Origin of the sequence: Geomonas diazotrophica (assembly GCF_018919385.1) — a bacterium.
GTDB lineage: Bacteria > Desulfobacterota > Desulfuromonadia > Geobacterales > Geobacteraceae > Geomonas > Geomonas diazotrophica.
Window position 1 is genome coordinate 1 of sequence record NZ_JAHLMF010000010.1, and the last position, 115343, is coordinate 115343.

Consider the following 115343-nt stretch of genomic DNA (forward strand, 5'->3'; position numbering starts at 1 on the left):
GGTTTCCACGTTCAGCATCTCCTTTGGGCTCTCCCTCTCTGGTCAGGTCCGGAGAGTATGGAGAAGGATGCTGGGGTGGGTCAATTTTGGACGCCGATTTGGCCTAAAGGTGGGTCATTTTTGCATGCCGGTTCACACTCCGCGACCCATAGATAATTGAGCACACGACCAAGACGCTTTTGTTTGACAGAACAGGTATTGAGAAACCTCTTTAATTCTTCTTTTGCCCATTTGTGATTTATGGTCCCATCGGACTCAAGAGGATCATTTTTGGGCCTGGGCACCACATAACCGCATTGAATATCATTTTGCAGATCACGAACAAAACGAGGGGAAAAGGTAAGGGTGCAAAACTTGCCAAGAAAAGCAGAGGAACACTCAACAGCCCTGCGAATTTTGTTTTTTGCCGACTGGGTGAACCCGTCAGAGACAACATCACCGGAGCGGGAAGGGGGCATCACCTTGTGTTGTCTGCCGGTCAGGAACTGAGCCCCGGTTATTTCGCCGGAGCGATAGGAGCGCACCTTAAACCCGATCCGTCCCGCCTGTTTCCTGTAGAGAGGACTTTCACGGAGATACGCTTGACGGCCTTCAGCCGTTTGAAGCTGGCGTTTCAACCCTTGAGCTTCTATATAATCTTCAAGGGAGGAAAACCCGGAGAGGTACTTATAGAGAGCTTTACCCATTCTCAACCTCTGTCAGAGATTGCGAACAGGTAATAAACCCAAGAGGCGTTGCCGCTTCGCGGAACTGGAAGGAATCAGCCCCGGACCACTCAACGCAAAAAAAGCGGCCTATCGTGGAGCAGTCTGCGAAGAGTTCACATGACTGACAGCCGATAGCCGCTTTGGTTATGTCCCGCCCGTAGGCATTAGAGGTTAAAGAAAGAAGGGACGATTTATCATTAGACATTTCTTCCTGAAATGTCCCATAAGATATATTATGTCAAGTTGCAAGTAGGTATTTTTATTTGGTTGGCCCTCGAGGGTCCTCCCCGTCTTTCGGAACGCTTCCCTGCCGAAGAAAATGGTACGTCGTGCCCGACAGGTGCCTGGCGGTTAGATCTGTCACTCTCTCGATAACGGTTCGACGTAATTCTCCTCCGCCCTGATCACGCGCGCCGCGTCCCGTTTCCTTCGTGATCGGTTCACGCCCCGGTCGATCCCTCGCTGACGCCACCTGCGCTTTCACAACAAAGGTCTCGCTTAAGAAACTCTCCCAGCTTCGAAGTTCGCGTTACACACCGTCCCGTTTGTCCCATCGTTGCGGGCAAAGAAGCTTTCGGCAGGTCGAAGGCCGCTGAAACCCATAAAAGCCCTCCTAGCTCGTCCGCAGCAAAAAACGGGTGCAAGGTTACCCCTGCACCCGATCGAAAAGTCCCTTTATACGCCAAATTTGGAAGCCGCTTTTTTGGGCAACTACCAGAGGCGGCTCTCGAGGGCCTTGACCAACTCGACAACCTTGTCGGCCACCAGTGATTCCAGGATCTTGCCCTTTTCCGCGTTAGCCTTGCCCGGGTCACCCCAGACTCCGCCGGGCCAGAAGCTTTGCTTGTCCCGAACCAGGATCCCGGTCGGAAAATTGGGGTACTCGGCAGCAGAAAGGCCTTTGACCAGATGCGGATGCGAATGCATGATGCGCGAGGTCTCGATCTCGCCGGCATGGGCATCGCCGCGGGTCTCGATCAGATGGGCTCCGCTTTCCTTGGCAAGTTCGTACTCGGTGACGACGGCCACGTTTATGTCGGGCAATTCTTGGATCAGTTCCTCGCCGGCATCCTGAAGCGCCATGCGGTGTGAACCGCCGGCGTGCCCGGTAAGCGCGATGAAGTTAACGAGCCCCTGGGCGTGCAGCGAGCGCACGATGTCCTTCAACAATGCCTTCAAAGTCCCCGTGCTGATGGACACGGTGCCTGGATGGCGCGACGTCGAGCGGCAGCAGCCGTAATGTACCGGCGGCGCCACGAACAGAGGAATCCGCTCGGCGGCTCGTTTTCCCACCTCGTAAGCCTCGATGGTGTCTGTAGAAAGCGGCAAATGGCTGCCATGCTCTTCGACGGATCCAAAAGGAATATAAACGGTCTTGCATACCTCCAGCCCCTGGGCGAACTCATCCATGGTGATGTTCTCGATCAGCACAATATTGCCCCTTTAAGTAGTTGAATTGTATGAATTTTTTTTGGAATGTGCCTCCCCTCCCCTGTTCGGGTATGGGGGAAGGGGGTCAGGTGTCGAGCATCTCCCGCACCTTCCTGGCAAGTTCGATGGGCCTAGCCGGTTTCTTGATGATGTCGACGCCCTCTTCCAGGAAGATCCCCTTGTCCTGTATGATGTCGGCCGTATACCCGCTCAGGAACAACACTTTCAACTGGGGCGAAAGCCTGCGCAACTCCTCGCAGAGTTGCTTGCCGTTCATCTTGGGCATGATCACGTCAAGCAGGGCCAGGCTGATCTCCTGCCACCTCGACTCGAAAAGGTGCAACGCGTCGTCGCCGCTGCTCGCCAATATGACCTGGTAGCCATACCTCTTAAGGACCGACTCAACCAGCCGCCCCACCGCAGCGTCGTCCTCCACGACCAGGATGGTCTCGCTCCCCCCTTCCGGGATGAAGGTGGCGGGCTTCTCGCTCGGTTGCACCTTCTCGGTGATCAGCGGCAGGTAGATGCTGAACGTCGTGCCGAAGCCCACCTGGCTGAAGACGGTGATGTACCCGCCGTGCTGCTTGATGATCCCGTACACGATAGACATCCCCAGTCCGGTGCCGCGCCCGGGGAGCTTGGTGGTGAAGAAGGGCTCGAATATCTTCTGCTGGGTTTCAGCATCCATCCCGGTGCCGGAGTCTGCCACGGTGATGAGGGCGTAGCGCCCAGGCACGCCGTAGCCGTACTGGCGATGGAATTCCTTGTCGAGGGTGACCAGCTCGGTCTTGATGGTGAGCTCACCGCCGGTAGGCATGGCGTCCCTGGCGTTGGTGGCGAGGTTCATCAGCACCTGCTCCAGTTGTCCACTGTCTGCCATTACCAGCAGCTCCTGGTTGCTGAAGGAGGTTTTGAGGGTCACGTCTTCGCCGATGATCCGGACCAGGAACTTGGCGTGCCTACGGGTCAGTTCGTTCAGCTCAACCTGCTGCATCACCATGACCTGCTTGCGGCTGAAGGCCAGAAGACTCCTGGTGAGGTGCGTCGCCCGGTCGGCTGCGTCGAGGATCTGCTCCATGTGGTCCAGCATGGGGTCGCCTTTGGGCAGGGAGTGCTGCAACAGCTGTCCGAAGCCGAGGATGACCGTGAGTATGTTGTTGAAATCGTGGGCAACCCCGCCTGCAAGCTGCCCGATCGCCTCCATTTTCTGTGCCTGCCTCAGCTGTTCCTCGAGTTTCTTTCGATCGCCGATGCTTTCCATGAAGGCCATGAAGTGGCTGATGGTGCCGGAACTGTTCAGGATGGGGGAGATGGTTGCGTGCTGCCAGAAGGTGGTGCCGTTTTTGTGGCGGTTGTACAACTCGCCGGTCCAGACGCGGCCCGAGGTGATGGTGTCCCACATCCCCTGGTAGAGTTCGGGCGAGGTCCTGCCGCTTTGCAGGATGCGCGGGTTCTGTCCGATGACCTCGTCCGAGGTGTAGCCTGCGACCTCGGTGAAACGCGGGTTGACGAACTCGATCTTGCCTGTGGCATCCGTGATTATGATGGCGACGGGACTCTGCATCACTGCCTGGGACAGCTTCAGCAACTGCTCGTCGGCCTGCCTGCGTTCGGTCACGTCCTTATAGACGACCACGGCACCTACCAACTCTCCGCCCTCGCGCAGCGGCCTGCAGTTGTACTCGGCGTAGAAACTGCTTCCGTCCTTGCGCCAGAACAACTCGTCGCTCCCCTGGTAGGGACGTCCGTCGTAGCAGGCAGCCGACAGCGGGCACTCCTGTTCCGGGAACGGGGAGCCGTCCTCCCTGGTGTGGTGCATAAGGGAGTGCTGGTGCTGCCCCAGGAGCTCCTCCTGGGTCCAACCCACCATCTGCGCCGCTGCCGGGTTGACGAAGGTGATGCGCCCCTGCATGTCGACGCCGTTGATCCCTTCACCTGCAGCGTCAAGGATGAGCTGCAATTGGCGCCGGGTCTTTTCGTGTGCGTCCTCGGCCTGCTTGCGCTCGGTGATGTCCTCCAGGCTCTGGATGGCGCCGACCACCCTCCCCTGACGGTCGCGGATCTGCGCCGCGTTGAGGGTGATGTAGTGCCCCTTGCCGTCCGGATCCTCGTACCATCCTTCGGCCTGCACCCCTCCCTCGATCAGGGAGGACTTGCGATAATTGCTGTAGTACTTGACGGCCTCGTCGGGGTTTCCGTCCAGCACCAGGTCTGCCAGGACCGGCCTGTCTGCCTCGTAAAAGATCTTGCCGAGATGGTGCGAGCCGAGCACCTCGCCTGGCTTGATCCCGGTGAGGGTCTCCAGCGCCCGATTCCACATGATGACGCGGTGCTCGCAGTCCAGCACGAACGTGGGTTGCGTCATGTTCAACACCAGGCTCTCGGCAAATTCCTTCTGCGACTGCAGGTCCGCCTCTGCCTTTTTGTGTTCGGTGATGTCGAGCATGACGCCCAGCACCCCGCCGCAGGCGCCGTTTGCGGCTGTAAAACTGGTCTTGAAGAAGATGACGTCACGCTCTGCCTGATCGACGTGCGAGGTTTTGCTTTCGTAGACCTGGAGGCCGCCCCCGGAAATCAACTCCTGGTCCGAACGGTGGTGTACTTGGGCGAGCGGTCCGGGAGTGACGTCGAAGACGGTCTTGCCGATCACCCGTTCCCTGGTGAGACCTGTGAAGTCGAGGAAGGCCTGGTTGCAACCGAGATACCTGCCATCGGCCCCCTTGTAGAACACCGGGATCGGCGTCACCTCGAGGAGCTTCTGGGAGAATTCAAGTTGCCGTTTCAGCTCGAATTTTTGCTGTTGCAGTTCCTTCAGGAGCTGATTGAAGGCCTCTCCGAGCACGCCGATCTCATCGCCTGCTGCGATATTGACTGGCGCGGTCTCCCCCTCCTTGTTCTGGGTCAGCATCCTGATCTGTTCGGTGAAGGAGATAAGCGGGGCGGTCAGGAACTTCGTGCAGAGCCAGACCACGAGCATGGAGATGAGAAATACCACGAACAGCGCGGCGAGGATGTAGCTGCGTGCCCGGTAGATCGGGGCGTAGGCCTCCTGCTGCGGGAAGTTGCTGGCGAGGATCCAGTTGGTTGTCTGGAGCCGCTTGAAGGAGCTAATGACGTGGAGACCCCTGGAGTTGGTGGTTTCCCCGGTCCCCTCGAACCCCTCGATCGCCTCGTCATAGAGACGGTTTTTCCCAAGCGGGACGTCCTGCTTGAAAATCCTGCGGCTGTCCGGGTGGGCGATCATCACCCGGTCGGGGCTGTACAGGTAGAGGTAGCCCTTTTCGCCAAGGGTGATCTTGCCGACCTTCGTGATGAAGTTGTCCTTGGCAAGGTCTATGCTCCCCGCCAGGACCGCAGCCACGTCTCCCTTCTCGTCCAGCACCGGTGCAGTGAGCATGATGATCGGGTGCCGGTGCGTTTGGGCGGAGATGAAGGGGGCGGAGACGAAGGGCTGTTTGGTGGCGAGGGTTTTTTTCAGGTAGTCGCGGTAGAGGAAGTTCTTGCCGATTATGCCGCTGTCGAGCGGGTTTCCCGAGAGGAGCGTTCCCTGGGCGGAAAAGAGGAACAGCCCGTTGTCGAACATGGTCAGGTTTCCCGGCCGCTGGTCGAAGAAGCTTTGCAGGTTGTGCGGGTTACGCAACGCGTCGGCTTTGAGGGTGCGTGCGGTGGCCACCAGTTCGGCCTGCGACAGCCGGAACTTGTCGTCGATCTGGTCGGCCAGGGCGGATACCATGCTGAACTGTTGCGTGTAAAGCAGTCCCTTTATCTGGTCGGTGAAATAAAGGTGGGTGCTAAGCGCAAGAATGGACAGCAGCCCCGCTATCAGCAGGGATATGGTTGCCGTCATCTTGTTTTTCAGGCTAATGGGGCGCAATCAGCCTCCACTGGAAGGTGCGCGGAACGCGGCGTTCTGCAAATTGTTACCATAGTATGAAAATATCGGAGCTGTCCAGCTAAAAAGTTTTCTCCGGTCTTTGGTGAAGTAATTGTTTTTTTTGGGTTTTTCATGTAATACCCGGCGGGCCACCGGGTGGTGGCTGCCCCTGGCACAGAAAAGATTGATAGGCTCGCGCAGCGATTTGATATAGTATTTCGGTTTGCGGCGGCAAAACATTAGAACCGCGCTACTGGAGCAGAGACAAAGATGCTAGAAATCGGCAAGTACAACCGTTTGGAAGTGAAGAAGCTGAGCGCCATAGGTGCCTACCTCGCGTCGGAGCTGGGAGAGATCCTTTTGCCGACCAAGTACGTCCCGGAAGGGCTGCACCACGGCGAGCACCTGAAGGTATTCGTTTACCTCGACTCAGAGGACCGGCTCATCGCTACCACCCTGGAGCCCAAGGCCCAGGTGGGCGATTTCGCACTCATGGAAGTGAAGGACGTGGGCCCGGTGGGCGCCTTTTTGGATTGGGGACTGGAAAAGGACCTGCTGGTCCCATTCAGCGAGCAGCCGCGTCCCATGCAGAAAGGGGAACGGCACCTGGTCCGGGTGTACCTGGACCGCTCCGACCGGATCGCGGCATCGGCCAAGATAGGGAAGTTCCTTGAGAAGTCGGCTGCGGGACTCAAGGAGGGGCAGGACGTCGCGCTTACCTTCTACGAGTTCGGCAACCTGGGCGCCAAGGTCATCATCGACGGTCGCTACGACGGGCTGCTGTTCAAGACCGAGCTCTTCGGCAGGTACCGGGTCGGCGACTGCGCCAAGGGGTACGTGAAGAAGATCCGTGACGACGGCAAGATAGACGTGACCCTGAGGAAGGGGGGGAGGCAGGACCTCACCGGCGGCCGGGAGACCCTGTTGCGGGTACTCAGTGAGCGGGGCGGCTTCCTTCCCGTTGGGGACAAGTCGGCTCCGGAGCTGATCGCGGAGATGTTCCGGATGAGCAAGAAAAACTTCAAGGCCGTGATCGGCAACCTGTACCGGGAAGGGATCATCGAGATTACCAAGGAGGGGATCAGGCTGCGTTAAGTCCCCCCTCCCCGACCAGCGAGGTGAACCCCGGCGTAGGTACCTGCGCCGGGGTTCTTTTATTTGCTGTTACCTGCGATCGCCCAAGAACCTGAGCAGCAGCAGGAACATGTTGATGAAGTCGAGGTAGAGGGTGAGCGCGCCGAGAATGGCTCCCTTGCCGCCCGAATTGCCCATCTGCTTGATCCTCTGGGTGTCGTAGGCGGTAAGGCCGGTGAAGACGATGATGCCGCACAGGCTCAGCACCCAGTTGAGCATCGAGCTGTGCAGGAAGATGTTCACCAAGGAGGCGATTACCACGCCTACCAGCCCCATGAACAGGAAACTCCCCCAGGAAGTGAGGTCGCTCTTGGTGAGGTAGCCGTACAGGCTCATGGCGCCGAACATCCCGGCGGTGACCAGGAAGGTCGACGCTATGGAGGAGTGCGTGTAAGCGACGAAAATGGTGGACATTGTCAGGCCGTTCAGCGCCGCGTAGAGCAAGAAGAGCAGGCTCGCGGTGGCGGTGCTGATCCTGTTGATGGCGCCGCTTATGGCTACCACGAGGCCGAGTTCGCCGAAGATCAGGGCGTAGAAGAGGATGCGGTTGCCCAGGATCGCCTGCAAAAGTGCCGGCGACGATGCGGTTATCACCGAAACGAGAGCGGTGAGCAAAAGTCCCCCACTCATCCAGCCGTAGACTCCCCTCATTACGCCGCTGTTGACTACGCTAATGGTCCGGTACTGAGTCTGATATCTTTCCATTCATGGCTCCCTGTTTGATTGGCAGCTGCGGCCTGTAACACAAGGTTCACGTCGCAGTTGTCACTGATATTACGCCCCTTCTTTATATCATGAACCTATGTGGTCAGGCAGAAAAATAACGATCTAGGCGTGAATATGCAAGGGGGGATGTTACAATCATGTTTCCTGTTATTTTGGTGCAACAACGGCACCCTTTAGCGGCGTTCCTGCCGCATTGACTTAAAGGAGGATCAACCCATGCTGAAAAAACTAGCCATTCTTGTCTGCCTCGCCTCGTTCGCCCCGGCTGCGGCCGGTGCCCAGGAGGTCGCGCCCCTGCTGAACCAGCCAGCACAGCAGGCCGCGCCGATGCAAAAGAGCGTCAACCTCATGCCGCGCGAGGAGCGCGAGGCGACCGTGGTTGCTGTCAACGACGCGCAGGGTACCACCCAGGGTGCCACTGAGGAGCGTCCTCGGAAGAGCCACAGCGGCCTTACCTTCAAGGAGTTCTGCGACGTGCACTTCGGCGAATACCGCTGGGTGTACTGGGTCGGCGCGGTAGCGGCGATCGTAGCCATCCACGTGGTGGCAGCCGACTAAGAAAAAAGGCGGCAGGGGGTTGATTCCCTGCCGCCTTTCGCGACTCCCCTCCCCTTCGGTCAACCTGTTCACCCCCTCATCATTTCGCCCTCTCGTACTGCACCGGCCAGGGAACGTCGGCTCCCAGCGCCTTGGCGGCGTGCAGCGGCCAGTACGGGTCCCGCAGCATGGCGCGCGCGAGTAGTACGGCATCGGCCAAGCCGGTCGCCACGATCTGCTCCGCCTGGACCGGGTCGGTGACGACACCCACCGCTCCGGTCGGGATGCCGACTTCCTGCCTGATGGCCGTTGCAAAAGGGGTCTGGAAGCCGGGGCCAAACGGCGGCATGGCCTCGGGAACCATCCCCCCCGAGGAGCAATCGATGAAATCGATCCCCATCTCCTTCAAGGCCCTGGTCAGGTACAGGGTCTGCTCCAGGTCCCACCCCCCTTCCATCCAGTCCGACGCCGAGACCCTCACGAACAGGGGGAGGTGCTCGGGCCAGAGGTCGCGCACCGCCTTGGCGACCCTGAGCGGAAACCGGCAGCGGTTCTCCAGGGAGCCGCCGAAATCGTCGGTGCGCCGGTTGGAGAGCGGAGACAGGAACTGGTGCAGCAGGTAGCCGTGCGCCATGTGGATCTCGGCCACCTCGAAGCCGGCCTCGACGCTGCGCCGGGCAGCCGCGGCGAATTGTCCGAGGAGCGTCTCAAGGTCCTCCAGGGTCGCCTCGCGGGGGATCACCGGCTCCTCGGTGGAAAAGGGAACCGGGCTGGGGGCGATGGTCTGCCAGCCGCGGTGGTTGACGTCTACCGGTCGGCCTCCCTTCCAGGGAAGGTCGGTTGATGCCTTGCGCCCCGCGTGCGCGAGTTGGATGCCCGGGACCGAACCCTGCTCCTTGATGAAGCGGGTGATGGGTGCGAAGGCGGCGGCGTGCTCGGCGCTCCAGATGCCGCTGTCGTCCGGGGAGATGCGCCCCTGCGGCGTGACCGCGGTCGCCTCGACCATGACCAGGCCGGCGCCCCCTACGGCCCGGCTCCCAAGGTGCACCATGTGCCAGTCGGTGGGGAGCCCGTCTTTGCTGGAGTACATGCACATCGGGGAGACGAAGATGCGGTTCTTGAAGACCAATTCCCGCAGGGTAAGAGGTGTGAAAAGGATGCTCATGCTGGAAAACCTCCCGAAGCTTATGTGATGTGACAGGGGTGCAGTTCCTGCGGCAGTTTAGCAGGCATTGGAACGACTTCAACGATAGGGGCCGCTGCCTTCACCGTGGCGACCGGTGCTCCGGCTGGCACTCCGCGCAGAAAAAGGTGGAGCGGTTGCCGAGTCTTCCCCTGCGGACGGGGGTGCCGCATTCCCGGCAGGGGAGCCCTGCCCGCCCGTAGACGTAGAGCTGCTGCGGGAAGTAGGCGAGCCGCTCTTCGGTTTTCAGAAAGTCCATGGTTGAGCGCCCGGTGGCGATGGCGGTGGCGAGGGTCTCCTTGATGGCGGCGACCAGCGCGGCACAGTCGGCCGAGGACAACTCCCCTGCCGGGGTGTCCGGGTGCAGCCGGCAGCGAAAGAGGCTTTCCGCGGCGTAGATGTTGCCGATTCCGGCCACGACCGCGCTGTCCATCAGGAAGCGCTGCAGGGCGACTTTCCTGCCTCGGCTCAGCCGGTAAAGGTACTCCGGGGCGAAGGCATCGGTGAGCGGTTCGGGACCGATCTTGCGGAGCAACTGGTGTTGCAGCGGGTTCGAACCGGCGAAATGGATCGAGCCGAAGCGGCGCGGGTCGTTCAGCCGGAGCACGATTCCGGAATCGAGCCGCAGGTCGAAGTGGTCGTGGGGCCCCGGCGCGGCCGAGGCGGGCACCAGACGCAGGTGGCCGGTCATCCCCAGGTGCAGCAGCAGTGAGCCTGCGCCGCAGTCGAGGATCAGGTACTTGCCGCGCCGCTCCACCGATCGGACCGTCTGCCCAGCGAGGAGCTGGGAGAGCCCCTCCGGGACCATGTTGCGCAGTTTTGGGATGTAAAGCTCGACTGAGGCGATGCGCGCGAGGGTCAGGTGGTCCTTTATCCCCAGCCGCGTGACTTCGACTTCGGGTAACTCTGGCATGATCGCTCCCGGTTACTTGTCCAGGGCCATTGGGCTGCAGACGTTGTCTTCGGAGTTGGCCTCCGTCCCACAGGTAAAACAGACGACCGTCGGGCTGCTGGTAAGGTGAGCGACCTCTTCCAGGCGTCCGGCGCTTTTGAGCATGCAGATGTGTCCGGTGTGTTTCGCTCCGCAGTGGCAGGTGCCGGTGGCTTCCATGGTGATCCCCCTTTGTCTGATGTTTCCTTAATTACTACTGCAAACATGCTGTGGCAGTCAACTCTTAGGTCGCACATTGTCACCGGCCTCGCTGCAATGATTTGAAAACTGACATTGATTTTTTATAATTTATTGTTGCTACTTTGACGGATTGTGTTTATATTAAAAAAACTTTATCTGTGACTGCCCCGGCGGTGTGGCAGAGACAGTGGTGGAACTGCAGGTAGTTTGCCGAGGTGCTTGGACAGATCGTTGCCCAAGGGGGAGCACATGAATCGATTGTCGCAGGTAAACCAGGTCACCGATCATAACAACAGCGCTCCCCGCACCTGCATCGGGGGCGACGCCCTGGCCGTATCACCACCGGCTTTGCCTGCCCCCCCCTACGAGCAGGTGCTGCGCAACATGTTCTGGTCGGCCCCCTCGGGGGTATACCAGACCGACACGCAAGGGCGGCCTTTGGCTTCGTCTCCTTGTTGTTCCGCAGGCCCTGGCGACGCTGGGACCCACCGGATGGGCTATCTCAATCCCCAGGAGCGAGAGGGCCTGGCTACCTCATTCCAGGCCGCGATGGAGGCGGGGCAGCAGTGGAACCAGCAGTTTCAGTACCATTTTGCCGATGGCGCCGTCTCACGTCTCCGGGCGGTCGTCGCCCCGTTGCGCGGCGCAGACGGTCTCCTGATCGGCTACCAGGTCTGCACCATCGACACCACGGCCCAGTATGAAGCCCACCAGGAGCTTGCGCTCAGCGAAGACCGCCACCGGGTCGCGCTCGACGCGGCGGAGTTGGGGATCTGGGACTTCGATGTCGCGGAAAACGACTGTTACTTCAGCCCCTACTGCTACGAGATGCTGGGCTATAGCGGCGGACAGATGCAGGTGCGCCTCGAGGACTGGACCAACATCATCCATCCGCAGTACCTCGAGAACGCGCGCCGCGTGCTGGAGAACTGCATCAGCGGCGCCATCGAAAAATTCGAGATCGAGTTCCGCCTGAAAACCAACGAGGGGAAATGGCACTGGTTCCGCTGTACCGGCAAGGCTGCGGAGCGCGACGCATCCGGCAAGGCGCGCCGGCTGGCCGGTACCCTGCTGGACATAAACCAGGCCAAGCTCATGGAGCACCTGTTGCAGATGGAGCACGGCCTGCTGAACCTGATCACGGCTACCAGCCCTGTCGGCATCATGTTCATCGAGTCCGACGGCAACACCACCTTCGTAAACCCGAAGGCGGAGCGGATCCTCGGGTTGACCAAGCAGCAGATGGCACACAGGGAGCCCCCTGTCATCGACTCGATTTTCTCGGCGGAACAGGAACAGCACACCGGCGGCGAACTTTCGCTGGGTCAGATCCTGGAACAGGGACGCTGTCTGCTGCAGTCCTGCTTCATCTTCACCCGGCCTGACGGCAGCAGCGCGGTGCTCTCCATCAGCACCGCTCCCTTCCTGGACACCGCCAGCACCGTGAGCGGGACGGTGGTGACCCTGGAAGACGTGACCGAGCAGAAAAAGCGCGAGCAGGTGCTCGCGGACAACGACCGCCTGCTGCGGGAGACCCAGAGGATCGCCCAGTTGGGGAGCTACGTCCTCGACCTGGCCAAGGACCAGTGGGTCTGCTCCAGCAAGCTGGAGGAGATCCTGGGAATCGACGCAGCCTATCCGAAGACCTTGCAGGGGCACTTCGAGATCGTGCACGAGGAGTTCCGGGAGCAGTTCATCGACAGTTACCGTGCCGCCATAAGCAACGACCGCCCCTTCGAACACGAATACAAGATCAGGAGGCACAACGACGGCGAGGAACGCTGGGTGACCGAGTGCTGCGAACTGACCAGGGATGCGGGCGGAAAGCAGGCGCGCATGATCGGAACCATCAAGGACATCACGGAGAGAAAGGCCGCCGAGGAGGCGATCCGCAACCTCAACGACGAGCTGGATCGCCGGGTCATCGAGAGGACCTCGCAGCTCGTGGCGGCCAAGAAGGAGATAGAATCCTTCAGCTACTCCGTCTCGCACGACCTGCGCGCGCCGCTGCGGCACATCAACAGCTACAGCTCGATCCTGGTCGAGGAGCATGGCAATTCCCTCCCGGAGGAGGCCCGTTACTACCTGGAGCGCATCTGCACCGCCAGTAACCGGATGGGGAAACAGATCGACGACCTGTTAGCCCTCACCCGGGTCGGGCGCGCCATCATGAAACGGAGCACCTTCAACATCAGCCAACTGGCCGCCGACGTGGTGGACATGCTCAGCGACGAATCCGACAACCCGCCGGAATTCGTGGTCCAGCCGGGGATCAGCGCCTTCGGCGACAGCGCCTTGGTGAGGCTCGTGCTGCAGAACCTCCTGGGCAACTCGGTCAAGTACTCCTCCCGCACCCTCTCCCCGCGCATCGAGTTCGGCCAGACCCTGGTCGGGGGAAGGCACGCCTTCTTCGTCAGGGACAACGGGGTGGGCTTCGACATGGCCTACGTCGAAAAGCTGTTCCAACCTTTCCAGCGCCTGCACGGCTCCGAGTTCGAGGGGACCGGCATCGGCTTGGCCACCGTGCGACGCATCATCGAACGCCACGGCGGCAGCATCTGGGCAGAAGGAAAAGAGCATGAGGGTGCGACTTTCTACTTCACCCTCTCCAACCCACGCAAAGCCGACGGCACCTCTCGCCGCTAGTCCACACCTGCCCGGACGAAAACCATCCCCGTGGGGCGCCCCCCTGTCACCCCTTCTTTTTTCGTCATTACTAAAACAGTGTCTGTCTGTTGCGCCGGAATGCCGGTTTCACCAGTTGGCAAGGCGGACCCCGCCACAACACGAACCGTCTTGGATTTATCGAAAGACCGCGATGTCCCACGGGAGGTGCGGAAATTATTCTGCGCGACCGGCTAAAAAATCCATTGTCATTTTTGCAAAACTATGTTTTATGTATGTATACAGCTGCGCCAGACCCGTACCGGGAACGCAGCGTAGCAAAGGTATGCGAATCTGCCTGCCGTCTGTAAAGTGAGGGGCCTATGAGGAAAACCTGCCACATGGTGGAGAAGGCTTTGGTGGACGGGATGTTGAAAGGGGAGTTCAAGCCGGGTAGTCCGTTGCTAAGCGAGCGGGACCTGGCCGCGCGCTTCGACGTCAGCAGGGCGACGGTGCGGGAGGCATTGCAGAAGCTGCAGAATGCGGGATGGATCTCGGTTCAGCAGCGGCATGTCACCATGGTGAAGGACTTTTGGTCCCAGGGAGACCTGGAGATCCTTTCCTCGATCACCAGGAACAGCGAGCCCTTCCCCTACGAGCTGGCCACCCACCTGCTGGAGTTGAGGGTCCAGTTTGCGCCGGATTACGCCCGCCGCGCGGTCGAGAACGATGCGGCCGGGCTGGCCGCTGTGCTGCGCAAGGCGGAGAAACTGCGCAACTGCTCCTCGGCGCTGGTCAACTTCGACTGGGAACTGCACCTGGCCATGGCGGTGATGTCGGGCAACCGCATCTATCCCCTGATGCTGAACAGCTTTGCCAGCGTCTATTCCAAACTCAGGTCTGCGCTCTTTTCAAAGGATAAGCACCGCTTGCAGCTGCGTGACTACTACCGCGAGCTGCTGGCCGCCGCCAATGCCGGCAACGCCCTGCTGGCGGAAAACATCACACGAGCGGCCATGCTGATGAGGTTGAACGATTTCAAGCTGTACTTCGGCTCACTGTCCCCGGAATGCCCGGCACCCGCATAACCGCCCCCCCGCGAGTTCAGCTCCCCAGGGTGAAATAGAAGGTGGCCCCTGCGTTCACCTCCGCTTCCGCCCAGATCCTGCCGCCGTGACGGTTGATGATCCGCTGCACGATGGCGAGCCCGATCCCAAGGCCGGGAAATTCCTCTTCCCGGTGCATGCGCTGGAACGGACCGAAAAGCCGGTCGGAGAAGCGCATGTCGAAACCGGCCCCGTCGTCCCTCACGAAGTAGACCAGCTCCCCCCCCTCCTCTTTGCTGCCGAGTTCGATGGTGGCGGACTCCTTCTTGCCGGTGAACTTCCAGGCGTTCTCCAACAGATGCTCCAGGGCGGTCCGTAACAGCACCGCGTCCCCGTGCGCGGGGAGGTGCTCAGGGATCATGAAGTTCACCTTTCTCCCCGGTGCCCCCTCCTTTATGCATAAGGCGTAGCTTTTGGCCATCTGGGAGAGGTCGAGGTTCAAAAGGGTCATGTCCTGGCGCCCTATGCGCGACAGAGCCAAAAGCGCGTCAACCAGTCCCTCCATCTTGCGGCCCGCCCGCACGATGCAGTCGAGGTAACTGTGGGCCGTCGGCTCCAGCGCCTCGCCGTAATCCTCGAGGAGGGCGTTGCTGAAGCCGATCAGGTGCCGAAGCGGGGCGCGCAGGTCGTGAGAAACCGAGTAGCTGAAGGTTTCCAGCTCCCGCCCCAGGTTTTCGGCGTTCCCCTTTTGCCTGGCCAGTTCCTCGTTCACCCGTCGGAGCTCTTGCTCCGCCTGGGCGAGCCTTGCCTCGCAGTCGTCAGCGGACGGCGCCGGACGGCGGGCGGCCTGCTGCTGCGCCGGTTCCGCACCTTTGCGCTGCGCAGCCCGGTTCTCGCCGCTGCCGGGACTCTTTCGGGTGCCTGCCTCGCGCTCGCCTCTGCTTTTAGGCACTTCCATGCGCTCCTCCCACTGCAACTGTCACAGCCCCGCTTAAAACTCTCTTAAGAACTCAATTTTGCCACAAGATGTGGCAATTCACCACTCATAAAAATAACATTTTTACTCACTGCGGCTACCTTCTGACAGCGTTTTTGGAACTGGTGTCGTGCAGGCTTTCCTCAGAAAGGAACGGGCCGGTCCCGTAGTGAGGAACCGGCCCGCGCCGCTGTCACAACCTGCCTCGTCAGAAGGGGTATTTCTCGGCTTCGATCACCGCCTGTGCCAGGAGACGCTTGTCCTGGAGCAGTCCCGCGGCATGGTATCGCGTGAAACGCCGGACGGCGCCCAGCAAAATGGTGAGCGTATCCCCTTCCTCGCTGTAGAAGGCCGCCTTGCGCGCGGCGCTCGCGGTCTTTTCGTTGGCACCGAAGCAGAAGCACCTGACCGCCGCCGTTACCGCCTGTCGTTTCGCTTCGCTCAGCCGCGGCAGGATCTTCTCGGCGCGCAGCACCGCGCTTTCCATGGCGAACACGTTGATCACCACGTCGGCCAGCGCCATGAGGACCTCCTGCTCGTCCTTTATGGCCGCCTGGTACTTCTGCGCCGCGGAGCCCGCAACCACCAGGAAGAGCTGCTTCAGGCCGGACAGGAGAGCCTTTTCGGCGGCGAAGGGGATGGAGTCGTCCAACTCCTCGAAGGAGGGGGTGGTCAGGCTGTCAAGTGCCCTCATCGCCTCGCGCTGCAGCGGGATCTCCCCTTTCAAGGCGCGGGTGAGCAGGGTGCCCGGGATGAGCAGCCGATTGATCTCGTTGGTCCCCTCGAAGATGCGGTTGATGCGCTCGTCGCGGTAGTAGCGCTCGGCCGGGTACTCCTGGATGAAGCCGTAACCGCCGTGGATTTGGACCACCTGGTCGGCCACGAACGCAAGCATCTCCGAGCAGAACACCTTGGCGATGGCGCATTCCATGGCGTACTCCTCGATCCCTTTCTGGTAGGCATCGTAGTAGTTCGGGGTCTCTTTCGGGATGGTGGCCAACCGGTTGTCGATGAGCCCCGCCAGGCGGTAGACCAACGACTCCGAGGCGAAGATCTCGGCCGCCATGTCGGCAAGCTTCTCCTGGATGGCGCCGAAGGAGGCGATCGTGCGGCCGAACTGTTTTCTGAGCACCGCGTATTTCACCCCGTCGGACAGGGCGAACTTCGCCGATCCGGTGACCGCGGCCCCCAGTTTGAAGCGCCCGATGTTAAGGACGTTGAAGGCGATCTTGTGCCCCTTGCCGATCTCGCCCAGGACGTTGGCGACCGGAACCTTGACGTCGTCCAGGATGACCTGGGTGGTCGAGGACCCCTTGATCCCCATCTTCTTCTCCTCCGGCCCGACGCTCACCCCTTCCATGGTCCGCTCCACCAGGAAGGCGGTGAAATACTCCTTGTCCACCTTGGCGAAGACGGTGTAGAGGTCGGCAATCGAGCCGTTGGTGGTGAACTGCTTGGTGCCGTTTAGGAGGTAGTGGCTCCCGTCGGCGGAGAGTGTCGCGCTGGCCTTGGCACCGAGGGCGTCGCTCCCCGAGTCGGGCTCGGTGAGGCAGTAGGCCGCGATCCACTCGCCGCTGGTCAGCTTGTCCAGGTAGCGTGCCTTCTGCTCTTCGGTGCCGTAGTAGACCAGGGGGAGCGTGCCGATGCCGCTGTGGGCGGCGTAGGCCACGGAGAACGAGCCCGAGCCGGAGATCTTCTCGGCCGCCAGCATGCTGGTCGCCTTGTCGAGCTCCAGGCCGCCGTACTCCTCGGGCACGTCGATCATCAGCAGTCCCAGCTCTCCGCAGCGCCTGAGCAGCTGCACCACCTTCTCGAAATTCTGGTGCTCGATCTCTTCGCGCGCCGGGATCACCTCGTTCGTCACGAACTGTTCGGTCGTAGCGCCGATCTGGCGCTGTTCGTCGCTGAAATCCTCCGGGACGAACACCTCGTCCTTACCCGGCTCGGTGATCAGGAATTCCGCTCCTTTGAATATCCTTGCTGCCATGTCACACCTCTCGTTTGTAGTGGAACGCGTCGCCGGGGCTCAGCTCATCTCGAAGATGCCTGCCGCGCCCATGCCGCCGCCGATGCACATGGTGACCATGCCGTAGCGCGCCCCGCGCCGCCGCATCTCGTGCAGCAGGCTCGCGGTAAGCTTGGTACCCGTGCACCCCAGGGGGTGTCCCAGCGCGATGGCGCCGCCGTTGACGTTGACCCGTCCCGGATCGAGCCCCAGTTCCCGCATGCAGGCGAGCGCCTGTACGGCGAAGGCCTCGTTCAACTCGATCAGGTCGAGACTTTCCCGGGTGAGCCCGGCCATCCTCAGTGCCGCGGGGACCGCCTCGACGGGACCGATACCCATGATCTCGGGGGGGACCCCCTTGACCGCGAAGCAGACGAAACGTGCCAGCGGCTTCATCCCGGTCCGTTTCAGGAAGTCCTCGGAAACCACCAGCGCCGCCGCCGCCCCGTCGGTCATCTGCGAGGAGTTCCCGGCGGTGACGGTACCGTCGGCCTTGAAGGCGGGCTTGAGCTTCGCCAGGGCCTCCAGGGTTGTGTCGCCCCTCACCCCGTCGTCGGCGTCGACCAGCTCCTCGCGGCACTGAAGCTTCCCCTTTTGCAGGGAGCAGTACTGCGCCGGCACCGCGACGGTCTCCTCGGCAAACCTCACTTCCGCAAGGGCCCGTGCCGCTTTTTGGTGGCTGGCGAGGGCGAAGGCGTCCTGGTCTTCCCTGGAGAGGCCGTACTTCGCCACCAGCCGCTCCGCCGTGATGCCCATGGAGGCGTAGGTCTCGGGCCAGGAGGCGATGAGCCCCGGGTTGGCGCTGTACTTGTTCCCCCCCATCGGGATCATGGACATGCTCTCGGTCCCCCCGGCGATGATGCAGTCGGCAAAACCGGCCATGATGCGTTCCGCCGCGGTGGCGATGCTCTGCAGCCCGGAGGAGCAGAAGCGGTTCACGGTCTGGCAGGGGACCTGGTAGGGGATGCCGGCCTTGAAGGCGGCGATGCGGGCGACGTTCATCCCCTGCTCCCCTTCCGGAAAGGCGCAGCCGATGATGACGTCATCCACCTGCGCCGGGTCAAGCGCGGTACGTTCCACCAGACCCTTGATGGCCGCGGCCGCGAGATCGTCGGGGCGGACGTCCTTCAGTTTCCCCTTGTAGGCCTTGGTGGCCGGGGTGCGCACGGCCTCTACGATATATGCTGCTCGCATGTTCTTGCTCCTTTGGTGCCTTCGGTTGCTCACGGGGAGAGCCCCTCCCCGACCATCTCCCCCTTGGGGAGGGAGCTAGTTCCTGAGGGGCCTTCCCGTCTTCAGCATGTGCTGGATGCGCTCCTGGGTCTTCTTCTGGCCGCAGAACTTCAGGAAGGTCTCCCGTTCCAGGTCCAGCAGGTACTCCTCGCTGATAACGGTCCCTGCCGGGACGTTGCCGCCGGTGATGACGTCGGCTATCCCCGAAGCGAGGTAGTGGTCGTAACCGGAGATGAAGCCCCCCTGCTCCAGGTTCCAGAGCTGGCTCTTGATGCTGGCGGCGATGCCGCGTCCCGGCGCCTTCAGCATGGCCTCGGGCTTGCCGGGGCGGTAGTTGGCGGCGAGGGAGATCGCCTTCAGCTTGGCGTCGTAGATGCGGCGGTCCAGGGCGAGGGTGATGCTGTCGCCCGGGCGCATGAGCCCCATGGCCATCAGCTCGGTGGCCGACCCGCTCACCTTTGCCATGGCGATGTTCTGGTAGTTCTTCAGGAGAAAGGGGGACACGTCGGTGCCGTTCGCCTCGGCGAGCCGGATGGCCCTAAGCGCCATCTCCTTGGTGCCGCCGCCGGCCGGGATGAGACCCACCCCGATCTCCACGAGCCCCATGTAGGTCTCGGCATGGGCGTTGATGGCGTCGGCGTGCAGGCAGGTCTCGCACCCTCCCCCCATCACCAGGTTGTGGGGCGCCGCCACCACCGGGATCCTGGAGTACTTGATGGCCATCATGGCGCGCTGGAACGATTTCACGGTGAGGTTCAGGTCGTCCCAGGCCCCTTCGGCGCAGGCCATGGCGATCAGCATCAGGTTGGCCCCGGCCGAGAAGAGGCTCCCCTCGTTGGCTATGACCATGCCGATGCCGTCGGACTCGCTCCGGCGCAGCCCTTTCTGGATCATGCTCAGGGTGTCGCCCCCGATGGTGTTCATCTTGGAGTGGAATTCGAGGCAGAAGATGCCGTCGCCGATGTCGATGAGCGAGGCGGCCGCGTTCTTTTCCGCGACCCCACCGGCGCTCTTCAAAAGGGTGAGCGAGACCTGGCCGCGGGTCAGCGGCACCTCACGGTATTTTTTGTCCGCGATGCTGTAGAAGTGGCGCTTTCCCTGCTCCACGCGGTAGAAGCTGTCCACCTCGCGCAGAAACTGCGGTACCGCGATGCCCTCCCGGTCGGCGCGGGCCACGAAGGAGGCGACGCCCAGGGCATCAAGCAACTCGAAAGGACCGAGCTCCCAGTTGTATCCCCACTTCATGGCGTTGTCGATGTTGACCACGTCGTCGGCGATCTCGGGGATCCGTTTCGCGGTGTAGATCAGGGTGTCGCGCAGCGTCCTCCACGCGAATTCCGCGGCCTTGTCGCTTCCCTGCAGCAGTGTCTTCACCCGGGCACCCGGGTCGTCGACCTGCTTCGCCGCACCAACCGAGGCGAACTTGGGGGAGACGCAGTCACGGTAGGCCCCGGTTTGCGGGTCGTAGCAGAGTTTGACGCTTTTGCCGTCAACGCTCTCCCGCTTGAAGAAGCCCCCCTTCCCTTTCTTCCCGGTCAGCCCCTCAGCCACCATGCGGCGCGTGCTTTCCAGGACCCGGAACAGTTCCCGCTCGTCGTCGCCGGTCAGAAGCTCGTAGCTGTTGTCCATGACCCGCACCACCGTGTCGATCCCCACGAGGTCCCAGAGGGCGAAGGTGGCGGTCTTGGGGCGGGCCAGGGCCTGCCCGGTGACGGCGTCGACCTCCTCCACGGTGAGTCCCATCTCCACCATGTGCCGCCAGGTGGCGGCGCCGGCATAGGTGCCGATGCGGTTGGCGATGAAGTTGGGGGTGTCCTTGGCGAACACCACCCCCTTGCCCAGCCGTTTGTCCAGGACGGAGGCCATGCTGCGCAGCAGGCCGGGATCGGTCTCCCGGCAGGGAACCATCTCCATCAGGCGCATGTAGCGCGGCGGATTGAAGAAATGGGTAACCATGAAGCGGCGCCTGAGGTCCGCCGGGAGCGCCTGCGCCAGCTCGTTCACGGAAAGCCCGCTGGTGTTGCTGGAGAGGATGGCGTTCTCATTGAGGTTCGGGACCACATGCTCCTGGAAGAGACGTTTCTTCACCTCGAGGTTTTCCAGCACCACTTCGATGACCCAGTCGCACTCCCTGAGCCTGTGGCTGTCGTCCTCGAAGTTGCCCGTCTCGATCCAGGCGACGTACTCCGGGGCGTAGAGCGCGGCGGGCTTGCTTTTGACCAGTGCCGCCAGCGCCTGGTCGGCGATCGCGTTGCGCTGCGCCTTGTCCTGCGCCCCCTTGGCTTGTTCCGGCACCAGGTCGAGCAGCAGTACCTCCATCCCCGCATTGGCGAGATGCGCGGCGATGCCCGCCCCCATGACGCCGGCACCCAACACGGCAACCTTGTTCATCTGTCTCATCTCATCCTCCGGCTCGGGACGCGGCCTCAGTTCTCCGCGACGGTATACATTCGCTCTATCTTATCCTTATAACGATCAGAAATCACCCGTCTTTTCACCTTGAGGGTCGGGGTGAGCTCCCCTGCCTCCAGGGTGAAATCGCGCGGCAGCAGCACGAAGTTCTTGATGGTCTCGTAATGGGCCAGCTCGGCGTTGACCGCCTCGACCCGCTGCCGGTACAGCTCGAGAACTGGCTCGTGCACCACCAACTCCTCGAGGTCCGTGTAGACGATCCGCTTCTCCTGGGCGAACTCCAGCAGTTTCTCCAGGGTCGGCACGAGGAGCGCGGTCAGATAGGGCCTCTTGTCCCCGTAGACGTAGGCCTGGGAGATGTACTTGTCCCTTTTCAAAAGGTTCTCGATGGGCTGGGGCGCGATATTCTTGCCGCCGGCGGTGACGATCAGGTCCTTCTTTCGGTCCGAGATCACCACGAATTCCCCTTCGAGGCGCCCGATGTCACCGGTTCTGAGCCAGCCGTCGCTGAGGACCTCCCGGGTGGCCGTCTCGTCCTTGTAGTAGCCGATCATGACCTGCGGTCCGCGTACCAGCAGTTCGCCGTCGTCGTCCACCCGGAACTCGGTCTCCTCCAGGGGGGTCCCCACGCTGCCAAAGCGCAGCGCCTCGAAGGTGTTGTTGCAAAGGACCGGGCTCGTCTCGGTGAGGCCGTACCCCTCCAGTATGGGGACCCCGATGCTCCAGAAGAACTCGTTGATCTCCCGGTCCAGGGGGGCACCGCCGCTGGAGCAGAACTTTAGGTTGTCGCCGAAACGCCGCCGCAGCTTGCTGAACACGAGGCGGTCCGCGACGGCGTGCCGCAGCGCGAGCCAAAGCGGCACCTTCTTCTCTATGTACCTCGCGTAGACGTAGCTGCGCCCGATGGCGAGGACGCTTCTGAACAGCTTCCTCTTGTAAAGGGAAAGCTGGTGCACGTGCTCGTAGATGCGCGAATGGATCTTCTCGAAGAGCCTGGGCACGCAGACCATTACGGTGGGCTGGATCTCCAGCATGTTTTCGGCTATCTTCTCGATGCTGTCGGCGAAGGCGATCATGGCCCCCTGCGCGACGGGTAGGTAGTAGCCTGTGCACCTTTCCAGGACGTGGCTCAGGGGCAAAAAGCTCAGGAAGACCTCGCCATCCTCCAGCACAGCCGCCTTGCGGATGGTGGCAAAGACATCGAAGAGGATGTTCCGGTGCGAGAGCATCACCCCCTTGGGGATCCCCGTGGTGCCGGAGGTGTAGATGACGGTCATCAGCGATTCCGGCTCGATGCTGTCGATCACGGCGGAGAGCTCATCTCGTTCCTCGTCGCTGATCGGGTCGTCGATCTCGGAGAGCTGGTAGAACGTGGTGAGCGGCAGCGATGGCTCACCCAGGAAGCGCTCGAAGGAGACCACCAATTGAACCATGGGGATGGCATCCCTGATCTTCAGGAGTTTACGGTACTGCCATTTGCCCGAGATGAAGACGATGCGGGCGTCGCTGTGGTTCAGGGTGTATTCGATCTGCTCGGGCGTGTTGGTGGGGTAGACCGGGACGGTGACCGCGCCGGCGCAGAGGATGCCCATGTCGGCGATGATCCACCCGGCACGGTTCTCGGAGAGGATGGCTATCTTGTCGCCCGGCCTGACGCCGAGCTTGCGCAGGCCGCGCGCCACCATGAGGGCTCGGTTGAAGAACTGGGAGTAGCTCAGGGTGACCCAGTTCCCCTGCTTTCTGAACTTCACCGCCAGCTTAGCGTCCAGCCGGGTCGCCTGGTGCCGTAGCAGGTCGGGTATGGATCGAAAAGGCACCTTTTCCACGTTAAGCTCCAATCAAAGACAGGAAACACAGCATCTGCGTACTTAAAAGATAGTACATGCCTAGCATAATACAAGTGTGGCGGAGCTAACTGGTGAAAAAAAGACTGGCACAGAGGCGACCGGGTGACTCAAACTGTGAAGAAACCGGTGTTAAAGGAATAGTTTGACATGCATCGGGACCATCAATATTATCGACCGATCTGAGTTGCTGAACTTCCGGGTTGAAAGTTCCGCTCTCAAACCTGCCACATATAACGGCATTGATGACTCTTCAGATGATCAACCTGGAAAAATTTACTGTCACGCAAGGAGTTAGCTGTGATCGAAGCCATGATGTCGGAAATGGAAGCTGCATTCTGCAAGGGAATCTTTGACACGGAGACCGTCTTTCGCTTTCACCTGGATAAGGATGCAGTCACCATCATGGTCGGTCCCGATTGCTACCGCGTGGTCAGGGGGGCGACGCCGGAGCCGGTCGACTGTGAATGCAGCACCGGCGCCGAGATGTTCAGGACGATCTGGTACGAGGGGTACCGCCCCGGGATCATGGATTTTCTCGGCGGCGCCATCAAGTGCGACAACCCTTTCCTGCTTCCCGGCTTCCTGAAGGCGTTCGGCCGCTAGCCCCTACTGCGGCAGCACTCCCCCATGCGTCGAACGGGCCAGTGCCCCCTCGAACTCCACCGCGGGGAGCGGCCGGCAGATCAGGTCCCCTTGCACCTCGTCGCAGCCGTAGGTCCTCATGAGCTCCAGTTGCTCCGGCCGCTCCACCCCCACGGCGTTCACCCTGAGCTTCAGGCTGTGCGACATGCAGATCATCGCGGTCACCACGTCCAGGTTGTCCGGGTTGTCGAGGTTCCTGATGAAGCTGCGGTCTATCTTCAGCTTGGCGATGGGAAGCTGCCTGATCCGCTGCAGCGACGAGGAGCCGACGCCGAAGTCGTCGATCGAGAACGCCACCCCCGCTTCGGTGAGCCGCAGCATGTTCTGTCGCGACGTCCCGCCGTTTTCCATGATGGCACGCTCCGGGATGTCCATCTGCAGCGTCCCCGCTTCGATGCCGGTCTCTGAGAGGGCGGCCAGGGTCTGTTCCAGGAAATGGGGTTGGTGGAACTCCCGGTTGGAGAGGTTCACCGCCAGCGACAGGCCGAACCCCTTTTCCTGCCACTTTTTCACCTGGCCGCAGGCGTGGTGGATGACCCACTCCCCGATCGGCACTATGGCGCCGCTTTCCTCGGCGACGGTAATGAACTGCTCCGGGAGCAGCAGGCCCCGCTCCGGGTGGTGCCAGCGCAAAAGTGCCTCCGCCGCGATTATCCTTCCGTCGCCCAGGTTAAGCAGGGGCTGGTACAGCAGTTCCAGTTCCCCCCTGGATACCGCCTGGCGTAGTTGCCGCTCCAGGTTCTGGCGGTTCAGCGTGCGGGCGTTGATCTCGTTGTTGTAGAACTGGTAGCTGCTGCCCCGGTTCTGCTTTGCCACGTACATGGCACCGTCGGCCTTTTGCAGCAGCTCCTCGCAGGAATCCCCGTCGTCCGGGAACATGCTGATGCCGACGCTCGTCCCCACCTTCACCTCGATCCCTTCCAGCCGAAACGGCGCTTGAAAGACCCCCACGATCTTGTTGACCACGGTGCCGACGTCGTCGGGCTGCGCCAGGTCCGGCATGAGCACGTTGAACTCGTCGCCTCCGATGCGCGCCACCGTGTCTGACTCGCGCACGCAGGCTTTGAGCCTCTGGGCCACCGACTGCAACAGCAGGTCCCCCGCTGCATGCCCCAGTGTGTCGTTGATCTGCTTGAAATGGTTCAGGTCGAGGAAGAGCACGGCGAGGCTCTTGCGGTTGCGGCGCGCCTGCGCAAGCTCCAGGGCGAGGAAGTCCATGAAGAGCTTGCGGTTGGGTAGGTCGGTCAGGGTGTCGTGCTGAGCCTGGTGCTTGATCACCTGCTCCAGCCGCTTGCGCTCGCTGATGTCCTTGAACAGGGTGAGCAGGAACGGGCTCCCGTCCATGTCGATGCTGTCCGCCGATACCAGTCCCTCCAGCTCCTGCCCCGACTTCCCCCTGATGCGTACCTCGAGGTCGCGCACGACCCCTGTTCGTGCCACCTCCCGAAGCAGCGCCTCGGGCTGCCCTGCATCGAGCCATAACCCGAGCTCAGCGGTGCTGCGGCCGATCACCTCCTCCCGGTCGAATCCCAGCACCCGCAGGAACGCCTCGTTCACCTCGACCAGCCTGAGGTCTCCCAAGCTCGCGATGCTCAAGAGGTCGGGGGTGGCCTGGAAGATGGTTGAGAAGCGCCGCTCAGAGGCGCGAAGGGCGGCCACCTGCTGGGCCACCAGACGTCTCAGGGTGATCTTTTCGCCGATTCGGTCCAGCACCCGGAACAGTTCCGGGTAGTTGACCGGTTTCAACACGTAATGGTCCATCCCGATTTCGATGGCGTTCATGAGGTAGGTGGTCTCGCTGTGGGCGGTGACCGCCACGATGGTGGCGTCGGGATCGATCTCCTTGATCTCACGCGCCATGGCGATGCCGTTCATCTGCGGCATGTTGATGTCGGTGACCACCACGTCGGGGCGGTACTGACGGTACAGCTCGAGCCCCCCCCTTCCGTCGTCGGCCGCGTAGATCTTGATCCCCGGGTAGTTGAGGGCGATCATCCTGGCGATCATCTCGCGCGCCTCGACCTCGTCCTCGACGAGGAGCAGGGCTGCATCCTTGAAGCGCTGGCGGGGTTGTTCCATCTGTCACACCTCGATGCAGAATCGTGCGCCCTGCTCTGTGTTGCACACGGTGAGCGATCCTTTCATGTTCTTTTCCACGATGGTCTTGGACATGAACAGGCCGATGCCGGTGCCCTTGTCGGGCCCTTTTGTGGTGAAATAGGGATCGAAGACCTTGTCGATGATGTCGTCGGGAATCCCCCCCGCGTTGTCCTCGATGGAAAGCACGCTCTTCCCCTCTTTCCTTTCGAGCCGTACCACGATCTTGGGATTGGCTACCTTGCGCTCCAGCAGGGCGTCCTTGGCGTTCATCAGGATGTTGATCAGTACCTGCGAATATTCGTTGGGAAAGCCGAAGATCTCGGCCCCAGGGTCGGCTGCGACATCGAATTCGATCTTCGCCGCGGTGAAAGCGGCCTGCAGGATGGAGAGGGTCTGCTCGAGGATGGACGCCGCCATAAATTTCTGCTTCTCCTTTTCGGGTCCGAAGAAGTTGCGGAAGCCGTCGATGGTCTGGGACATGTAGTTGATGACCTGCATGGCGCGGGCGACGCTGTTTTCCAGGTACTCCCTGGTGAACAACCCCTGCTCGTAGAAGCTTGGGAGCTCCTGGACGATGAGTCCCAACGTGTTCAGCGGCTGACGCCACTGGTGCGCGATGTTCCCTATCATCTCACCCATGGCCGCCAGCCGTCCCTGCCTGATCAAGAGTTGCTCCTGCCTGCGCAGCTCTTCCACGGCGCGCACCCGCTCGGTCATCTCCTCCTTCAGCGCCTCCTGCGCGAGTACGCTGTCGGTGATGTTGAGGCAGGCGCCCACCAGCCTGAGCGGGATCCCGTGCTCGTCGTAGGAGACCCGGGCGCGCATACTGAGCCAGCGCAGCTTGCCGTCGAGAGCTACGGTGCGGTACTCGGCGCTGTAGAGCCCGGCGCCGCTTGTGCTGCGGGCGTCTTTGACGATCTGCTCCAGCCGCCCGCGGTCCTCGGAATGTACCATCTGCAGCACGGCAGCGAGATCTATGGCGCTATCGCTGCCCAAACCGTAGTGCTGCTTGGCTATGGGGGACCAGTCCCCCTTGCCGGTCTGCAGGTTCACATCGAAGATGCCGAGGCCGGTCGCCTCGACGGCGAGCTTTAGCCTTGCTTCGCTCTCCTTGAGCGCCTGCTCGGCCCGCTTCAGCTCGGTAAGGTCCACGGCGAAGCCGATACCCTCTGCGGTCGAATCCGCCATCCGGGCGAGCGCGGTGAGCGCGGCTACGCGCTCGTTGGTCTTGCGCCTGATAAAGACCTTTTCGTAGGGGCGGCTGATGCCGCGAGTGATGGTTTCGTCCATCGCGGCCCGGTCCTTGGCGTACTCCTCGGGGGTGGTGACGTCGGCAAGGCTCAGGGTCCCGCCGCGACACTCGGCTTCGTCGTAGCCTACCAGCTCACAGTAGGCGACGTTGGCGTCGGTGATGAAGCCGTCCCGGTTCCAGAAGAAGATGGCCATCAGGCTCGACTCGTACAGCCAGCGGAACCTGGTCTCGCTGGCGCGCAATTTTTCCTGTGTCTCGCGCAGGTCGTTGATGTCGGTTGCCGTGCCGTACCACTTGACCACCCTCCCCGCCTCGTCCAGTTGTGGAGTGGCGCGGCTCAGGTGCCAGCGGAAGCCGTTATTGCGGCATTTGATGCGCTGCTCGATTTGATAGGTCTCGCCGGTTGCGACGGAGTGCTGCCATGCCAGCGCGGTCCGCTCCCTGTCATCGGGGTGGACGCAGTCGCTGATCAACTGGTCGGGGTCGCCCAAGGTCTGGACCAGGATGCCGTGTTGCACGCCGGTGTAATTCTCGAAGTGGGCGTTGAGATAGTCCAGCTTGCCGTCCGGGTTGGCGGTCCAGACGATCTGAGGCATCGAATCGGCCAGGTTGCGGATGCGCTGGACGGACAGGCGCAACTCCTGCTCGATCGACTTGCGTGCGGTTACGTCGAAGATGACCCCGATGAAACGGCAGGAGGCTTCGTCGCACCAAAACCGCCCCAGCACGTTGACCCACAGCACCGCTTCGTTGTCCGCCCGGGTGATGCGGTGCTCGGAGTAGAACAGGTCGTGTTCGCGTCGGGCGCGGTCGAGTTCCGAGAGCACCTGGCCCTTGTCGGCGGGAATGATCAGGTCCTGCCACATGGACAAAGTCGCTTCCCCGGTCTCCTCCTGCGGCGCAGGGTACCCCAGCAGCAGGTAGTGGCGCCGCGACCAGATCCCTTTCCCGCTGGCGACATCCATGTCGCAGGAGCCCATCTCGGCCGCGTCCAGGGCCAGCTTCAGGCGCTCCTCGCTCTCCAGGAGGGCCTTGGCGGCGCTCCTGCTCTCGGTGATGTCGGTGAACGCGGCAAGCCCCGAGATGATATTGCCGGAGATGTCGAGCAAAGGGGTGGCGTTGACGTTGATAAAGCCGCGGGTGCCGTCCCCCCGGGTGATCTGGTATTCTTCGGCGAGCACCGTCTCGCCCTGCTGTATGGCGCGTATCAACGGGTACCTCTCGGCGGGCAGCGGCGCCCCGTCCAGGGTGTACATCTTCCATCGACGGTGGTCCGCGGTGCTGACCACCTCCCCCACGTCCTCCCGGAAGATGGCGCGGGTCAGTTCGTTGTGGTAGACGACCTTCCCGGAAGGGGCCTCGGCGATGATCACGCCTACGGGCAGTTGCTCGACCACCGCCTCGAACCGTTCCTGCTGGAAGGCGAGTTCCTTCAGCTTGGCATCGCGCTCGGCCTCGGCTTCCTTGCGCTGTGAGACGTCGCGGGCGATGACCTGGATTGCCGGGCTCCCCTGGTAGTCGATCCGGGTCGAGGAACTTTCCAGGAAGAGCTCGCCGCCGTCAAGCCGCAGCAGCCTGAACTCGAGCGTGGTACCTTCGTTCCCACCCATGACGGCCTCGATGCTGTTCCGCATCGCTTCGCGGTCTTTCGGGTGCACAAGCTCCAATATGGTGTGTTTTTGCAGCTGCGCCAGGTTGCGCGCGCCGTAGGTCCCGAGTGCGGCGCAGTTCGCGTAGAGGAAGGAGCCGTCCCGGTGCACCAGGACGGCGTCCGGCGCCATCTCGACCAGGGCTCGATAGTAGCGCTCGCTCTCGCGCAGCAGCCGCTCCTTCTGGATCCGTTCCGCGTTTTCCCGGGCGATGATCGATATGCCGGTGAGTCCCCCTTGCGGGTCGAAGATGGGCGAAAGGGTGAGGGAGACCTGGACCTCGCGTCCCCCCTTGGCCAGGCGTACCGTCTCGAGGTTTCGGATCTTCTCGCCCAGCAGCACCCTCGCGGTGATTTGGTCCAGCTCGTCGAGGCGGTCCTGGGGTACCAGCATCTTGATGCTGCGCCCCACGGTCTCCTCGGCGCTGTAGCCGTAGAGGCTTTCCGCCGCGTGGTTCCAACTGGTGATGATCCCGTCGGGGGTTTTGCTGAAGATGGCGTCGTTCGAGGAGTCGACGATGGCCGCCAGATGCGCCATGGCGTCTTCCTTGTCGGCTGCCTGGATCTCCCCTGGTTTTCGCGTCCTGACGCCTCGCAAGGGCCTATGCCTCCTTGAGGTAGCTGCCCGATTCCGGGTTCGGCTCCAGGGTGAAATAGAAGCTGGCCCCCTGCCCCACCTCCCCTTCCGCCCACATACGTCCCCCGTGCCTGAGCACGATGCTGTGCGCGGTGGCGAGCCCGATCCCGGTCCCCCCCCAGCCGAACTCCCCGGGCGCGTGGATGGTCTGGAAGGGCTTGAACAGTTTTTGCGCGTACTTCATGTTGAACCCGGCGCCGTTGTCGCGCACGAAGTAGGCCCGCACGCCTTGCTGGTCCGTCCAGCCGAATTCGATGCGTCCCTGCTCCTTCTTCGAGGTGAACTTCCAGGCGTTTCCAAGGAGTTGTCCCAAGGCTTTTTCCAGGAGTTCCGGGTCACCCTTCACCCGGGCCCCTTCCGCGATTACGAACTCCACCTTGCGCTGGGGCTCGCCAGCGGCCAGAGAGCGGGCGATGCCGCGGGCGAACGCGCTCAGGTCGGTGTCCCGTATGGTAAGGGTGCAGCGCGCCAGGTGGGTCAGGCTGTTAAATGCGTCCATGATCTGCTTGATCTGCTGCACAACGCTGGCCGATCGTTCCGCGTACTGGCGGCAGTTGGCATGGCCGCAGACCCCGCAATCCTCGACGAGGGCGGTACAGAACCCTTCCAGGCGCGCCACCGGCGCCCTGAGATCGTGGGAAACGAAGTAGCTGAAGTTCTCGAGCTCGCTCACCGTGGCCTGCAGCAGTGAGGTCCGTTGCAACACGCGCCGTTCCAGTTCCTCGGTCAGCAAACGGATTTGCTGTTCGGCCTGTTTAAGCTCCGTCACGTCATGGCAGGTGCCGATCACACCGCTTGCGCCTCCGGTCTCCCGGACCCCTTCGACGTCAATCCGCACGATCCGCACGTCCCCCTCCGGCCGCAGCACCCGGACGAATTTGTGCTCCGGCTGGTGATCAGGGGAGAGTGCGCTCTGCATCGAACTCGCCACCTCTTCGCGGTCGTCCGGGTGGAAGCGTTCCAGAAACGAGTGGTAGGAGGGGGGGATGGCGCCGGGCGCCAGCCCGCAGATGCGGTACATCTCGTCGGACCAGTCCATGTTCTCCGCGTCGATGCCCCGCTGCCAGCTCCCCAAATGAGCTATGCGCTGGGCCGCGGCGAGCTGACACTCGCTTTGGGCGAGGCGCCGGTGCTGTGCGCTCACCAGCCGCTTAAGCTCGATCTGCTCGAGTACCTTGTCGAGCACCGTGAAGAGTTCTTGGTAATTGAGTGGCTTGAGGACGTAGTGGTGCACGCCGATCTCGATGGCGCTCAAAAGGTAGGAGGTGTCGCTGTGTGCGGTGACGGCGATGATGCTTACCTCGGGGTTGATGGCCTTTATCTCGCGGGACATCCGGATCCCGTCCATGACCGGCATGTTGATGTCGGTCATCACGATCTCCGGAGTGTGCTGCCGGTACAGTTCCAACGCCTGCAAACCGTTGTCGGCGCAGTGGACGGTGAGGTGCGGGTAGTTCATGGCCAGCATCCTGGTCACCATCTGGCGGGCGTCGGCTTCGTCCTCGACGTAGAGCATGCTGGCGCCTGCGCCCTCCCGAGCCTCGTCTTTCATTGAGCCCCCTCGTTGCGCGACAGGATACCCTGCAAACGCTCAACCGTCATCGGCTTGTAGATGTAATCGACCACGCCGAGTTCCCTGCACTGCTCCTGGTCGGTCTCGTTGTCGGATGAGGTGAGTACGGCCACCGTAAGAACCTGCAGCTTGGCGCTCGCCCTGATGGCACGCAAAAGGTCGAGCCCGCTGATCTTGGGGAGCTTAAGGTCCAGCAGCACCAGCTTGATTTGGTAGTAGCTGTCATCCTGCTCCATGCGCCTGAGCAGTTCGTCGGCCTCTTCCCCGTCCCGAGCGGTAAGGATCTCGTGTTGGCAGGCCTTGCCTATGATGCGGCTGGCCAGGAACAGGTCGTCGGGGTTGTCTTCGACGAGCAGGATGTACGATGGCGCCATGAGCTTCTCCGCGCCGGCGAGGGCCGTCGGCCGAAAAAAAGCCGAGCGTTTCAGATTGTTGCGTCTGCTCGGCCGCCTGCCAGTGCGGCAGTGGTTAGAATCTGTGTCTTTGCACATTAACAATCGCTTATTCTAGCCTGCTCCGTCACCTTGTCAATCGGGGCGCTCTACCCGGCGCGCCTTGCCGGGCGCCTCGATGCGGAACTCGGCCCCGCCGGCCACGTTGCGTGCGGTGAGCCTGCCGGGGATGTTCTTCTCGATGATCATCTTGGACATGTACAGGCCGATGCCGGTTCCCCGCTCCGGTCCCCTGGTGGTGAAGTAGGGGGCGAAGATCTTCTCCAGGATCCCCTCCGGGATCCCCCCGGCGTTGTCCCGCACGGTTACCACGGATCGCCCCTGCTCCTCGAACACGGCGACCCTGATCTCGCGCCTTTCGATCCTGCGGTCCAAAAAGGCGTCCCGGGCGTTGAACAGGATGTTGAGGATCGCCTGGGAAAACTCGTTGGGGTGGCCGGTTATGACGGGATCCCCCTTTATCTGCAGGTCCACGGCGATCTGCAGGTGCCGGAAGCTCTCCTGGACCAGGGACAGCGTTTTTTGGACCACCTCGGCGACCCGGAAGGAGACGGCCTCCTTGTCCGGCTTGAAGAAGTTCCTGAAGTCGTCGATGGTCCTCGATGTGTGGGTCAGCACCTTCATGAACCGGGCCACGCTCTCCCCCAGGTATTCCCGGCTGAGCCCGCCGCGGTCGTACATGACCGGGAGCTCCTGCACGATGAGCCCGAGCTCGTTGAGCGGCTGGCGCCACTGGTGGGCGATGTTGCTGATCATCTCCCCCAGGGCGGCCAGGCGGTTTTGCTGCAGGAGCATGCGCTCCTTCTCCCCCAACTGCTCCAGCGCCTGCAGCCTTTGCGCGGTCTCCTCCTCGAGCTCGAACAGGGTCCGGGTCAGCTCCTCGTGCTGCAGTTCGATCTTGCGCCGGCTCTGTTCCAGGTCAGCGGTCCGCTGCTCCACCCGCTCCTCCAGCTCCTGCTTGGCCTGTTCCAGGGCGCCGATCAGCTCGCAATTGCGGTAGCTGATGCCGATTATGGAGGCGGTCCCCATCAACAGGCTCACGTCCCTTTCCACCAGGGGGCGCTTGGCCTTCACGTTTTCCGCGGTCAGCACCCCGAGGGAGGTCCCGTCGGACACGACGGGACAGCAGATGAAGGCCCGGGTGCCGTTTTTGAGGGCGCAGGCGAGGGTGCGCCGGCCGAGGGTCTCTTTTTCCAGCTCCAGGTCATTGACCAGGAAAGGCCGTTGCTCCTTCAGGCAGGCGACGTAGACGTCCTTGCCGGCGCCGTTTGGATCAAGCGGCAGGTCGAGGCCGTTCAGGCAGGCGAGTTCACCGGCGCCGTAGCCGTAGCTGGCCCGCAGCTGCAGTCTCCCCTCGTCGCCGTTCACCAGGAAGATCGCGCCGCGGTCGTACTCGAGCCTGCGCTGCATGATGTCGGCCACGTCCATGAGCATCTCTTCGAGCCGGGTGAAGTTCCCCAGCCGCTGTCCGATCTCGTGGGTCAGCATGGCGTTGTTGTAGTTGAGATCGATCTGCTCCAGGAGGGATTCGATCGATTGGTTGGTGCTGCTCAGCCCCTCCTTGACGGCCCTCTTCTCGCTCGTCTCCGCTGCCAGGGAGACCAGCAGGAACAGGCACAGCGAGCCGAGCAGGATCTGGAGTCCCCCCTCTCCCTGCAGGGAGAAGAGCAGCAACAGGTTGGCGGCGACCAGGACAGGGGCCAAAAGGTTGCGTGCCTTCTTCAGGTAGGTGAAGACGCTCTTTTCCCAGGTGACGATGTAACGGCAGACCGGGTCGCCACGGAACACGCATTCCGGCTGCTGGATGGTGGGGAGGTGGCGGATCTCCGGAAAGTACTGCAGGTCGGTGAGCTTGTGATTGAACATCAGTACGATCGCCTCGAAGAAGCCGATCCGGTTCTCGCACTGGTACAGCTTCTCCAGGCCGGGCTCCGCAGGGGTGACGGTGATCTCGACCATGTTGGAGGCGAGGCGCCGGGAATGGTAGGTCGTGCTCCTGGTGAAGTTCGCCGTGGCCTTGCTGATGATGTCGAAGGTGCTGGACGCGTCGACGAGCCCCAGGATGTACTGGCGCATCGCGCCCAGCACGTCGGGTGAGGCAGCGTAGCGCCCGGCTTCGCGTGCGATCTTCGGGTTGCCGGTCATCTGCAGCAACCTTTCGTAGAAGCGGTCCACCTGGTCCTGCCGGAACCAGTGCGCCTGGTCGGCCACCTCGTAGTCCTTCATCCCGGCGTACTCCAGCAGTTCGTTGATGTCGACGTGGCTGTACTTGTGCTTGACCAGCAGGATGAAGGAATTGATGATCCTGCTGTTGTATAGCGGCATGTCGCGTAGGCGGGACGGTTCCATTCCGGCTCCGGGGGATTCAGCGCCCTTTCGCGTGCCCATTGAAAAGGGCGTCGCAGTACTGCAGGAAGTGGTCGCTGTAATGCATGTCCAAGGTCCACAGCAGGTAGCTCTTCTCGCGCGGGAGCGACTTGCTTTCCACGTAGGCGTTCGGAAAGGTGAGCACCGGCATCCCCTCCCCTTCGTAGTGACGGCTCACCCGCCTCAGGGAAAGCTCGATCAGTTCCGCCGGCGTCTCCTCGTCGATGACGATCACCGTGACACAGTTGGTGAGTTCGGCCATGTTGAAGCCGGCGTCGGTGCAGTTCACCAGGAAGAAGGCCTTCAGGCTGCCGCCCTTGCGCAGCGAGTAGAGGTAGATCTCCTTGCGAAAGCCGAGGCTTCGGTACTCGCCGTTGACCTCCCTGCTCCCGGCCGCGCCCGGGTAGAGGTCGAAGGCGTCGATCATGAGCCCCCCGGAGACGTGGCGGTAGAAGCGGTTCAGTTCGGTAAGGTCGAAGTCGCTGCTGAGGGCTAAAACCCACGGCTCGGGCCAGGGGGGCGGCTCCTCTCCCTGGGGGATGTAATGGGAGTAGGCGAACAGGTCGAGCGAGCAGCTTCCCTGGTCATCGTGTTGGCGGGCGAAGCCGCCGAACACCCGCGCGGGAAACTTGTTGTCCGGCCGGTAGTAACAAAAAACGTAGCGCAGGTGGGCAAAGGGGAAGCTCTCCAGTTCGTTCAGGTACTCCCCTACCTGCTCCAGAACAGCCAGGCCCGCCTTAACGGTGGCCGACTTGCGGGCGGCGTGGTGGTGGATGAGCCAGGAGTCGCGGTAGAAGCGGACCATGGCGAGGTGCCCCAGGATCGCTCCGCGGTTCAGGTAGATGAAATGCCGGGCGATGTGGGGGCTTTCGTTGTACAGCCTGGCGTAGATCTCCTTGATGCGCTCCTTGTTGGCCTGGAAGTGCACGTATTTCCCCGGGTAGATGAAGCCGGTCTGGAAAAAGAAGTTCCACAGGTCGTCGAGGTCCACCTCGGTACTGACGTAGGCGTTGCGGTCCGCCGCCTGGTGCAGGATGGAGAGGAGCTTGACGTGGTCGGTGATCTCCATCTCCAGGACCGCGCAACCGCAGCGGACGGTCCTCTCCTCCCCCTCCCCCCCCGTCACGTTGCGCGACAGCACCTGTGCCAGGCAGTCGAGGGTGAGCCCCTGGGCGAAGCTGATCTTGACCCCCGGGATCATCATGCCCGGGAGCAGCAGCGATTCCCCTTCGTTTTCCTCGATGGAGAAGCCGGTACCGGAGATGTCGCCCATCTTCAGGTTCACCCTCCTGCCGATCAGGGGGTGGTCGAACACGATGTTGGGGGATGGAACCAGTTCCTTGCGCTCGTTTCTGTAGGTCTTGGTCCTGAAACGGCGGAAGTTGTTTTGCTGCTGCTTCAGCACGAAGGAGCAGCACCGGATGTCGGGGTGCAGCGACAGGATGTCGAAGGTACCCGAGAAGATCACCTCATCCCCGCGCGACAGTTTGAGATGCACCGGTTCTTCAGTGTTGATCCAGTTGATGGCCTCGGGGCGATCCCAGCTTCCCGAGACCCTGAGCGTCACGGGGGTGAAATCGACCAGCGCGCAGTTGAAGAGGACGCCGTGCTGCAGCAGCTGCGCCGAAATCTCGCTGGCGGGATGGCGCCGGATCCGCCTGGCATGGAATTCGCGGCAGGCAGGTGGGAGGAGCAGGGACAGCCCGGTGTCGTCCATGGAGAGCAGCTCGGAGTTAACCACCAGGTACTTCTTGCCGTCGGCGATGAGGAGGTAGTCGAAGCGGTAGGTCTTGAGGATCTGCTGGATGCCCCAGGGCTCATCCCACCGGCACTCCAGCCGCTCGCCCGCGCACGGTTCGGGACGGGCCCGGAGCAGGATGGCGTCTTCGTAGACCAGGTGCTTCAGGCTGACCAGGACGGTCTGGTCCTGGAAATTGATGTAGTTCAGTCGGTTCACCAGGTGGCTGCGGCTGACGCTCTTCCCTGTCGCCGGGCTCTCGGCATCGGATGGGACTGCACGAAGTGTGGTTGCCGCATCTCCCATGTCTTTCCCTCGGGGCGAGTCCAGGGTTGGTTTGCTGCCGGGGTACGATCCAGCTTTCAGACGGGTGGGTTGGTGCCGCCATTTTGCTCCTGGGCCGAGGGGTTGGCCGCAAGCTCCGGAGCGACGTTCAGCCCCAGCCAGTACTGCACCAAGTTCTGCATCATCACCAGCAGCGCGTTGAACGAGTTGGGCTTGACCAGGAAGGAGTTGCAGCCGAGCTCGTAGGCCCGGTTGAGGTCCGCCGGGGGGACGGGCGTGGTGAGCACGACCACGGGAAGACGCTTCAAGGCGGGCTGTTCCCGCAGCCAGGACAAAAGCCCCACCCCCGAGATGTGCGGCAGCTTCAGATCGAGCAGCATCAGGACCGGCATCGGGTAGCAGTCGCGGTCCTGGTAGGGTTCCCTGCCGCTTAGGTAGCCGATGGCCTCCTCGCCGTCCCTGGCGCTTTGCACCGGGGTGATCACGCCGACCCGCTGCAGGGCGAGTTTGGTGAAATGTGCCTGGTCCTGGTCGCTGTCGACCAGGAGGATGGTGTGGTGCACGTAGCTCATGGTTCCCCCGGCGCTATTCCGCCCTCCTGAGTTCAATCCAGAACCGGCTCCCCTCCCCTTCATTCGATTCCAACCCGATCCGCCCGCCCAGGCGCTGCACCGCCTTGCGCACGATGGCAAGCCCGACCCCCGTCCCGGGGTAGCTCTCCATGCTGTGCAGGCGTTCGAAGATCTTGAAGATCCTCTCCTGGTGCTGCGGCGCTATGCCGATGCCGTTGTCCTCAACGTACAGACGGCAGTACTCCTGCGACTCGTCGGTCCAGATGCGCAGCAGAGGGACCACCCCCTTGGGCACGAATTTGATGCCGTTGGTCATCAGGTTGAGTACCACCTGGACCAGAACCGCCGGGTGCCCGATCACGGTGGGGAGGTCGCTTGATATCTCCAGGCGGTAGGCCTTGCCGCCCGCGGCCAGTTCCAGCTGCTGGGCCGCGTCGCGCACCACCTGTTCCAGGCTCACCGGCTCGAGGGTGATCTCCTGCCTGCTGACGCGGCTGTAGGCGAGCAGGTCCTGGATGAGCTGGTCCATCCCTTGGGCCGCGGTCTTGATGCGGACAAGGTAGGCATTTCGCTCAGCCGGGGTCTGCTGTTCGTCGTCCAGCAGGATCTCGGCGAAGGCCTGCATGGCGCGTATGGGCGCCCGGAGGTCGTGGGAGACGGAGAAGGCGAAGGAATCGAGTTCCTCGTTGATTTCCTCGAGCTGGGCCGTGCGTTCGGCGACGCGCCGCTCCATGGTGGCGGCTTCCTTTTCCAGCTTGGCGCTCAGGTCGGCGATTTCCGCCTCCTCCTCGCGGTACCGGGTGCAGTCGCTGATCACCATGCCGATGTGGTTGTCCGTAAGGGCGAAGATCCGGATCCGGTAAAAGAGGTCCTCCCGGGCAACCTCCCCCAGTTCCTGTGATCCTCCAAAGGCGGCCAGCCGGTGGCACTGCTCCTTGAACCGGTCCTCATCGAACCAGTAGGGAAAGCAGTCGGTCACTAGGCAACTTTGGAAGTTGAAGGACGAACAGCGACAAAGTTTCACCGCCGCCGGGTTCATCTCGATGATTTGCGGCGGTGCGTCCGGGTTTCGCACGTCCAGGTGCAGGATAACGAGCGCCTCCCTCATGTTGGTGAACATCAATCGGTAGAGTTGCTCGGCCTGTTCCATTTCCATGGCGGGCTCTCCTTGGCAAATGCAGAAGAGTATAGCGGAGTGAGATTTGTTTGCACTAATGTTTTGAGCGCAGGGCTACGTTGAACTTCGCCAGGAGATACGGCACGTCGGCCGATCAGGATCTCTGTCAGGTCCACCACAAGGGGGAGAAGTGCGGTAAAGAGGAGGGGCGTGGATTGATTGTGCTGTTACTTCCTTGAGATGTACCTGCTTCCCTCGAGGTAGAAGCGAAGCGGCTTCGCGGCCCAGATGCCCGAGTATGCGACGCCGATGCGAGGCCGCGCCACCACCTGGCGCGCTTCGTTCTCGTCCCGGGGCGCGATGAAGAAGTCCGGGCTCTCAAGGTCGTGGCCGTTGTGGCGCAGATCGATCCCCATGGCACGGCAAAGCAGCCCCGGTCCCTGGCTGCGATCGCGCAGGTTTCGCACCGGTTCCAGGGCGCGCAGCAACACGGCGCAGGCGTTTCCTTCCCGCTCGGTCACCACGTTCATGCAAAAGTACATCCCGTAGATGAGATAGACGTAGGCAAAGCCGGGCGGGCCGAAGAGGATGCGGGTGCGCGGCGTGAGCCCCCTGGAAGAGTGCGCCGCCAGGTCGAGCTCGCCGAGATACGCCTCCACCTCGACGATTTTCCCCACCCTCACCTCTCCGGCCACATCGTGGACCAGGAATGCTCCAAGGAGATCGTGTGCCACATCGATGGTGTCGCGGTCGTAGAAGGAGCGCGGCACCGGGCCCAGGCAAGGCATCGGGGACTCCTAGATCAGTTCTTCCTTTTTGAGGGACTCGACCACCTTGTGCGCCAGGTCCTTCCCTACCCTGGTGACAGCTTCCGGCTCGTAGGCCTGCATGGTGCCGGCCCAGAGCAGTTTGTCTGAACCCGCGTCGAACAGGTTTACCTGCACGGTGGCGATGTCGTAGGTGGTCACGTAGCTCGGGCCGTAGATGGCCATGGATTGGTAGTAACCGGGGAAGTTCCAATCCGGGAAGGCGGGAGGGTACCAGTAGCCGGGATACGGCGACGCGATTGCACTAGGTTGCACCGTCATCTGCTTTTCCACCTTGATGGTCTGCACGGTGAGTATTCCCTGCGATCCCGTTGATCGCACGGCCCGGTCGAGTGCGCGCCAGTCCGGCAGCGTTGCCTGCGACAGGATCGTATGGCTCGCTACCGCCTCGACCCCATGCTTTTGCAGTTCACTGACCAGCATGTCCTCGTACACGGCGCGGCCCCCCCCTTGTCTGGCGAAGCTCACCACGAGCACTTTGTGCACCCGGCTGCCGGTCAGCGCCGGGTTGCGCCAGGTGTCCACCACGGAAACCGAAGCGCAGGAACAAAGCAGGGTGGTCAGGCACAAGAGTACGGCGATCCTGATCAGGTTGCGCATGTGTCACCTCCGTTAACGGCGTGGAATTACCTGCAGGCAGGGATCTGAAGGGGGCCGGTGCAAGATTGGAAATATTTATACCAAGTTGCCGCAGGTTGGCAATCGTATATACTGGGGGGGCGATCATTAGCGCCTCTCCTTCGTCGGATTCGTTGACACCTAAAACAGGTGGCACGGTTCAGGCGGATGCTTTTTTTGCAGGAAAACCGGGGTCCACACAAGCGACGTTCACTCAGGAGGCAAGGCCATGGAAAATTACAAACGCGTTCTCGTGGTCAACAGGATGAGCGAATACTGCCGGGATGCAGTCCAGGCAGGCGTCTCAATCGCCAGGAGATACGGCTCCGAACTCATGGTGCTCCATATCGTCACCAGTCCGGAAGGGACCATGAGCATGGCGGGAGGCGCGCTGAATGCGCCCAGCGCCATTCCCGACGAGGTCAAGAACTACGCCAGCACCAGGGAGCGGGCCAAGGACGAACTCGACAAGATGATCGGCCAGGAGATACGCTCCGGGCTTCCCATCAAGGTCCTCATCAAGGAAGGAAAGCCGGTCGACGAGATCATGCAGGTGGTGAAGGACGAGAAGATCGACCTCATGGTGCTGCTTGCCCATGAAGAAGGGCGCATCGAGCATATACTCTTTGGCCGGGACAACGACGCCATCCTGCGCCGCATGCCCTGCAGCATCCTGCTCGTCAAGAGGGAGCCGGATTCGGTTGAGTGGTAGCACGCGCAAGCGAGGGGAGATTGCCCATGCAGCGATGGATCTGCACCATTTGCCAGTACGTCTACGACCCTTCCGAGGGGGACCCCGTCAACGACGTCCCGCCCGATATCTCGTTCGAGGAGTTGCTGCCTGACTGGCACTGTCCCGTGTGCAAGGCCGCCAAGGGCTTCTTCGAACCGTATCCCGAGGAACCGGAGCGCTGACGGGGTACCGGATGACCAGATAGAAACCTGCGGGGCAGTTCCTGGGACCTGCCCCTTTTCTTTTGAGTCGCGTTCAACGGTAGGGATGGCGGGCGGGGTGCTCTGTATCGAACAGCTCACAGTCGGGATGCCTGCAGACGATGTCATAGCCGACCGGCAGCGCGTAACGGCACTCCGCATCGTCGAGGCTGCAGTAGTATAAAGGCTTGCCGCTGCCTGGCATGACGGCGCCGACGCTGCTGGTTTTACAGTCGGCGAAGCAGCGCACCCTTTTTTTCATTCGACATCCGGACTTTCGCATGGCAACCTCTCCTGGTTTTGGGACTATGTAGGAACGAGAAATCATGCGTCCCGAGCTGAAGAGTATAATAAAAAAATTCTAACTGTAAACTTCCGTCTGTGCAGTTCAGCCTCGTTGAAGATCGGAACCCTACCCTGATGACCATCCTGCAAGCGCTCGACGTTACTAAAAACTACCGTATCGACAGCCGCGACATAACCGTGCTCGACCGCATTTCCCTGGAAGTGTCCGAGGGGGAATTCCTGGTGGTAAAGGGAGAAAGCGGCAGCGGCAAGTCGACCCTCCTCACCATACTTTCCGGCTTGGACCGCCCCGATCAAGGGCGCGTATGCATCGAGGGGCGCGACATCACCGACCTCGCCGAGGACGCCCTCGCCCCGCTGCGCAACAGCACCTTCGGCTTCGTGTTCCAGTCCTTTCACCTGGTGCCATCGCTGACGGCCCTGGAGAACGTCACCTTCCCGGCCGAGCTGAGGCAGGACCGCGCGGCCCGGTCCAAGGCGGGGGCGCTCTTGGAGCGCGTCGGTCTGGCACACCGGATGGCCAGCTTTCCGCACCAGCTCTCCGGCGGCGAGAAGCAGCGCTGCGCCATCTGCCGCGCCCTGATCAACGACCCGCGCATCATCTTCGCTGACGAACCGACGGGCAACCTCGACTCGGTCAACGGATCCGCGATACTACAACTGCTCCTGAAGCTGCAGCGCGAGCGCGGCACCACCCTGCTCCTGGTGACCCACAGTCCCGAGATCGCACGGAGCGCGGACCGCGTGGTGACGCTCAAGGACGGGCGGGTGGTCACGGACACGGCTCATGGTTAACCTCCGCTTCATCGCGCGACAGATGACTGGAGCGAAGCGGCAGTGCGCCGTCTTCATTCTCTGCGTCGCCCTCTCCATGATCACCCTGGTCTCGTTGGGGAGCTTCCGGGAGAGCGTGGAGAGCTCGCTTCTGCGCGACGCGCAGTCGCTGCATGCCGGCGACGTCATCGTCAGGTCCCACGCCCCCCTCCTCCCTTCGGTGGAGAAGGAAATCGCCACACTGGTGCAAAACGGACAGGCCAAAAGTGCCAGGTTTTGGGATTTTTACTCGGTGGTTCAGAAGGTAACGGGTGAAGGTTCCCTGCTCTGCAACCTGAAGGTGGTCGAGCCGGGATACCCCTTCTACGGCAGGGTGCTGCTCCGCTCAGGAAAGGCGCTGGCCGAGGTGCTCAAGCCGGGGAGCCTGGTCGTGGAACAGCAGCTTCTGGACCGCTTGCACCTGCGCCTGGGAGATTCCCTCAAGGTGGGGAACGAAACGCTGGTCGTACGCGACGTGGTGTTGCAGGAGCCTGACCGGCCGGTGAATTTCTTTTCGCTGGGCCCCAGGGTTTTCGTCGCAGCGGCGGATAGGGAGGCGCTCGGGTTGATCGGCTTGGGGAGCCGCGTTGAGCACGTGACCCTGCTCAAGCTGGCGCACCAGGGGGACCTTGATGCCGTCGCCGCACGCCTTGCGGCCGCAAGCGACGAAACCCGCGTACATGTCGCCACCTACAAGAACGCCGGCTCAAGGGTGAAGCGCTTCTTCGACAACCTCCTCTTCTTCCTCAACCTGAGCGGCATCTTTACGCTGCTTCTTTCGGGCTTCGGCATCCAGAGCACCCTTTTCGCCCTGCTGAAGGAGCAGGAGCGGACCATCGCGGTACTGAAGGCCCTGGGGGCGAAAAGCCGCTTCATCATCGGGCACTTCCTCTCCGTGACCCTGGTTCTCGGGGCGATCGGCACCCTGGTCGGCCTCACCGGCAGTTTCGTGTTACAGCGCTTCCTTCCCGCCCTGTTCAGCGGGCTCATACCCGCCCAGGTGACGCTGCAGATCTCGTTCAGTGCCATCTGGCAGGGGATGTTCATCGGCCTGACGGTGGTGCTCCTGTTCACCGCCCTCCCCCTTTACCGGCTCAAGGAGGTGAAGCCTCGCGCCATCTTCGGCAAGGAGGACGCCGCCAGGATCTGGAGCCGTTCCTCCTGGATCATCGCCTGGCTGGGCGCGCTCTTTTTTCTCTCCATGGTGCTGCTCCGGCTGCGCGACCTGAAGACGGGGCTTTACTTCATGCTGGCCCTCGTGGCGCTCATCCTGGTCTCCTACCTGCTTGCCAGCCTGGTGCTGCGGCTGCTCAAGGCGAGCCGACCGGGCAACCTCGCGCTCAGGCAGGCACTCAGGGGGCTGTTCCGGCCGCACAACGCCTCCCTCTCCATCATCGTCACCCTTTCGGCCGCCCTGGGAGTGATCTTCTCCATCACCCTGGTAGAGAAGAACCTCGACGCAAGCTTCATCGAATCCTTCCCGCCCGGCGCCCCCAACGTCTTTCTGATCGACATCCAGCCCGACCAGAAGGAAGGCGTGGCGAGGCTTCTGGGGGGCGGCGCCGATTACTACCCCATCGTCAAGGGGACGGTGAGTGCCGTGAATGACAAGGCGATCGATCCGGAACAGGAGCGAAAATCGCGCGGCGACAACCTTGGGCGGGAGATGAACCTTACCTACCGCAGCGATCTCCTTTCCGACGAGCGCATCGTTTCCGGCGGCACGCTGTTCAGAAAGGACTGGAAGGATGCCTTGCAGGTGTCCGTGCTGGACACGGTGCTCAAGATGCACGACATGAAGGTGGGCGACAGCATCACCTTCAAGATCCAGGGCGTCCCTATGACCGCCCGTATCGCAAGCATCCGCACCCGCACCAGCAGTGGTTTTACGCCCTTTTTCTATTTCGTTTTCCCGCCTGATGCGCTTTCCGGCGCGCCGTACACCATCTTCGCCGCGGTCCGGGTGGACAAGGAGCGCATAAGCTCCCTGCAGAACCAGGTCGTTGCCCAGTTTCCCAACGTGAGCGTCATAGATCTTACCGAGACGGTGGTCGTCTTCGGGCGCATCATGGGGAAACTGTCCACCATCGTGCGCTTCTTCACCGCGTTCAGTATCGTCGCCGGGGTGCTGATCGTGGTAAGCTCGGTGTTCGCGACCCGCTACGCGCGGATCCAGGAAGCCGTCTACTTCACCATCCTGGGGGCGAGGCGCAGGTTCGTGCTGGCGGTTTTCGCCGCAGAGAACCTGCTGCTGGGGCTCGTCAGCGGCGTGATCGCCCTATTCATGTCCCAAGTGGCCAGTCTGCTCATCTGCCGCAAGGGGCTCGACATGGGGTACCAGCCTTACCCCGTTGACAGCCTGCTGCTGTTGCTGGGGACCACGTCATTGGTGGTACTGGTCGGTTTGGCCGTGGCCCTGCCGCTGCTGCGCCAAAAGCCGGTGACCTTCCTGCGCGAGCAGTCGGACGAGTAGAAAGGCGAAGGACTAGAGGCTAGGGGGCGGCGCGTCCCCCCCCGCTTCACTGAGGGCACTGGGGCCACGGCGGGCACTGGGGCCACGGGTCCACCTGCAAAGGAGAAAGACATGCGCAGCTTCTTCACCATCTTCACCCTGGCACTCTGCGCCGTTGCCGGCGCGGGGGCGGTGTTCGCCGCAGGCGCCGCAAAACCGGCCGGCCGCGGCACCATCGTCGCCTTCGGCGACAGCCTCACCGCCGGCTTAGGCGTGCCCGAATCGGAAGCGTACCCGGCCCGGTTGCAACGCAAGCTGCAGCAGGCCGGCTACCAGTGGACCGTGATCAACGCCGGCATCAGCGGCGAAACCAGCTCCGGCGCCCTGGCCCGCGTGGACTGGGTCATGAAACTTAAGCCCGACATCGTGATCCTGGAAACCGGCGCCAACGACGGGCTGCGCGGCCAGGATCCCGAACTGACTCGCCGCAACATCGACAAGATCGTGGCCTCGCTGCGGGCCAAGGGGGTGGTCGTCGTCCTGGCCGGCATGAAGATGCTGAGGAACCTGGGACCTGCCTACACCGGCAAGTTCGCCGCCATCTACCCCCGCGTCGCCAAGGAACACAAGGTGATCCTGATCCCGTTCTTTTTGGACAAGGTGGCGGGCAAGGAGAGTCTCAACCTCTCAGACGGCGTCCACCCTACCGGCACGGGTTACGCCATCATCGTCGATACGGTTTATCCCTACCTGCTCGAGGCCATCAAGCAAAAGGGAGGACATTGAGCCACGGCTCCTCCTCCCGAACTGTTAAAAGTTGCCCTGAACCCGCGTCTTGTCTTGCTTTTTTGCACGATTTAATGTACAGGTACTCTGTTAAACTGGGCACCATTGCATACAGCCGGATCCGCTTTTCGTTGCAGCAATCGACCAGATGCGCGAAGCTGCCTTCTCTATGCCCGAGCCGTACATTTCTGCCTTTTTCAGTACCTTTACGCCGCCGCAACTCCGCTGCAAATTCGTGGCAACAGGAGAATCCCGTTTGGATCTTTTTTCTCTTCAGGGCGAGTCTGGCGCTCGCTCTGCCAAATCCGAGAGTTCCGAGCATGCCGTTATGAGTCTTAGAGACGCGCTCCGCGTCGTACGCCACCCCCTGTACCTAGTGCAGCGGGACGGCGACCTCGTCCCCCAGTTGGGCGGCGCTGGGAGCGTGCAGTCCTGCGTGGGGTACGCCCCCGCCTGCCTCCCCGAGAACCTGGGCGACCCCTCGTTCTGCCGCGAGATCGGCATCCGCTACCCGTACCTGGGCGGCTCCATGGCCAAGGGGATCAGCTCCGCAGCCATGGCAGAAGAGCTCGGGCGTGCCGGGATGCTCGGTTTCTTCGGTGCTGCCGGCCTCCCCATCGCCACGGTTTCCGAGACCGCCGATCGGCTGAAGGCATCCCTTGGCGACATCCCCTACGGCTTCAACCTGATCCATTCCCCGCACGAGCCGGAGCTTGAGAAGGAACTGGCCGAGCTCTATATCCGCAAGGGGGTCCGCATCATCGAGGCCTCCGCCTTTCTCGCCCTGACCCTCCCCCTGGTGCGCTACCGCCTGCACGGCATCAAGAGAGCCGACGACGGCAGCATCGTCACCCCCAACCGGATCATCGCCAAGGTGTCGCGCGAGGAGTTGGCGGCGAAATTCTTCGCCCCGCCCCCCGAGAAGCTCCTGCGCGCCCTGGTTGAAAACGGCTCCATCACCGCCGAACAGGCCGAGCTCGCCGCCCACGTGCCGCTGGCCCAGGACGTGACCGCCGAGGCCGATTCCGGCGGACATACCGACAACCGCCCGGCCATGGCCCTGTTCCCGACCATCAACTCGCTCGCCGCACGGCTTGAGCGTCAGTACGGCTACGGCTGCAAGCTTCGCGTCGGGCTCGGCGGCGGCGTCTCCACTCCCGCCTCTGCCGCAGCCGCCTTCGCCATGGGTGCCGCCTACATCATGACCGGCTCGGTAAACCAGGCCTGCGTCGAGTCGGGCACCTCGGACACCGTTCGCGCCATGCTGGCAGGTACCCGCCAGGCCGACGTCACCATGGCCCCCGCCGCCGACATGTTCGAGATGGGTGTCACCGTGCAGGTCTTGAAGCGCGGCACCATGTTCCCGATGCGTGCGGCCAAGCTGTACGAGCTCTACCGCGCCTACGGCAGCATGGACGAGATCCCGGCCGCGGAGCGCGAAAAGCTGGAAAAGACCATGTTCCTCGCGCCCCTGGAAGAGATATGGCGCGGGACCCGGGAGTACTTCCTCAAGCGCGACCCCTCCCAAGTGGAGCGCAGCGAGCGCGACCCCAAACACAAGATGGCGCTGGTCTTCCGCTGGTACCTCGGCATGGGTGCGCACTGGGCCAAGGACGGCGTTGAAACCCGCAAGATGGATTACCAGGTCTGGTGCGGCCCCGCCATGGGCGCCTTCAACGAATGGGCTGCCGGCTCCTTCCTCGAGGCGGCAGCCGAGCGCAAGATCGTCACCGTTGCGCTCAACATCCTGCATGGCGCGGCGCACCTGACCCGCGCCAACTTCCTGCGCAGCCAGGGCATCGAGCTGCGCCTGGAGGAGATCGCACCGCAACCCCTCGAAATCGCACAAATCAAGGAGTACCTTTGTTGAAAACTGATGATCTGAAACCTGCCGTCTCCAGCAACGGAAATCAGCTTGCCATCATCGGCATCGGTTGCCTCTTCCCGCAAGCAGCGGATAAAAACGCCTACTGGGCCAACATCGTGGACGGGGTCGACGCCATCACGGAAGTCCCCTCCACCCACTGGCCGTTGGACGCCTATTACGACGAGGATCAGAAGAGCCCGGACCGCACCTACGGCCGCCGCGGCGGCTTCCTCTCTCCTGTCGACTTCAACCCGATGGAGTTCAACATCCCGCCCAACGTCCTGGAGGCGATCGACACATCCCAGCTCCTGGGCCTCGTCGCCGCCGGTCAGGCGCTGAAGGACGCCGGTTACGGCCCCGAGCGCGCCTTCGACAAGAGCAACGTCTCCGTCATTCTGGGCGTCACCGGGACCCTGGAACTGGTCATCCCGCTGGGGGCGCGCCTTGGTCACCCTGTCTGGCGCTCCGCGCTCAAGGACGCCGGTGTCGACGAGGAGACCGCCAAGGACGTGGTCGAGCGCATCTCCGACTCCTACGTCCCGTGGCAGGAAAACTCCTTCCCCGGCCTTCTGGGGAACGTGGTCGCGGGGAGGATCAGCAAACAGTACGACTTAGGCGGCACCAACTGCGTGGTGGACGCAGCCTGCGCCAGCTCCTTCAGCGCACTGCACCTCGCCTCCATGGAACTCATGTCCGGCAAATCGGACATCGTCGTGAGCGGTGGCATCGACACCTTCAACGACATCTTCATGTACATGTGCTTCAGCAAGACCCCCGCCCTTTCCCCCACCGGTAACGCCAAGCCGTTCGACGTCTCGGCCGACGGCACCATCCTGGGCGAAGGGCTCGGCATCGTGGTCTTGAAGCGCCTGGCGGACGCTGAGCGCGACGGCGACCAGATCTACGCGGTAATCCGCGGCATCGGTTCTTCCAGCGACGGCAAAGGGGACGCCATCTACGCGCCGAGCTCTGCCGGTCAGAAGAAGGCGCTCCTCAACGCCTACAGGAACGCGGACGTCACGCCGGAAACCATCGGCATGCTGGAAGCGCACGGCACCGGCACCAAGGTCGGCGACGCCGTCGAAGTGAGCGCGCTGCGCGAGGTGTACGGCAAGGCCGATAACCCGTGGTGCGCCCTCGGTTCGGTGAAGTCACAGATCGGCCACACCAAGGCCGCGGCGGGTTCCGCCGGCCTCATCAAGGCCGCGCTCGCCCTGCACCACAAGGTGATCCCGCCTACCATCAAGGTGCAGACCCCGCAGCAGACGGTTGTGGGCGACAGTTCCCCCTTCTATCTCCCGACAGCCAAGCGTCCCTGGTTTCCCCGTCCCGATGCGCCGCGCCGCGCCGCGGTCAGCGCCTTCGGTTTCGGCGGCTCCAACTTCCACGTGGTCCTCGAGGAATATCAGCCCAAGAAGCAGGGCGTGGACTGGGACGGCAACACGCAGATCCTGGCCTTCTCCGGTGCCGACGGCGCTGCCCTGGCCGCCAAGCTCGACTCGGTTCCCGGCGACAGCGCCTGGGGCGCCCTGCGCGACCTGGCGCTTAACTCCCGCGCCTCCTTCGACGCGAAGGCGCCCTGCCGTCTCGCGCTGGTCGTGGAGCGCGGCAAGACCAACCTCGCCTCCCTGGTGAAGAACGCCCGCGCCATGCTGGACAAGAACGCGAAATCCGCCTGGCAGACACCCGACGGCGCCTACTTTGCCTGCGGCGGCGCGCCCGGCAAGCTCGGCATGCTGTTCCCCGGCCAGGGCTCGCAATACACCGGGATGCTCAACGACCTCGCCTGCACGTTCCCGCAGGTGCTCGATGCCGTTGTCGCTGCCAACGACGGCTTCGTCGCCGCTGACGGCAAGATGCTTTCCGATTTGATTTACCCCCCCTCCTCCTTCGATGAGGCAGGCCGCGCCAAGCAGGAAGAGGAACTGCGCGCCACCCAGGTCGCCCAGCCCGCCATCGGCGCCACCAGCCTCGGTGCACTGCGCGTGCTGCGCGATTTCGGCGTCGAACCCGACGCGGTCGCCGGTCACAGCTACGGTGAACTCACCGCCCTGTGCGCCGCCGGAAGGCTCGACGAAAGCGCCCTGCACGAACTGTCCCGCCTGCGCGGCAAGCTGATGGGCGCCGGCTCCGGTGACAAGGGGAGCATGTTGGCCGTCTCCGCGCCGCTGGAAAAGATCGCCGAGGTCGTCGCCGCCGAGAAGCTCGACCTGGTCATCGCAAACAAGAACGCCCCCACCCAGGCCGTTCTTTCCGGCGCCAGCGCCGAGATCAAGCGCGCCGTGACCGTCTTCAAAGGACTCGACCTTACCTGCAAGGAGTTGCCGGTTGCCGCCGCCTTCCATAGCGCGCTGGTCGCCGACGCCGCCAGGCCGTTCCTGGCCGCGCTGGAAAAGATCGACATGTCGCAGGCAAAGATCCCGGTCTACGCCAACACCACCGCCGCCGTCTACCCGGCCGACGCGACCGCTGCCAAGGCACAGCTTGCCGCCCAACTCGCCAAGCCGGTCGAGTTCGTCGCCGAGATCGAGGCGATGTACGCCGCCGGGATCACCAACTTCGTCGAAGTGGGCCCGGGCAACCGGCTGACGGGCCTCGCGCAGGCCATCCTCGGCAATCGTCCCCACGCGGCCTTCGCCCTCGATGCCTCCTCCGGCAAGCGTGGCGGGGTCGCCGACCTGGCCCGCACCCTGGCGCAGCTTGCCGTGCTCGGCTACGGCGTGAACATGGCGCTCTGGGACGAGGGGCATACCCCCGCCCCGGCACCGACCGGCAAGAAGCCCGCGCTGACCATCCCGCTGTGCGGCGCCAACTACGTGAAAGCCAAGCCGAAGAAGCCGCCGGTCCAGCCGAAACCCGTCATGGTGGCGGCACCGCAGGCTCCGGTCGCTACGGCAGCAGCATCCGCTGCTCCGGCTCAAGCCGCAGCCGCCGTACCGCAGCAAGCCGGCTACCAGAACGCCGCACCCGTAGCGCCTGCCTATCAGCCGCAGCCTGTCGCTCAGCCGGCCTCTCATGGTGCGTTGAACGAGTCTCTGCGCCTGGCCCGTGAAGGAATGGCTGTTCTGCAGAAAATGCAGGAGGATACCGCGCTGCTGCACCGCCGCTTCCTCGAAGGGCAGGAAGCCGCAGCGAAGACCTTCCAGACACTCCTCGAACAGCAGCAACGGCTCATCATGGGCGCACCGATTGCTCCGGCCACCTACGCAACGCCGGCTGCAGTTGCACCGGCCGCGCCCGTCGCCGTCCCGCAGGCGCCTGCCTACGTGGCCCCGGTTGCCGCTCCGGTTGCCGCCCCGGTTGCCGCCCCGGTTGCCGCTGCCGTTGCCGCTCCGGCTGTTGCCATTGCAGCTGCGTCGCCTGTCGTGGCCGCGCCCGCTGTTTCGGCACCTGCCGCTCCGAAGGGCGCCGACGCCAGTCAGATTACCCAGACCCTCTTGACCGTGATCTCCGAGAAGACCGGCTATCCCATTGAGATGCTTGAACTGGACATGGGCATGGATTCCGATCTCGGCATCGATTCCATTAAGCGCGTCGAGATCCTCTCCACCCTGCAGGAGCGCCTTCCGGGCTCTCCGGTGATTGGACCTGAGCACCTCGGCACCCTGCGCACCTTGGGGGACATCGCCGGGCACCTCGCCGCCGGTACCGTATCGACCGTATCGACCGTCGCTGCCAGCGCTGCCGCGCCCGTTGCCGCGCCGCAAGCGGGTGCCGCCGCCAGCCAGGTAACCGAAACCCTCCTCGCCGTGGTCAGCGAGAAGACCGGCTACCCGGTTGAGATGCTGGAACTCGAGATGGGGATGGACTCCGATCTCGGCATCGATTCCATCAAGCGGGTAGAGATCCTCTCCACGCTGCAGGAGCGCCTGCCCGGCTCCCCGGCCATCGGCCCCGAGCACCTGGGCACCCTGCGCACGCTGGGCGACATCGCGGGCCATCTCGCTGCTGGTGCGGTTGCCGTTGCAGCAGTAGCACCCGTTGCTACCGCCGTTGCCGCCACCGCTGCTGGCATTGGCGCCGCACAGGTGACTGAAACTCTCCTCGCCGTCGTGAGCGAGAAGACTGGCTACCCCGTGGAAATGCTCGAACTGGAAATGGGGATGGACTCCGACCTCGGTATAGATTCCATCAAGCGGGTCGAAATCCTGTCCACGCTGCAGGAGCGTCTGCCCGGCTCCCCGGCTATCGGCCCCGAACACCTTGGCACTTTACGTACCCTGGGCGATATCGCCGGGCACCTCGCCGCGGGCACGGCTTCCGTAACAGCGGCAGCCCCGGTAGCAGCACCTCAAACTGCGGCAGCGGCACCTGCCGGTGCAGACGTCGCCGCCGTTCTGCTTGAGGTAGTGAGCGAGAAGACGGGCTATCCGACCGAGATGCTTGAACTGACCATGGGCATGGACTCCGACCTCGGCATCGACTCCATCAAACGCGTCGAGATTCTGTCCACGCTGCAGGAGCGCCTCCCCGGCTCGCCGACCATCGGGCCGGAACACCTGGGCACCCTGCGCACCCTGGGCGACATCGCCGGCTTTCTCGGTGCCGGACCTGCCGCTGCTACGGTTGCTGCTGTTGCCGCCCCGACTGCGCCTGCTGCACCCGTTGCGGCCCCAACCGCCGCTGTCGATCACGCCGCCGTCTGCGAAGCCCTGCTCGAAGTCGTCAGCGACAAGACCGGCTACCCGGCCGAGATGCTGGAACTGACCATGGGCATGGACTCCGACCTGGGCATCGACTCGATCAAGCGGGTCGAGATCCTTTCCGCCCTGCAGGAGCGCCTCCCGGCCTGCCCGGCCATCGGCCCGGAACACCTGGGGACGCTACGGACCTTGGGCGACATCGCCAATTTCCTCGCTGGTCCTGCACAACCGGCACAAACGGCTGCTTCCGCACCGGCCGCCCCTGCCGCCCCTGCCGCTGTCGAGGTTGCTGCTCCTGTCTCTACCGATGCAGCGCCTGCCGTTGCCGCTGCCGCTCCGGTAGAGACAACCGCTCACCCGATCCAGCGCAGCTCCATGATCCCGGTGCTGCTCGGAGACAGTGACGATGACGCCATCACCCTTGCCAACGACGGCGAGATCTGGGTCACCGACGACGGCTCCGCCTTTGCCGCGGAACTGTGCGGCATCCTGCTCGAGCACGGCTGCTCGGTGCGCAAGGTGAACGCGGCACAGGCACAACAGATCGCACCGGCTGGGAAGCTCTCCGGCCTGGTCATCTGCGCGCCCGTGGCCGGCACCGACGACCTGTTCCTGGAAAACGCCTTCCTGCTCCTCAAGAACGCCGCAACGGCCTTGATCGAGTCCGGGCGCGCCGACGGCGCCGTGTGCGTCACGGTTTCCCGCCTGGACGGCGCCTTCGGTTTCGGCTTTACCAAGACGCTGAAGGATCCCCTTTCCGGCGCCCTGGCCGGTCTCACCAAGACCGCCGCCTTCGAATGGCCGGAAGTCACCTGCAAGGCGATCGACCTGGGCGAATTCGCCCATCCCGCAGCCGCCGCAGGTGCCGTGGCCGTCGAAATGCTGCGTAGCGGACCGGTAGAAGTCGGCCTGACCCCGGAAGGTCGTTTCGGCCTGCAGACTGCCGTGCTTCCGGCCGCATCGGCCCCGACCGATCCGGTCCTGGAGCAGGGTGACGTCGTGGTCATCACCGGCGGCGGCCGAGGTGTGACCGCCGTTTCGGCGCTGGCGCTGGCGAAGGAATATCATCCGTTCCTGGTGCTTCTCGGCCGCAGCCCGGAGCCGCAGGAGGAGCCCGCCTGGCTCGCCGGCATCATGGACGAAGGTGAGATCAAGCGCGCCATCATGCAGCACGCCACCGGCAAGCTCCATCCCCGCGAAATCGAGGAGCGTTACCGCTCCGTGGTTGCCGGGCGCGAACTGCGCGAGACGCTGACCGCCATCGCCGCCACCGGCGCCGAGGCCATCTACCGTTCGGTCGACATCCGTGACCAGAGCGCGATGGAGCTCCTGCTCGGCGAGGTGCGCCGCGCCCACGGCCCCATCCGCGGCGTGGTGCATGGCGCGGGCGTCCTGGCCGACCGGCTCATCGTGGACAAGACCCCCGAGCAGTTCGAGCAGGTCTACTCCACCAAGGTGCACGGTCTGCGCGCCCTGCTCCACGCGACCCGCAACGACGACCTCAAGTTCATAGCCCTCTTCTCCTCCTCCACCGGCCGTTTCGGCCGCGTTGGACAGGTCGATTACGCGGTGGCCAACGAGGTGCTGAACAAGACTGCCCAGGCCGAGGCGCGCCGCCGTTCCGGCTGCCGCTGCGTCAGCATCAACTGGGGACCGTGGGACGGCGGGATGGTGACCCCGGCACTGAAGAAGGTATTCGCCTCCGAAGGGATAGGGGTCATCGGCCTTGCCGAAGGCGGCGATTTCCTGGCGCGCGAGATCTCCGCAGCCGACGCGCCGGTGGAAATCGTGGCCATCGCCCAGCTCCCCGGTCAGGTGGGCGTCGCCGCACCCGCGGCCGGCAAGCAGCAGAGCCTGTCCGAGGCGTTCTCGCTCACGCTGACCGTTCCGGAATACCCCTTCCTGCGCTCCCACGTGCTGGACGGCAAGGCGGTGCTTCCCATGGCCGTCATCGTCGAATGGCTCGCCCACGGCGCGCTGCACGGCAACCCGGGTTTCCGTTTCCACGGCTTCAACGACCTGCGCATCTGCAAGGGGGTCGTCTTTGAGGACAACACCCCGTTCACGCTGAACGTGATGGCGGGACGCGCTGAAAAACGCGAGTCGTTCTGGCTGGTTCCTGTTGAACTCTCCAGCCCGGGCGTCAACGGCAAGACCATCCTGCACGCCCGCGCCGAGATCGTGCTGGCCACCAAGCACCCCGAGGGGATCCGCTCCATCAAGGAGATCCCGAGCACCCCGTACGCACCGCGCGACGGCGTGATCTACAACAACGAGCGCCTGTTCCACGGGCCGGACCTGCACGGCATCGAGCAGGTGGACGGCTGCTCCGCCAAGGGGATCGCCGCTTCGGTCAAGGGCGCACCGGCGCCTGCCAAGTGGATCAGGCGTCCCCTGAGGAGCTCCTGGCTCACCGATCCGCTGGTCCTCGACAGCGCCTTCCAGATGATGATCCTCTGGAGTTTCGAGCGCTTCGGCGCAGGTTCCCTCCCCTGCTTCGCCGCGCGCTACCGGCAGTTCCAGGAGTCCTTCCCGCGCGAGGGGGTCCAGGTCGTCATCCGCGTCACCTCCGAGAGCCAGCACGGCGCCAGCGCCGACATGGAGTTCCTCGATCGCAGCAGCGGCAAGCTGGTCGCACGCCTGGAAGGATACGAGTGCGTCATCGACCCCTCCTTGAAGCAGGCCTTCCAGCGCAACAAGCTTAGAACCGTGACGGTTGTGGGGGCGGCGTAGGCATGAAGCAGCAGTCGCCTTGCGTGGCAATCGTCGGCCTGGGCGGGATCTTTCCCGACGCGCCGGAACTGACAACATTCTGGGAAAACATCCGTAACGCCAAGAGCGCGGCGCGCGAGGTCCCGGCCGGACGCTGGGCCCTCGCTGTCGACGCGGCCTTTCATCCCGAGGCCGGCAAGCCCGACCACGTCTACTCCAAACGTGGTTGTTTCATCGACAGCCTCCCTCCCCTATCCTCGCTTTCCGGACTGCACATCGACCCGAAGCTCGCAGAGGGGCTGGATCCCGCTTTCCACCTGCTTTTGCACGCCGGCAAGAGATCCTTCGACAGCGCGGTGACTGCGAAACTGGACCGCTCCCGCGTCGGCGTCATCATCGGCAACCTGGCACTTCCCAGCGAGAAATCCGCCGAACTCTCCCGCGCGATCCTGGGCCGGAATTTCGAAGAGAAGCTTTTGGGGCATGTCGCCGGCGACCCCATCCCCAACCCGTTGAACCGTTACGTGGCGGGGCTTCCCGCCGGGCTCCTGGCCGCCGCGCTCGGGCTGGGCGGGGGGTGCTGCACCCTGGACGCCGCCTGCGCCTCCTCGCTCTACGCCATCAAGCTCGCCTGCGACGAGCTCCTCGCCGGCCGCGCCGACGCCATGCTGACCGGCGGCCTTTCCCGCCCCGATCCCCTCTACACCCAGATGGGCTTCGCGCAGCTGCGCGCCCTGTCGCGGCGCGGTGTCTGCTCCCCCTTCGACGCTTCCGGCGACGGACTGGTGGTGGGGGAAGGTGCCGGCATCTTCGTGCTGAAGCGTCTCGACGACGCCCTGGCGCAGGGCGACCGCATCTACGGCGTGATCAGGGGGATCGGTCTCTCCAACGACGTGGGTGGGAGCCTTCTGGCCCCCATGGCCGACGGGCAGTTGCGCGCCATGCGCGCCGCCTACGCGAAGGCGGGGTGGTCGCCGCAGGACGTAGACCTCATCGAATGCCACGCCACCGGGACTCCAGTCGGCGACGCCACCGAAGTCGGAAGTCTCAGGGAACTATGGGGCGACGCCCCCGGCAAGGGGTGCGTGATCGGCTCGGTGAAATCGAACATCGGCCACCTCCTGACAGCCGCCGGGTCCGCCGCGCTGACCAAGGTGCTCCTGGCCATGGCCGAGGAGACCCTGCCGCCGACGGCGAACTTCAACCAGGCGCCGGAAAACTTCCAACTTGAGAAGAGCCCGTTCCGCGTTCTGCGGGGGGCGACCCAGTGGCAGCGCCGCGCGGAAGGCGTGCCCCGGCGTGCCGCGGTCTCCGCTTTCGGTTTCGGTGGGATCAACGCGCACCTGCTGGTAGAGGAATGGCTCCCGAACGCTGCCGCCGCAGCTGCAGCAGAGCCCCCGAAGAAGGGTGGCGCCGTGGCTGTGGTCGGCCTCGACGCGCGGTTCGGCAAATGGCAGGAGCTGAAGTCCTTCCAGGCACGCGTGCTGGGCGGTGAGACCGGCGCGAAGCCGTCCCACCCGAAGGACTGGTGGGGCGCCGAGCAGAGCGCCTGGTTCGGCAAGGAAAAGCTGAAGGACACTCCCTTCGCCGGTTTCTACCTGGACGAGTTCTCCCAGCCGACCGACCAGTTCCGCATCCCGCCGAAGGAGCTGGAAGAGATGCTGCCCCAGCAGCTTTTGATGCTGCAGTCCGCCGCAGCCGCCATGAAGGACGCCGGGATGGATCGCGGCGACAACCTGCGCGCCGGCGTCTTCGTCGGTATCGCGCTCGACCTGAACAGCACCAACTTCGCCTTCCGCTGGAGCGTCGCGGAAAAGGCGGCGGCTTGGGCGCGGGAACTGGGGCTCCAGCTCTCGCCCGCCGAGCTTGAGCAGTGGATCGGACAGTTGCGCGACCAGGCCGGCCCGCCGCTCACCGCCAACCGCACCATGGGCGCGCTGGGAAGCGTCGTCGCCAGCCGCGTGGCCCGGGAGTTCCGCTGTGGCGGCCCGAGCTTCACCATGTCCAGCGAGGAAAGCTCCGGACTGCGCGCCCTGGAAACGGCGGTGCGCCAGCTGCAGTCGGACGAAATCGACCGCGCCATCGTGGGCGCCGTGGATCTCGCCGGTGACTTGAGGGCCGTGATCGGGCAGCACCTGAACCGCCCCTACTCCGGCTTCGGCAGCGTCACCCCCTTCGACCAGACCGCCGACGGCACCGTGGTCGGCGAGGGCGCCGCCACCGTGATCCTGAAGCGCCTCGAAGATGCGGAGCGCGATGGAGACCGGATCTACGCCGTCATCGGCGGTATCGGCAGCGCGAGCGGTGAAGTCATGCTCCCCGGCATCCCCGCCTACCGTCACGCGCTGGAGCGCGCCTACGGCGAGGCCGAGGTAGCACCGGCGGCTGTCGGTCTCATCGAGGCCCACGGCAGCGGGAACGGGGCCGAGGACCGCATGGAAGCCGCCGCCCTGACCGAGTTTTTCGACGAGCCGGGCGCCATGGCGCAACCAAGGCGACTTCCCGTGGCGAGCGTGAAAGGCGACATCGGCCACGCCGGCGCCGCCTCGGGTCTCGCCTCGCTGGTGCGCGGCTGCCTGGCGCTGTACCAGGAGATCATTCCGGGAGCACGCTCCGGCGAGCGTCCCGTCGGCCAGCTCTCCGGCAACGGCGCCCTTTTCCTCCCCAACGGATCGCGCTACTGGCTGAGGAACCGCAGTGAAGGTGCACGCCACGCCGGTGTCAGCGTCTTCGGCGTGGACGGCAGCGTGAGTCACGTCGTGCTGCAGGGGTACGACAACGTCCCCGAGCGCGCCGTCGTCGAGCGGGTCGCCCCGCTGGGCGGATGGGACGAATTCCTGTTCTGCATTACGGGAGCCGACCGGCAGGAGCTTGCCGAAGGGGTGCAGCAGCTGCGGGAAACGGCGGAAAGAAAGCCCGCGCCGGAGATGTCTGTCTTCTCCCGGCGTGTCTGCAAAGAAAGCAGTGCCTCCGGCGCACCGCTCGCGGTCTCCCTGGTGGCCCGAAGCGCCGACGAGCTCGCCTCGCTCTGCCTGCAGGGAGAGCGGATCCTCCGCTCCGACGCGGCCTACGCCGAGGCGGTGCTGCACCCGTCCCAGCGCGACCGCCTCTTCTTCAACGCCAGTCCCATCGGCAAAAGCGGCAAGATCGGGTTCGTCTACCCCGGTTCCGGCAACCATTTCGCCGGGATGGGGATGGAGCTCTCCGCACGCTGGCCCGAGGTCTACCGCCGCCAGGATGCGGAAAACCTCTACCTGCGCGAACAGTTCCAGCCGGAGCAGTTCTGGAACGGTGCGCCCATCGACAGCGTGCACGAGAACCATCTGGCCGTGATCTTCGGGCAGGTGGCGACCGGTTGCGCGGTCACCGACGTGGTGCAGCGCTTCGGGGTCAGGCCCAACGCGGTGATAAGCTACAGCCTGGGCGAATCCGCCGGGCTCTTCGCCACCCGCACCTGGACCGAGCGCGACCTGATGCTGACCCGCATGAAGGCGTCCACCCTGTTCACCCGCGACCTGGCCGGCGAATGCCGTGCCGCCCGCGAGGCATGGGGGGAACCCGAAGGGAAGGAGATCAACTGGAGCATCGGCGTGGTCGACGCCCCGGCGCGCGAGGTGCGCCGCGCCATCAAGAAGACCAGCCGGGTCTACCTTCTCATCGTCAACACGCCGGACGAGTGCGTCATCGGCGGCGACGTGAAGTGGGTGAAGCACCTGGTGGCCATGCTCGATTGCCGCTTCTTCCCGCTGCAGGGTGTTACCACCGTGCATTGCGAGGTGGCGCGCCAGGTGGCTGCCGCCTACCGCGACCTGCACGTCTTCACCACCACCCCTCCCCCCGGCGTCACTTTCTACAGCGGTGCAGCGGGGAGCGCCTACCAGGTGAACCGCCGCAGCGCGGCCGAGTCCATCCTGGCCCAGGCCGTCGAGGGAATCGATTACCCGAAGGTGATCGAAGCGGCCTACGACGAGGGGATCCGCTACTTCATCGAGATGGGCCCCGGCGCTTCCTGCAGCCGGATGATCGGGCGCATCCTGAACGGCCGCCCCCACGTGGCGCGCTCCGTCTGCCAGCCTGGCACGGACGCCAACTCCGCAGTGTTGCGACTATTGGCGCAGCTTACCGCCGAGCGCATCCCGGTCGACCTGGAGCCGCTCTTCACAGCCGCCCCCGAATTGCCGGTTCAGCCGTCGGTGATCGCGCACGAGCAGAAAGGGCTTCGTTTCACCACCGGCGGTGTGCCGTTCGCACCGGGGCTCCCCCATGCCGGACAAAAAGCCCAGGCGCCTGCGGCCGTCCCCCCGGCAGCGCCTGTTCAGCCTGCCGCGCCCCCGGTCCGGATGGCTCAGCCTGAGGTCCCCTCCGGTTCTGCCCGGATAATGCGGTCCATAGATACTCCGGTAAGTACACCTGAAAAAACATCGGTCATGACAGAGGATATGGGTAAACCAGCCAGCGCAAACGCCGCTTTCCCTGCGGCCAGAGAGCAAGCCGCGCCGACATCAGCCGCACCGTCCCAGTTCGCCTCGGCTCCGGGCGTGGCCGTGCAGCAAGCCTTCTCCGAGGTGCCCGTCCAGCCGCTGCTGCACGAGTTCGCCCAGGCCCAGGACGCCCGGCAGCAGGCCCACGAAGCCTATCTGCGGGTGGCCGGCGACCTGAGCCGTTCCATCGCCGACGCCCTGGCGCTGCAGATCTCGATCCAGCAGCAGATGCTGGCCGCCGGCATTCCGGTCGAACAGGATCTCAAAAACCACCCCGCCGGGGCCTACGCTGCCGCGATGTCCGCGCCTGGGCCTGCCGTGGCCGCCCCCGCTGCTGCTGCACCGTCGCCGGCTCCCGCCCCCTACCCCGGCGCGCTTCCGGCGCTTTACGACTACGACATGTGCCTTGAGTTCGCCATCGGTTCGGTCGCCAAGATGCTCGGCCCCGAATTCGCCGAGGCGGACAGCTACCCGACCAGGGTGAGGTTGCCGGACGTGCCGCTGCAGCTCGTGCATCGCATCGTGGCGCTCGAGGGTGAGCCAAAATCGATGACCAGCGGCCGCGTGGTAACCCAGCACGACGTCCATCCGGGCGCCTGGTACCTGGACGGCGGCCGCATCCCGACCTGCATCGCGGTAGAGGCGGGACAGGCCGACCTGTTCCTGTCCGGCTATCTCGGCATCGACTTCATCACCAAGGGGCTCGCCGTCTACCGGCTCCTGGACGCCGTGGTGACCTTCCACCGCGAGCTACCCGCCCCCGGGGAGACCATCAACTACGACATCCACATCGAGCGCTTCTTCAGGCAGGGCGAGACCTACCTGTTCCGCTTCCACTTCGAGGCGACCGTGAACGGGGAACCGCTTCTCTCCATGCGCAACGGCTGCGCCGGCTTCTTCACCCAGGAGGAACTGGACGCCGGCAAGGGGATCGTGCGCGGCGCCATAGACCTGCGTCCCCGCACCGGGAAGCTCCCCGCGGACTGGAACTACCTGGTGCCCATGCAGCGCTCCTCCTACGACGCGCGGCAGCTGGACGCCCTGCGCCGCGGCGATCTCGCGGGATGCTTCGGGCCTCTCTTCGCCGGGCTGCCTGTTCAGCGCCCCCTCACCATCCCCGGCGGCAGGATGGAGCTGGTGCACCGCGTCATGGAACTGGTCCCGGACGGCGGGCGTTGCGGCCTCGGTTTCATCCGCGCCGAAGCGGACATTCATCCGGACGACTGGTTCATCACCTGCCATTTCGCGGACGACCGCGTCATGCCCGGCACGCTCATGTACGAGTGCTGCATGCACACCCTGCGCATCTTCCTGCTGCGCCTGGGCTGGGTGGCGGAGGCCGACGGGGCCGCCTGGCAACCGGTCCCCGGCGTTGCGAGCCAGCTCTGCTGCCGCGGGCAGGTACTGGAGACGACCAAGGTGGTCACCTACGAGGTGACCGTGCGCGAACTGGGCTACCGCCCCGAGCCGTACGCCATCGTCGATGCCCTGATGTACGCCGACGGCAAGCCGATCGTCGAAATCACCAACATGTCCGCGCGGCTCACCGGCACTACCCGTGAAGCACTGCTTCAACTGTGGCGTGTCAACGTTGCGCAATCACATGGCATCGCCCCCGTAGCGATGCAGGCGCCTGCCTACGACCAGAAGCCGGCCATCTACACAAAAAAACAGATACTGGCATACAGCAACGGCAACCCTTCCGAAGGTTTCGGTGACCGATACAAGGTCTTCGACAGCGAGCGGAAGATCGCCCGCCTCCCCGGTCCTCCCTTCCAGTTCATGGATCGCGTCACCGGCATCAAGGGAGAGCCGTGGCAGATGGTGCCGGGCGCGATGGCGGAAGCGCAGTACGACATCCCGGCGGACGAGTGGTATTTTGCCGCCGACCGTCAGCCGCGCATGCCCTTCGCTGTCCTTCTGGAAGCTGCGCTGCAGCCCTGCGGCTGGCTTGCCGCCTACGTCGGTTCCGCCCTAACCAGCCCGACCGACATCTCCTTTAGAAACCTTGGGGGGACTGCGATACAACACCGTCCCGTTACGCCGCAAAGCGGCACCCTGACCGCGACGGCGACCCTTACCAAGGCCGCCACCAGCGGCGGGATGATCATCCAGGAGTTCGACTTTTCGGTGGCGGACCGCCACGGCGTGCTCTACGAAGGCGAGACCATGTTCGGTTTCTTCGCCAAGGAGGCCCTGGCCAACCAGGTCGGCATCCGCGAAGCTGCTCCCTACCTCCCCAGCGCCGAGGAGACGGCACGCGGCCGCTCGCTCCCCTATCCCGAGCAGCGTCCTTTCCCGGACAAGATGCTGAGGATGATCGACAGAATCGAGCTGTACGTTCCGGATGGTGGTCCGGCGGGCCTCGGCTACCTGAGGGGGACCAAGACGGTTGTTGCAGAGGACTGGTACTTCAAGGCGCATTTTTACCAGGACCCGGTGACACCCGGTTCGCTGGGACTGGAGTCGTTCCTGCAGTTGATGAAGTTCGCCGCCGTGGAGCGCTGGGGGTGGAACGATGGCGATTCCGTCGCTGCCGTCGCCCTGGAGCGCAAGCACCGCTGGCTCTACCGCGGCCAGGTCGTGCCGACCGACAAGGAGGTCACCGTGGTGGCCTGGGTCACCGCCGCCGACGATGCCAACCGCGTCCTGACCGCCGCTGGCTTCCTCTACGTGGACGGCCGTGCCATCTACCAGATGAACGACTTCACGGTCCAAATTGAAAGAAGCTAAACACTACGTTCTCCACACTCCCTCCCCCCCTGGGAGAGGGTAAAACGCTGTCAACACTCCCTCTCCCCCTGGGAGAGGGTAAAACGCTGTCAACACTCCCTCTCCCAGGGGGAGAGGGTAAAACGCTGTCAATACTCCCTCTCCCCCGGGAGAGGGTCGGGGTGAGGGCGCTGCGATAGGCGATCACTCCCTTCGTGGCGTCGCCCTCACCCGCCCTGCGGGCACCCTCTCCCGAGGGGAGAGGGTAAGATGCTGCCCACACTCCCTCTCCCGAGGGGAGAGGGGAAAACGTTTAAACATTATATTTTTCTCTGTGCCCTCTGCGGACCTCGGCGTCCTCTCTGGTCATGCTTTCGGTTTTCATTGTTGTACAGCTTCCGTTTCTTAAGGTGATTGATGAAGTATTCCAAGGTATATATCGAATCTTTCGGTTACGAGCTCGCTCCGGTGGTGGTCACCTCGGATGAGCTCGAGGCGCGGCTGGAGCCGCTTTACAAGACGCTGCACTTCACCCCGGGGCAACTCCAGGCCCTGACCGGGATCCGCGAACGCCGCTGGTGGGAACCGGGCTTTCAGCTCTCCAAGGGGGCCATCGCGGCAGGAAAGAAGGCGCTCTCCGCGGCCGGCATCTCCCCCAACGACATAGGTGCCCTGCTCTACACCGGGGTCTGCCGGGAACGCTTCGAGCCGGCTACCGCCTGCCGCGTCGCTGCAGGTCTCGGCATCTCGGGTAACGTTGCGGTCTACGACCTCTCCAACGCCTGCCTGGGCGTGTTGAACGGCATCCTAGACGTGGCCAACCGCATCGAGCTCGGGCAGATCCGGGCCGGCCTGGTGGTCTCCTGCGAAAGCGCGCGCGACATAAACGACGTCATGATCGCCAAGATGCTGGAGGACCGCAGCATGGAGAACTTCGCCAGCTCGCTGGCCACCCTCACCGGCGGTTCTGGCGCGGTTGCCGTGCTCCTCACCGACGGCTCCTTCTCCAAGTCCGGCCGCAGGAGGCTGCGCGGCGGGATCACTCAGGCGGCGCCTGAACACCACGGCCTCTGCCTCTGGGGCATCACCCCCGACGGCAAGGGCGGCTACGAGCAGTCCATGAGCACCGACGCGGTCAGCGTGATGAACTACGGCGTGGAACTGGGTCGCCGCACCTGGGATGAGTTCCTCCCCGAGGTAGGCTGGAGGGAGACCGACGTGGACCGCGTGGTCTGCCACCAGGTCGGGAGCGCACACCAGAGCGCCATCCTGAAGACGCTGGGCATCCCGCTCAACAAGGACTTCACCAGCTACGAATTCCTGGGGAACATGGGGACCGTTTCCCTGCCCCTGACCGCCGCGCTGGCAGACGAGCGCGACGTGCTTTCCGCCGGCGATCGGGTGGCTCTCTTGGGCATCGGGAGCGGGCTCAACTGCCTCATGCTGGGAGTGGACTGGTGAGAGACGCAGTGAAAAACTACTACCCCTTCACCGGCCGCACCCTCGACCTTGACGGCCTCGCCTACCACTACCTCGACGAGGGCAAGGGAGCCCCGGTGGTCATGGTGCACGGCAACCCCTCCTGGTCCTTCTACTACAGAAACCTGGTACTGGCGCTGCGGGACAACTACCGCTGCATCGTGCCGGACCACATCGGCTGCGGCTTCTCCGACAAGCCGGGCGACGACCGCTACGACTACACCCTCTCCCGCCGCATCGACGACCTGGAGCACCTGATCGATTCGCTCGATCTGCAAGGAAAGATCACCCTTGTGGTGCACGACTGGGGCGGGATGATCGGCATGGGGTACGCAAGCCGCCACCCCGAGCGGATCGGCCGCATCGTGGTCCTGAATACCGCCGCCTTCCATCTCCCCAAGGAGAAGAAGTTCCCGCTGGGGCTGAAGATCTGCCGCGACACGCTGCTTGGCACCCTGCTGGTGCGCGGTTTCAACGCCTTCAGCGTCGGGGCGTCCATCGTCGGCTGCAAGAAGAACCCGATGCCGCAGGAACTGATGAAGGCTTACCGCGCACCCTACGATTCCTGGCAGAACCGGATCGCCACGCTGCGCTTCGTGCAGGACATCCCGCTCGCACCGGGAGACCGCGGTTACGATCTCGTGAGCGAGATTGCCGCCGGTCTGGAGCGCTTCAGCGACCTCCCCATGGCCATCTTCTGGGGAGAGCTCGACTTCGTTTTCGATACCACCTTCCTTGCCGAATGGAAGCGGCGCTTCCCGAAGGCGCAGGTGCACAGCTATCCCGACGCCGGACACTACGTCCTCGAAGACATGAAAGGCGAAGTGGTGCCGCTCATCGTCGAATTCCTGCAGCAGACCGAGGCCCGGGAGACTGCCTGACCCATGTCCGAGATCGATTTCGTCAACATAGCCGCGCATCTGCCCGAGATGGCCAGGCGCCAGCCTGACACCAGGGCGATCATCTTCCCCAAGGGGAAGCGGAGCCTCACCTTCTCGGAGTTGAACCGCCTGAGCGACAGGATCGCGCGCGGGTTGATCGCCCACGGCATCTGCAGCGGCGTGCGCACCGTGCTCATGGTGACGCCGAGTCCGGAATTCTTCGCCCTCACCTTCGCGCTCTTCAAGGTGGGCGCGGTGCCGGTGCTTATCGATCCGGGGCTTGGGATCAAGAACCTGAAGCAGTGCTTCTCCGAGGCCGAACCGCACGCCTTCATCGGCATCCCCAAGGCGCACCTCGCACGCAAGCTCTTCGGCTGGGGCAAGGAAAGCATCCGTACCTGCGTTACCGTCGGCCCGCGGCTGTTCTGGGAAGGGACCACGCTTGCGAAGATCATCGCGGGACAGCAGGACGATACCCCCTTCACCCTCGCCCCGACCCAGAAGGACGACGTCGCGGCCATCCTTTTTACCAGCGGCAGTACCGGCATACCCAAGGGAGCCATCTACAGCCACGGCAACTTCTCCGCGCAGGTGAAGGCCCTGAAGGATGTCTACGGCATCGAGCCGGGGGAGATCGATCTCCCCACCTTCCCGCTCTTCGCCCTGTTCGCTCCGGCACTCGGCATGACCGCGGTGATCCCGGAGATGGACTTCACCCGGCCTGGTTCCGTCGATCCGCGCAAGATCGTGGGACCGATCAACGAGTACGGCGTGACCACCATGTTCGGCTCCCCAGCCCTCATCAACCGGGTGGGACGCTACGGCGTGGAGCACGGCATCAAGCTTCCCACCCTGCGGCGGGCAATCTCCGCCGGGGCGCCGGTGCCTGCCTCCGTGCTCGAGCGCTTCACCAGCCTGCTGAACCCGGGCGTGCAGGTGTTCACCCCTTACGGCGCCACCGAGGCGCTCCCGGTCTGTTCCATAGGCAGCACCGAGATCCTCCAGGAAACCCGTAAAATCACCGATTCCGGCGGCGGGGTCTGCGTCGGGCGGCCGGTTGAAGGCATCCGCCTGGAGATCGTCCAGATTACCGACAACCCCATCTGCGGCTGGGACGATGCGCTGCGCGTCCCCACCGGAAAGATCGGCGAGATCGTGGTGCAGGGGGAACAGGTGACCCGCGGCTACTACAACCGCCCGGAATCGGACCACCTCTCCAAGATCATCGACCCGGAGACGGGCTCGTTCTTCCACCGCATGGGCGACCTCGGGGGGATGGACGAAGACGGTCGTGTCTGGTTCTGCGGCCGCAAATCCCACCGGGTCGAAACCGAAGCAGGCCCTCTTTACACCATCCCCTGCGAGGCGGTCTTCAACACCCATCCCGCCGTGTTCCGCAGCGCCCTGGTGGGCGTGGGGGAGCCGGGGGCGCTCACGCCGGTGATCTGCATCGAACTGGAGAAGGGCGTCAAGGTTGACCAGGAGCAGGTTCGCAAGGAGCTGAAATCGCTGGCCGAGGAACACATTCACACCCGTTCCATCGAATCCTTCCTGTTCCATCCCGCCTTCCCGGTGGACATACGGCACAACGCCAAGATCTTCAGGGAGAAGCTGGCAGTCTGGGCCGCGGAGACGCTCAAGTGCGCGCGCTAGTCACCGGAGGGGGCGGATTCCTCGGCTCGGCCATCGTCAGGCAATTGCGCGCCCGTGGCGACGAAGTGGTCAGTTTCTCGCGCGGAGAGTACCCGGAGCTTGCTTCCCTCGGCGTAGAGCAGCACCGCGGCGACCTCGCCGACTTGAACGCAGTGGTCCAGGCGGCGCAGGGATGCGACACCGTCTTCCACGTCGCCGCTAAGGCGGGCATCTGGGGGGGCTTCCAGGAGTACTACCTCGCCAACGTCGTCGGCACCGAAAACGTGATCGCAGCCTGCCGCATCCTCGGCATCAGGCGCCTGGTCTACACCGGCTCGCCCAGCGTGGTCTTCGACGGTTCCGACGTTGAGGGTGGCGACGAGTCACTCCCCTACCCGGCCCACTTCGAGGCGCACTACCCGCACAGCAAGGCGCTCGCGGAAAAGGCCGTCCTCGCCGCCAACTCGCGCACCCTTTCCACCGTTTCGCTCCGGCCGCATCTGATCTGGGGACCGGGCGACAACCACCTGGTACCGCGCATCGTCGCCAAGGGACGCGCCGGCGCCTTGAGGCGCATCGGCACGCGTACCTGTCTGGTCGACACCGTCTTCGTGGATAACGCGGCCGAGGTGCACCTGAACGCGGCGGACCGTCTCTGCCCCGATGCGCCGCTGGCGGGCAAGGCCTATTTCATCTCCAACGGGGAGCCCATCCCGCTCTGGGACATGGTGAACGCCATCCTGGACGCGGCCGGAGTGCCGCCGGTCAACCGCACCGTCCCGGCCGGAGTTGCCTATGCCGTTGGGGTTGCCTGTGAAGTAGCCTGGAAAACGCTCAAGCTTTCCGGTGAGCCTCCCATGACCCGCTTCGTCGCCAAGGAACTCGCCACCTCCCACTGGTTCGACATCTCCGCGGCCCGCAGGGATCTCGGCTACTCCCCCCGCATCTCGACGCAGGAGGGGCTGAAGCTTCTGAGGGCGTCGTTCGAGGCAGTGGCTTGATTCCGATCGCCGGACTGGAGGGGGTGCGTGCGCAGTTCAGGCTCGAACCGCTGCAGCGCCCGGATCATGAAAAACAACGCCTGCTCGGCTTTTTAAACGACGAGGAAGTACGGCGTGGTGCTCGACTGTTCGATCACCTCAAGCGCGAAGAGTTTCTGGTGGGGCGCGGCTTGTTGCGGGAAATCCTGGCGGGGTACAACGGTTGGGAACCGGGATGTCTCGAGTTTCTCGAGGGGGAGTTCGGAAAGCCGTATCTGGCGGCCGAGCAGGCGGCCGATGGGATGTGTTTCAACGTCTCCCATGCTGGTGGGAAGTTGCTCGTTGCTGTATGTTACGGTGCGGAGATTGGAGTCGATCTGGAAGAGGTGCGGCAGGATCTGGCGTTTCGCCCCATGGCGGAGCGCTATTTTTCTGTGCGGGAACGGGAGCAGCTTTTCAGCCTGGCTCCGCAACTGCAGCTCGATGCTTTCTACCGTTGCTGGACCCGGAAGGAGGCCTATATGAAGGGGACCGGGAGAGGTTTTTCGCTGGTCTCGACGGCGTTTGACGTCTCGCTGTTGCCGGGTGAACCGCCTGCCCTCCTGGGGCATGGTTCGGACCCTGACGAGGTCGGGCGTTGGTGTATCATCGACCTGCCGGTCCCTGGCGGTTATTGCGCGGCGCTGGCAATTCAAAGGCAGGGCGAATAATTATTCGCCCCTACAGAGTCCCATCGTTCCCATCGTTCCCATCATCATCTGCTCTTCCCCCTGAACGCCCGGTAGGCATCCATGTGGCTCTTGTACTTCACCAGGCTCACCTCGCTGTTCAGCCAGGCGTAGATGATGGCGTTGGTTTCCTTGTCCCACTTGAAGAAGAGCCGGTGCTCCCCGGTCGGCTTGGCCCGGCGCCACTGCCGGTAGGCATGCCCCTCGGACTCCCCCTGGTAGTACGAGGCGTGCTGCGGATCTGCAGGAATCTCATCCTTGATGGCCCGGTACACCCGCGCCAGCAGTTTCGCCTGGGGCGAATCCTTGTAGGTCTGCGGGTTCCTCTCCTTCTCCTTGGCCACCACGGCGATCAGTTCGTCCAGCACCTGTTCGAAAGCGGCATGAAAGCGGATGCGCGACTCGTTGCTGACCATGTTTAGACCTCCACGTCCCTGATGAGCTCTTCGATCAGCTTCATTTTGTCCGGGTCCGGGACCTTGATGGTGTCGGCGCTGGAGGCCAGTTCCCGCTCCATGCAGTCGTAGAGGTCGTACACGGTGCCATTCTCCACCGAGAAGGAGAAGGCATCGAAAATGCGTGGATGACAGGGGACGGTAGAGAGCTTTTCGGAGACCCTGTCCTCGTAATAGGTGGCGACCAGGCTGTCCGGGAGCACGAACCGGTAGTGGATGAAAGACGAGTCCTTGCCGTGGACGAGTTCGTAGCGGCACTGCAGCAGGATGGCATCGGTCTCGGAAAAAGCGGTGCCGATACCGGCGAGAACCGCCTTCAGGTCCTGCTCCGCCAACCCCTGGCGTGCCAGCGTTTCGGTCACCGTCTCGTAATCATCCTGGCGCGGGTGACGCACCCCCTCGTGACTTTCCTGCCATTGGGAGAGCAGTTTCTTCAGCAGCGAAAACCTCCCGGTCAACGGCGCGATGCCGATGGCGGCGTTCAGCAGTTTCGGTTCCTGGGGCGCGCGGTCCAGCGCGAGCAGGGCATATTTAGCCGCATCGTTCCAGAGGCAGGATTTTTCCAGGGCAAGGGCGTAATACATCAGGGAAAGGTAGGAGTCGGAGAGCTCGACGGCCTGGAGGTACTGGGCGTGCATCGAGGCGATGTCGTGCTCCAGGCAGGCGACCAGCCCGAGCAGGACGTGGCCGGAGACCGGGTCCTTTTTCAGCAGGGCCTGGGCCGACTTCTTGTGTTTGGCCAGCTTCAGCCCCTGGGTCACGTCCCTGCGGCTGAACGCCCCCAGTTCGCGCAGGAGCTGGCCGAAATCGGGCTGCTTGCGGAAGAACATGGATCGGCTCAGCTAAGCCCGGTGCCGCAGAATCTGCACGAGGCCTCGCGCCATTTGCTGAACTCGCTGCACTTCGGGCATTGCCGGTAGTGCCCCTCTACCGGGCGGAGCGGGCGCTGAAAGGCGGTGATCATCACGGTGGGGGCGAAAAGGGCGTTCAGCAGGAACCACAGAAACGGGTTGCGCCCCTTGGTGTGGGCGATCCAGGCGCCGATGGTGCCGGGCAGAAGGAAGAAAACGACGACGAATCCCCATTCCATCATGTTGGTAGGCATGTACGCTCCAGTAGTCGTTAGGCGCCCTTCCCCTTCGGGACGGGAGCGCCGGATCAGGTTCTGGGTTCGGTCCTGGTGATGGTGCTGCGCAGCTCCAGCCCGAGCAGTCCTGCGGCCTCGCGGACCGCGTTCAGGTAGCGCTCCCTGAAGTGCGGCAGGGCGTCGGTCGGGTTCCCCGCCTCATCCCAGGGAAGCTCGGTGCGGGACAGCACGATCAGGATCTCCTCCAGGGAGTCCCTTTGCTTTCTCAGCTCGCGGATCTCTTTCAAAGCCTCGTGCAACAGCTCTGCCGTGGCGGGGTCGTCGGATGTCGCTGCCTGCAACTTCTGTAGCATATCGGTCATGGGGCGCTCCTCTTGAGTGGTGGCATCGTAGCAGCGAGGCGTATACGAGTCAACAGGCTTTATAGATGCGATTAGTCGGCAACTTCCACCCGCCGACTGGCTCTTTGTGGCCGGCCAACACATTTCTTTTAATTGCCAAAGCGTAACAAAGGCTTTATGCTCTCCCCGTCGCAGTCACCACTACTCAAACAAAGGACGATCATATGAACAGGTTCGTGTCATTACTCATCGGCACCGCACTCACCTCTCTCATCGCCGCGAACGGTTTTGCCGCTGAGGCTGCTCCCGCCGCTGCTCACGCCGCAGCTCCGGCAGTGGCACCCGCCGCGGCTGTTGCCCCCGTGGTTCCCGCCAAGGACGAGGCAAGCGTTGCGGCAGTCAAGATCGCGTTTATCGACATGGGCAAGGTCGCGTCAGAATCTCCCGAAGGCAAGGCGGCAAGCGAGTCGCTGAAGAAGAAGTCGGAGCTCCTGCGCAGCAAGCTCGACGCCCGGACCAAGCAGCTCGAGAAGCAAAAGGCCGCCATCGAGGCCAAGCTTCCCACCATGACCCAGAAGGAGCGCGCAGCCAAGGCGGCCGAATTCCAGAAGAAGGTCGAGGAATTCCAGAAGCTGGCACGGGCGAGCGAACTCGAGGTGAACAAGCTTCAGGACAAGCTGACCAACGAAGTCGGCGGCGTGATCAAGAAGGCGGCCGGTGACTATGCCAAGGCCAATGGCTACCTGTTGGTGGTCGAGGAAAAAGGGGTGCTCTTCGCGGATGAAAGGGTGAAGCCCAAAGACATCAGCGAAGAGGTCGCCGCCGAGCTCTCCAAGAAAGGGAAGAAATAGTTCCTCCACCCTTCCCTGCCCAGCCGTACCATTCTTATCGTTACACCGGCTCGCCGCCTCGGGATTTCCAAGGCGGCGAGCCTTTTTTCACCCCCCCCAGCTCCCAGCCCTCCCAATGGTTACAAAAATTAACATTTGTTAACATAGAAATGGATTTGTTGGTAGAATGTCACCTTGTTTCTTGGAACACCCAAATTCCGAGCGGCACAGGGGACGACGATGATGCTACGACTTTGTCTTATCTCGCTCTGCATGGCGGTGGTCATCTCCTGCCGGTATGACCTCGCGGAAGCGACTCTGGGGGAAGCGGCCCAGACCATTGCCCGAGACTCCAAGGAGTTGTCCGGAGCGCTCCTGAAATCGACCAACCGCGCCAGTTACCGCGTTCAATCGATCGCTTCAGGGACCACGGCCACCACCGTGCGGGAATACGTGAATCCGTCCGGCGTCGTCTTCGCGGTCGCCTGGAACGGCTTGGTACACCCCGATCTGCACGTGCTGCTCGGCAACTATCACGACGACTACCGTAAGGCGCTTTCCGGTACACCGCGTCGGCAGGGGCGTCGAGGTTTGAAAGTGATGACGCGTCGGATGGTGGTGGAAACCTGGGGGCATATGCGCAACCTGCAAGGGCGGGCCTACCTTCCCGAACTCCTGCCCGAAGGAGTGAGCCTCGATGAGATCCGTTAAGCTGTCGGCAGTCATGACCATACTTGCCGTGCTCGTCGCCCTGTCCGGGTGCGGCGGCGGGAAAAAAGGCCCGACCTTGACCTCGATAGCGGTCACCCCTGTCAATTCGACCCTCACGGTCGGCACGACGGGGCAGTTCACAGCCACCGGGACCTACTCCGACAACAGCACACGGGACATAACCAGCCAGGTATCCTGGAGTTCCTCTGTCGCAGGAGTGGCTACCATAAGCAGCGCAGCGGGGACCAAAGGGATGGCCACCGCGGTCTCCGCGGGGACCACGACCGTAACGGCCACCCTTGGAGGGGTGACCGGATCGACCAACCTTACCACCACCTCGTCATCAACCCCGGCCGCAAACGTGATGCCGATGACGGTGAACGGCTCGCTTTGTTCGCCAGGAAGCTACCTAAACAAAGCCTGCGTAAGTATCACCGTCTGCAATCCCGATCTCTCCGCCTGCCAGACGGTGAACGACGTCCTCCTCGACACCGGCAGTTACGGTTTGCGGCTCTTCCAGCAGGCGATACCAAACCTGACTCTGCCGCCCGTGGCCAGCGGCGCCGGCACACTCACCGGCTGCGTCCAGTTCGCCGACGGCAGTTCCCTTTGGGGGCCGATCAGGACGGCCATGGTCAAACTGGGGAACGAACCGTACGTCTCTGTGCCTATCCAGGTGATCAACTCCAGCTTCGGCTCGCTCCCCCTCCCCTGCTCCAACGCGGATCCCACCCCGGTCTCCTCGGGGTTCGCCGGAATCCTGGGGGTGGGGGTGTTCAAGGAAGACTGCGGTCTTGGCTGTGCGTTCACCTCGGCCAACGGTGTATATTACAGCTGCAGCGGGACGAGCTGCGTCGGAGCTTCGGTACCACTAACGGACCAGGTGCAGAACCCGGTTGCGGCGCTCCCGGTGGACAACAACGGTCTGATCGTGACCCTGCCCGCTGTCCCCGTGGGCGGGGTGCCGTCGATCAGCGGATCCGTGGTCCTTGGGATCGGCACCGGCACCAACAATACCCTTTCCGGCCCGGTCGTCCTCAGGACCGACTCCGCCGGGGACTTCACCACCACCTTCAACGGCGGCTCCACCAACGGGTTCGCCGACACCGGCTCCAACGGCCTGTTCTTCCCCAATGCTGACCCGAGTGTGCTCCCGGTATGCCCGTCGCCCAATACCGACTGGTACTGCCCCCCGCTCACCAGGTCCTTGCTGGCGACCAACGTGAGCGCCGGGGGAACGCCCGCGTCCACGGTCAGTTTCCAGATCTCCAATTTCAACAGCCTGTTGAACAGTTCCAACCGGGTCTTCAGCGATATCGGCGGCCCATCCGGCTTCGGGTTCGATTGGGGGTTGCCCTTCTTCATGGGGCGCAGCGTCGCCTTCGGCATCGAAGATGAGAGTTCCGGGCTCGGCAGCGGACCCTACGTCGCCTATTGATTTAACCTCCATCGCGGCTGGCTCAAAGCACCTTGCACACCATGCAGGGTGCTTTTTTTGTTCTTCGCGGTAACTCACATTCATTCCCTTGGTTTGACCTGGCTGGCACCTTCAGATAGTATCCAATGTGGTATCCATGTTTTTCATTGAGGAGGGGTTCCCTTGTCTAAGCCATTACTGATCGTTTCGGCTTTGTTCTTTGCCTTAGCCCAAGTACCTGCGTTTGCCGCTCCTCCCTCCCCCGAGAGCAAGCCGCAAGGCGTGGAGCAGCAGGAAAGTCAAACCAAGCCTGGGGGGACGGCCCGGGTCGTGGTGACCAGCCACAAGGCCCAGATCGGCGGCAAGGAGATTTCATACCAGGCCTGTGCCGGCACGTTGCCGGTGCTCACCGACACTGGGGAGACCGAGGCCGAGATCTTCTACGTTTCCTACCGCGTGCAGCAACCTGCTTCCGCAAAGCCCCGTCCCCTGCTCTTTGCTTTCAACGGCGGCCCGGGCGCCGCCTCCGTCTGGCTGCACCTGGGGGCAATGGGGCCAAGACGGGTGCAGATGCTCCCCGACGGTAGCATGCCGGCACCCCCATTTCGCCTGGTCGACAACGCGTCAAGCTGGCTCGATGTGGCCGATCTCGTCTTCGTTGATCCCGTCGGCACCGGCTACAGCCGCGCCGCCAAGCCCGACCTCACCAAGAAGTTCTCCGCTGTGCAGGGGGACATCGACTCGCTGGGACGCTTTGTCAGGCTTTACCTTACCCGCAACGGGCTCTGGGACACTCCCGTCTTCCTGGTCGGCGAGAGCTACGGCACCTTCCGCTCGGCGGGACTGGCAGAGCACCTGGTTGAGCACGGCGTCGCCCTCAACGGCCTCATACTGGTCTCCAGCATCCTCAACCTGCAGACCGTTTCCTTCGATTACGGCAATGACCTTCCCTACCAGCTTTTCCTGCCGAGCTACACGGCGACCGCCTGGTACCATCGCAAGCTCGCTCCCGAGCTGCAGGCTGACCTGGACCGGACCTTGGCCCAGGCGGAGCAATGGGCGGCATCGGACTACCTCTTGGCACTCAACAAGGGTGATCGGCTGACTATGGCGGAGCGCAAGGCCATAGCGGAAAAACTGGCCTCGTTCACGGGGCTCAGCGTGGACCTGGTTCAGAACAGAAATTTGCGGGTGGACAACCGGGACTTTGCGAAGGAATTGCTGCGCGACGAGAGGCGCACGGTCGGATTGATGGACAGCAGGTTCAACGCGGAGAATCCGGAGCCGGGCAAGCACCTGTGGGGCGATGCGACAATTGCCAACATCCGTCCCCCCTTCACCAGTGCCATGAACACCTACCTTCGGGAGGAGCTTGACTACCGGTCGGACCTGGAGTATTTCGCGCTGGGGGGCGGCATCGGCCGCTGGGATTGGGAGGCCAAGAACAGCTATGCGGATACCGGCGAGAACCTGCGTAACGCGATGGTCAAGAACCCCTACCTGAAGGTCCTGGTCGCCTCGGGCCTGTTCGATCTGGCCACCCCGCATTTCGCCACCGATTACACCTTGGCCCACCTGGGGGTGGGGGAGGCGCTGCGTCGGAACATCTCCGTCAAACGGTACCGCTCGGGGCACATGATGTACCTGGAGGGGGATTCCCTGGCGCAGTTAAAGAGGGACGCGACGGAGTTTATCGGCACAACCCTGAAGCGTTAGTTCAACTCACTGCCAGAGCGCAGGCGGGGCCGGGGTCTCGATCCGGTCCTGCTCCTCCCTGGGCAGCGCGGAGAAGAAGTCGAGCCCGGTCTGCCTTTCCACCTCGCGCACCGGCACCAGGTACTTCGGCATGTCCTCGGTCTCAAGCGGCTGGTTCGGCATGATGAGTGCCAGTGCCTCGCGCCTGGCCGGATCGAGGATCACCTTGTACAGGGCGGATGGGACCGCCACATGGTTGCGGCCGATGGTCCTCAGCGCCCCTTTGGGATAGATCGGCCCGCTGTAGATGAAGAGTTCCCCCCGCTTCTCCACCCACTTGCGCACCTTCCCCTCCAACTCGGCCCAGATGCCTCGGTTCATCCCCTCCCCCGCCTGGGGCACCATGTTTGAGAGGTAGAAGCTCTCCGACATGGCCTGTTCGTCCCACGCCATGTCCGCCGCCGGCGCCATGTGGCCACGGTCGTAACCCGATCCCCGGTAGTCGGAAAGCTCCGCACGCTCCCCCTTGGGAAGTTCGAGGTCTGGACGGAAGTTGTCGGAACGCTTCAGCTTCGCCTGCAACCGCTCCCTGGTCATCCTCTCGACAACCCAGACCGGCGTCTTCTTTTGCGCGTCGTGGCTCAGCAGGAACCCCTTCCGGCACAACAGATCACCGCTTTGGCCGGGTACACCATAGGCGACAAACTCACGGCACTCCTCGAGAGGTCCGCACCATGCTGAGGTTGCCGATAAAAGGATGAGAACAACGATTGAGAGAAGAGTGTTGCGAGGCATGTGACCGCCGGATAGTTCCGCCTGGGGCGGTTATTTTCGCGGCAGTTTAGCAGGAGAAGGCAGCCCGTTGCAACCGTGTAGGCAAGTTCAGAGGATGTCCCGCTCAGTCTCTACGTTGTTGAGATTCAGCTTCCTGTTTATGTCACGCACATATTGCGGATCTTGACCGCTGCAGCTATCTTCCTTGAACTCGAGGAGAAGCCTCAAGAGATAGCAGAACAGCCCAAGCCCCAGGCAAGGCAACACGCCTCCCAACGCCAGCATAAACCCTGAATATTCCACGCCGACCTCCTTGGTCAGAATCTCCAGACTTCAGCGGGAATAAATATATATTAGCAGGTATTAATGTCAAGGGGGCGCATCGTTAATGTTGGATCCATGGGCGGCGTAGAAAGCCTGCGAGCAGGGAATTGCAGCGCGTATGAAAAAAAATCAAGGGCGCAGTTTACACGGTACAAATGTGGTTTATTATAGACGCAATGAATTGGTTCTAATGCTCACCACGCGAGGTACCACCGACAATGCACCAGGGATTCCACTCCGACCACAGCCAAAGCGCTACAGCAGAAACTTTCCATCGGACCGGCATGACCGAGCAGATCGCAGAGGTTAAGGCAAAGCTGATTCACAATGTCAGGCGCAACTCGAAGAGGTACGGCGCACTGACCTCCTCCCGCATCGTGTCCGTACTCGCCAAAGGGTTGCCGGGTGAACTTCAACATGGAGTGCTGGAGGCAATCTCAACAGGCGGCCTCGCCAGTGACATACGCACCCTGGTAACCCCCTCCGGACAGCTTTTCCTCTACTCACAGGATTACATGAACAGTGAAGATGCGGCGGCCAAGGGGAAGCTTGAGGAAGTGAAGCACGCCATGGCAGAAAAGATCCGCAGGGATTCCAGGGTCATCACGGCCCTGACGCCGCTTAACGCCATGTTCGCGCTCTTCCCCGATATCAAGCCGGTAAAGATCTGTTCGTTTCTCAACGAGATGCAGACCCAGGTGCAGTACCGGGACATCAAGACCGCCTCAGCCTTCAGCGGTGAGCTCTACCTCTACTGCGACGCGCACATCACGGAGAAATACGCGGGACTGCTGGTTCGCTCCGCCGTCACCGACGCCTGCAGCACCATCGTGGACACGGTGCGGGAAGAATCCCGCATCTACCCGAGGCCGACCAAGGTGAGCCTTTTCACCAGCCAGGTTTACGGAATCCCCGCCGCGAACCTGCACCCCTGCATCGTGCGGATTCTCAACTCCCCCGAGTACGGGGACATCCGCAAGCTGGTGCATCCTGAGACCGATGCGGAATACCTCTACTCCACCCTCCACATGAATGAGGAGCAGGCCTATACGCTGATGAAATGGATGGAAGAATAAGGTTCGGCTACAGGGAGAGCGCTACCACTTCCGCGATGTCCTTGACCTGGGTGGTGCTCCCGGCCACTTCCTTGATGCCGTCCTCGAACATGGTCATGCAGAAGGGGCAGCTGACGCACACGGTCACCGGCTGTTGCGCCAGCGCCTCCTGTACCCGGCTGCGATTGATGGGAGTACCTTCGTGCTCCTCGAGCCACATGCGCCCTCCCCCCGCACCGCAGCAGAAGGCGTTCTCCCGGTTGCGCCCCATTTCCAGGACCTCGCGCCCCGTTGCCTTCCTCAGCACCTCGCGAGGTGCCTCGTAGACGTCGTTGTGCCGACCGAGGTAGCAGGAATCATGTAACACCACCCTCCCCGTTTCGGCGCTCCGGGCCGGGGTGAGCCTCCCTTCCCGCAAAAGTCTATCGATCAGCTCGCTATGGTGCAGCACCTCCAGCTCCAGCCCGTACTGGCGGTAATCATTCTTGAGGGTCGTGAAGCAGTGCGGGCACTGGGTGATCACCTTGGTGACCCCCTTGGAGAGGAACTGCTGGACCGTCTCCTTTGCCATCTGGTCGAACAGGTATTCGTTCCCGAGCCGCCGTACGCTATCCCCGCAGCACTTCTCCTCCTTGCCCAAGACACCGTAGGAAACGCCCGCCGCGTCGAGCACGCGGGTCAGGGCCACCGAGACCTGCTTGTTGCGCGCATCGAAGGCGCCCGAGCAGCCGACGAAGAGCAGGTATTCGGTCTTCCCCGCCTCGAAGGGACGCAGGTTCAGCTGTGAACTCCACTTGCTCCGCTCCGACGGGGCCATCCCCCAGGGGTTGGAACGCTGCTCCATGTTCTCGAAGAGGTTCAGAAGCTCCTCGGGGAAACTCGCCTCCATCTGCACCAGGTGCCGGCGCATCTTGACGATCTTGGGAAGATGCTCGATGAAGACCGGGCATGCCTCCATGCAGGCGCCGCACGAAGTACAGCTCCAGAGGGCCCTCGCCTTGGTGTTTCCCTTTTTGCCGTCGCCGATCAGCGAGACGCACCGTTCCGCCTGCAGGTCGCCGGAGAGCTTGTCAATGACCGCGCCGTTTTGCAGGAGGTTCTCCTTGATGGCGTGGATCATCTCGCGGGGGTTCAGTGTCTTGCCGGTACTGGAGGCGGGGCAGGCTTGCTGGCAGCGGCCGCACTCGGTGCAGGAGAAGGAATCAAGCAGGTCCTTCCAGGAGAGCCGCTCCACCGTTGCAGCACCGAAGCTGTTTCCTTCCTGGAACGCCTCGCGCTCTTGGCTATTGCATTTCCCCATGCTGCGCAGAAAGACGTTGGGTATGGCGGTAAGTATGTGCATATGTTTGCTGTAAGGGAGAAAGTTCATGAACCCCAAAAGCACCACGGCATGGATCCACCAGAAGACGTTGCCGGTCTGCTCCAATGCACCCGCAGCAGGAGTGGCCATGATCAGGCGGGCGACAAGATTGGACACCGGGGTGGCTGTGGTGCCAGGCAGCATCCCCTGAGCGATGCGCACGCCGTTCACCACGAAATAGGCCAGCATCAGGGTCGCGATCATGGACAGGATCAGGTAGGCCTCAAAGGTGCGGGCCCCCTCGAAGGGAGGGTTCACCGTGCGACGCAGTGCAGCGACCGCCACCGCAACCAGGGCCGCCAGTGAACAGATGTCGAACAGGAACAGCAGCGCCCCGTGTAGCGGAGCCGGGAGCAGCGCAAAGGAGACCGCCGGGAAGATCCCCGAGACCAGGAATTCAAGGTTGGCGAGGGCCAGCACCAGGAAGGCCCAGAAGATGACGCCGTGGTTAAGCCCGAAGGGGCGGCTTACCACCCTCTTTTGCCCCACGGCGTAGACCAGCATCTCCCTGAGTCGGTCCAGGGGGCGGTCGAAGCGGTACTCGTTCTTGCCGACGCTGACCAGTGCCAGTCTGCGGTAGCAACTGAAGGCAAAAGCGGAGAGTGACAGGCTCAGAATTGCGATGAAAATTACGTGTTCCATAGATGCTCCATAAAGTCTGGGCTGAAAGCGGTCGCGCAAAACACACGGAGCATGCGCAAAGGGCGCGGAGTCAAACCAACGGCTTTTCTTAGCGCACTCCGCGGATACTCAGCGTTCTTCGCTTAACTTCTTTGAGGTTTTCAAGCGGCCGTTCGTTGCTTCATTTCCCTTACCCGCGCGGTCAGCGCAGGCACCACCTGAAACAGGTCCCCGACGATGCCGAAGGTGGCCACCTCGAAGATGGGCGCCTCGGGGTCGCGGTTGATGGCTATGATGACGTCGGAATCCTGCATCCCGACCAGGTGCTGGATGGCACCCGAGATGCCGCAGGCGATGTAGATCTTGGGGCGGACCGTCTTTCCCGTCTGGCCGACCTGCCGATCCTGGGGGAGCCAACCCGCGTCCACGGCGCTGCGCGACCCGCCGACCACGCCACCAAGCTCCTCGGCCAACTCTTCGAGCAGGGCGAAGTTTTCCTTTGCCATCAGTCCACGACCGCCCGAGACGATGAATTCGGCACCGGCCACGTCCACCTTGTCCTTGGCGCCCTTCTCGGTGATGACTTCCAGCACCCGGGTGAAGATGGACGACTCGGCAACGGGGCAGCTCTCGTGGATCACCTTGCCGGTCCTGCCGCTTTTCTGTTGCGGCATGGGCATCACGTGCGGGCGCACCGTTGCCATCTGGGGGCGGAAGCGGTCGCACATGATGGTGGCCATGATGTTGCCGCCGAAGGCCGGACGGGTCTGCATGAGGTTTCCCTTCGCGTCGATCCCCAGTCCCGTGCAGTCCGCGGTGAGGCCGGTCTTCACGCGGGTCGCGACGGCGCCTGCCAGGTCGCGACCCATGCCTGTTGCCCCCATCAGCACCACTTCCGGCTTGTGCGTCTCAATGAGGTGGCACATCGCTTCGAGGAACGGCTCGGTGCGGTACTGGCGGAACACCGGATCGTTGACCAGGAACGCCTGGTCCGCTCCGTAGCCGAATGCGAGATCCGCTAAGTGCTCCACGCCGCTCCCTATGACCACCGCGGAAAGAGGCACACCGAGCTGGTCGGCAAGCTCCCGCCCCACCCCGGTCAGTTCCCAGGAAACCTTGGCCGCCTCGCCGTCATTCTGCTCGATGAAGACCCAGACCCCCTTGTATGCGGAGATCCTGCGGCGACGTTCCGATTCTTCTTCGTCCACCTCTTCGCCGCCGTGTTTCTCGAAACCGGCGATGATGGCGAGCTCTTCGGGGGTGTAGAACATCTCCAGTGCGCCGGCCGGGCAGGCCTTGACGCACTTCACGCAACCGATGCACTTTTCCGCAGCGATGATCGGCTCGCCCTGCTCACTCATCTCCACGCCGTCCACGGGACAGACGCTTTGGCAGCGCGCGCCGCAGGCGATGCACTTGCCGGATATCACCCGCGCCTTGCCTCGCGGTTTCTTCAGCTTAACTGGTTCTGTCATGGGGCACCTGTTGTTTTTGAATTCAGTCGGACCAGTCAGACCTGTCGGACCGGTCCGACAAGGGGGGACGCCTATACTGCCAGCATGTCGCCGTCGATCAGCCGTTCGAGCAGCAGGTTCGCCGCGCCAACCGGATCGTTCATGCCGTCGCCAATGATCTCCCCTTCCTTGCGCTCCGGAGAGAAGATGCGGCTTACCCAGGTGGGGGAGCCTTTCAGTCCTACGCTGTTCACGTCCAACTGTAACTGCTCGTTGCTCCAGCACTCCACCTGCGCCTTTGCGGAGGAAAGCCGCATGGGCACCGTCGGGTAGCGCGGCCGATTCAGTTCGCGCACCACGGTAATCATGGCTGGCAGCCGCGCCTCGACGATCTCGTAACGCCCCTCCAGCTTGCGGCGCACCACGATGGTCTTTTGTACCAGGTCGATCTTTTCGATCCGGTCCACCAGGGTCAGCTGGGAGTACCCCAGGCGAACCGCAATGCCCGGCCCCACCTGGGCAGTGTCGCCGTCTATGGTCTGCTTGCCGCAAAAGACGATGCCCACCTCTTCCTGTTCGCCCAGCTTCTTTATGGCGGCCGCGATCACATTGCTGGTCGAGAGCGTATCGGCTCCGCCGAAGACGCGGTCGGAAAGGAGAATGCTGCGGTCGACGCCCAGCGCCAGCGCCTTCCTCAGCGTCGCCTCTGCGTTGGGCGGTCCCATGGATAGTGCCACCGCTTTGAAGCCGTGGTTGTCCTTAAGGCGCAGGCTCTCTTCGAGGGCATGGCTGTCATACGGATTGATGATGAACGGTATGCCGTCCCTTATGAGAGTGTTGGTTACCGGATCGATCTGCACCTGCGTGGTATCCGGAACCTGCTTTATGCAGGCGACGACTAACATGCGTCCCTCCTTGTCGAAGCAGTTCTAAGTTTCGAAGCCATACTTACCGGTTTATGTCTTTATTGGAGTATCGTTTTACCGCTTTATCTTTAAATCACCCCATACTGCCCATGCTCGCCAGAGCGAAAACCTTATGTGGCGAGTACTTTGGCTTGGCGCCAAGGTACATGAGAGTATTGCTTCCCCGAATCGAAAAACCCTTGCGGGTCAACAAAGCTGCAGCCATCAGGTTGCCTGCCGGAACATCCAGGAATACATTGGTTCCGGCCGCGGCCAGGGCCGACTCGAGAAGCGCTGCCGCATGTCCCTCGAAGAGGGTTCCCCAAGGCCCGAGTTGTGTCCCCTGCTCCCAATGCTGGATGCAGACAAACGAGTGATTACCGCAGATGACGTGCCCGCGGTTGCCGGTTACGGCCAGCAGTGCATCACGACGGTCGCCCCACCCGGCGCTGTCCACGTGCCGGATCATCTCCGTGTCGCAGGGTGCCGCCGGAGACCAGCTTCGGCCACCGCCCCCCTCCCCCACCCAGCGGTTGATGCTGTCGACCGGAATAAAGCCCAGTTTCTTGTAAAGCTCCACCCCTTTTGCAGAGGCCGTCAGCCAGACCGTTTCTACGCCGGCATCGAGTAAGGCCTGCAACGCTCCCTGCATCAGCTCCGTACCTATACCGCCCCTGCGTGACTCGGGCGCCACCAGGAGGTTACCGATCCAGCCGCTTTTGTCGTGGCGCAGCGAGGTGATGTACCCCTGCAGCTCACTGTCGGCGCGCTTGACCAGACACCCCTGCGGGAAGGTCTGCAGCAGGAATTCCATCTCCCACTTCCCGCAGATCCATCCCTCACTCGTCGCCGCCGCGAGGAAGTGGCCGATATCGGAGTCAAGGAACGGGCTCAACATGATCAATCTGCCGTTGCCACTGCCAATTGCAGATTCTCGCCGATCAGTCCTACCGCGTCGGCACGGCACTGCTTGCAATGCTTGAACTGTCCTATGGTTTTCTCGTTGTCGCTGCGCAGCGCGTCCAAACGCTCCGCGGAAGGCGGCTCTATGTGTGCAAAATCCGCCTGCGGTATCAGCGGCATGATGTTCATCACGAAGGCCCCAAGTTCCTTGACCTGCTTGGATATGAGCGGTATCTGCGAGTCGTTGACCCCGGGGATCAGTACGGTGTTGATCTTTATGGTCATGCCCAGCTCCGCCGCCTGGCGAATCCCCTCGAGCTGGTTGTGAACCAGGATCTCCCCGGCCTCCTTGCCGCTGTAGGTCGTACCCCGGTAGTGGACGTAGGAGTAGATCCTGCCGCCAATCTCCGGGTCCAGCGTGTTGAGGGTGACGGTAAGGCTGTGCAGCTCCAGCGCCTTCAGGACGGGCATCTTGTCAGGCAGCAAAAGCCCGTTGGTGCTCATACACTTGATAAGGTCGGGGAACTCTCGGTCCACCAGCCGGAAGGTCTCGAAGGTCTCCTCGTTGAAGAGGGGATCGCCTGGGCCCGCGATGCCGATTACCTTGATGATCGGGCCGGTCACCGGGCTCGCCATAACCTCCCGCACCCTGACGATCGCCTCCTCGGGTGAAAGCAGTCGGCTGGTCACGCCGGGGCGGGACTCGTTGGCGCAATCGTGGCGCCTGGTGCAGTAGCCGCACTTGATGTTGCACTTCGGCGCCACCGCCAGGTGCATCCTGCCGTTTTTGTGATGGTTGCCGCCGAAGCAGGGATGTCCCTGAATCTTCTTCATCTTTTCGCACGAGGTTGCCATGTCATCCTCCTTGATCCTTTCAGGCGGGCCTGAAAACGAAAATGCCCGGTCGGATATCTCTATCCGCCGGGCATCGTTGCCGTCGCTTGTATTAGATACATCGTTGTACCTTTGCCTCCATATGAGCATTTAGCGTGCCATTGGTTACGCGCCGTGCTGTCTACAGTGTTCTCCAGCTCCAATGGCTGATAATGGCATGGGTGAAGGACCGGAAGAAAAAGTATGAAGAATAGATGCTTTAGCTGCAGCATTCAGGTTGAATGGGGCATGTGTACCCATCGCCGTGGTTTTGTTTGAAGGACTGACGCCCCACCTGCTCTCTTCCAATTCTTCCCAGCCTCCAGCCACCTGTGCCCGACTATTTTTTGGGCATTGCCTAAGGTCGCGGCAGCAACCCCTCCTCTCACTCTGGCGCCTGACACCGCGAAAGCATGCGAAGAAAGGGGCTCAGCAACATTCAGCGAACCGCCCGGTACAACGGATTGGTTATTGCACAGTTATGCCCATGACCACTTCTTCCGCACATAGCGACCTTATCAGTCGGGCCCGGGGCGCCTTCCTCGGGTTGGCGGTTGGTGATGCGCTGGGAGCTCCGGTAGAGTTCATGACTCGTGGGGAGATCAGGGACAAGTACGGGGTCCTGAAGGAGATGGTGGGAGGCGGTTGGCTCAGGTTGAAGCCCGGGCAGGTGACAGACGATACCGAGATGTCCTTGTGTCTGGCGCGGGCAACCGTAAAGGAAGGAGCATGGAGTCTGCAGGCGGCGGCTGATCACCTTGCCGGGTGGCTCAAATCGAAGCCTATCGATGTTGGTGACACGTGCCGGCGAGGCATAAGGAATTACATGTTGCGCGGGCTGCTGGAGACCCCTCCAAACGAGTGGGATGGCGGCAACGGCGCAGCTATGCGGACCCTGCCTGTCGCGCTCTGTGCCTTGGGAAATGACCAGCTACTGGAGCGTATTATCCTGCAACAAGCCCATCTTACACACAACCATCCTTACTCTGACGCGGCTTCGATATATCTTGGACGTTTGCTACATCTGGCGCTGACCGGGCGATCCTTGCTTCAACTGCGGCGGCAAGCCGATGAGCTCATCTCCGCGCATCCCTCGTTTTCTTTCGAACCATACAAAGGCTTGGCATCCGGTTACGTAGTAGACACCATGCAGACCGTATTCCACTGCTTCTTCAAGTCCCGTTCTTTTGAAGCGTGTATCGTGGAAACCGTCAACCAGGGAGGCGATGCGGACACGACCGGAGCCATAGCAGGAGCCATAGCAGGAGCCTATTATGGAGAAGAGGCAATCCCGTCCCGGTGGAAAAAGAAGCTGGCCAAGGAGTTGGTTGTCGAAATTTATGATCTTGCCGAACAACTGGTGTGCATGTCGCCCTTGTTGAAGTCTGTGGCAGGCGATGATCGGTGACCGCAATAGACGAGTCGTTGAATGCGGTTGATGACTCGTTTACCGCGCTCGGTGACTCGCCTATCGCGTTCGACAACTCGTTTACCGCATTCGATGACTCGTCTACCCCGTTCGATGACTCGCCTACCCCGTTCGATGACTCGTCTATCGCGTTTGATGACTCGCCTATCGCGTCCGGTGACTCGTTTACCCCGTCCGGTGACTTGTCTATCGCGTTCGACGACTCGTCTATCGCGTTTGATGACTCGTCTATCGCGTTTGATGACTCGCCTATCGCGTCCGGTGACTCGTTTACCCCGTCCGGTGACTCGTCTATCGCGTTCGACGACTCGTCTATCGCGGTTGATGACTCATCTATCGCGATTGATGACTCGTTTATTGCGGTTGACGAATCATTTACCGCGTTCGACGAGTTCTCGCCCCCCTGTCTAAACCGTGCACATGAGCCGCTTGACGCGGTACTCACCGCCGATTACGAGACACTCCCCCTCCCCCTTCAGTATTGAGTTCGGTAGCAGCTCGCTGTAGAAGAATACCTTCGCCAGCGGGACCTGTACCTGCCACACGACGAAACCGAACTCCCAGGCGCGCTCCTCGTCGGTGGTGAAGGAGTTGAGGTTGTTAAGGCGAACCATCTCTTCTCGTTTTGAAATCGTCTCCAGGACATCGTATTCGGAACGGTCGAAGGTGCCGCGATACAAGGTGAGATGCTTGCGGTCGGGGTACCTCTTGGCAAGCTCGTACTGGGAGTATTCGTAGAGGAGGTCGAGTTGGGAATTGATGGCCGAGGTGCGCGCGCTCCCCTTAGTGCGGTCGACCGCATACTGCAGGTAATTCTCGTCGTGTATCCCTGCGATGCGCACGTTGTGGAAGGTCGGGGGCAGCCCCATCCTGCTCTCCACCCACCCTTTCAGTACCGCGCCTTCCACTGAGTTGGAATCCATCATCCATCCCCTGAGAAAGCGCAGGTAGCTGTTTTTCAGACTTTTGCGCGCCGTTGCGGTCTCCTGCTGCCACTGGTGCAACTGGAATTTCACCGACATGTAATCGTTGAAGACCGAGGCGCGTTCCTCGTGCGTTTCGATGCCCGCCAGCTTGTCGAAGAAAAAGCGGTTAACAGCGCGCACCCCCTGGATTTCCAAGGGCTGCGGGTTGTCGTTGAAATGGCGGGAGGCGATGACCCAAGGGGGGAGGTTACAGTGGTTGAATGAATTCTCCATTGAATCACCACTAAATCAGATTGAGATTAAGACTCAGATTGAGAGAGAAAAAGCACGACCAGCATCTACAGCACCTTGGCGAGATCCTTCAGGATGGGCTCGATCTCGCCTTCGACTACATACGGTTCTACCCCCAGACGGTCGAGTTCTATCCTCGGAGCTTCCCCGATCATCGAACAGACCACAGCACGGCAGCCTATGAGGGCGTCGGCGGTGTCTTTGAGCGTATGGGCGCGCAGCGGATGGTCCGGATCGAAACGGCAGTATTTCTCCACAGGCCGCTCCTCCAGGAAGGTCACCTCATCGTCCTCCACCCGGTAGATAAGAAAACGCTCGACGTGCCCGAAGTGCTGGTTGACCTCTTTGCCATCTTTGGATGCTACAGCGAAAAGCATGGTTAACCTCCATCAAAATCCCCCCCTCCCTTTGTGGGAGGGGGGAGTCCGCGCGCAATTTCCGATATCCGGGGAACGAACCAAGGGAAAGGGAGGGACGGTTCTTACGCCTCTATCGGGGCAAAGCTGAAGCACTTCTTGGAGCAGGTCCGGCCGCAGGCACCGCAGCCGATACAGTTGCCGGGATTCTCCACTTTCATAAACATCTTCGCCGAATCGTCCTCGTCCACCTCTTCAAAGCTCAGCACGTCATGAGCACAGACCTTGTAGCAGCGGCCGCAGCCTATGCAGGTCTCGTCATCAATGGCGACGATGAATTCGGGGGTCCACTCTTTCTTGCTCTTGGTCAAGCCGGTGATGTAAGCCATGGTGATTCTCCTTTTGTTATGTAGTTGTCAGTCGACAGTTAATGCACTGGATGAATATTTCGCGCGCTTCGCCGGCCTGGCCTCCTCCCCCGAGGTTGAGAGTTAAGGAGGGGGAGACTAGTCCTCGTCAAGGAACGAGCTCACGTTGTCCTTGTCCATCGCCTTACGCAGCCACGGCGGCGGGTTGCCCCGCAGCACCTCCTGCATCTTCTCGATGGACTCCTTCAGCCCCACCTCGACGTTGGTCTTCATCGGGTGGATCCGCTTGGCCACCAGCTTTGCCGCAGCCGGCCCGCCGATCTGCATGGTATAGACGATGGCGCACTCGGAGAGAAGGTTCGCTCGCGCGGCGATGCGGTCCTCCTCGTCACTGCCATGCTCGCCGACGGAGAGGGTCTGGACGTAATGTGCCTCATCCGGCCCCACCTCCCAGATGTGGAACGAGTCCGCCTGGCCGAAGTGCATATCGATGTTGTCGCCTGTCCTGCTGGTAAAAGCGATCTTCATAGCTCGGTCTCCTTAAATCTAGATTGAGATTAAGATAAAGATTAAGTAAAACCGATCTCTCTTAATCTTAATCTTAATCTTTGTCTTAATCTGCCTCATAAATGTAGATTGCGATTAAGATAACGATTAAGTAGAACAGATCTCCCTTAGTCTTAATCTTTGTCTTAATCTGCCTCCTAGTTGTGCGCCAGTTTCTGCGCTTCCTTGGCGTTGGCCTGGAAGATGTTGGCCAGCTCGAATATCAGGTTGAGCGTCCCTTGGTAGCCGACCCACATCTTGTGGTGCGCGCCGAGCCGGTCGAACACCGGCATGCCGGTGCGCAGGTGTGCGCCGATGCCCAGTTTCTTCGCGGCCTGGCGCCCGTTGGAATTGGCCACCAGCAGATCCGCCCCCGCCGCCGTCTGCTCGAGGTCTTCGAGATCCCCGACGAAGAGATTCTCGACCGGCAACAAGTCAAGTCCTCGGGTCCTGGTTGCCGCGATGGCGACGTGGATATCGCAGCCGAGACTGGCGAGGAACGTGGTCATCCCCTTCAGGTGATCGGCCTCAAGGGCCAGCGCGACCTTTTTCTGCCCGAACTGGTAGTGGCAATCGACCATGGCATCCATAAGGCGGCTTCTCCAACGTCTGAACTTCTCCGGCGCCGGCCGTCCGGATACCGCCGAGAGCGTGGTCATCAATAGATCGGACTCGACGAGGCCTGTTATCGACATGAATCCGTAACTGGGGATGCCGAACCTCTCTCCGAGGATGCCGGCGGCGTCGGCCAGCGAATCGCCGAAGTACAGGGTGGCCACACTGCTGCCCGCCGCCTTGATCCTCTCGACGCTGACCCCTCCAATGGACAAGGCCGAAACAGTGGCATCGATATGGCCATCCAGTGCGTTGGAGATGTCGGGTACCACCAGCGGATCGAGACCGAATGCACGGCATATTTCCGAGATTTCTTCCACCTCCGCAGGAGTTAGATGGCACCCGGGCAGGATATTTACCTGTGTAGGTATTGCGATACCGCCTTGCGGAACTGTGGCAACGATCGCTTCTACCGCCGCGGCATACCCCTCCTGCATCGAGCCACAGTAATCCGGGGTGGACGCGTGAATCACAGGAATATCGGCATGCTCGGGGTGCGCTTCACGAAACTGCACGATGGCGCTTCTGACGTCGTCCCCCATGGTTTCGGTCAGGCCTGTGGTCATCACCCCTACCACGGCCGGCTTGAATTTCTCCATGACCCGGTTCAGGCCTGCCTTCACATTCTCCCAGCCGCCGAAGATGGCGGCGTCCTCGCTCATGCTGGTCGAGTTGAGGGCGATGGATTCCTTGAAATGCCGGGAAAGCTGCAACCTGATGAAGGTGGAGCATCCCTGCGCGCCGTGCAAAAGCCCGAGCATCCCGTCGATGCCGAGGTACGCCAGCGTAGCCCCCAGCGCCGGGGAGTTCTTCTGCGGGTTCACGGTCGCGTTTTTGGTCGGCACTTTGACCCGCGATTCCTTCATGTCCATGGCGGCCAGGCGGGCCGCGTGTCCCGTACTGAGGGCAAGGTCCGTTTCCAACGCTGCAGCATTCTTCTCCCAGGGCGCCTTGCCGTTGAGAGCCGGCCAGATCGGGTTGTTCACCGTCAAGTCGAGCTGTTTGGCGAAGGTGACCATGCCGGCGTATCCGGCGTAGGGATGCGAACGGCCGTGGTTGATGTCCAAAAACGGAGTCTTGGTCTTCAACGCAAGGTACTTGGTCTTGCCTCCCGCCACGATCAGGTCGGGGAGCTTGTCGTACATCACGGAGAGAAGACCGGCGGTGCTGGTGTCGGTGATGATGGAGGCATCCTCGTGCATCAAAGCCTTCATACGGTAGAAGTCTTCCAGGGTGGAATTCTGGGTGCCGGCGGCGAGGATCTCGACTCCCAGCTCGGCCAAGGCATTGACCATGGACCAGGTCTTCACTCCGCCGGTAAAGAGCACCGCCCTCTTCCCTTCCAATCGGGCGCGGTAGGGAGCAAGTTCGGCGCGGCAGGCCGATTCGCTTTCCTCTATCAGTCGCTCTACCCGGTCCTGCATCACACTTTTTTCCAGGCCGCTGACCCGGGCATCCAGCTCTCGCGCTATGTCACGCAAGGCCTTGGCCACGTCGGTCATACCGTAGAAGGATTCCTCGAGGTATGGGATGCCATAGTTCTTCTGCATCTTCTTGGCGAGGTTGGTGAGGCTCTTGGAGCAGACGATGATGTTCAACTTGGCGCGGTGCGCGTAACGGAGGTCCTCGAACTTCGAGTCGCCGCTGATGCAGGAGAGAACCCGGATGCCAAGCTGATCGAAGAGCGGCAGCATCCCCCAAAGATCCCCGGCAATGTTGTACTCGCCGATCAGGTTGATGTCGTAGTCCGTGGTGTACTCGGGCTCGGCGGTCCCGATCACGTATTTGAAGAGGGTCTCGCCCGCCAGGCGGTTGCCGATGTTCTTGTCACCGATGAAACCCGGCGTATTTACCGGGATGACCGGGACGCTAACCTTGTCAGCGGCGGCCTTGCAGACGGTCTCGATATCGTCGCCGGTCATGGAGGTTACGCAGGTGGCGTAGACGAAGATCGCTTTCGCCTCCGGGTAGCGCCCGGCCAGTTCCTGGATGGCGCGGTACAGCTTTTTCTCGCCACCGAAGATCACGTCGTTTTGCAGCATCTCCGTGGTGAAGCCGCGGCGGTAGATCTGGGAGTCCGAGGAGCGGGCCCCGCGGTTGTCCCAGGAGTTCCCGGCGCAGGCGATAGGGCCGTGCACCAGGTGGATGACGTCTGTTATGGGCATGAGGACCACGCGCGCGCCGTCATAGGCGCAGCTTCGTTCGGTCCCCTCGCCCGGTTCGGATTTCTTGCAGAACTTGGGAGCCCCGGCGTCGTGTGTGTCGCAATCTGTCGTGTCGTACCAATCCGGCTTCGCCATTGGAGCCTCCTTTAGAAGCGGTAAAAGCAGGGGCTAGGGACTGGGGACTAGGGGCTAGTTAAGTCAAACCCCGTCAGGCGGCTGGCAGAGCTGGCCGCCTGTTGCCAGCCCCTAGCCCCTAGTCCCTGGTTTTGTTATCTCATCATCTCGAAGTGACGGTCATCGCAGGTCTCGTCACGGACTTCGATGAATTTGTTGCAGATGGTGGTCAGCATGTTGATGGCGCCCTGGTAGCCGATCAAGGGAGCACGGTGCAGGTTGACACGGTCGAAGACCGGGAAGCCGAACCGGAACAGCGGGATCTTGGCGTCGCGTGCGGCGAACTTGCCGTGGGTGTCGCCGATCATGGCGTCCACCGGGTCGGTCATCAGCAGGCTTCTCATGTGCCAGAGATCCTTGCCCATGTAGATCTTGCACCCCTTGCCGTCCGGGGACGCGTCCAGTAGCGCCTGAATCTCTTTCTCAACCTTCTTGGTGCCCTTGCTGCAGAGGATGTGGTGCGGTCTGGCGCCCATCTCCAGCAGGAAGGAGACGTAGCCCAACAGGTAATCCGGGTCGCCGTAGAGGGCGAACTTCTTGCCGTGGATGTACTGGTGCGCGTCGGTCATGGCATCGACGGCGTTGCCGCGCTCGGCCTTCAACGACTCCGGCACCGGCTTGCCGAACAGCACGGACAGCTTCAGCAGCAGGGCATCGGTCTTGGCGATGCCGAACGGTGTCGGCAGGGATGCGTGGATGCCGGAGTAGTTGTCCTTGATCCAGCTGAAGGTCTTGGAGCTGGCGAAGGGGGCTACGGTCAGAGTCGCCTTGCCGTTGATGGAATCCGCCGCGTCCTCCAGCTTGGTGCCTCCCGGATATGGACGGTAGGTGCCGTCCAGGGGCGAATCGAAGGTCTCGGAAATATCGGCGAGCAGCGTGTAGGGGATGCCGAATTCCTTGAGGATCCTCTTGTACTCGCGGTAGTTGCCGGTGTTGCAGTCAAAGCCCGGGATCAGGTTCAGCTTCCCGGTGCAGCGCCCCTCGACTTTCCTGTCTTCGGTCAGCGTCTGCAGGATGGAGAGCAGCATCGAGTCGTAGCCGTGAACGTGCGAGCCGTTGAAGCTCGGGGTGTTGGCGTAGGGGAGCGGGTAGTCCTGCGGCACGATCCCCTTGTTCCTCGCGTTCTTGATGAACGCGGTCAGGTCGTCGCCGATGACCTCCGGCATGCAGGAGGTGAAGATCGCCATCATCTTGGGCTTGTAGATGGTGTAGGCGTTCTCCAGTGCCTCGTGCAGGTTGTTCTGTCCCCCGAACACCGCGCCGTCCTCGGTCATGGAGTCGGACACCGCCGGAGCCGGCTCGCGGAAGTGGCGGTTGAAGGTGGAGCGGTAGTACGAGGCGCACCCTTGCGAGCCGTGCACGAAGGGGAGCGTCCCCTCGAAGCCGTGCGCGGCGAGCTCTGCACCCAGCGGCTGGCAGGCGTGCGGCGGGTTGATAACCAGTGCCTGGCGGGCGAAGTTCTTTTCCTTGTACTCCTCGGTATTGATCCACGCGGAAACCCGGTTCACTTCCTCTTCGGGTATCTCGGTGACGTATTTCACGGCAGCTTCTGCAGTCATGGTTATGCTCCTTTAGGCCGGCGACCAATCCGTCGCACGGCGGTAAGTCAGATTGATTAGGATTGAGATAAAGAAGTCATAAACAGGCCGGTTCTACTGTTTCTCTGTCTTTACTTACTCTTTATCTTTGTCTTAATCTGCCTCTAAAACGGTGCCTTCACGAGCTTCCAAGTCGGGCTGTTGACGGCCATGTCGACGTCACGGGCGAAAATCGGGAAACCGTTGTAGGCGTGGTATGGGCCTGAGTAATCCCAGGAATGCATCTGGCGGAACGGGATGCCCATCTTCTGGAACAGGTACTTCTCTTTGATGCCGGAGCCGACCAGGTCGGGACGCAGCTCGTCTACAAACTGCTCCAGTTCGTGCTCGGAGGCGTCGTCGTAGATGACGGTGGCTTCCGGCATCTCCACCGAGGTTCTCTCGTAGTCGTCACCGTGGGCGAATTCGTAACCGGAACCGACCACCACCATCCCGAGGTCCGCGTAGGCGTTCACGGTGTGCCGGGGGCGCAGGCCGCCGACGTAGAGCATCACCTTCTTACCCTCCAGACGCGGACGGTACTCGTCGATCACCGCCTGCATGATCGGGTCGTACTTGGCGATGGCCGCCTCCACTTTCTCCTTGATGGTGTCGTCGAAGTACTCGGCGATCTTCCTCAGGCTTTCGCGGATCTTGGTTGGGCCGAAGAAGTTGAATTCGAGCCAAGGGATGCCGTATTTTTCTTCCATCACGCGGCACATGTAGTTCATGGAGCGGTAGCAGTGGATCAGGTTCAGCTTCACCTTGTGGGTCGCCGCGATCTTCTCCAGCTCGCCGTCGCCAGTCCAGACCGCCTTGACGTTGAGACCTATTTCCTCAAGCAGAGGTTTAACGCTCCAGACGTCGCCGCCGATGTTGTAGTCGCCGATGAGGGCGATGTCGTACGGGGATTCCGGCTCGGCAAACTCGCGGGTACCGATGATGTGGTCGCGGATGGTGTCGTTGGAGATGTGGTGCCCAAGCGACTGCGACACGCCGCGGAAACCCTCGCAGTTGCAGGGGATGACCGGGATCTGCAGCTCCTCGGAGGCGACCTTGGCTACCGAGTTGATGTCGTCGCCGATGAGGCCTACCGGGCACTCGGAGAGTACCGAGATTCCCTTGGCGAGCGGAAAGAGCTCGTGCGCCTCGTTTAGAAGCGTCTTCAGCTTCTTGTCGCCCCCATAGACGATGTCCTTTTCCTGGAAGTCGGAGGTGAACTGCATGGCGAACTGGCTGACGCCGTTCACTCCTGTGACGAGGTTGCGACGTGTGCCCCAGGAGTACCAGCCGCAGCCGACCGGACCGTGGGAGACGTGTACCATGTCGCGGATCGGCCCCCAGACCACCCCTTTGGCGCCTGCATAGGCGCAGCCGCGGGCGCTCATGATGCCGGGAACGGTCTTGCGGTTACTCTTGACGCAGGCCCCCTCCCCTTCGTTGGGAGCCAGGTGCGGCGCCCTCTTCTTCTTGGCCTTATCCGGATAAATCTCCATGGCGTGATCGATCATGGCCTGGGTAGATTCCTTGGTGATCCCTGCTACCTTCTTTACGGGTGCTTCAGACATATAAGGCTCCTTTTCAGGGACGGCTGCCGATTCCGCCCCTGCAGAAAATTAAACCGCTGCCGCCTCGGCCACGCCCACGATAGACTCGTCCTCGGCTTCCATGATGCCGAACTCCATCAGCAGTTCTTCCAGCTCCTCCATCTCCAGCGGAGTCGGGACTACCAGCATCTTGTTGTCGTAAATCTTCTGTGCCAGGGTGCGGTATTCCTGTGCCTGGGGGTGCTCAGGGGAGTACTCGATGACGGTCATCCTGCGCAACTCGGCGCGCTGCACCTGGTTGTCGCGGGGCACGAAGTGGATCATCTGGGTGCCGAGTTTGGCGGCGAGAGCCGAGATCAGTTCGAACTCCTTGTCCGTCTTCCTTGCGTTGCAGATGAGGCCGGCGAGGCGGACCTTGCCTGAAGAGGCGTACTTGAGGATACCCTTGGCGATGTTGTTGGCGGCGTACATTGCCATCATCTCGCCGGAGGTCACGATGTAGATCTCTTCCGCTTTCCCTTCACGGATCGGCATGGCGAAACCGCCGCAGACGACGTCGCCCAGGACGTCGTAGAAAACGAAGTCGAGGTCCTCGGTGTAGGCGCCGTTTTCCTCCAGGAAGTTGATGGCGGTGATGACGCCGCGCCCTGCACAGCCAACCCCAGGCTCCGGTCCGCCGGACTCGACGCATTTGACGTCGCCGTAGCCGACCTTCATGACGTCATCAAGCTCCAGGTCCTCAACGGTGCCGAGTTCGCGGACCAGATCCATGACGGTGGACTGGGCCTTGGCGTGCAGGATAAGACGGGTGGAGTCAGCCTTGGGGTCGCAGCCGACAATCATGACTTTCTTGCCGAGAGATGCCAGGCCTGCCACCGTGTTCTGGGTGGTGGTGGATTTGCCGATGCCGCCTTTGCCGTAGATCGCGATCTGTCTCATGTTCCTTCTCCTTTTTTTGTGCCCCGCTGCCGCCGCCATGCTTGCGGTGACCGCTTGACCGACTTCGTCAGCCACTCTGACGAACCCGCCGGTCTCGTCCGCTCTCCTCAGATCCTGAGGCGGCGCGGGGCTCTTTTGGTTTTCGAGGCCCATTCCAATAAAAAAGGCGCTCCGTATTGCTACGGTGGCGCCCTTGCCTTCTTGCTCTGGTTGGAATACCTCGGTGTATCCCTTATTCGGTTTTATTCTCTTTTAGCAGTTACCGTGCCAAGCTGTAAGATGCCGCTTTTACTATGATATATCGTTTACAAAACCTTCAAGTTTCAATTCGCCGAGCTTTTTGTCGAGGCATTTGCCTAACTATTGTGCAGCACCCGGAAGCTCGTTTGGCCGTTCGGGGGACAGCTCACTATCACGCGGCAAGCGAGACCGAACGGGCCTGGTGCAGCTTGAGCAGGTCTTTAGGGGCGAGCGGTCCCTTGATGCGCTGTGCGGTGCTCCGCACCAGCGCCATCAGTTCCTGCGCCTCGTCCCGGGAGATCGGGATGCCGATCTGGCGGTAGCTCTCAACGATCCCGTTGGTACCGGAGTGTTTGCCGGCCACGATGTGCCTGGTGAGCCCCACCTCTTCCGGCGGGAACAGCTCGTAGTTGCGCGGGTCCTTCAGCACCCCGTCCGCGTGCAGTCCCGATTCGTGGGAGAAGACCTTTTCCCCGACCACCGCCTTCCAGGCCGGCACCTCGCGGTTGGAAGCGCGCCCCACCAGCTTTGAGACCGCACGAAAGCGCCTGGTGTCGATGCCCACGTCGACGCCGCAAGCCACCTTGAGCGCCATGACCACCTCTTCCAGGGCGGCGTTGCCGGCGCGCTCCCCCAGACCGTTCACCGTGGTGCTGATGTAGCGGGCCCCGCCCCTCACCCCGGCGAGAGCGTTCGCGGTGGCGAGGCCCAGGTCGTTATGCGTGTGCACCTCGATCTCCAGTTCCGGAACCGCCGCGTTCAGATGCGCTACCTTCTCGTACATGGCGAAGGGGTCGAGGATGCCCAGGGTGTCGCAGAAGCGGAAACGGTCGGCGCCGTGGTCGCGCGCGGTCCGCATCAGATCGACCAGGAAGCGATCGTCGGCGCGGCTGGCATCCTCGCCGCCGACGCAGACGTACAGCCCCTTCCCCTTGGCAAAGCCCAGCGCGCGCTTGAGCTGTTCCTTCACCCAATCCCTGCTCTTGTTGATCTTGTGCTCGATCATGATGTCCGAGACGCTCAGCGAGATGTCCACTGCCTCGATGCCGCAGGAGATGCTCGCCTCGATGTCCGGAATCAGGGCGCGGTTCCAGGTGATGAGGCGCGCCGACAGGCCCAGGCTGACAAGGGCCCTGATCGAATCGCGCTCCTCCTCCCCCATGGCCGGGATGCCGCATTCCAGTTCGTGCACCCCCATGGCGTCCAAGTGTCTGGCGATGGCGATCTTCTCACGGGTACTGAAGACCACGCCTGCGGTCTGCTCGCCGTCGCGCAAAGTGGTGTCACCGATAAATACTTTCGTCTGCTCACCCATGTCGCCTCCCTCCGAAGCCAATGCTTCGTGTAAAAAGCGTAGCGGGCGCCTTTGCCCTGGAACTGCCTAAGTACAGACCGATCAGCAGGAGCTGTGCCAGGAGGAGCCGACGGTTGGTATACGAGAGGAGTCGAGCGCTCAAGCCACTGTAAAAACGCGGAAAAAAGTTGGTCGCGACGGAGGCGTCGTTCGGGTGGCGGCGGCAGGGACCAGGGGCAATCCAAAAAGCAGGCGCCTAAATTAACGGCAGTAGCCTGTTAGGGGGGCGGCAGGGGAAGATCGGCATCTCCTGTAGCAGGATGCCTGTCTCCCTACTTCTTCTTGATCTTTTTTCGTTGTTTATCATTAATCCAGATGGTATCCTGCTGCGGCTTCAATTCCGGATTCATATATCATTGCTGCAACTTGGACAAAGGAGGGAGAGATGATTAAGAAGTTGGCCAACGTGATAACCCTGGTGATGGCGCTGACGGCGTTGGCAGGATGTGGTGGAGGAGGCGGTGAAACGTCGGGCTACTCGGGGAAGACTGCTCCTACCGCCCTGACCGTGGGGAATGCGACCGTGATGTCACTGGATGTCGTCGACGGCCTCGACAGTGTCTCCGCTTTAGGGGGGATCGCCAAAAGGGCGGCCTCCTCGCCGGAAGACTCTATCAGGATCAGATCGCTCTCCGACGCCCTTGAAAAAAGTGTTGCCGCCATGGCACAGAAACCCGCCTTGGCCAAGACCGTCGCGGAAGCAACCAGTGGAACCCAATATGGCTACTCCGGCTCGTTTACCTACGCCGGCACGTTGGACACCACGACGGGCAAAATTGTGGCCACTTTCACCTACAATGCTTACCAGGCGAGCGCAGACTCGGTGATCATCTCGGGTAGCGTGTCTGTCAGCGGTACCGTCCTTGCGCTAAGAGGCGGCGGGGTGCAGCAGCTCAACATCGTCATTTCATCTCTGCAGATCGCAGAGCCAGGAGGACGTTACGGTTCTGACGCAGGGGTGCTGGTCACGGTAAAAGGCAGGATGAGCATCGTCAACGACGTTGACAAGACCATCACCTTGTCGATGGTCTTCACCGACGGGGCAAGCGGCAAGACCTACTGGTACAAGGATTTCAGCACGGTCGTCTCTTACAGCACCACAACCATCCAGGGGACCTTCTACCACCCTGACTATGGCTATGTCACCCTGACCACCCTCACTCCGCTTTCCAACGCCACCAACACCTACGGCGACCCCGTTTCCGGGCAACTGCTGTTCACCGGAGGGAACGGGTCGCAGGTGCGTCTCACCTACACCGGTACCGGCGTCGGCTATCTGCTTGAGCTCGACGCAACTGGAACAGGAATCTACACCGCGCTGTAAGCATCATCAGTCTGACTGTGGTAAAGGCTCTGAGGGGTGGCAAGCACTGCACCCCTCAATGCGTCTCCCCCCTCTTCCCTGCCGCGACACCCCGCTTGTTTCTGCAATGACATATTTTCCAATGGTTTATGTGGTTCCGCCACGTTACACCCGGCCGGTGCAACGGTGGTTGTCCGGCTCGCACGCCAGGTCGGCGTATTGCTGATTTTATTACTAAAGTACTGTCATACAAAACCGAAGAGACATGGGCAATCATCAAGTCACCTACGCCAAAAGGCGGAAAGGTGCAAAGGAGCTGCAGTCATGTCTATTTCGAAAAGGTTGTTCCTGATGTTGTTTGTCTCGGTCTTCGCGATGGTGGGACTCACCGTATTCAACGAGTTCCAATCGGAGCGTGTCTATAACGCGGCAAACTATGGAAACGTCAACAGTATCCCGAGCATCACGATCCTGAACAGGGCTTCGATCGCGATGCGCGACGTACAAACCGACACCTTGATCCACATTCTGAACACCGACGAGTCGAAAACGGCAGAGTTGGATCGGCTTATCCTGGAGGGGAGAGCAGAGGTGGACAAGGCGCTCAAAGAGTACGAGCAACTTCTTTCCGACGACAAGGACAAGCAGCTCCTGGCCGACGACCGCGCCGCCGTGGCCGAACTGTTCACTTTGGTGGACAAGGTCGTGGGCTTGTCCCGCGCCAACAAGAACAGTGACGCAAGGGATCTCTTCACCTCCAACAGGGCTGTCTGCTTCAAGGCGGACAGCGCCTTTGCGGCTCACCTGAAGTACAACCTCGCGCTGTCGGACAAAGGAAGCAAGGAAGCGGTTTCAATAAAGAAATCTGCGCTCGTATTGGCGGTGACGTCGACGCTGATCGTGGTGGCCATCGTCATCGCAGTGGCACTTTTCATTATCCGTTCCGTTCGGGCGGTGGTCTCCGAGGTGATGAGCGCTGCCGACAACGTCTCTTCCGGCAGCCAGCAGATGTCGCAAAGTGCCGAGGAACTCTCCCAGGGGGCCACCGAACAGGCGGCGGCCGCTGAAGAGGCATCATCATCGATGGAGCAGATGTCCGCAAATGTACGCCAAAACGCGGACAACGCTTTGCAAACGGAGAAAATCGCGTTGCAGACCGCTGCCGACGCGAAGGAGAGCGGTCAGGCGGTAGCCAAGACGGTTCAGGCCATGAGAGAAATCGCCGGAAAAATTTCCATAATAGAGGAGATCGCACGTCAGACCAACCTGCTGGCCCTGAATGCCGCGATCGAGGCGGCCCGTGCAGGCGAGCACGGCAAAGGTTTCGCGGTTGTGGCAAGCGAAGTGCGTAAGCTCGCGGAGCGTTCTCAGAAAGCTGCTGCGGAGATATCAAACCTGTCGCAGGGAAGCGTGGAAGTGGCAGACAAGGCTGGCGAGATGCTGACGCAGATGCTCCCCAACATCCAGAAAACCTCTGAGCTGGTGCAGGAGATTACCGCAGCCTGCAAGGAGCAGGACAGTGGCGTGTTGCAGATAAACCAAGCCATCCAGCAACTCGATCAGGTGATTCAGCAAAATGCTTCCGGTGCCGAGGAAATGGCCAGCACCGCCGAAGAGCTCGCCAGCCAGGCCGAACAGCTGCAAAGCGCCATCTCCTTGCTTACTGCCGGCAACAAAGGGGGGAAAAGCGCCGCGCCCGTGCGCAGGCCTTCCGGGAGTCCGGTTGTCAGAAAAGGGGGGACGAGACCGTCCTCCAGCAAGCTGACTTACTCAGGAGCGGTTTTGGACCTCGAAGAGCGTGACGAACGCTTCGAGAAGTATTAGCCCCCCTTCCCTCTCCTCTGCAGGTGCGCCCAGGCAGCGGTGCCCGGGCGCACCCTCCTTTTTGGGCCACTATCGTTGTGCAGGCTTTCCAACGCTTGGCAGTACTGGAAAAAGCAGCGACTCTTGCTGGTATTCAAAAGGACCTGCATTGAACTTGGCAGATCAAGTAAGAGAAGTTCTTATACAAACATCGCTTACTGTGATCCAAGTTACATCTAAATTAAAAGAATTACTCCAATCTGCCCTAACAGTGTGGATGCTTTCAGTTCTGATGGTTTGGCGGGTAACGTCATTGGCAGAAAAGGAGGACGTGATGGCTTCCAGAGACCGCAGCGGCGGCGCAAGGTTGGATTCGGCAGATTTCTGCGTACTGAAAGTGCAACTTTCCCGCAAGGGGGCATTTGCAGGCTCCTCTCCCCCCCAAATGCACTTCATGACGGTCGACAACCGCATGGAGACCCTCGATTTCGTTCAAAACAACCTGGACCTCTGTGCGAAGAACATCCTCAAGCTGGTCCGGGGCAAAGACAGCAAATAAAATCCCCGGGGGACCTGCCCCCGGGGATATGAAGATGACGGCGCCCCCCGGCCGTGTCACGGAAGTACCTGCGCCCCGCCTCATCTGCGGGACGGCGCTATTTTTGCGAGGAACGCGCGCACCCGTTTCGCGTTAGTGCCGAGGTCGGAGATGCCGACCCGGGATACGGATCGTATGTCGAGCAGCGAGCGATCCCCGGCGGGGACGATCCGTACTGCGATGTCATCCTTAAATCCGAACCACCTCGTCGTGTCCGTCGCCTCTATGATCCCTTCCGCCGGACGCTCCGCCACGATATCCCACCCAAGATCCCTTGCAATCAACAGTGCCGTCTTGTAAGCCTCGTTCGCCGATAGCGCCAAAACGACTGTCTTCAGCTCCGGATAGGCCTTCATCTGCTGCGTGGCGACCTCTATCCCGCCGTATCTGACGCCGGCACGGCGCTCGGTGCTGATAGCGACAAAACGGGGCGGATTGTTGAGGTCCGTGCTGATGTCGTGGATGCGCGGGTAGCTTTGGGCCTGAACCTTCCAGTACAAGGGGATTCCGAAGGAGACCAGGGCAAGGAGAAGGGCGATCAGCGACACGAAAACCCCTTTATAGTGTCTTCCTCTCACCGAGACGACGCCGGATGCCACAGCGACGACTGCGCATCCCAATCCGATGTAGCCTGCCGCCTTGATCATGGTGAAGCCGGTTCCGAAGTTCCAGACGTGAAGCCTTGCGCCGGGGCCGGAGGAAAAAAGAAGCAGGGCAGCGCAGACGGCGCAGGCAACAGTAAAAAGCGGCAGCACCATCGCGCTGCTTGGGAATGAACCTCTCTTCTCTGGCTGTTCCATACGGCCTCCCTTACTGGGTGATACCCTCCCCCTTCTCCTCCCCTTCAACCTCTCCTGGTGGAAACTGCATCGCCCGAAACAATCACACTACTGCGTAGCAACCTGTCTGCTTCAGGGCGCTATCCCGGCTATGACACCTGCGCCGTTGGGTAGCTCGATCGGGAGGCGGCGCACCTCGGTCGCCCCTGCCTTCTCGAGCATGTCGAACAGTTCGCCCTGGCTGTAGGACTGCCCTTCCGGCGTTCCCAGCAGCATGTTCAGCGAAAACAGTGCAGGGAAGACCGGCGCATCTCTTGTATCGTCGAGTATGAACTCCTGGATCAGGATCAAGCCCCCAGGCTCCAGGACCGACACGGTCTTCTTCAGCACCCTGGCACAGGCATCGTGGCCCATACCGTGCAACACGTGGGACAGCCAGGCGACGTCGAATCCCTCCGGCAGGTCGTCCTGCTCGAAATCCGCGGCGACAAACCCGATGCGGTCGGACAGGTCGAAACGCGAGACGGTCTGTTCGGCGAAGGTCCTGGTGGTCGGGAGATCGCATATGACGGCATCGAGCTGAGGGTTTTGCCGGCAGAAGTGGATGGCGTAGGTGCCGGGTCCTCCCCCGAGGTCGAGCAGGCGCCGGCGTCCTTGCAGGTCGATCTGCGGAACGATCTTGGGCGCGATCATCATGGCGAGATTGAACATCCCCATCAGGAAGCTTTCGCGCGAGCTTTCCACGTCCTCATGGGAGACCCGCTCCCGGACCGGTTGCCCCGACTTGACCGCCTCGTCCAGCCGGCTCCAGCCGCCAACGAGGTGATGGTGGTGCATTATGATGTGTCCGAGGTAGTCGGGCGAGGTGCGGCTTAGAAACTTCACGGAAAATGCGGTAGCGGTGTAGTGGCGCCCCTGCTTGTCCAGAAGGCCCATGGCTGCAAGGGCGTCCAGCAGCATGGCGAGACCACGCGCATCCAACTCCAGAGTGCCGGCCAACTCTGCAGCGCTCATCGAGGCCGACGCAAGCGGCGTGAACAGGTTCAGTTTCACCCCGGCGTGCAGGGTGCAGGTGCTCCAGTAGCCCCCCGAGAGTTCCAGAAGCGTTGCCGGCGTCCATTCTTTCAATTTCACTATCCCCTCCTGAAAGGTATCCGGATCACAGACCGGACCCGCATGAAATACGGCGATACATCCGAAATCATTGAACGTGGCAAGTCTACCCGCCAGCGGGAGGACCGTCAAGCAGGCGTAAAGGCGCGTGCCTGCCGAAAAAAGAGGGCGGACCCGTCGGCCCGCCCTCACCTCTTGACGCTTGCCTGGTGCCGGTTATTTGACCAGCGTCGGCGGCAGGATTTCGTGCTCCTGCCTGAACTGCAGCTTCTTGGCGCCCCGGTTGTTCGTGTATTTGGTCAGTTCCAGGTCGACCTTCTCCGGCGCAGGTACCCCCGCCTTGGCCAGCAACTGGCGCAGGTGCATGTCCGCCCCGGCGGCATGGCTCGCGGCGTCCTCGATGACCCGCATGCCCTCGGCAGGGTTGTGGAAGCCGGTCGAGTTCTCCGCCCCGACGAAGATCAGGCGGTAGAAGGCCTGCTCGTAATGTTCCCTGGCCATCGCATAGAGCTCGTTATCGATCTGTTTGCCTGCAGCCTTGGCCTTGTTCGCCATTTCGAACAGCTTTGCGTCGGTTGCCACGGCATAGCCGGTCTTGAGGTAACGGTCGATGAAACGGTCCTGGATGGCGATGACCTTCTGGCGCAGCTGCTGCGGCGTCTCGCTGTGGCATGCTGCGCAGGCGGACATGCTCCCCTTGAGCGGGCTCATGATCCTGTGGTCGGTGAGTTCTTGGCCGTTGGCGGACATCATCGGCATGTGACAGTCGGCGCAGGTAACCCCTTCAAGGTAGTGAGGACTCTGGTTCGAGTAGAACTCGTACTCCGGGTGGCGCACGAAACCGAGTTTGAAGCCGGTGACCGCCTGGGTCCACTCCAGGTTCGCCGGAGAGCTCTTGATCTGCTTGATGATGTTTTCGATGGTGATGTGCCCTTCCTTGCTGCCGGCCCAGGGGAAGAAGACGTCGGTGGAGTGCATCTCCTTGTCTTTGGGGATGATGTAGGTGACGTGGCACTGGGCGCAGACGAAGGTGCGCTTTTGCCCCCTGCTCAGCTTGGTCTCGTCCTCACCAATTTCCTTGAGCGCCTTGCCGAGGGTGAAACCGCGCGAGATCTTGAGCGTCATCCCCTTGTTGTCGTGACAGTCGATGCAGGCGACCCCGAGGGTCTGGTTGGCCTTCGGCAGGCGCGCCAACACCTCCTTGTACGGCGTCGGGAAATAAGCCGCTCCCATCTCTTTGGCGAGCTTCGGGGCGTAGGGAGTCTTGCAGGTGAGGCAGGCGCCTCCCGCCTTGATCCTGCCTGGATCGACCTCCAGCTGGTCCTGCACCATGTAGTAGTGCCCGCGCGGCTCGTTGTATTCGGCGCCGAAGCCCCATCCGTTGTACAAAAGTGCCAGGAAGGGATACTCGTCCAGCTTGTCCCGTCTTTGCTCGCCTACGTCGTAACCCCGCTTGTACTTACTCAACCCGGCCGGAGTCGGCTCGCTGGTCAGCTTCCATTGCTGGTAATGAAGCGGGTACAGTTTGCCCCAACGCGCCGGGTCGATGGCCGCATCGGCCGGATCCAGCGGCGCTTCGGTAACCTGGGTCGGCTGCACCTCGGCGCTGCGGTGGCTACACCCGGCCCATATTGCAGTGGCAGCAAGCATGGCAAGGACTGCGACAGTACATCTGTTGGCGATCTTGACACCCATCTTTGATTCCTCCCTGTTCATGGCGTTGGGGACTGTAACGGTGAAAAGGCAAACGTCATGAGTCTACCATCATTTTCGGCAATGGCTGTTTGAAGGAGGGCATTACGTAAGAAAAACCGACTCGGGGAAGCAAAAAAGGGGGGGGGAAGTGACGTAGGGGTAGAAATCAGCTGTCAGTTGCCGCGGCGTGGTTTGTGTGGCTCAACCGATGGTAAGCCTATTTTTGCCGGCAGCCTTACTCTGGTACATTAGGGCGTCTGCGCGTGCCAGCAGCGTCTGCACGGTGTCGTTTTCGACGGCCATGGTGGCCCCGATGGAGATGGTGATGCGGAGCGCCTCGCCTTCCACCAGCACGAAGGACTTTTCCACCAGTCGGCGCAAACGCTGCCCCATGTGCTTTAGGTTCGCTGGAGTTACGTTGCGGATTATGCCGACGAATTCCTCGCCTCCCCAACGGCCGTAGAGGTCGAAGGGACGGGAGTTGGCGCTCAGGGTCCCTGCCACGAACTGCAGCACCCGGTCTCCGGTCTCGTGTCCGTAACAGTCGTTGACTGACTTGAAATCGTCCAGGTCCATGAAAAGGATGCCAAACGGGATGTCGTAACGGTTCATCTCCTCGAGGCGGGACTCGAGCTCGCGGTCGAGGTAGCGGCGGTTGGCCAACTGGGTGAGCCCGTCCAGCAGGGCCAGCTTCTCCAGTTCCTTAAGCCGCACCTCGTTGTCGGCTTGATAGCTGCTGTCGGAGAACATCTCGACGCCGCCTATGACGGTGCCCGCGTCGTCGGTGAGCGGGATGACACGCACCGACACCGGCACGCGGTGGCCGTTTTTATGGTGCAGGAAGACCTCGGCATCGTGCGGGGTCCCCTCGTAGATGGTCGATGCGAGGGGACAATCGCTGCAGCAGAGGTTGAGGCCGACGTCGTCAACGTGGCACAGGATGTTGTCCGCGCACGGCTTGCCGATCACTTCCTCTGCACTGTACCCCGAGATCCTTTCCGCGGCATGGTTCCAGAAGATGATCTTCCTGTCCGTGTCGACGATGTAGAGCCCGTCGCGGAGGTCTTCTATGATCTTTTTGTACGACTCTCTGCTGAGATACATTGACGAAAGGCTCCTTCGGAGGAAGGGAGGCCGTACCGCTACCCGAAGGATGGACGGGGGCAACCTGTGCATTAAAAGGTACGGGAACGAATGGTTAATGAGTATAACGTTCCCCGCCGGGTTGTCAAAGAATAAAGCCTGTTGAGCCGGTTAGACACCGAGGATCAGCCCTTCCAAAAGCCCCGCATCACTCACCTTGAAGGTCGGGAACCCGAACTCGCGCATGGTGGTCAGCACGACCAGGATCCCGGCGATGATCAGGTCCTCGCGCCCCGGCTCCAGGCCGGGCACCTGCAGGCGCTCCCTCGGCGTGAGGGGGAGCAGCCTGTCGAACATCGCCTCCACCTTGGCGAGCGACAGGGTGTGGTTGTTGACCTTTTTATAGTCGTAGTCGGTCATGCCAAGGTCGATGGAGGCCAGGGTGGTTGCCGTTCCGGCGGTCCCCACCAGGGTGGCCCCGCAGAAGCGCTCGTCAAGCCCCGCTCCGGCAAGCCCACTCCGAAAGGCGCGCAGTTCGCGCCGGATCTTGTCCTCCATCTCGGCCACTCCCACCTTCCCTTCGGTGAGACGGACCACGCCTACCGGGAGGCTGCGGGTGAACAGCGGTTTTTGGGCGGCTGCCAGCGTGTACTCGGTGCTCCCTCCCCCCACGTCGAACACGGCGAGATCCTCGTCCTTGTTGTCCAGGATGGAGGCGACCCCCCGCAGGGTGAGCATGGCCTCTTCGCTGCCATCGATGACCTCCAGGGCGATGCCGGTTTCCTCCAGCACGCGCCTGCAGAAGTCGGCCCCGTTTTTGGCGTCCCGCACCGCCGAAGTCGCCACGGCTCTCAGCCGCACCACTCCGTGGCTCGCCATGTCGGAAGCGAATTCCACCAGGGCGGCGATTGAGCGTTCCTGCGCCTCCGGGGATAGGCCGGTCTCACGTGTGAAGCCGCCTCCAAGCCTTGTGATGATGCGCTTTAACAGCACCTGCCGGTAAGGGGTCTGGGTTGCTATCTGGAGCCGGGCGGTGTTGGTGCCGAGGTCGATGGCGGCTGCCTTGTCTGTCATGGGGCGAGTCCTTTTCTTTGGGCGATTATGGAGAAGCAGAGCTGCGATATCTTGGAGAAGCTGACGATGATGTCGCTGTAAAGGAGCCCCGCAACGATGTTGCACTTGCCGCTTTTCAAGCGGCGCAGGTGGCTGGCATGGAGTTCACTCTCCAGCGAGGCGATCTCGAGCTTGAGGTCGGTCACCTCCTGGATCTCCTCGCCTTTCAGTGCGGCCTCGCAGGCGGCGACAACCTCCCCCACCTTGGCCGCGACACGCTTCAACTCCTCCATGGCGCTGGCGGAAAACCGAAGTCTCTCTTCCTTTTTGCGCATGAGGTAGTTGAGGATGGCCTCGGCCTGGTCCCCCACCTGTTCGATCTCGTTCACCAGTTCCAGCATGGTCGGTATCTCGACGGCGCGCTCCAGCGAGAGCGTCTCCCGGGAGAGCGCCACCAGGAACTGGGACATGTCGCGGTGCAGCACGTCCAGCACCACCTCCTTGTCCCGCACGGCGGCGGCGACCTTGGGGTTGAAGCCGTCGAACTGGGAGACCAGCTCGGCGTACATGGCCGCGGCGATCCCCCCCATCCTGGCCAGCTCGTTCCAGGCCTGCACCAGGGCTATGGTGGGGGTCTTGATGACCCGCACGTCTATGAAGCGGGGGCGCGGCTCGCTCTCGGAGCGCCTGGTGGGGAGGAGCGTCTCGGCGGAACGTGCGAAGAATCCGATCGTGGGGAGGAACATGAACAGCGATGCCACGGTGAAGATGGTGTGCGCGTTGGCAAGATGCCGGGCGATATGGGGGCGCAGTGCCTGCACCACCGCCTCGGGGGGCGCCCCGTGGTACAGGGGGGAGAGGTCCCCCGGCGAAACGAGCGCCACGGCCTTCAGGAAGAAGGGGAAGAAGAGCAGGGCCAGGGCGATGGCCACCCAACTGATGCCGAGGTAGATAACCACGGCGCGCTTCGCGGTTTGGGTGCCGCCGATGGAGGCTATGAGCGGTATCAGGGCCGCGCCGGCCACCTCGCCGATCACCATGGCGATGGCGGCATCATAGGAGAGGACCCCGGCCGAGGCGAGCGCGATCACAATCCCGAGGGTGGCGCTGCCGGACTGCACCAGGAAGGTGAGCAGAGCGCCGAGCAGGACCGCGACCAGGCGCAGCGAGGGAACCCCCTGGTGCAGCCCGGCGATGATGGCGCTCTCGCTGAGCGGGAGGCAGGCCCCTTCCAGGATGGAGAGACCGAAGAACACAAGGCCGATCCCCAGCAGCATCCCCCCCGCTTCGGAGAGCTTGCGGCTGCGGGAGAAGATATTGAGGAAGACCCCGACGGTGATGGCCGGAAGCGCGAGGGCGGAAACGCGGAACGCGATGAACTGTATGGCGAGGGTGGTGCCGATGCCGGTGCCGAGCAGGACCCCCAGCGCCTGGTACAGGGAGAGAAGACCGGCGTTCACGAAACCCACCACGAGCACTGAGGCGGCGGAGCCGGACTGCAGGATGGAGGCGAGGCAGCTGCCGACCAGGGGGGCGGTGAGGCGGTTTCCGGTGCTCCGCTCCAGCACGCGGCGCAGACGCTCACCGGTTACCTTTTGCAGCCCCTCCGACATGGTGCGCATGCCGAGTATGAAGAGTGCAAGGCCGCCGAGAGCCTCGACGATATACGACCAAGAGGTGGGAAACATGGTAAGGCCAGTCCAGCAGTGTTAAGGCTAAAGACGCGTGAAAATGGGCGCCCGTCGGCCAGGGCGGCCGGCGGGCGCAGTGATGGTTTCGAGATCCGTTGCTCCCGTGTCAGTGACAGCTGAAAGCGGCTATCCGGAGACCTTCTCCTTCAGCTCCTTACCGACCTTGAAGAAGGGCAACTTCTTCGCCTTGACGGAGATCGATTCGCCCGTCTTGGGGTTTCTGCCGGTATAGGCGTCATACTCTTTCACAACGAAGCTGCCGAAGCCCCTGATTTCGATCCGGTCACCGGAAAGCAAGGCCTCCGTCATCGATGCGAAGACGGCATTGACGACTTCCTCTGCCTTCTTGAAGGAGAGGGTCTTTTTAGCTGCGAGAGATTCAATGAGTTCTGATTTGTTCATTGTCCACCTCCGGAAACCAGCTTCTTTTAACAGCATCCCTTTAAATATTTTTTGGACAGGTACTTCACTTCGTCGGTGCGACCCTGGCGGTTGAGGATCGGGATGAGCCGCTCGGCCGCAGCCTTGGCCACGCCGGGGTAGTCCAGGGACTTGGTCCAGAGCTCCATGGCCCGCTCCGTATCCCCGGTCGCCTCGTGCAGTTCGCCCAGCATGAACTGGGCCTGGTCCGGGAGGATGTCAAGTTCCAGCATCTTCTGCACGGTGGCTATCGCCTGCGGGTAGCGTCCCCCGCCGGCAAACAATTGAACGAGTGCCAAGTAGACGGTTGCGTTTTGCGGATTGAGCACCAATGCCCGATTCAGGAGCGCTTCGCTCTCATGAATTTGCCCCGCACGGAACATTATAAGTGCCACTTCGTATAATACAATGTCATTTTCACGAGATAACAACATTTCTTGCAAAATGGGGAAGGCATCGCGGTCGTTGCCTTCATGAATCATGAGGTACGCCTTGGCGAATTGGGAGCCGAGTTCGGCGTAACGGCCGGGGAGGTCGCCGGGGAGCGGCTGGATCATGAGGAAGAACTGGTCCTCTTCGGACATGCTCATCTCCATGGAGGCGGGCTCCTCGTGATGGTGATCGCCGTGCCCCTTGCAGGTGGTGCAGGAACCGCCGCCGTGCGGTTTGTAGTTGCCAGCGCCTGCCGGTGCGGCGGCAGGCTTCGCGGCCGCGGCCTGGCTTTCGGGCTGTTCCAGCTTGGCGGCCTCGGCATGGGCGCGCGCCTTGAGGCCGGGATCGGCGGCGAGGTCGGCGGCGAGGCAAAAGTGATCATATGCCTTCTGCACTTCGCCTAAACGCAGGGCGTGTTCGCCTTCCTGCAGGTTCAGTTCTCCCAGGCGGTCGCCCGCCTGGTCCAGCCCCTGGCGGATGGCTGCGGCTTCCTGGGGCGCATCAGCCGGGCAAAGCTTCAGCGCCTCCTGTAAATCAACGCGCGCATCGGCGTAGCGCTCAGCGGCGAGGCGCTTGGCACCCTGGTTCTGGTAGTGACGAAAATCCTTCTTGCCGAACAGTCCGAAAAACATGCAGCCTCCGAATGGTGGGTTGTATTTATGCAATTACGAGTTCGGTGACGCTCTCGAGGTGGTAGGTCTGCGGGAACATGTCTACCGGCCTGGAGCGGGTCACCTGGTACCCGTTGCTGCAAAGTGTAGCGAGGTCGCGGGCCAGCGTGGCCGGATCACAGGAAACGTAGATGATCTTTCCCGGTGCGAGTGCGGCGATCTCGGCGGCGGCCTCGGCGCCTCCCCGGGGGGGGTCGAGCACCACCGTGTCGAACTTTTCCTTCCGCTTGACCAGGCGCCTGACGGCCTGGGCCGCGTCGCTTACCTGGAAGACGGCGTTTTCGATCCCGTTAGCCTCTGCGTTGGCCACTGCATCGGCGATGGACGGGGCGTACCCCTCGATCCCCAGCACCTCCGCGGCGCGAAGCGCGAGCGGCAGGGAGATGTTGCCGTTGCCGCAGTAAAGGTCGAGCACCCTCTCCTTCCCGGTCAACCCGGCCCACTCGCAGGCGGTGCGGATCAATTCCAGGTTCTGCGGGTGGTTCACCTGCGAAAAGCCACCCCGGCCGAAGCGAAGCGTCAGCTCCTTCGAGCCCGGCAACAGGTCGGCGGGGACGCGGTAGCTCAGGGCTTCGATGCCGAAGGCCTTCGTCAAGTCCCCTTTCTGGCCGCTGCGCAGGAAAGCGCCGGCGACCGAGGGAAGCTGAGACCGCTCCTGGGCCAGGCGCTCGACCAGTCTACCGCCAGCGCCTCCCCTGCTGTGCACGATGGCGATCCCCTCCCCCTGGTCGCCGATGGCGAGGTCTACCTGGTGGATGAGCTCGAACTGCGGCAGCCTGGGGATGAGTGCCCGGAACTCGGCGGCCATCCGGTTCAGGCGCGGGTTCGCCAGCGGACAGCCGGCGCCGAAATCGACCACGTTGTGGGAACCGGTGCGGAAAAATCCGAGTTGCACCGCGCCTGCGCGCACGGAGACCTTCACCTGCACGCGGGAACGGTAGCCGTACGGCTCAGGCGATGCCGCGACCGGCAACACCTTTTCCCGGGCGATCTTGCCGATGCGCGCCAGGGTGTCCGCGAAAATGGAACCCTTCTGTAAGAGCTGCTCCGGGTAGGAGAGGAACTGCCAGTCGCAGCCGCCGCACTCGCCAAAGACGGGGCACGCCGGGGCGACACGCAGCGCCGAAGGCTCGACCAGCTCGGCGAGCTCCCCCTCCAGAAAGGAGCGCTTGTCCTTCACCACGCGGATCCTCGCCCGATCTCCCGGTGCGGTAAAGGGGACGAAGCACGCCTTGCCGTCCACCCTGCCGAAACCGGCGCCGCCGTAACAGAGGCTTTCTATGAAGACGACCGGATCAGCCATGGACGCCGCGCGGTACGAAACCCGTCCTGCGCCCCCGGGCCCGGGTCAGTTCGGCCTGGACCAGCTTCATCGGGAAACCGGGGCTATTGAAGTAGCCTAGGGAGTGAGCGGCGAAGTCGGCGATGACCCGCTCCACGGTCTGGTCCACGGAGAGTGAAGGCACCCCCTGGTGCTCGATGTCCTTCTTGAAACTCACGCTGGCGCCGAGCAGTTTCATGGCAGCCTGGTGAGATTCCTCGTCGGGGAAAAGATCTGGCGAAAGCGGAACTTCGCAGCATATATGAATGCGGACCTGGTGGTAGTCGCCAAAGTAGCGGCGCGTGGCGTCGAAGAAGCGAACGGTGAGCCCGTTGGAGAGCGGGATCTCCCTGATCAGTTTTTGCATGTAAACTCGGTACTCCTTGGAAAAATCTGGCCATTTTTTTAGCATGTTATGCGAGTTCTGTAAATAGCGATGATATCGAAGGGAAAATGGTAACAGCTGCGAAATGCAGCTTGCTTTTTGCAGGAAAAATTTGTAGACTCACAGATTGTTAAAAGATGCCACAAACTCCCAGGAGCAAAAATGAGCAAGGAAGAAGCAATCGAAGTAGAAGGGACGGTCATTGAGCCGCTTCCCAACGCGATGTTCAAGGTGAAGCTGGAAAACGACCACATGGTGCTGGCGCACATCTCCGGCAAGATGAGGAAGTTTTTCATCAAGATCCTGCCTGGCGACAAGGTCACCGTAGAGCTCTCTCCCTACGACCTCAGCCGCGGCCGCATCACCTATCGCGCAAAATAAACCCTTCCCCCGTACGTCACCGGCGTCTGTCCCTGCCACCCTCAGCATCGCTGCAAGGCACATACGGATAACATAGGACCCAATACCGGTTTAGCTGCGTGCCCCCGCGCGCAGCGTACTGAACCTTTATTCAATCCCACAGTAAGAAGAGGAAGAGCAATGTACACTGCAGCCGATCTGAGAAAAGGCTTGAAGATCACCATCGACAACGAGCCTTACATCATCACCCACTTTGACTTCGCCAAGCCGGGCAAAGGGCAGGCCCTTTACCGCACCAAGATGAAGAACATGATCACCGGCTCCACCCTGGACCGCACCTACCGCTCCGGCGAGACCTTCGAGCCTGCCAGCCTTGAAGACCGCGTGATGCAGTACCTCTACAAGGAAGACGATCACTACTGCTTCATGGACAACAGCACCTTCGAGCAGATCCACATCAGCGAAGACGCCATGGGCGACGCCAAGAACTACCTGATCGACAACCTCCAGGTGGACGTGCTCCTGTTCAGGGAGAAGGCAATCGGCGTAGACGTTCCGAACTTCGTCAACCTGCGCGTCGTGCAGACCGACCCCTGGGTCAAGGGGGACACCTCCGGCAGCGACTCCAAGCCCGCCACCGTCGAGACCGGCTACGTCCTGCGCGTTCCGCCGTTCATCGAGGAAGGCGAGCTGATCACCATCGACACCCGCACCGGCGAGTACTCCACCAGGGTCAAGGGGTAAGTCATGTCGGGAAGTTGGCCACTGGCCAGGCGCTCCCAAGCCCTGGCCCAGCGTGGCGCGATCTTCGCCAGGATCAGGATGTTTTTCCATGAAAAGGGGTATCTCGAAGTCGAGACCCCTTTTCGCATACCCGCTCCCGCCCCCGAGGCGCAGATCGACGCCATACCCAGCGACGGCTGGTTCCTGCAGACCTCGCCCGAACTCTGCATGAAGCGGCTTTTGGCCGCAGGCTACCCCCGCATCTTCCAGATCTGCCGCTGCTGGCGCGACGGCGAGCGCGGCACCCGCCACCTGAGCGAGTTCACCATGCTCGAGTGGTACCGGGCCCAAGCCGACTATCGCGTGCTGATGGACGAGACCGAGGAGCTGATCAGGGCTGCGTCCGGAGCGGACACCATCACCTATCGCGGCGTCGAGATCGACCTCTCCAACCCATGGGAGCGGATCACGGTTCGCGACGCCTTCCTGCGCTACGCCGGCACCACCGCCGAAGCGGCCCTGGCCGCGGGGACCTTCGACGAGCTGATGGTCGACAGGATCGAACCGAGGCTCGGCATCGGTCGCCCCACCTTCATCTACGATTACCCGGCCAGTTGTTCCGCCCTGGCCCGCCTCAGGGCCGACGACCCCACCGTAGCCGAGCGCTTCGAGCTCTACCTGGGCGGCCTGGAGATCGCCAACGCCTTCTCCGAACTGATCGACCCCGTCGAGCAGCGCGCGAGGTTCGAGGCGGAGGCCGCCGAGCGAGCCCGCCACGGCAAACACGGCTACCCCGTCCCCGAAAAGTTCCTGGCCGCCCTGGCCGAGATGCCGGAAGCAGCAGGCATCGCCCTGGGACTCGATCGCCTGGTCATGGTGCTGCTCGACGCGGAGAGCATAGACGACGTCGTGGCCTTCACCACCGAAGAGCTTTAGGTCGCCACCTCGGGCAGTGCAGCACCCCCTGTCACCTCCCGCCCCGCCCCTGTAACCCTTGGGCTGGACTGCTCCATCTCACCGCCCAATAGGATGCATCCGGCGCTTCCTCTCGTCAATCGTCAACCAATCTTTCTGAAGTGGTTGACAACCTCCGCTTCTGCGTGCTAAATGACCCGCTGGAGGATCTCATGGAAAAAATCATCTCTGAAATAGCAGAAAGAATCATCGCAGGCGAATCCATCACCCCCGAAGAGGCCGTTCGTCTCTCGGACGCGCAGGGCTCCGAGCTCTTCGACCTGTTCCGCGCCGCCACCCGCGTCAAGGAGCACTTCGTAGGCAACGAGGTGCACCTTTGCTCCATCATCAACGCCAAGTCCGGCCGCTGCGCGGAGAACTGCGCCTTCTGCGCCCAGTCCGCCCACCATACGACCGACGCGCCGGTTTACCCGCTGGTCCAGGAGGAGCAGATGGTGGAATGCGCCAAGGCCGCCGAGACCAACGGCAGCGCCTGTTTCGGCATCATCACCAGCGGTACCACGGTGAAGGGGCAGGAACTGGAGCAGATCCTCGCAGCCCTGCGTCGCATCCGCAAGGAAACCACCATCCTCCCCTCCTGCTCCCTCGGCATCATCGACGAGGAGACCGCGCGGAAGCTCAAGGACGCGGGGATGGACACCTACCACCACAACCTCGAGACAGCGGAGAGCTTCTTCCCCAACATCTGCACCACCCATGCATACCAGGAAGACGTGGACACGGTTCGAGCGGTGAAAAAGGCCGGCGTAAAGATCTGCTCGGGGGGCATCTTCGGGATGGGCGAGAGCGCCGCGCAGCGCGTGGAGATGGCCTTCACCCTGAAGGAGCTCGACGTCGACTCGGTGCCGATGAACTTCCTGAACCCGATCGAGGGAACCAGGCTCGAGGGCGCGAGCAACATCTCCGCACAGGAGTGCCTGAAGACCATCGCCATCTACCGCCTGATCCTGCCGGGCAAGAGGATCACCATCTGCGGCGGACGGGAAAAGAACCTGCGCGACCTGCAGTCCTGGATATTCTTCGCCGGCGCGAACGGCACCATGATCGGCAACTACCTCACCACCGCGGGGCGCAACGTCGACACCGACCTGACCATGTTCGGCGACTTAGGCCTCACCACCGTGATGTGCGCGCATTAAAATCACCTGCCATTCAGGGGACTGATGACGCTACCTGTAGGGGCAAATGATCATTTGCCCGGCTGCCAGTGCCCCGGCTGCTCCGGTTGCGACAATTGCCGTGGTGGCGCCGCCGAGGGGGGGCGGATGATCATTCGCCCCTGCAGTGGACATAACGCATCGAAAGGAAACAGCATGCCAGCCAAAAGCATCTTCATCACCGGCACCGACACGGGTGTGGGAAAAACCATCGCGTCTGCGACCATCGCCATGCTGCTCAGGAAGATGGGACACAGCGTCGGGATCATGAAGCCGGTAACCAGCGGCTGCATCGAGGCCGAGGGCGCCCTCGTCTCCGAAGACGCCGAACTGCTCGCCTTCGCCGCGGGGGTCCCGGTCACGCAGGACGCCGCACCCTACCTGCTCAGGGCGCCTCTCGCGCCTTCCGTCTCCGCCACCCAGGACGGCGTCCGCATCAGCTTCGACGTCATCAAGGAGGCCTACCAGAGGCTCGCCGCGCAGTACGACTTCGTCATCGTGGAAGGGGCGGGCGGATTGATGGTTCCCCTGGCAGGCGGGCTGCTGGTGGCCGACCTCGCCCTGCATCTCGGCCTTCCCGTCGCCGTGGTGGCGCGCCCGAACCTGGGGACCATCAACCACACCCTGCTCACCACCTTCACGGCGCGCACGCTGGGGCTCAAAGTGAAAGGGGTCATCGTCAACCGCTACCCCGACACCCCCGACCAGGCCGAATCCTACGCTCCGCACATGATAGACTCTCTCTCCGGGGCGCAGCTCCTCGGCCTCTTCCCCGACATCGAGGCGCAAAACGAGCGCGACCTGGTCACCAAGCTGGCCGACCGGCTGCTGCAGATGCCGGCCACAGGGATCATGCTGAGAGAGATGTTCGAATAAACCTGGAAGCCGCTCTACGTTCTACGTCGACGGGTGAGGTCCTTTCTGGACACTCGCATCGTTACTTGCGCCACCGCTTGAGAGGCCTGAAAAGGCACGGCGCTGGCTCTTTTTTCGGGAGGAACACGTGATCGAACTCGATACCGAAACGCTCAGACGCTACGACAGCGAATACCTCTGGCACCCCTTCACCCAGATGAGCGAGTGGGAAAACGCGGAGAATATCGTCATCACCAGGGGGGAAGGCTCCTACATCATCGACTCAGAGGGGAACCGCTATCTCGACGGGGTGGCCGCCATCTGGACCAACGTGCACGGGCACTGCCGCAAGGAGATCAACGAGGCGGTGAAGGAGCAGGTGGACCGGCTGGAGCACTCGACCCTCCTGGGGCTCTCCAACGACCGCGCCGCACTCCTTGCCAAGCGATTGATAGACATCGCGCCCCAGGGACTGGCCAAGGTCTTCTACTCCGACAACGGCTCCACCGCCGTGGAAATCGGCGTGAAGATGGCCTTCCAGTACCAGCAGCAGGTCGGCAACACCGAGAAGAAGAAGTTCATCCGCTTCGATAACGCATACCACGGCGACACGGTCGGCTCGATGAGCGTCGGGGGGATCGCCATCTACCACGAGGTCTACGCCCCCCTGCTCTTCCCCACCATCATGGCGCCCTCCCCCTACTGCTACCGCTGCGCCCTTGCCCCGGAGGGGGATTGCCGCAGCTGCGGTCTCCTCTGCCTTCAGGAACTCGAGAGGCTCATGAAGGAGCACGCCCATGAACTGGCCGGCCTCGTGATCGAGCCCTCGGTCCAGGGGGCCGGCGGCATGATCGTGCAGCCCCCGGGCTTCGTGAAGGGGGTGCGGGAACTCTGCGACCGCTACGACGTCCTCATGATCGCGGACGAGGTCGCGGTCGGGTTCGGCCGCACCGGTGCGATGTTCGCCTGCGGTAAGGAAGGGGTGACCCCGGACATCATGGCCATATCCAAGGGGATCTCGGCCGGGTACCTGCCGCTGGCCGCCACCCTCACCACCCGCAAGGTCTACGACGCCTTCTGGGGCGCCTACAGCGAGCTCAAAACCTTCTTCCACGGCCACACCTTCACCGGCAACCCCATCGCCTGCGCCGCGGCGCTCGCGAGCCTCGACCTTTTCGAGACGGACCGCCTGCTGGAGCGGCTCCCGGAGAAGATCGACTACCTCCAGGACCGCCTGCAGCGGCTCATGGAACTGACCCACGTAGGGGACGTGCGCCAGGAAGGGATGATCGCCGGGATCGAGCTGGTCCGCGACCGGCACAGCCGCGACCCGTACCCGTGGGAGGAGCGCGTCGGAGTCCGGGTCTGCCTGGAAGCGAGAAAGCACGGACTTTCCCTCCGCCCGCTGGGGAACGTGATCGTCGTATTCCCTCCCCTCTCCATCTCCCTCGACGAGCTTGCCATGCTCATGGACGGCATCGAGGCATCCATCCGCAGCGTCACCGAGTAGCGGGTTCCCGCGACGCCGAAAGTGTACCTCCCGTCCCTATCCTCCCCCCTGGGGAGGAGACGAAGCAAAAAGCTCTGGCATCGCCCAGATTCATCCAGTAATATAGTGAACTTCGCCACTGCCCCTCTTCCGTTGGGAGAGGGACGGTGGCGGGGGGGTTGCGACCTGCACAGAGGCCGCCGACGGCATCCCCCTCACCCCCCTGCGGGCACCCTCTCCCGCGTGGAGAGGGACTGGCGGAGCTGACCGCCCTTTTGCAAAAAAACAGACAGCAGGCATTACCTCAAGGAGCACTTCATGGAACTGATCGACAGCCATTCCCACATATACGGCAGCGAGTACGCTGAGGATTTCGAGGAGATGATGGATCGTGCCAGGGAGGCGGGAGTCGGCACCATCATGGCCGTCGGCGCGGACCTTGAGTCGAGCCGCGAGGCCGTCGCCCTCGCCGCTTCGCGTCCGAACATCTACTGTTCGGTCGGGATCCATCCCCACGACGCGGCCGGCGTGACCGAGGCGGACTACCAGGCCGTGCGCGAACTCGCACTGAACAACCCCAAGGTGGTCGCCATCGGGGAGGTCGGCCTCGATTTCTTCCGTGACCGCTCCCCCCGCACCGACCAGGAGGAGGTGTTCCGCCGCTTCATCAGGATGGCACGGGAGCTCTCGCTGCCGCTCATCATCCACGACCGCGACGCCCACGACCGCATCGTCGCCATACTCAAGGAGGAAAGGGCCAACGAGGTGGGAGGGGTGCTGCACTGCTTTTCCGGCGACCTGGCCATGGCGAAGGAGTGCATCGAGATGAACTTCATGATCTCCATCCCGGGAACCGTCACCTACCCGTCCAACGAGGCGCTCAGGGAGGTGGTCCGGGGGGTGAAGATCGAGAAGCTCATGGTGGAGACCGACGCCCCCTACCTCACCCCGGTGCCGCACCGCGGGAAGAGGAACGAGCCGGCCTTCGTCAGGTTCGCGGCGGAGCGGATCGCCGAAGTAAAGGGGCTCTCCCCGGACGACGTCGGCCGCATCACCTCGTTCAACACCAGGAGGCTGTTCCGGATCGAACAGGCCGCGACGCAGGAAGACACCATCGCCTACAAGATCCGCAATTCGCTCTACCTCAACATCACCAACCGCTGCTCGAACCGCTGCACCTTCTGCCCGAAGTTCGAGGAACTCGCGGTGAAGGGACACGAGCTTAAGCTTTCGCACGAGCCGAACTTTGCCGAGGTTATCGCCGCCGTCGATGCGGCTTCGGGTTACGACGAGGTGGTGTTCTGCGGGTTCGGAGAGCCTTTGATCAGGCTGGACCTGGTCAAGGAAGTGGCCGCCGAGTTGAAACGGCGCGGCCTGCGGGTGAGGATCAACACCGACGGCCAGGCGAACCTGGTGCACGGCCGGAACATCCTTCCGGAGCTGAAAGGGCTGGTGGATGCCCTGTCGGTGAGCCTCAACGCGGCCAACGCCGAGGATTACGACAGGCTCTGCAACACCCCCTTCGGGGCAGCGGGATTCGCCGGCCTCTGCGATTTTCTCAGGGAGGCCCCAAAGCACGTGCCGCAGGTCACGGCGAGTGCGGTGACGGTGCCAGGGCTGGACGTGGAGCAGGTGAGGAAACTCGCCCTGTCCCTCGGGGTCGAGTTCCGGGAGCGGGAGTACTCGGAGGTCGGCTAGCGGGTGTCGGCTGGCGGGAGGGTGAAGTAGAAGGTCGCCCCCTCGCCGGGCCTCCCCTCCCCCCACACCTTGCCGCCCATGCGCTCCAGCATGCGGCGCACCATGGACAGCCCCAGCCCGTGGCCGCGGAAGCGGCTGCCGTCGTGCAGTTTCTGGAACGGGAGGAAGAGTTTCCCGGCCTGGGCCATGTCGAACCCTTCCCCGTTGTCCCTTACGTAGCAGATGCCGTCGTTTTGCCCGAAGGCGATTCTGGTGCAGCCTTTCAAGGCGCTGTACTTCCAGGCGTTCCCCAACAGGTTTTCCATCACGCTGGCCAACAGCTTCTCG

88 protein-coding genes (1 of these 88 running past the window's edge) are annotated in these 115343 nt (G+C 62.3%); 34 read left to right on the forward strand and 54 right to left on the reverse strand.

Features of this window, described 5'->3' with window-relative positions:
- Window positions 1–80 precede the first annotated feature (80 nt).
- From KOM00_RS12315 to KOM00_RS12325, 3 genes are all read right to left on the reverse strand, one after another.
- Window positions 81–686, reverse strand: coding sequence for a hypothetical protein (locus KOM00_RS12315; RefSeq protein ID WP_216499220.1), 606 nt, complete (start codon window positions 684–686; stop codon window positions 81–83).
- Between the two features lie 732 nt (window positions 687–1418).
- Window positions 1419–2138 (reverse strand): creatininase family protein, encoded by a 720-nt coding sequence (locus tag KOM00_RS12320; protein ID WP_216499221.1) that lies wholly within the window; start codon window positions 2136–2138, stop codon window positions 1419–1421.
- 85 nt (window positions 2139–2223) lie between these two features.
- Complete coding sequence (locus KOM00_RS12325; protein WP_216499222.1) at window positions 2224–6012, reverse strand: PAS domain S-box protein; 3789 nt, start codon at window positions 6010–6012, stop codon at window positions 2224–2226.
- Between the two features lie 270 nt (window positions 6013–6282).
- Here KOM00_RS12325 and KOM00_RS12330 point away from each other — a divergent pair, with 270 nt between their 5' ends.
- On the forward strand, window positions 6283–7107 hold the full coding sequence (locus tag KOM00_RS12330) for a CvfB family protein (protein ID WP_216499223.1): 825 nt from the start codon (window positions 6283–6285) through the stop codon (window positions 7105–7107).
- Between the two features lie 69 nt (window positions 7108–7176).
- Here KOM00_RS12330 and KOM00_RS12335 read toward each other — a convergent pair whose 3' ends face one another.
- On the reverse strand, window positions 7177–7851 hold the full coding sequence (locus KOM00_RS12335) for a Bax inhibitor-1/YccA family protein (protein WP_216499224.1): 675 nt from the start codon (window positions 7849–7851) through the stop codon (window positions 7177–7179).
- 237 nt (window positions 7852–8088) lie between these two features.
- Between KOM00_RS12335 and KOM00_RS12340 the strand changes: the two genes are divergently transcribed.
- On the forward strand, window positions 8089–8430 hold the full coding sequence (locus KOM00_RS12340) for a hypothetical protein (protein WP_216499225.1): 342 nt from the start codon (window positions 8089–8091) through the stop codon (window positions 8428–8430).
- A 79-nt stretch (window positions 8431–8509) separates the two neighbouring features.
- Here KOM00_RS12340 and KOM00_RS12345 read toward each other — a convergent pair whose 3' ends face one another.
- The 3 genes from KOM00_RS12345 to KOM00_RS12355 all read right to left on the reverse strand — a co-directional run bounded on the left by KOM00_RS12345 (window position 8510) and on the right by KOM00_RS12355 (window position 10703).
- Window positions 8510–9574 (reverse strand): NADH:flavin oxidoreductase/NADH oxidase, encoded by a 1065-nt coding sequence (locus tag KOM00_RS12345; protein WP_216499226.1) that lies wholly within the window; start codon window positions 9572–9574, stop codon window positions 8510–8512.
- A 100-nt stretch (window positions 9575–9674) separates the two neighbouring features.
- The gene (mutM, locus tag KOM00_RS12350; protein ID WP_216499227.1) at window positions 9675–10505 is read right to left on the reverse strand and encodes a bifunctional DNA-formamidopyrimidine glycosylase/DNA-(apurinic or apyrimidinic site) lyase; all 831 of its coding nucleotides are present in this window, start codon (window positions 10503–10505) and stop codon (window positions 9675–9677) included.
- A gap of 12 nt (window positions 10506–10517) precedes the next feature.
- Window positions 10518–10703: a hypothetical protein gene (locus KOM00_RS12355; RefSeq protein ID WP_216499228.1), complete on the reverse strand. Its 186-nt coding sequence runs from the start codon at window positions 10701–10703 to the stop codon at window positions 10518–10520.
- Between the two features lie 270 nt (window positions 10704–10973).
- Between KOM00_RS12355 and KOM00_RS12360 the strand changes: the two genes are divergently transcribed.
- Together KOM00_RS12360 and KOM00_RS12365 are read left to right on the forward strand one after the other, a co-directional pair.
- Window positions 10974–13370: a PAS domain-containing protein gene (locus tag KOM00_RS12360; protein ID WP_216499229.1), complete on the forward strand. Its 2397-nt coding sequence runs from the start codon at window positions 10974–10976 to the stop codon at window positions 13368–13370.
- A 341-nt stretch (window positions 13371–13711) separates the two neighbouring features.
- Complete coding sequence (locus KOM00_RS12365) at window positions 13712–14416, forward strand: GntR family transcriptional regulator (protein WP_216499230.1); 705 nt, start codon at window positions 13712–13714, stop codon at window positions 14414–14416.
- Window positions 14417–14432: 16 nt separating this feature from the next.
- On the opposite strand, the gene KOM00_RS12370 is transcribed toward KOM00_RS12365, so the two are convergent.
- The 5 genes from KOM00_RS12370 to KOM00_RS12390 all read right to left on the reverse strand — a co-directional run bounded on the left by KOM00_RS12370 (window position 14433) and on the right by KOM00_RS12390 (window position 22826).
- Entirely contained in the window at window positions 14433–15332 is a 900-nt protein-coding gene (locus KOM00_RS12370; protein WP_216499231.1) for a sensor histidine kinase, read from the reverse strand.
- Window positions 15333–15558: 226 nt separating this feature from the next.
- Window positions 15559–17337 (reverse strand): acyl-CoA dehydrogenase family protein, encoded by a 1779-nt coding sequence (locus KOM00_RS12375; protein ID WP_216499232.1) that lies wholly within the window; start codon window positions 17335–17337, stop codon window positions 15559–15561.
- 39 nt (window positions 17338–17376) lie between these two features.
- Window positions 17377–18549: a thiolase family protein gene (locus tag KOM00_RS12380; protein ID WP_216499233.1), complete on the reverse strand. Its 1173-nt coding sequence runs from the start codon at window positions 18547–18549 to the stop codon at window positions 17377–17379.
- A gap of 75 nt (window positions 18550–18624) precedes the next feature.
- Window positions 18625–20988 (reverse strand): 3-hydroxyacyl-CoA dehydrogenase/enoyl-CoA hydratase family protein, encoded by a 2364-nt coding sequence (locus tag KOM00_RS12385; protein WP_216499234.1) that lies wholly within the window; start codon window positions 20986–20988, stop codon window positions 18625–18627.
- 26 nt (window positions 20989–21014) lie between these two features.
- A complete protein-coding gene (locus tag KOM00_RS12390; RefSeq protein ID WP_216499236.1) occupies window positions 21015–22826 on the reverse strand; it encodes an AMP-dependent synthetase/ligase in 1812 nt (603 codons plus the stop codon).
- Between the two features lie 318 nt (window positions 22827–23144).
- Between KOM00_RS12390 and KOM00_RS12395 the strand changes: the two genes are divergently transcribed.
- Window positions 23145–23450, forward strand: coding sequence for a hypothetical protein (locus KOM00_RS12395; protein WP_239027644.1), 306 nt, complete (start codon window positions 23145–23147; stop codon window positions 23448–23450).
- 3 nt (window positions 23451–23453) lie between these two features.
- Here the strand turns inward: KOM00_RS12395 and KOM00_RS12400 are convergent, their stop codons facing one another.
- From KOM00_RS12400 to KOM00_RS12445, 10 genes are all read right to left on the reverse strand, one after another.
- The gene (locus KOM00_RS12400; protein WP_216499237.1) at window positions 23454–25568 is read right to left on the reverse strand and encodes an EAL domain-containing response regulator; all 2115 of its coding nucleotides are present in this window, start codon (window positions 25566–25568) and stop codon (window positions 23454–23456) included.
- Between the two features lie 3 nt (window positions 25569–25571).
- On the reverse strand, window positions 25572–29027 hold the full coding sequence (locus KOM00_RS12405) for a PAS domain-containing sensor histidine kinase (RefSeq protein ID WP_216499238.1): 3456 nt from the start codon (window positions 29025–29027) through the stop codon (window positions 25572–25574).
- Window positions 29028–29091: 64 nt separating this feature from the next.
- Window positions 29092–30678 carry a sensor histidine kinase gene (locus tag KOM00_RS12410; protein ID WP_216499239.1) on the reverse strand — a complete coding sequence of 529 codons (1587 nt, stop codon included), beginning with the start codon at window positions 30676–30678 and terminating at the stop codon, window positions 29092–29094.
- Window positions 30675–31073 (reverse strand): response regulator, encoded by a 399-nt coding sequence (locus KOM00_RS12415; protein ID WP_216499240.1) that lies wholly within the window; start codon window positions 31071–31073, stop codon window positions 30675–30677. The genes KOM00_RS12410 and KOM00_RS12415 overlap by 4 nt, the downstream gene beginning before the upstream one ends.
- 153 nt (window positions 31074–31226) lie before the next feature.
- Window positions 31227–33500, reverse strand: a complete 2274-nt coding sequence (locus tag KOM00_RS12420) for an ATP-binding protein (protein ID WP_216499241.1) — start codon at window positions 33498–33500, stop codon at window positions 31227–31229.
- Window positions 33501–33516: 16 nt separating this feature from the next.
- Window positions 33517–35562 (reverse strand): pilus assembly protein PilZ, encoded by a 2046-nt coding sequence (locus tag KOM00_RS12425; protein WP_216499242.1) that lies wholly within the window; start codon window positions 35560–35562, stop codon window positions 33517–33519.
- Between the two features lie 56 nt (window positions 35563–35618).
- Window positions 35619–36113, reverse strand: a complete 495-nt coding sequence (locus tag KOM00_RS12430; protein ID WP_216499243.1) for a response regulator — start codon at window positions 36111–36113, stop codon at window positions 35619–35621.
- A 13-nt stretch (window positions 36114–36126) separates the two neighbouring features.
- Complete coding sequence (locus KOM00_RS12435) at window positions 36127–37269, reverse strand: sensor histidine kinase (protein ID WP_216499245.1); 1143 nt, start codon at window positions 37267–37269, stop codon at window positions 36127–36129.
- Between the two features lie 188 nt (window positions 37270–37457).
- On the reverse strand, window positions 37458–38018 hold the full coding sequence (locus KOM00_RS12440) for a DNA-3-methyladenine glycosylase (protein WP_216499246.1): 561 nt from the start codon (window positions 38016–38018) through the stop codon (window positions 37458–37460).
- Window positions 38019–38027: 9 nt separating this feature from the next.
- Entirely contained in the window at window positions 38028–38657 is a 630-nt protein-coding gene (locus tag KOM00_RS12445; protein ID WP_216499248.1) for a DUF4136 domain-containing protein, read from the reverse strand.
- 247 nt (window positions 38658–38904) lie between these two features.
- Here KOM00_RS12445 and KOM00_RS12450 point away from each other — a divergent pair, with 247 nt between their 5' ends.
- Together KOM00_RS12450 and KOM00_RS12455 are read left to right on the forward strand one after the other, a co-directional pair.
- Complete coding sequence (locus KOM00_RS12450) at window positions 38905–39387, forward strand: universal stress protein (protein WP_216499249.1); 483 nt, start codon at window positions 38905–38907, stop codon at window positions 39385–39387.
- Between the two features lie 26 nt (window positions 39388–39413).
- On the forward strand, window positions 39414–39590 hold the full coding sequence (locus KOM00_RS12455; protein WP_216499250.1) for a rubredoxin: 177 nt from the start codon (window positions 39414–39416) through the stop codon (window positions 39588–39590).
- 73 nt (window positions 39591–39663) lie between these two features.
- Here the strand turns inward: KOM00_RS12455 and KOM00_RS12460 are convergent, their stop codons facing one another.
- Window positions 39664–39870, reverse strand: a complete 207-nt coding sequence (locus KOM00_RS12460; protein ID WP_236026928.1) for a hypothetical protein — start codon at window positions 39868–39870, stop codon at window positions 39664–39666.
- A 158-nt stretch (window positions 39871–40028) separates the two neighbouring features.
- Here KOM00_RS12460 and KOM00_RS12465 point away from each other — a divergent pair, with 158 nt between their 5' ends.
- From KOM00_RS12465 to KOM00_RS12515, 11 genes are all read left to right on the forward strand, one after another.
- Complete coding sequence (locus KOM00_RS12465) at window positions 40029–40709, forward strand: ABC transporter ATP-binding protein (protein ID WP_216499252.1); 681 nt, start codon at window positions 40029–40031, stop codon at window positions 40707–40709.
- Window positions 40702–43200, forward strand: a complete 2499-nt coding sequence (locus KOM00_RS12470; protein WP_216499253.1) for an ABC transporter permease — start codon at window positions 40702–40704, stop codon at window positions 43198–43200. The genes KOM00_RS12465 and KOM00_RS12470 overlap by 8 nt, the downstream gene beginning before the upstream one ends.
- A gap of 111 nt (window positions 43201–43311) precedes the next feature.
- A complete protein-coding gene (locus KOM00_RS12475; protein ID WP_216499255.1) occupies window positions 43312–43965 on the forward strand; it encodes an arylesterase in 654 nt (217 codons plus the stop codon).
- 256 nt (window positions 43966–44221) lie between these two features.
- Window positions 44222–45835, forward strand: a complete 1614-nt coding sequence (locus KOM00_RS12480; protein WP_216499256.1) for a PfaD family polyunsaturated fatty acid/polyketide biosynthesis protein — start codon at window positions 44222–44224, stop codon at window positions 45833–45835.
- Window positions 45832–53208, forward strand: coding sequence for a type I polyketide synthase (locus KOM00_RS12485; protein ID WP_216499258.1), 7377 nt, complete (start codon window positions 45832–45834; stop codon window positions 53206–53208). The genes KOM00_RS12480 and KOM00_RS12485 overlap by 4 nt, the downstream gene beginning before the upstream one ends.
- 2 nt (window positions 53209–53210) lie before the next feature.
- Window positions 53211–60401, forward strand: a complete 7191-nt coding sequence (locus KOM00_RS12490) for a beta-ketoacyl synthase N-terminal-like domain-containing protein (protein ID WP_216499259.1) — start codon at window positions 53211–53213, stop codon at window positions 60399–60401.
- A 396-nt stretch (window positions 60402–60797) separates the two neighbouring features.
- Window positions 60798–61841 carry a 3-oxoacyl-ACP synthase III gene (locus KOM00_RS12495; RefSeq protein ID WP_216499261.1) on the forward strand — a complete coding sequence of 348 codons (1044 nt, stop codon included), beginning with the start codon at window positions 60798–60800 and terminating at the stop codon, window positions 61839–61841.
- Window positions 61838–62740: an alpha/beta fold hydrolase gene (locus KOM00_RS12500; RefSeq protein WP_216499262.1), complete on the forward strand. Its 903-nt coding sequence runs from the start codon at window positions 61838–61840 to the stop codon at window positions 62738–62740. The genes KOM00_RS12495 and KOM00_RS12500 overlap by 4 nt, the downstream gene beginning before the upstream one ends.
- 3 nt (window positions 62741–62743) lie before the next feature.
- Entirely contained in the window at window positions 62744–64393 is a 1650-nt protein-coding gene (locus tag KOM00_RS12505) for a fatty acid CoA ligase family protein (protein WP_216499263.1), read from the forward strand.
- Window positions 64381–65373: an NAD-dependent epimerase/dehydratase family protein gene (locus KOM00_RS12510; RefSeq protein ID WP_216499264.1), complete on the forward strand. Its 993-nt coding sequence runs from the start codon at window positions 64381–64383 to the stop codon at window positions 65371–65373. Before KOM00_RS12505 ends, KOM00_RS12510 begins: the two co-directional genes overlap by 13 nt.
- Window positions 65370–66062, forward strand: coding sequence for a 4'-phosphopantetheinyl transferase family protein (locus KOM00_RS12515; protein WP_216499265.1), 693 nt, complete (start codon window positions 65370–65372; stop codon window positions 66060–66062). The genes KOM00_RS12510 and KOM00_RS12515 overlap by 4 nt, the downstream gene beginning before the upstream one ends.
- A 44-nt stretch (window positions 66063–66106) precedes the next feature.
- Here KOM00_RS12515 and KOM00_RS12520 read toward each other — a convergent pair whose 3' ends face one another.
- From KOM00_RS12520 to KOM00_RS12535, 4 genes are read right to left on the reverse strand one after another with little or no spacing between them, the layout of a single operon-like run.
- Complete coding sequence (locus tag KOM00_RS12520; RefSeq protein WP_216499267.1) at window positions 66107–66496, reverse strand: type II toxin-antitoxin system YhaV family toxin; 390 nt, start codon at window positions 66494–66496, stop codon at window positions 66107–66109.
- Between the two features lie 2 nt (window positions 66497–66498).
- The gene (locus KOM00_RS12525) at window positions 66499–67365 is read right to left on the reverse strand and encodes a hypothetical protein (RefSeq protein ID WP_216499268.1); all 867 of its coding nucleotides are present in this window, start codon (window positions 67363–67365) and stop codon (window positions 66499–66501) included.
- A gap of 8 nt (window positions 67366–67373) precedes the next feature.
- Window positions 67374–67640, reverse strand: coding sequence for a hypothetical protein (locus KOM00_RS12530; RefSeq protein WP_216499269.1), 267 nt, complete (start codon window positions 67638–67640; stop codon window positions 67374–67376).
- 53 nt (window positions 67641–67693) lie between these two features.
- Window positions 67694–67984: a hypothetical protein gene (locus tag KOM00_RS12535; RefSeq protein WP_216499270.1), complete on the reverse strand. Its 291-nt coding sequence runs from the start codon at window positions 67982–67984 to the stop codon at window positions 67694–67696.
- Between the two features lie 203 nt (window positions 67985–68187).
- On the opposite strand from KOM00_RS12535, the gene KOM00_RS12540 reads away from it, so the two are divergent.
- From KOM00_RS12540 to KOM00_RS12555, 4 genes are all read left to right on the forward strand, one after another.
- A complete protein-coding gene (locus KOM00_RS12540; RefSeq protein WP_216499271.1) occupies window positions 68188–68814 on the forward strand; it encodes an OmpH family outer membrane protein in 627 nt (208 codons plus the stop codon).
- A 222-nt stretch (window positions 68815–69036) separates the two neighbouring features.
- A complete protein-coding gene (locus KOM00_RS12545) occupies window positions 69037–69504 on the forward strand; it encodes a DUF2844 domain-containing protein (protein WP_236026929.1) in 468 nt (155 codons plus the stop codon).
- Window positions 69491–70942 carry a DUF3443 family protein gene (locus tag KOM00_RS12550; RefSeq protein WP_216499274.1) on the forward strand — a complete coding sequence of 484 codons (1452 nt, stop codon included), beginning with the start codon at window positions 69491–69493 and terminating at the stop codon, window positions 70940–70942. The genes KOM00_RS12545 and KOM00_RS12550 overlap by 14 nt, the downstream gene beginning before the upstream one ends.
- Before the next feature lie 162 nt (window positions 70943–71104).
- Window positions 71105–72637, forward strand: coding sequence for a S10 family peptidase (locus tag KOM00_RS12555; protein ID WP_216499276.1), 1533 nt, complete (start codon window positions 71105–71107; stop codon window positions 72635–72637).
- Window positions 72638–72643: 6 nt separating this feature from the next.
- On the opposite strand, the gene KOM00_RS12560 is transcribed toward KOM00_RS12555, so the two are convergent.
- Window positions 72644–73411: a DNA/RNA non-specific endonuclease gene (locus KOM00_RS12560; protein WP_407931688.1), complete on the reverse strand. Its 768-nt coding sequence runs from the start codon at window positions 73409–73411 to the stop codon at window positions 72644–72646.
- An 87-nt stretch (window positions 73412–73498) separates the two neighbouring features.
- A complete protein-coding gene (locus KOM00_RS12565) occupies window positions 73499–73693 on the reverse strand; it encodes a hypothetical protein (protein ID WP_216499277.1) in 195 nt (64 codons plus the stop codon).
- Between the two features lie 305 nt (window positions 73694–73998).
- On the opposite strand from KOM00_RS12565, the gene KOM00_RS12570 reads away from it, so the two are divergent.
- The gene (locus KOM00_RS12570) at window positions 73999–74790 is read left to right on the forward strand and encodes a hypothetical protein (RefSeq protein ID WP_216499279.1); all 792 of its coding nucleotides are present in this window, start codon (window positions 73999–74001) and stop codon (window positions 74788–74790) included.
- Between the two features lie 7 nt (window positions 74791–74797).
- On the opposite strand, the gene KOM00_RS12575 is transcribed toward KOM00_RS12570, so the two are convergent.
- From KOM00_RS12575 to KOM00_RS12595, 5 genes are all read right to left on the reverse strand, one after another.
- A complete protein-coding gene (locus KOM00_RS12575; RefSeq protein WP_216499280.1) occupies window positions 74798–76771 on the reverse strand; it encodes a (Fe-S)-binding protein in 1974 nt (657 codons plus the stop codon).
- A 140-nt stretch (window positions 76772–76911) separates the two neighbouring features.
- Window positions 76912–78225: an electron transfer flavoprotein subunit alpha gene (locus KOM00_RS12580; RefSeq protein ID WP_216499281.1), complete on the reverse strand. Its 1314-nt coding sequence runs from the start codon at window positions 78223–78225 to the stop codon at window positions 76912–76914.
- Window positions 78226–78296: 71 nt separating this feature from the next.
- On the reverse strand, window positions 78297–79109 hold the full coding sequence (locus KOM00_RS12585) for an electron transfer flavoprotein subunit beta/FixA family protein (RefSeq protein WP_216499282.1): 813 nt from the start codon (window positions 79107–79109) through the stop codon (window positions 78297–78299).
- Between the two features lie 94 nt (window positions 79110–79203).
- Window positions 79204–80007 carry a GNAT family N-acetyltransferase gene (locus KOM00_RS12590; protein ID WP_216499283.1) on the reverse strand — a complete coding sequence of 268 codons (804 nt, stop codon included), beginning with the start codon at window positions 80005–80007 and terminating at the stop codon, window positions 79204–79206.
- Window positions 80008–80009: 2 nt separating this feature from the next.
- A complete protein-coding gene (locus tag KOM00_RS12595) occupies window positions 80010–80867 on the reverse strand; it encodes a radical SAM protein (protein WP_216499284.1) in 858 nt (285 codons plus the stop codon).
- A gap of 505 nt (window positions 80868–81372) precedes the next feature.
- On the opposite strand from KOM00_RS12595, the gene draG reads away from it, so the two are divergent.
- Entirely contained in the window at window positions 81373–82293 is a 921-nt protein-coding gene (gene draG / locus KOM00_RS12600) for an ADP-ribosyl-[dinitrogen reductase] hydrolase (RefSeq protein ID WP_216499285.1), read from the forward strand.
- A 428-nt stretch (window positions 82294–82721) separates the two neighbouring features.
- Here the strand turns inward: draG and KOM00_RS12605 are convergent, their stop codons facing one another.
- The 9 genes from KOM00_RS12605 to nifV form a co-directional block, all read right to left on the reverse strand.
- The gene (locus tag KOM00_RS12605) at window positions 82722–83513 is read right to left on the reverse strand and encodes an NAD(+)--dinitrogen-reductase ADP-D-ribosyltransferase (RefSeq protein ID WP_216499287.1); all 792 of its coding nucleotides are present in this window, start codon (window positions 83511–83513) and stop codon (window positions 82722–82724) included.
- Window positions 83514–83578: 65 nt separating this feature from the next.
- Window positions 83579–83908: a NifB/NifX family molybdenum-iron cluster-binding protein gene (locus KOM00_RS12610; RefSeq protein WP_216499288.1), complete on the reverse strand. Its 330-nt coding sequence runs from the start codon at window positions 83906–83908 to the stop codon at window positions 83579–83581.
- Window positions 83909–84012: 104 nt separating this feature from the next.
- Window positions 84013–84276, reverse strand: coding sequence for a ferredoxin III, nif-specific (gene fdxB / locus KOM00_RS12615; protein WP_216499290.1), 264 nt, complete (start codon window positions 84274–84276; stop codon window positions 84013–84015).
- 117 nt (window positions 84277–84393) lie between these two features.
- Window positions 84394–84783 carry a nitrogen fixation protein NifX gene (gene nifX / locus KOM00_RS12620; RefSeq protein ID WP_216499291.1) on the reverse strand — a complete coding sequence of 130 codons (390 nt, stop codon included), beginning with the start codon at window positions 84781–84783 and terminating at the stop codon, window positions 84394–84396.
- A 176-nt stretch (window positions 84784–84959) separates the two neighbouring features.
- On the reverse strand, window positions 84960–87716 hold the full coding sequence (locus KOM00_RS12625) for a bifunctional nitrogenase iron-molybdenum cofactor biosynthesis protein NifEN (RefSeq protein ID WP_216499292.1): 2757 nt from the start codon (window positions 87714–87716) through the stop codon (window positions 84960–84962).
- Window positions 87717–87850: 134 nt separating this feature from the next.
- Window positions 87851–89314 (reverse strand): nitrogenase molybdenum-iron protein subunit beta, encoded by a 1464-nt coding sequence (nifK, locus tag KOM00_RS12630; protein ID WP_216499293.1) that lies wholly within the window; start codon window positions 89312–89314, stop codon window positions 87851–87853.
- Window positions 89315–89457: 143 nt separating this feature from the next.
- A complete protein-coding gene (nifD, locus tag KOM00_RS12635; protein ID WP_216499295.1) occupies window positions 89458–90900 on the reverse strand; it encodes a nitrogenase molybdenum-iron protein alpha chain in 1443 nt (480 codons plus the stop codon).
- Between the two features lie 48 nt (window positions 90901–90948).
- Window positions 90949–91818, reverse strand: a complete 870-nt coding sequence (gene nifH / locus KOM00_RS12640; RefSeq protein ID WP_216499296.1) for a nitrogenase iron protein — start codon at window positions 91816–91818, stop codon at window positions 90949–90951.
- Window positions 91819–92230: 412 nt separating this feature from the next.
- Window positions 92231–93373, reverse strand: a complete 1143-nt coding sequence (nifV, locus tag KOM00_RS12645) for a homocitrate synthase (protein ID WP_216499297.1) — start codon at window positions 93371–93373, stop codon at window positions 92231–92233.
- Between the two features lie 424 nt (window positions 93374–93797).
- On the opposite strand from nifV, the gene KOM00_RS12650 reads away from it, so the two are divergent.
- The 3 genes from KOM00_RS12650 (at window position 93798) to KOM00_RS12660 (ending at window position 97077) form a co-directional block, all read left to right on the forward strand.
- Complete coding sequence (locus tag KOM00_RS12650; protein WP_216499298.1) at window positions 93798–94736, forward strand: hypothetical protein; 939 nt, start codon at window positions 93798–93800, stop codon at window positions 94734–94736.
- A 303-nt stretch (window positions 94737–95039) separates the two neighbouring features.
- Window positions 95040–96539 carry a HAMP domain-containing methyl-accepting chemotaxis protein gene (locus tag KOM00_RS12655; protein WP_216499300.1) on the forward strand — a complete coding sequence of 500 codons (1500 nt, stop codon included), beginning with the start codon at window positions 95040–95042 and terminating at the stop codon, window positions 96537–96539.
- Window positions 96540–96852: 313 nt separating this feature from the next.
- Window positions 96853–97077 carry a hypothetical protein gene (locus tag KOM00_RS12660; protein WP_216499301.1) on the forward strand — a complete coding sequence of 75 codons (225 nt, stop codon included), beginning with the start codon at window positions 96853–96855 and terminating at the stop codon, window positions 97075–97077.
- A gap of 80 nt (window positions 97078–97157) precedes the next feature.
- Here KOM00_RS12660 and KOM00_RS12665 read toward each other — a convergent pair whose 3' ends face one another.
- The 10 genes from KOM00_RS12665 to KOM00_RS12710 form a co-directional block, all read right to left on the reverse strand.
- Window positions 97158–97916: a DUF1499 domain-containing protein gene (locus tag KOM00_RS12665; RefSeq protein WP_216499302.1), complete on the reverse strand. Its 759-nt coding sequence runs from the start codon at window positions 97914–97916 to the stop codon at window positions 97158–97160.
- 111 nt (window positions 97917–98027) lie between these two features.
- Window positions 98028–99029, reverse strand: a complete 1002-nt coding sequence (locus tag KOM00_RS12670) for a methyltransferase (RefSeq protein WP_216499303.1) — start codon at window positions 99027–99029, stop codon at window positions 98028–98030.
- Window positions 99030–99224: 195 nt separating this feature from the next.
- Window positions 99225–100703 (reverse strand): ammonia-forming cytochrome c nitrite reductase subunit c552, encoded by a 1479-nt coding sequence (locus KOM00_RS12675; RefSeq protein WP_216499304.1) that lies wholly within the window; start codon window positions 100701–100703, stop codon window positions 99225–99227.
- A 201-nt stretch (window positions 100704–100904) separates the two neighbouring features.
- Window positions 100905–101807, reverse strand: coding sequence for a sensor domain-containing diguanylate cyclase (locus KOM00_RS12680; RefSeq protein WP_216499305.1), 903 nt, complete (start codon window positions 101805–101807; stop codon window positions 100905–100907).
- A gap of 150 nt (window positions 101808–101957) precedes the next feature.
- Complete coding sequence (locus KOM00_RS12685; protein ID WP_216499306.1) at window positions 101958–102860, reverse strand: Ppx/GppA phosphatase family protein; 903 nt, start codon at window positions 102858–102860, stop codon at window positions 101958–101960.
- Window positions 102857–104527: a Na/Pi cotransporter family protein gene (locus KOM00_RS12690; RefSeq protein WP_216499307.1), complete on the reverse strand. Its 1671-nt coding sequence runs from the start codon at window positions 104525–104527 to the stop codon at window positions 102857–102859. The genes KOM00_RS12685 and KOM00_RS12690 overlap by 4 nt, the downstream gene beginning before the upstream one ends.
- Window positions 104528–104656: 129 nt before the next feature.
- Window positions 104657–104932, reverse strand: coding sequence for an HU family DNA-binding protein (locus KOM00_RS12695; protein ID WP_183349941.1), 276 nt, complete (start codon window positions 104930–104932; stop codon window positions 104657–104659).
- Window positions 104933–104958: 26 nt separating this feature from the next.
- A complete protein-coding gene (locus KOM00_RS12700) occupies window positions 104959–106014 on the reverse strand; it encodes a tetratricopeptide repeat protein (RefSeq protein ID WP_216499309.1) in 1056 nt (351 codons plus the stop codon).
- A gap of 25 nt (window positions 106015–106039) precedes the next feature.
- The gene (rlmD, locus tag KOM00_RS12705; RefSeq protein WP_216499310.1) at window positions 106040–107356 is read right to left on the reverse strand and encodes a 23S rRNA (uracil(1939)-C(5))-methyltransferase RlmD; all 1317 of its coding nucleotides are present in this window, start codon (window positions 107354–107356) and stop codon (window positions 106040–106042) included.
- Window positions 107349–107741, reverse strand: a complete 393-nt coding sequence (locus KOM00_RS12710) for a hypothetical protein (protein ID WP_216499311.1) — start codon at window positions 107739–107741, stop codon at window positions 107349–107351. Before KOM00_RS12710 ends, rlmD begins: the two co-directional genes overlap by 8 nt.
- A 180-nt stretch (window positions 107742–107921) precedes the next feature.
- Between KOM00_RS12710 and infA the strand changes: the two genes are divergently transcribed.
- The 7 genes from infA (at window position 107922) to KOM00_RS12745 (ending at window position 115016) form a co-directional block, all read left to right on the forward strand.
- Window positions 107922–108140 (forward strand): translation initiation factor IF-1, encoded by a 219-nt coding sequence (infA, locus tag KOM00_RS12715; RefSeq protein WP_012530490.1) that lies wholly within the window; start codon window positions 107922–107924, stop codon window positions 108138–108140.
- A 159-nt stretch (window positions 108141–108299) separates the two neighbouring features.
- The gene (gene efp / locus KOM00_RS12720) at window positions 108300–108863 is read left to right on the forward strand and encodes an elongation factor P (RefSeq protein WP_216499312.1); all 564 of its coding nucleotides are present in this window, start codon (window positions 108300–108302) and stop codon (window positions 108861–108863) included.
- Between the two features lie 3 nt (window positions 108864–108866).
- Entirely contained in the window at window positions 108867–109778 is a 912-nt protein-coding gene (gene epmA / locus KOM00_RS12725) for an EF-P lysine aminoacylase EpmA (protein ID WP_216499313.1), read from the forward strand.
- Between the two features lie 191 nt (window positions 109779–109969).
- On the forward strand, window positions 109970–110956 hold the full coding sequence (gene bioB, locus KOM00_RS12730; protein WP_216499314.1) for a biotin synthase BioB: 987 nt from the start codon (window positions 109970–109972) through the stop codon (window positions 110954–110956).
- Between the two features lie 174 nt (window positions 110957–111130).
- Entirely contained in the window at window positions 111131–111850 is a 720-nt protein-coding gene (gene bioD / locus KOM00_RS12735) for a dethiobiotin synthase (protein ID WP_216499315.1), read from the forward strand.
- A gap of 127 nt (window positions 111851–111977) precedes the next feature.
- A complete protein-coding gene (gene bioA / locus KOM00_RS12740; RefSeq protein ID WP_216499316.1) occupies window positions 111978–113339 on the forward strand; it encodes an adenosylmethionine--8-amino-7-oxononanoate transaminase in 1362 nt (453 codons plus the stop codon).
- A gap of 297 nt (window positions 113340–113636) precedes the next feature.
- A complete protein-coding gene (locus KOM00_RS12745; protein ID WP_216499317.1) occupies window positions 113637–115016 on the forward strand; it encodes a TatD family hydrolase in 1380 nt (459 codons plus the stop codon).
- Here the strand turns inward: KOM00_RS12745 and KOM00_RS12750 are convergent.
- Window positions 115013–115343, reverse strand: partial view of a sensor histidine kinase gene (locus KOM00_RS12750; RefSeq protein ID WP_216499318.1) — the 3' end only. Its footprint extends 1754 nt past the window's final position; only the last 331 of its 2085 coding nucleotides appear in the window; its start codon lies off the right edge, out of view; it ends in the stop codon at window positions 115013–115015. The two genes, KOM00_RS12745 and KOM00_RS12750, sit on opposite strands and share 4 nt — an antisense overlap.

Coding starts and splice junctions, on each gene's coding strand:
- KOM00_RS12315 (WP_216499220.1), bottom strand. CDS start 686: ATGGGTAAAGCTCTCTATAAGTACCTCTCCGGGTTTTCCTCCCTTGAA.
- KOM00_RS12330 (WP_216499223.1), top strand. CDS start 6,283: ATGCTAGAAATCGGCAAGTACAACCGTTTGGAAGTGAAGAAGCTGAGC.
- KOM00_RS12335 (WP_216499224.1), bottom strand. CDS start 7,851: ATGGAAAGATATCAGACTCAGTACCGGACCATTAGCGTAGTCAACAGC.
- KOM00_RS12340 (WP_216499225.1), top strand. CDS start 8,089: ATGCTGAAAAAACTAGCCATTCTTGTCTGCCTCGCCTCGTTCGCCCCG.
- KOM00_RS12345 (WP_216499226.1), bottom strand. CDS start 9,574: ATGAGCATCCTTTTCACACCTCTTACCCTGCGGGAATTGGTCTTCAAG.
- mutM (WP_216499227.1), bottom strand. CDS start 10,505: ATGCCAGAGTTACCCGAAGTCGAAGTCACGCGGCTGGGGATAAAGGAC.
- KOM00_RS12355 (WP_216499228.1), bottom strand. CDS start 10,703: ATGGAAGCCACCGGCACCTGCCACTGCGGAGCGAAACACACCGGACAC.
- KOM00_RS12360 (WP_216499229.1), top strand. CDS start 10,974: ATGAATCGATTGTCGCAGGTAAACCAGGTCACCGATCATAACAACAGC.
- KOM00_RS12365 (WP_216499230.1), top strand. CDS start 13,712: ATGAGGAAAACCTGCCACATGGTGGAGAAGGCTTTGGTGGACGGGATG.
- KOM00_RS12370 (WP_216499231.1), bottom strand. CDS start 15,332: ATGGAAGTGCCTAAAAGCAGAGGCGAGCGCGAGGCAGGCACCCGAAAG.
- KOM00_RS12375 (WP_216499232.1), bottom strand. CDS start 17,337: ATGGCAGCAAGGATATTCAAAGGAGCGGAATTCCTGATCACCGAGCCG.
- KOM00_RS12380 (WP_216499233.1), bottom strand. CDS start 18,549: ATGCGAGCAGCATATATCGTAGAGGCCGTGCGCACCCCGGCCACCAAG.
- KOM00_RS12385 (WP_216499234.1), bottom strand. CDS start 20,988: ATGAGACAGATGAACAAGGTTGCCGTGTTGGGTGCCGGCGTCATGGGG.
- KOM00_RS12400 (WP_216499237.1), bottom strand. CDS start 25,568: ATGGAACAACCCCGCCAGCGCTTCAAGGATGCAGCCCTGCTCCTCGTC.
- KOM00_RS12405 (WP_216499238.1), bottom strand. CDS start 29,027: ATGGCGCATCTGGCGGCCATCGTCGACTCCTCGAACGACGCCATCTTC.
- KOM00_RS12410 (WP_216499239.1), bottom strand. CDS start 30,678: ATGAAAGACGAGGCTCGGGAGGGCGCAGGCGCCAGCATGCTCTACGTC.
- KOM00_RS12415 (WP_216499240.1), bottom strand. CDS start 31,073: ATGGCGCCATCGTACATCCTGCTCGTCGAAGACAACCCCGACGACCTG.
- KOM00_RS12420 (WP_216499241.1), bottom strand. CDS start 33,500: ATGGAACCGTCCCGCCTACGCGACATGCCGCTATACAACAGCAGGATC.
- KOM00_RS12425 (WP_216499242.1), bottom strand. CDS start 35,562: ATGGGAGATGCGGCAACCACACTTCGTGCAGTCCCATCCGATGCCGAG.
- KOM00_RS12430 (WP_216499243.1), bottom strand. CDS start 36,113: ATGAGCTACGTGCACCACACCATCCTCCTGGTCGACAGCGACCAGGAC.
- KOM00_RS12435 (WP_216499245.1), bottom strand. CDS start 37,269: ATGGAAATGGAACAGGCCGAGCAACTCTACCGATTGATGTTCACCAAC.
- KOM00_RS12440 (WP_216499246.1), bottom strand. CDS start 38,018: ATGCCTTGCCTGGGCCCGGTGCCGCGCTCCTTCTACGACCGCGACACC.
- KOM00_RS12445 (WP_216499248.1), bottom strand. CDS start 38,657: ATGCGCAACCTGATCAGGATCGCCGTACTCTTGTGCCTGACCACCCTG.
- KOM00_RS12450 (WP_216499249.1), top strand. CDS start 38,905: ATGGAAAATTACAAACGCGTTCTCGTGGTCAACAGGATGAGCGAATAC.
- KOM00_RS12455 (WP_216499250.1), top strand. CDS start 39,414: ATGCAGCGATGGATCTGCACCATTTGCCAGTACGTCTACGACCCTTCC.
- KOM00_RS12460 (WP_236026928.1), bottom strand. CDS start 39,870: ATGAAAAAAAGGGTGCGCTGCTTCGCCGACTGTAAAACCAGCAGCGTC.
- KOM00_RS12465 (WP_216499252.1), top strand. CDS start 40,029: ATGACCATCCTGCAAGCGCTCGACGTTACTAAAAACTACCGTATCGAC.
- KOM00_RS12470 (WP_216499253.1), top strand. CDS start 40,702: ATGGTTAACCTCCGCTTCATCGCGCGACAGATGACTGGAGCGAAGCGG.
- KOM00_RS12475 (WP_216499255.1), top strand. CDS start 43,312: ATGCGCAGCTTCTTCACCATCTTCACCCTGGCACTCTGCGCCGTTGCC.
- KOM00_RS12490 (WP_216499259.1), top strand. CDS start 53,211: ATGAAGCAGCAGTCGCCTTGCGTGGCAATCGTCGGCCTGGGCGGGATC.
- KOM00_RS12495 (WP_216499261.1), top strand. CDS start 60,798: ATGAAGTATTCCAAGGTATATATCGAATCTTTCGGTTACGAGCTCGCT.
- KOM00_RS12505 (WP_216499263.1), top strand. CDS start 62,744: ATGTCCGAGATCGATTTCGTCAACATAGCCGCGCATCTGCCCGAGATG.
- KOM00_RS12520 (WP_216499267.1), bottom strand. CDS start 66,496: ATGGTCAGCAACGAGTCGCGCATCCGCTTTCATGCCGCTTTCGAACAG.
- KOM00_RS12525 (WP_216499268.1), bottom strand. CDS start 67,365: ATGTTCTTCCGCAAGCAGCCCGATTTCGGCCAGCTCCTGCGCGAACTG.
- KOM00_RS12530 (WP_216499269.1), bottom strand. CDS start 67,640: ATGCCTACCAACATGATGGAATGGGGATTCGTCGTCGTTTTCTTCCTT.
- KOM00_RS12535 (WP_216499270.1), bottom strand. CDS start 67,984: ATGACCGATATGCTACAGAAGTTGCAGGCAGCGACATCCGACGACCCC.
- KOM00_RS12540 (WP_216499271.1), top strand. CDS start 68,188: ATGAACAGGTTCGTGTCATTACTCATCGGCACCGCACTCACCTCTCTC.
- KOM00_RS12545 (WP_236026929.1), top strand. CDS start 69,037: ATGCTACGACTTTGTCTTATCTCGCTCTGCATGGCGGTGGTCATCTCC.
- KOM00_RS12550 (WP_216499274.1), top strand. CDS start 69,491: ATGAGATCCGTTAAGCTGTCGGCAGTCATGACCATACTTGCCGTGCTC.
- KOM00_RS12560 (WP_407931688.1), bottom strand. CDS start 73,411: ATGCCTCGCAACACTCTTCTCTCAATCGTTGTTCTCATCCTTTTATCG.
- KOM00_RS12570 (WP_216499279.1), top strand. CDS start 73,999: ATGACCGAGCAGATCGCAGAGGTTAAGGCAAAGCTGATTCACAATGTC.
- KOM00_RS12575 (WP_216499280.1), bottom strand. CDS start 76,771: ATGGAACACGTAATTTTCATCGCAATTCTGAGCCTGTCACTCTCCGCT.
- KOM00_RS12580 (WP_216499281.1), bottom strand. CDS start 78,225: ATGACAGAACCAGTTAAGCTGAAGAAACCGCGAGGCAAGGCGCGGGTG.
- KOM00_RS12585 (WP_216499282.1), bottom strand. CDS start 79,109: ATGTTAGTCGTCGCCTGCATAAAGCAGGTTCCGGATACCACGCAGGTG.
- KOM00_RS12590 (WP_216499283.1), bottom strand. CDS start 80,007: ATGTTGAGCCCGTTCCTTGACTCCGATATCGGCCACTTCCTCGCGGCG.
- KOM00_RS12595 (WP_216499284.1), bottom strand. CDS start 80,867: ATGGCAACCTCGTGCGAAAAGATGAAGAAGATTCAGGGACATCCCTGC.
- draG (WP_216499285.1), top strand. CDS start 81,373: ATGACCACTTCTTCCGCACATAGCGACCTTATCAGTCGGGCCCGGGGC.
- KOM00_RS12605 (WP_216499287.1), bottom strand. CDS start 83,513: ATGGAGAATTCATTCAACCACTGTAACCTCCCCCCTTGGGTCATCGCC.
- KOM00_RS12610 (WP_216499288.1), bottom strand. CDS start 83,908: ATGCTTTTCGCTGTAGCATCCAAAGATGGCAAAGAGGTCAACCAGCAC.
- fdxB (WP_216499290.1), bottom strand. CDS start 84,276: ATGGCTTACATCACCGGCTTGACCAAGAGCAAGAAAGAGTGGACCCCC.
- nifX (WP_216499291.1), bottom strand. CDS start 84,783: ATGAAGATCGCTTTTACCAGCAGGACAGGCGACAACATCGATATGCAC.
- KOM00_RS12625 (WP_216499292.1), bottom strand. CDS start 87,716: ATGGCGAAGCCGGATTGGTACGACACGACAGATTGCGACACACACGAC.
- nifK (WP_216499293.1), bottom strand. CDS start 89,314: ATGACTGCAGAAGCTGCCGTGAAATACGTCACCGAGATACCCGAAGAG.
- nifD (WP_216499295.1), bottom strand. CDS start 90,900: ATGTCTGAAGCACCCGTAAAGAAGGTAGCAGGGATCACCAAGGAATCT.
- nifH (WP_216499296.1), bottom strand. CDS start 91,818: ATGAGACAGATCGCGATCTACGGCAAAGGCGGCATCGGCAAATCCACC.
- nifV (WP_216499297.1), bottom strand. CDS start 93,373: ATGGGTGAGCAGACGAAAGTATTTATCGGTGACACCACTTTGCGCGAC.
- KOM00_RS12650 (WP_216499298.1), top strand. CDS start 93,798: ATGATTAAGAAGTTGGCCAACGTGATAACCCTGGTGATGGCGCTGACG.
- KOM00_RS12655 (WP_216499300.1), top strand. CDS start 95,040: ATGTCTATTTCGAAAAGGTTGTTCCTGATGTTGTTTGTCTCGGTCTTC.
- KOM00_RS12660 (WP_216499301.1), top strand. CDS start 96,853: ATGGCTTCCAGAGACCGCAGCGGCGGCGCAAGGTTGGATTCGGCAGAT.
- KOM00_RS12665 (WP_216499302.1), bottom strand. CDS start 97,916: ATGGAACAGCCAGAGAAGAGAGGTTCATTCCCAAGCAGCGCGATGGTG.
- KOM00_RS12675 (WP_216499304.1), bottom strand. CDS start 100,703: ATGGGTGTCAAGATCGCCAACAGATGTACTGTCGCAGTCCTTGCCATG.
- KOM00_RS12680 (WP_216499305.1), bottom strand. CDS start 101,807: ATGTATCTCAGCAGAGAGTCGTACAAAAAGATCATAGAAGACCTCCGC.
- KOM00_RS12685 (WP_216499306.1), bottom strand. CDS start 102,860: ATGACAGACAAGGCAGCCGCCATCGACCTCGGCACCAACACCGCCCGG.
- KOM00_RS12690 (WP_216499307.1), bottom strand. CDS start 104,527: ATGTTTCCCACCTCTTGGTCGTATATCGTCGAGGCTCTCGGCGGCCTT.
- KOM00_RS12695 (WP_183349941.1), bottom strand. CDS start 104,932: ATGAACAAATCAGAACTCATTGAATCTCTCGCAGCTAAAAAGACCCTC.
- KOM00_RS12700 (WP_216499309.1), bottom strand. CDS start 106,014: ATGTTTTTCGGACTGTTCGGCAAGAAGGATTTTCGTCACTACCAGAAC.
- rlmD (WP_216499310.1), bottom strand. CDS start 107,356: ATGGCTGATCCGGTCGTCTTCATAGAAAGCCTCTGTTACGGCGGCGCC.
- KOM00_RS12710 (WP_216499311.1), bottom strand. CDS start 107,741: ATGCAAAAACTGATCAGGGAGATCCCGCTCTCCAACGGGCTCACCGTT.
- infA (WP_012530490.1), top strand. CDS start 107,922: ATGAGCAAGGAAGAAGCAATCGAAGTAGAAGGGACGGTCATTGAGCCG.
- efp (WP_216499312.1), top strand. CDS start 108,300: ATGTACACTGCAGCCGATCTGAGAAAAGGCTTGAAGATCACCATCGAC.
- epmA (WP_216499313.1), top strand. CDS start 108,867: ATGTCGGGAAGTTGGCCACTGGCCAGGCGCTCCCAAGCCCTGGCCCAG.
- bioB (WP_216499314.1), top strand. CDS start 109,970: ATGGAAAAAATCATCTCTGAAATAGCAGAAAGAATCATCGCAGGCGAA.
- bioD (WP_216499315.1), top strand. CDS start 111,131: ATGCCAGCCAAAAGCATCTTCATCACCGGCACCGACACGGGTGTGGGA.
- KOM00_RS12745 (WP_216499317.1), top strand. CDS start 113,637: ATGGAACTGATCGACAGCCATTCCCACATATACGGCAGCGAGTACGCT.